Source organism: Sphingomonas sp. BL-S-28 (assembly GCF_055521515.1).
Genome location: NZ_CM145484.1, coordinates 343,830 through 442,500, shown reverse-complemented (window position 1 = coordinate 442,500; position 98,671 = coordinate 343,830). Strand labels below are relative to the sequence as shown.

At 65.3% G+C, this 98,671-nt stretch carries 102 protein-coding genes, 1 tRNA gene and 2 rRNA genes (2 of these 105 only partly in view); 50 read left to right on the top strand and 55 right to left on the bottom strand.

All coding sequences use genetic code 11. The annotated features are described in order from the left end of the window. The 4 genes from ACZ1JC_RS10855 to ACZ1JC_RS10840 all read left to right on the top strand — a co-directional run. A 23S ribosomal RNA gene (locus ACZ1JC_RS10855) occupies window positions 1–115 on the top strand (it extends 2,678 nt beyond the left edge of the window). Window positions 116–253: 138 nt separating this feature from the next. Beyond that, a 5S ribosomal RNA gene (gene rrf / locus ACZ1JC_RS10850) occupies window positions 254–368 on the top strand. 206 nt (window positions 369–574) lie between these two features. After that, window positions 575–651, top strand: a tRNA-Met gene (locus ACZ1JC_RS10845). A 139-nt stretch (window positions 652–790) separates the two neighbouring features. Continuing rightward, window positions 791–1,486, top strand: a complete 696-nt coding sequence (locus ACZ1JC_RS10840; RefSeq protein ID WP_465136850.1) for a Crp/Fnr family transcriptional regulator — start codon at window positions 791–793, stop codon at window positions 1,484–1,486. A gap of 71 nt (window positions 1,487–1,557) precedes the next feature. Here the strand turns inward: ACZ1JC_RS10840 and ACZ1JC_RS10835 are convergent, their stop codons facing one another. Next, window positions 1,558–2,256 (bottom strand): OmpW/AlkL family protein, encoded by a 699-nt coding sequence (locus ACZ1JC_RS10835; RefSeq protein WP_465136851.1) that lies wholly within the window; start codon window positions 2,254–2,256, stop codon window positions 1,558–1,560. 199 nt (window positions 2,257–2,455) lie between these two features. Between ACZ1JC_RS10835 and hemN the strand changes: the two genes are divergently transcribed. Beyond that, window positions 2,456–3,769 (top strand): oxygen-independent coproporphyrinogen III oxidase, encoded by a 1,314-nt coding sequence (gene hemN / locus ACZ1JC_RS10830; RefSeq protein WP_465138624.1) that lies wholly within the window; start codon window positions 2,456–2,458, stop codon window positions 3,767–3,769. A gap of 12 nt (window positions 3,770–3,781) precedes the next feature. Here the strand turns inward: hemN and ACZ1JC_RS10825 are convergent, their stop codons facing one another. Both ACZ1JC_RS10825 and ACZ1JC_RS10820 read right to left on the bottom strand, forming a co-directional pair. Next, window positions 3,782–4,054: a histidine kinase gene (locus ACZ1JC_RS10825; protein ID WP_465136852.1), complete on the bottom strand. Its 273-nt coding sequence runs from the start codon at window positions 4,052–4,054 to the stop codon at window positions 3,782–3,784. Between the two features lie 215 nt (window positions 4,055–4,269). Further along, entirely contained in the window at window positions 4,270–5,028 is a 759-nt protein-coding gene (locus tag ACZ1JC_RS10820) for a phosphocholine cytidylyltransferase family protein (RefSeq protein WP_465138625.1), read from the bottom strand. A gap of 197 nt (window positions 5,029–5,225) precedes the next feature. Between ACZ1JC_RS10820 and ACZ1JC_RS10815 the strand changes: the two genes are divergently transcribed. The 4 genes from ACZ1JC_RS10815 (at window position 5,226) to ACZ1JC_RS10800 (ending at window position 9,523) form a co-directional block, all read left to right on the top strand. Further along, window positions 5,226–6,602 carry a lipopolysaccharide biosynthesis protein gene (locus tag ACZ1JC_RS10815; RefSeq protein ID WP_465136853.1) on the top strand — a complete coding sequence of 459 codons (1,377 nt, stop codon included), beginning with the start codon at window positions 5,226–5,228 and terminating at the stop codon, window positions 6,600–6,602. Window positions 6,603–6,621: 19 nt separating this feature from the next. After that, a complete protein-coding gene (locus ACZ1JC_RS10810) occupies window positions 6,622–7,839 on the top strand; it encodes a M20 metallopeptidase family protein (protein ID WP_465136854.1) in 1,218 nt (405 codons plus the stop codon). Window positions 7,840–7,910: 71 nt separating this feature from the next. After that, complete coding sequence (locus ACZ1JC_RS10805) at window positions 7,911–8,852, top strand: DUF7065 domain-containing protein (RefSeq protein ID WP_465136855.1); 942 nt, start codon at window positions 7,911–7,913, stop codon at window positions 8,850–8,852. Further along, window positions 8,849–9,523: a phosphotransferase-like protein gene (locus ACZ1JC_RS10800; protein ID WP_465136856.1), complete on the top strand. Its 675-nt coding sequence runs from the start codon at window positions 8,849–8,851 to the stop codon at window positions 9,521–9,523. Before ACZ1JC_RS10805 ends, ACZ1JC_RS10800 begins: the two co-directional genes overlap by 4 nt. Here ACZ1JC_RS10800 and ACZ1JC_RS10795 read toward each other — a convergent pair. The 3 genes from ACZ1JC_RS10795 to dxs form a co-directional block, all read right to left on the bottom strand. Continuing rightward, window positions 9,520–10,302 (bottom strand): alpha/beta hydrolase, encoded by a 783-nt coding sequence (locus ACZ1JC_RS10795; protein ID WP_465136857.1) that lies wholly within the window; start codon window positions 10,300–10,302, stop codon window positions 9,520–9,522. The two genes, ACZ1JC_RS10800 and ACZ1JC_RS10795, sit on opposite strands and share 4 nt — an antisense overlap. Before the next feature lie 44 nt (window positions 10,303–10,346). Beyond that, a complete protein-coding gene (locus ACZ1JC_RS10790; RefSeq protein WP_465138626.1) occupies window positions 10,347–11,609 on the bottom strand; it encodes an MFS transporter in 1,263 nt (420 codons plus the stop codon). 80 nt (window positions 11,610–11,689) lie between these two features. Next, window positions 11,690–13,612: a 1-deoxy-D-xylulose-5-phosphate synthase gene (dxs, locus tag ACZ1JC_RS10785; RefSeq protein ID WP_465136858.1), complete on the bottom strand. Its 1,923-nt coding sequence runs from the start codon at window positions 13,610–13,612 to the stop codon at window positions 11,690–11,692. Between the two features lie 97 nt (window positions 13,613–13,709). On the opposite strand from dxs, the gene ACZ1JC_RS10780 reads away from it, so the two are divergent. Next, a complete protein-coding gene (locus tag ACZ1JC_RS10780) occupies window positions 13,710–14,105 on the top strand; it encodes a VOC family protein (RefSeq protein ID WP_465136859.1) in 396 nt (131 codons plus the stop codon). Between the two features lie 76 nt (window positions 14,106–14,181). Continuing rightward, window positions 14,182–14,712 carry a GNAT family N-acetyltransferase gene (locus tag ACZ1JC_RS10775; RefSeq protein WP_465138627.1) on the top strand — a complete coding sequence of 177 codons (531 nt, stop codon included), beginning with the start codon at window positions 14,182–14,184 and terminating at the stop codon, window positions 14,710–14,712. Window positions 14,713–14,716: 4 nt separating this feature from the next. On the opposite strand, the gene ACZ1JC_RS10770 is transcribed toward ACZ1JC_RS10775, so the two are convergent. The 6 genes from ACZ1JC_RS10770 to rpe form a co-directional block, all read right to left on the bottom strand. Continuing rightward, window positions 14,717–15,181 (bottom strand): Fur family transcriptional regulator, encoded by a 465-nt coding sequence (locus ACZ1JC_RS10770; RefSeq protein WP_465136860.1) that lies wholly within the window; start codon window positions 15,179–15,181, stop codon window positions 14,717–14,719. Between the two features lie 57 nt (window positions 15,182–15,238). Beyond that, window positions 15,239–15,388 (bottom strand): hypothetical protein, encoded by a 150-nt coding sequence (locus ACZ1JC_RS10765; RefSeq protein WP_465136861.1) that lies wholly within the window; start codon window positions 15,386–15,388, stop codon window positions 15,239–15,241. 457 nt (window positions 15,389–15,845) lie between these two features. After that, window positions 15,846–16,055 (bottom strand): hypothetical protein, encoded by a 210-nt coding sequence (locus tag ACZ1JC_RS10760; protein ID WP_465136862.1) that lies wholly within the window; start codon window positions 16,053–16,055, stop codon window positions 15,846–15,848. Between the two features lie 23 nt (window positions 16,056–16,078). Further along, on the bottom strand, window positions 16,079–17,671 hold the full coding sequence (purH, locus tag ACZ1JC_RS10755) for a bifunctional phosphoribosylaminoimidazolecarboxamide formyltransferase/IMP cyclohydrolase (RefSeq protein ID WP_465136863.1): 1,593 nt from the start codon (window positions 17,669–17,671) through the stop codon (window positions 16,079–16,081). A gap of 113 nt (window positions 17,672–17,784) precedes the next feature. Continuing rightward, complete coding sequence (locus ACZ1JC_RS10750; RefSeq protein ID WP_465136864.1) at window positions 17,785–19,719, bottom strand: heparinase II/III family protein; 1,935 nt, start codon at window positions 19,717–19,719, stop codon at window positions 17,785–17,787. A 28-nt stretch (window positions 19,720–19,747) separates the two neighbouring features. Then, complete coding sequence (gene rpe, locus ACZ1JC_RS10745; RefSeq protein WP_465136865.1) at window positions 19,748–20,410, bottom strand: ribulose-phosphate 3-epimerase; 663 nt, start codon at window positions 20,408–20,410, stop codon at window positions 19,748–19,750. 257 nt (window positions 20,411–20,667) lie between these two features. On the opposite strand from rpe, the gene ACZ1JC_RS10740 reads away from it, so the two are divergent. After that, window positions 20,668–21,183, top strand: a complete 516-nt coding sequence (locus ACZ1JC_RS10740; RefSeq protein WP_465148410.1) for a DUF2141 domain-containing protein — start codon at window positions 20,668–20,670, stop codon at window positions 21,181–21,183. Between the two features lie 45 nt (window positions 21,184–21,228). Here the strand turns inward: ACZ1JC_RS10740 and ACZ1JC_RS10735 are convergent, their stop codons facing one another. The 3 genes from ACZ1JC_RS10735 to ACZ1JC_RS10725 all read right to left on the bottom strand — a co-directional run bounded on the left by ACZ1JC_RS10735 (window position 21,229) and on the right by ACZ1JC_RS10725 (window position 24,034). Next, complete coding sequence (locus ACZ1JC_RS10735; RefSeq protein WP_465136867.1) at window positions 21,229–21,993, bottom strand: nucleotidyltransferase family protein; 765 nt, start codon at window positions 21,991–21,993, stop codon at window positions 21,229–21,231. Further along, window positions 21,990–22,913, bottom strand: a complete 924-nt coding sequence (locus tag ACZ1JC_RS10730) for a hypothetical protein (RefSeq protein ID WP_465136868.1) — start codon at window positions 22,911–22,913, stop codon at window positions 21,990–21,992. The genes ACZ1JC_RS10735 and ACZ1JC_RS10730 overlap by 4 nt, the downstream gene beginning before the upstream one ends. A 74-nt stretch (window positions 22,914–22,987) precedes the next feature. Beyond that, window positions 22,988–24,034, bottom strand: coding sequence for a diacylglycerol/lipid kinase family protein (locus ACZ1JC_RS10725; protein ID WP_465136869.1), 1,047 nt, complete (start codon window positions 24,032–24,034; stop codon window positions 22,988–22,990). Between the two features lie 215 nt (window positions 24,035–24,249). Here ACZ1JC_RS10725 and ACZ1JC_RS10720 point away from each other — a divergent pair, with 215 nt between their 5' ends. Together ACZ1JC_RS10720 and ACZ1JC_RS10715 are read left to right on the top strand one after the other, a co-directional pair. Further along, complete coding sequence (locus tag ACZ1JC_RS10720) at window positions 24,250–25,398, top strand: CDP-alcohol phosphatidyltransferase family protein (protein ID WP_465136870.1); 1,149 nt, start codon at window positions 24,250–24,252, stop codon at window positions 25,396–25,398. 14 nt (window positions 25,399–25,412) lie between these two features. After that, on the top strand, window positions 25,413–25,841 hold the full coding sequence (locus ACZ1JC_RS10715; RefSeq protein ID WP_465136871.1) for an HIT family protein: 429 nt from the start codon (window positions 25,413–25,415) through the stop codon (window positions 25,839–25,841). A gap of 45 nt (window positions 25,842–25,886) precedes the next feature. Here ACZ1JC_RS10715 and phbB read toward each other — a convergent pair whose 3' ends face one another. Both phbB and ACZ1JC_RS10705 read right to left on the bottom strand, forming a co-directional pair. Beyond that, window positions 25,887–26,609, bottom strand: a complete 723-nt coding sequence (gene phbB, locus ACZ1JC_RS10710) for an acetoacetyl-CoA reductase (RefSeq protein WP_465136872.1) — start codon at window positions 26,607–26,609, stop codon at window positions 25,887–25,889. Window positions 26,610–26,778: 169 nt separating this feature from the next. Then, window positions 26,779–27,546, bottom strand: coding sequence for a hypothetical protein (locus ACZ1JC_RS10705; RefSeq protein WP_465136873.1), 768 nt, complete (start codon window positions 27,544–27,546; stop codon window positions 26,779–26,781). Window positions 27,547–27,879: 333 nt separating this feature from the next. On the opposite strand from ACZ1JC_RS10705, the gene ACZ1JC_RS10700 reads away from it, so the two are divergent. The 5 genes from ACZ1JC_RS10700 to ACZ1JC_RS10680 all read left to right on the top strand — a co-directional run bounded on the left by ACZ1JC_RS10700 (window position 27,880) and on the right by ACZ1JC_RS10680 (window position 34,089). Then, a complete protein-coding gene (locus ACZ1JC_RS10700; RefSeq protein ID WP_465136874.1) occupies window positions 27,880–28,356 on the top strand; it encodes a DUF3576 domain-containing protein in 477 nt (158 codons plus the stop codon). Window positions 28,357–28,433: 77 nt separating this feature from the next. Beyond that, complete coding sequence (gene leuS / locus ACZ1JC_RS10695; RefSeq protein ID WP_465136875.1) at window positions 28,434–30,965, top strand: leucine--tRNA ligase; 2,532 nt, start codon at window positions 28,434–28,436, stop codon at window positions 30,963–30,965. After that, window positions 30,962–31,459 (top strand): LPS assembly lipoprotein LptE, encoded by a 498-nt coding sequence (lptE, locus tag ACZ1JC_RS10690; protein ID WP_465136876.1) that lies wholly within the window; start codon window positions 30,962–30,964, stop codon window positions 31,457–31,459. Before leuS ends, lptE begins: the two co-directional genes overlap by 4 nt. 24 nt (window positions 31,460–31,483) lie before the next feature. Then, window positions 31,484–32,542, top strand: coding sequence for a DNA polymerase III subunit delta (holA, locus tag ACZ1JC_RS10685; RefSeq protein ID WP_465136877.1), 1,059 nt, complete (start codon window positions 31,484–31,486; stop codon window positions 32,540–32,542). Between the two features lie 146 nt (window positions 32,543–32,688). Then, window positions 32,689–34,089, top strand: a complete 1,401-nt coding sequence (locus tag ACZ1JC_RS10680) for a sugar transferase (RefSeq protein WP_465136878.1) — start codon at window positions 32,689–32,691, stop codon at window positions 34,087–34,089. Window positions 34,090–34,232: 143 nt separating this feature from the next. Here ACZ1JC_RS10680 and ACZ1JC_RS10675 read toward each other — a convergent pair whose 3' ends face one another. Genes ACZ1JC_RS10675 through ACZ1JC_RS10665 form a run of 3 tightly spaced genes read right to left on the bottom strand, consistent with a single transcriptional unit; the run spans window position 34,233 to window position 36,035 of the window. Next, on the bottom strand, window positions 34,233–34,742 hold the full coding sequence (locus ACZ1JC_RS10675) for an LptA/OstA family protein (RefSeq protein WP_465136879.1): 510 nt from the start codon (window positions 34,740–34,742) through the stop codon (window positions 34,233–34,235). Continuing rightward, window positions 34,739–35,386 (bottom strand): LPS export ABC transporter periplasmic protein LptC, encoded by a 648-nt coding sequence (gene lptC / locus ACZ1JC_RS10670; RefSeq protein ID WP_465136880.1) that lies wholly within the window; start codon window positions 35,384–35,386, stop codon window positions 34,739–34,741. Before lptC ends, ACZ1JC_RS10675 begins: the two co-directional genes overlap by 4 nt. Window positions 35,387–35,411: 25 nt before the next feature. Next, window positions 35,412–36,035, bottom strand: coding sequence for a ribonuclease D (locus ACZ1JC_RS10665; RefSeq protein WP_465136881.1), 624 nt, complete (start codon window positions 36,033–36,035; stop codon window positions 35,412–35,414). 94 nt (window positions 36,036–36,129) lie between these two features. Between ACZ1JC_RS10665 and ung the strand changes: the two genes are divergently transcribed. After that, window positions 36,130–36,819, top strand: a complete 690-nt coding sequence (gene ung / locus ACZ1JC_RS10660) for a uracil-DNA glycosylase (protein ID WP_465136882.1) — start codon at window positions 36,130–36,132, stop codon at window positions 36,817–36,819. A 20-nt stretch (window positions 36,820–36,839) separates the two neighbouring features. On the opposite strand, the gene ACZ1JC_RS10655 is transcribed toward ung, so the two are convergent. From ACZ1JC_RS10655 to ACZ1JC_RS10635, 5 genes are all read right to left on the bottom strand, one after another. Next, window positions 36,840–37,148, bottom strand: coding sequence for a putative quinol monooxygenase (locus ACZ1JC_RS10655; RefSeq protein WP_465136883.1), 309 nt, complete (start codon window positions 37,146–37,148; stop codon window positions 36,840–36,842). A 149-nt stretch (window positions 37,149–37,297) separates the two neighbouring features. Further along, the gene (locus ACZ1JC_RS10650) at window positions 37,298–38,731 is read right to left on the bottom strand and encodes a glutamate synthase subunit beta (RefSeq protein ID WP_465136884.1); all 1,434 of its coding nucleotides are present in this window, start codon (window positions 38,729–38,731) and stop codon (window positions 37,298–37,300) included. 16 nt (window positions 38,732–38,747) lie between these two features. Continuing rightward, window positions 38,748–43,385, bottom strand: coding sequence for a glutamate synthase large subunit (gene gltB, locus ACZ1JC_RS10645; protein WP_465136885.1), 4,638 nt, complete (start codon window positions 43,383–43,385; stop codon window positions 38,748–38,750). Between the two features lie 444 nt (window positions 43,386–43,829). After that, window positions 43,830–45,863, bottom strand: coding sequence for a hypothetical protein (locus tag ACZ1JC_RS10640; RefSeq protein WP_465136886.1), 2,034 nt, complete (start codon window positions 45,861–45,863; stop codon window positions 43,830–43,832). Window positions 45,864–45,912: 49 nt separating this feature from the next. Continuing rightward, window positions 45,913–47,154, bottom strand: a complete 1,242-nt coding sequence (locus ACZ1JC_RS10635) for a TIGR04063 family PEP-CTERM/XrtA system glycosyltransferase (RefSeq protein WP_465136887.1) — start codon at window positions 47,152–47,154, stop codon at window positions 45,913–45,915. Window positions 47,155–47,220: 66 nt separating this feature from the next. On the opposite strand from ACZ1JC_RS10635, the gene ACZ1JC_RS10630 reads away from it, so the two are divergent. The 9 genes from ACZ1JC_RS10630 to ACZ1JC_RS10590 all read left to right on the top strand — a co-directional run bounded on the left by ACZ1JC_RS10630 (window position 47,221) and on the right by ACZ1JC_RS10590 (window position 55,363). Then, window positions 47,221–47,427: a hypothetical protein gene (locus ACZ1JC_RS10630; RefSeq protein WP_465136888.1), complete on the top strand. Its 207-nt coding sequence runs from the start codon at window positions 47,221–47,223 to the stop codon at window positions 47,425–47,427. Beyond that, window positions 47,420–48,808, top strand: coding sequence for a putative O-glycosylation ligase, exosortase A system-associated (locus tag ACZ1JC_RS10625; RefSeq protein WP_465136889.1), 1,389 nt, complete (start codon window positions 47,420–47,422; stop codon window positions 48,806–48,808). Before ACZ1JC_RS10630 ends, ACZ1JC_RS10625 begins: the two co-directional genes overlap by 8 nt. 192 nt (window positions 48,809–49,000) lie before the next feature. Beyond that, on the top strand, window positions 49,001–49,696 hold the full coding sequence (ctrA, locus tag ACZ1JC_RS10620; RefSeq protein ID WP_132389726.1) for a response regulator transcription factor CtrA: 696 nt from the start codon (window positions 49,001–49,003) through the stop codon (window positions 49,694–49,696). 182 nt (window positions 49,697–49,878) lie between these two features. After that, on the top strand, window positions 49,879–50,595 hold the full coding sequence (gene trmB / locus ACZ1JC_RS10615; RefSeq protein ID WP_395329915.1) for a tRNA (guanine(46)-N(7))-methyltransferase TrmB: 717 nt from the start codon (window positions 49,879–49,881) through the stop codon (window positions 50,593–50,595). Between the two features lie 60 nt (window positions 50,596–50,655). Then, entirely contained in the window at window positions 50,656–52,194 is a 1,539-nt protein-coding gene (locus ACZ1JC_RS10610) for a peptide chain release factor 3 (RefSeq protein ID WP_465136890.1), read from the top strand. Between the two features lie 122 nt (window positions 52,195–52,316). Next, complete coding sequence (locus ACZ1JC_RS10605) at window positions 52,317–53,021, top strand: endonuclease/exonuclease/phosphatase family protein (protein WP_465136891.1); 705 nt, start codon at window positions 52,317–52,319, stop codon at window positions 53,019–53,021. Between the two features lie 151 nt (window positions 53,022–53,172). After that, window positions 53,173–53,511 carry a P-II family nitrogen regulator gene (locus ACZ1JC_RS10600; protein ID WP_465136892.1) on the top strand — a complete coding sequence of 113 codons (339 nt, stop codon included), beginning with the start codon at window positions 53,173–53,175 and terminating at the stop codon, window positions 53,509–53,511. 29 nt (window positions 53,512–53,540) lie between these two features. Next, window positions 53,541–54,842 (top strand): ammonium transporter, encoded by a 1,302-nt coding sequence (locus tag ACZ1JC_RS10595; RefSeq protein WP_465136893.1) that lies wholly within the window; start codon window positions 53,541–53,543, stop codon window positions 54,840–54,842. A gap of 182 nt (window positions 54,843–55,024) precedes the next feature. Continuing rightward, window positions 55,025–55,363 carry a P-II family nitrogen regulator gene (locus tag ACZ1JC_RS10590; RefSeq protein WP_465136894.1) on the top strand — a complete coding sequence of 113 codons (339 nt, stop codon included), beginning with the start codon at window positions 55,025–55,027 and terminating at the stop codon, window positions 55,361–55,363. Window positions 55,364–55,386: 23 nt separating this feature from the next. Here the strand turns inward: ACZ1JC_RS10590 and ACZ1JC_RS10585 are convergent, their stop codons facing one another. Beyond that, entirely contained in the window at window positions 55,387–55,815 is a 429-nt protein-coding gene (locus tag ACZ1JC_RS10585; protein WP_465136895.1) for a protein tyrosine phosphatase family protein, read from the bottom strand. 300 nt (window positions 55,816–56,115) lie between these two features. Between ACZ1JC_RS10585 and ACZ1JC_RS10580 the strand changes: the two genes are divergently transcribed. The 6 genes from ACZ1JC_RS10580 (at window position 56,116) to queC (ending at window position 61,265) form a co-directional block, all read left to right on the top strand. Beyond that, window positions 56,116–56,865 carry a cold-shock protein gene (locus ACZ1JC_RS10580; RefSeq protein WP_465136896.1) on the top strand — a complete coding sequence of 250 codons (750 nt, stop codon included), beginning with the start codon at window positions 56,116–56,118 and terminating at the stop codon, window positions 56,863–56,865. 145 nt (window positions 56,866–57,010) lie between these two features. Next, entirely contained in the window at window positions 57,011–58,201 is a 1,191-nt protein-coding gene (locus tag ACZ1JC_RS10575) for an acetylornithine transaminase (protein WP_465136897.1), read from the top strand. After that, window positions 58,201–59,127: an ornithine carbamoyltransferase gene (gene argF, locus ACZ1JC_RS10570; RefSeq protein WP_465136898.1), complete on the top strand. Its 927-nt coding sequence runs from the start codon at window positions 58,201–58,203 to the stop codon at window positions 59,125–59,127. Before ACZ1JC_RS10575 ends, argF begins: the two co-directional genes overlap by 1 nt. Next, window positions 59,124–60,032: an Hsp33 family molecular chaperone HslO gene (gene hslO / locus ACZ1JC_RS10565; protein WP_465136899.1), complete on the top strand. Its 909-nt coding sequence runs from the start codon at window positions 59,124–59,126 to the stop codon at window positions 60,030–60,032. Before argF ends, hslO begins: the two co-directional genes overlap by 4 nt. 52 nt (window positions 60,033–60,084) lie before the next feature. Continuing rightward, window positions 60,085–60,528 carry a hypothetical protein gene (locus ACZ1JC_RS10560; RefSeq protein WP_465136900.1) on the top strand — a complete coding sequence of 148 codons (444 nt, stop codon included), beginning with the start codon at window positions 60,085–60,087 and terminating at the stop codon, window positions 60,526–60,528. Between the two features lie 38 nt (window positions 60,529–60,566). Next, entirely contained in the window at window positions 60,567–61,265 is a 699-nt protein-coding gene (gene queC, locus ACZ1JC_RS10555) for a 7-cyano-7-deazaguanine synthase QueC (protein ID WP_465136901.1), read from the top strand. 143 nt (window positions 61,266–61,408) lie between these two features. Here the strand turns inward: queC and ACZ1JC_RS10550 are convergent, their stop codons facing one another. The 19 genes from ACZ1JC_RS10550 to ACZ1JC_RS10460 all read right to left on the bottom strand — a co-directional run bounded on the left by ACZ1JC_RS10550 (window position 61,409) and on the right by ACZ1JC_RS10460 (window position 76,981). Next, window positions 61,409–62,452, bottom strand: coding sequence for an OmpA family protein (locus ACZ1JC_RS10550; RefSeq protein ID WP_465136902.1), 1,044 nt, complete (start codon window positions 62,450–62,452; stop codon window positions 61,409–61,411). 191 nt (window positions 62,453–62,643) lie between these two features. After that, window positions 62,644–63,102, bottom strand: coding sequence for a DUF2793 domain-containing protein (locus ACZ1JC_RS10545; protein ID WP_465136903.1), 459 nt, complete (start codon window positions 63,100–63,102; stop codon window positions 62,644–62,646). Window positions 63,103–63,136: 34 nt separating this feature from the next. Continuing rightward, entirely contained in the window at window positions 63,137–65,332 is a 2,196-nt protein-coding gene (locus tag ACZ1JC_RS10540) for a GTA baseplate fiber-binding domain-containing protein (protein ID WP_465136904.1), read from the bottom strand. Between the two features lie 9 nt (window positions 65,333–65,341). Next, window positions 65,342–65,734: a hypothetical protein gene (locus ACZ1JC_RS10535; RefSeq protein ID WP_465136905.1), complete on the bottom strand. Its 393-nt coding sequence runs from the start codon at window positions 65,732–65,734 to the stop codon at window positions 65,342–65,344. Between the two features lie 14 nt (window positions 65,735–65,748). Beyond that, window positions 65,749–66,567 carry a DUF2163 domain-containing protein gene (locus ACZ1JC_RS10530; protein ID WP_465136906.1) on the bottom strand — a complete coding sequence of 273 codons (819 nt, stop codon included), beginning with the start codon at window positions 66,565–66,567 and terminating at the stop codon, window positions 65,749–65,751. Continuing rightward, entirely contained in the window at window positions 66,564–68,909 is a 2,346-nt protein-coding gene (locus ACZ1JC_RS10525; protein ID WP_465136907.1) for a phage distal tail protein, Rcc01695 family, read from the bottom strand. Before ACZ1JC_RS10525 ends, ACZ1JC_RS10530 begins: the two co-directional genes overlap by 4 nt. A gap of 13 nt (window positions 68,910–68,922) precedes the next feature. After that, complete coding sequence (locus ACZ1JC_RS10520; RefSeq protein ID WP_465136908.1) at window positions 68,923–69,498, bottom strand: tail tape measure protein; 576 nt, start codon at window positions 69,496–69,498, stop codon at window positions 68,923–68,925. Beyond that, window positions 69,488–69,694, bottom strand: a complete 207-nt coding sequence (locus ACZ1JC_RS10515) for a phage tail assembly chaperone (protein WP_465136909.1) — start codon at window positions 69,692–69,694, stop codon at window positions 69,488–69,490. Before ACZ1JC_RS10515 ends, ACZ1JC_RS10520 begins: the two co-directional genes overlap by 11 nt. Next, a complete protein-coding gene (locus tag ACZ1JC_RS10510; RefSeq protein WP_465136910.1) occupies window positions 69,691–70,005 on the bottom strand; it encodes a gene transfer agent family protein in 315 nt (104 codons plus the stop codon). Before ACZ1JC_RS10510 ends, ACZ1JC_RS10515 begins: the two co-directional genes overlap by 4 nt. After that, entirely contained in the window at window positions 70,002–70,409 is a 408-nt protein-coding gene (locus ACZ1JC_RS10505) for a phage major tail protein, TP901-1 family (protein ID WP_465136911.1), read from the bottom strand. Before ACZ1JC_RS10505 ends, ACZ1JC_RS10510 begins: the two co-directional genes overlap by 4 nt. A 128-nt stretch (window positions 70,410–70,537) precedes the next feature. Next, on the bottom strand, window positions 70,538–70,927 hold the full coding sequence (locus tag ACZ1JC_RS10500; protein ID WP_465136912.1) for a DUF3168 domain-containing protein: 390 nt from the start codon (window positions 70,925–70,927) through the stop codon (window positions 70,538–70,540). A 3-nt stretch (window positions 70,928–70,930) separates the two neighbouring features. Further along, the gene (locus tag ACZ1JC_RS10495) at window positions 70,931–71,113 is read right to left on the bottom strand and encodes a hypothetical protein (protein ID WP_465136913.1); all 183 of its coding nucleotides are present in this window, start codon (window positions 71,111–71,113) and stop codon (window positions 70,931–70,933) included. Then, on the bottom strand, window positions 71,110–71,658 hold the full coding sequence (locus ACZ1JC_RS10490; RefSeq protein WP_465136914.1) for a head-tail connector protein: 549 nt from the start codon (window positions 71,656–71,658) through the stop codon (window positions 71,110–71,112). The genes ACZ1JC_RS10495 and ACZ1JC_RS10490 overlap by 4 nt, the downstream gene beginning before the upstream one ends. 128 nt (window positions 71,659–71,786) lie before the next feature. Beyond that, window positions 71,787–72,926 carry a phage major capsid protein gene (locus tag ACZ1JC_RS10485; RefSeq protein ID WP_465136915.1) on the bottom strand — a complete coding sequence of 380 codons (1,140 nt, stop codon included), beginning with the start codon at window positions 72,924–72,926 and terminating at the stop codon, window positions 71,787–71,789. Window positions 72,927–72,990: 64 nt separating this feature from the next. Continuing rightward, window positions 72,991–73,422, bottom strand: coding sequence for an HK97 family phage prohead protease (locus ACZ1JC_RS10480; RefSeq protein WP_465136916.1), 432 nt, complete (start codon window positions 73,420–73,422; stop codon window positions 72,991–72,993). Continuing rightward, entirely contained in the window at window positions 73,419–73,727 is a 309-nt protein-coding gene (locus ACZ1JC_RS10475; RefSeq protein ID WP_465136917.1) for a DUF6127 family protein, read from the bottom strand. The genes ACZ1JC_RS10480 and ACZ1JC_RS10475 overlap by 4 nt, the downstream gene beginning before the upstream one ends. Next, window positions 73,724–74,896, bottom strand: coding sequence for a phage portal protein (locus tag ACZ1JC_RS10470; protein ID WP_465136918.1), 1,173 nt, complete (start codon window positions 74,894–74,896; stop codon window positions 73,724–73,726). The genes ACZ1JC_RS10475 and ACZ1JC_RS10470 overlap by 4 nt, the downstream gene beginning before the upstream one ends. A gap of 245 nt (window positions 74,897–75,141) precedes the next feature. Then, a complete protein-coding gene (locus ACZ1JC_RS10465) occupies window positions 75,142–76,470 on the bottom strand; it encodes a DNA-packaging protein (protein ID WP_465136919.1) in 1,329 nt (442 codons plus the stop codon). Then, window positions 76,463–76,981 carry a hypothetical protein gene (locus tag ACZ1JC_RS10460; protein WP_465136920.1) on the bottom strand — a complete coding sequence of 173 codons (519 nt, stop codon included), beginning with the start codon at window positions 76,979–76,981 and terminating at the stop codon, window positions 76,463–76,465. Before ACZ1JC_RS10460 ends, ACZ1JC_RS10465 begins: the two co-directional genes overlap by 8 nt. A gap of 287 nt (window positions 76,982–77,268) precedes the next feature. Between ACZ1JC_RS10460 and ACZ1JC_RS10455 the strand changes: the two genes are divergently transcribed. The 3 genes from ACZ1JC_RS10455 to ACZ1JC_RS10445 all read left to right on the top strand — a co-directional run bounded on the left by ACZ1JC_RS10455 (window position 77,269) and on the right by ACZ1JC_RS10445 (window position 79,185). Continuing rightward, window positions 77,269–77,907: a YqaA family protein gene (locus tag ACZ1JC_RS10455; protein ID WP_465136921.1), complete on the top strand. Its 639-nt coding sequence runs from the start codon at window positions 77,269–77,271 to the stop codon at window positions 77,905–77,907. A gap of 70 nt (window positions 77,908–77,977) precedes the next feature. Next, window positions 77,978–78,523, top strand: a complete 546-nt coding sequence (locus ACZ1JC_RS10450) for a nuclear transport factor 2 family protein (RefSeq protein ID WP_465136922.1) — start codon at window positions 77,978–77,980, stop codon at window positions 78,521–78,523. A gap of 113 nt (window positions 78,524–78,636) precedes the next feature. After that, on the top strand, window positions 78,637–79,185 hold the full coding sequence (locus ACZ1JC_RS10445; protein WP_465136923.1) for an NADPH-dependent FMN reductase: 549 nt from the start codon (window positions 78,637–78,639) through the stop codon (window positions 79,183–79,185). A 7-nt stretch (window positions 79,186–79,192) separates the two neighbouring features. Here the strand turns inward: ACZ1JC_RS10445 and ACZ1JC_RS10440 are convergent, their stop codons facing one another. The 4 genes from ACZ1JC_RS10440 to ACZ1JC_RS10425 form a co-directional block, all read right to left on the bottom strand. Then, window positions 79,193–79,972 (bottom strand): GDSL-type esterase/lipase family protein, encoded by a 780-nt coding sequence (locus tag ACZ1JC_RS10440; RefSeq protein WP_465136924.1) that lies wholly within the window; start codon window positions 79,970–79,972, stop codon window positions 79,193–79,195. 34 nt (window positions 79,973–80,006) lie between these two features. Then, window positions 80,007–81,245 carry a serine palmitoyltransferase gene (gene spt / locus ACZ1JC_RS10435; RefSeq protein WP_465136925.1) on the bottom strand — a complete coding sequence of 413 codons (1,239 nt, stop codon included), beginning with the start codon at window positions 81,243–81,245 and terminating at the stop codon, window positions 80,007–80,009. 11 nt (window positions 81,246–81,256) lie between these two features. Then, entirely contained in the window at window positions 81,257–81,496 is a 240-nt protein-coding gene (locus ACZ1JC_RS10430; RefSeq protein WP_142636232.1) for an acyl carrier protein, read from the bottom strand. Window positions 81,497–81,631: 135 nt separating this feature from the next. Then, window positions 81,632–81,994, bottom strand: coding sequence for a response regulator (locus tag ACZ1JC_RS10425; RefSeq protein WP_465136926.1), 363 nt, complete (start codon window positions 81,992–81,994; stop codon window positions 81,632–81,634). Between the two features lie 57 nt (window positions 81,995–82,051). On the opposite strand from ACZ1JC_RS10425, the gene ACZ1JC_RS10420 reads away from it, so the two are divergent. Genes ACZ1JC_RS10420 through ACZ1JC_RS10400 form a run of 5 tightly spaced genes read left to right on the top strand, consistent with a single transcriptional unit; the run spans window position 82,052 to window position 85,342 of the window. Continuing rightward, on the top strand, window positions 82,052–82,333 hold the full coding sequence (locus ACZ1JC_RS10420) for a DUF3572 domain-containing protein (RefSeq protein WP_465169086.1): 282 nt from the start codon (window positions 82,052–82,054) through the stop codon (window positions 82,331–82,333). After that, complete coding sequence (locus ACZ1JC_RS10415; protein ID WP_465136928.1) at window positions 82,330–82,992, top strand: HAD family hydrolase; 663 nt, start codon at window positions 82,330–82,332, stop codon at window positions 82,990–82,992. The genes ACZ1JC_RS10420 and ACZ1JC_RS10415 overlap by 4 nt, the downstream gene beginning before the upstream one ends. Continuing rightward, the gene (locus tag ACZ1JC_RS10410) at window positions 82,985–83,458 is read left to right on the top strand and encodes a RidA family protein (RefSeq protein ID WP_465136929.1); all 474 of its coding nucleotides are present in this window, start codon (window positions 82,985–82,987) and stop codon (window positions 83,456–83,458) included. The genes ACZ1JC_RS10415 and ACZ1JC_RS10410 overlap by 8 nt, the downstream gene beginning before the upstream one ends. Then, window positions 83,439–84,209, top strand: a complete 771-nt coding sequence (locus ACZ1JC_RS10405) for a glycerophosphodiester phosphodiesterase family protein (protein ID WP_465136930.1) — start codon at window positions 83,439–83,441, stop codon at window positions 84,207–84,209. The genes ACZ1JC_RS10410 and ACZ1JC_RS10405 overlap by 20 nt, the downstream gene beginning before the upstream one ends. Next, complete coding sequence (locus ACZ1JC_RS10400; protein WP_465136931.1) at window positions 84,206–85,342, top strand: GNAT family N-acetyltransferase; 1,137 nt, start codon at window positions 84,206–84,208, stop codon at window positions 85,340–85,342. Before ACZ1JC_RS10405 ends, ACZ1JC_RS10400 begins: the two co-directional genes overlap by 4 nt. A 73-nt stretch (window positions 85,343–85,415) precedes the next feature. Here ACZ1JC_RS10400 and ACZ1JC_RS10395 read toward each other — a convergent pair whose 3' ends face one another. Then, window positions 85,416–85,751 carry an SEL1-like repeat protein gene (locus ACZ1JC_RS10395; protein WP_465136932.1) on the bottom strand — a complete coding sequence of 112 codons (336 nt, stop codon included), beginning with the start codon at window positions 85,749–85,751 and terminating at the stop codon, window positions 85,416–85,418. A 320-nt stretch (window positions 85,752–86,071) separates the two neighbouring features. Between ACZ1JC_RS10395 and dksA the strand changes: the two genes are divergently transcribed. From dksA to ACZ1JC_RS10370, 5 genes are all read left to right on the top strand, one after another. Beyond that, window positions 86,072–86,530 carry an RNA polymerase-binding protein DksA gene (gene dksA, locus ACZ1JC_RS10390; RefSeq protein ID WP_395329995.1) on the top strand — a complete coding sequence of 153 codons (459 nt, stop codon included), beginning with the start codon at window positions 86,072–86,074 and terminating at the stop codon, window positions 86,528–86,530. Between the two features lie 293 nt (window positions 86,531–86,823). Then, window positions 86,824–87,189, top strand: coding sequence for a PilZ domain-containing protein (locus ACZ1JC_RS10385; protein ID WP_465136933.1), 366 nt, complete (start codon window positions 86,824–86,826; stop codon window positions 87,187–87,189). Between the two features lie 121 nt (window positions 87,190–87,310). Continuing rightward, complete coding sequence (locus ACZ1JC_RS10380; RefSeq protein ID WP_465136934.1) at window positions 87,311–88,909, top strand: ABC transporter substrate-binding protein; 1,599 nt, start codon at window positions 87,311–87,313, stop codon at window positions 88,907–88,909. A gap of 69 nt (window positions 88,910–88,978) precedes the next feature. Next, entirely contained in the window at window positions 88,979–89,368 is a 390-nt protein-coding gene (locus ACZ1JC_RS10375; RefSeq protein ID WP_465136935.1) for a DUF4112 domain-containing protein, read from the top strand. Continuing rightward, window positions 89,368–89,550 (top strand): hypothetical protein, encoded by a 183-nt coding sequence (locus ACZ1JC_RS10370; RefSeq protein ID WP_465136936.1) that lies wholly within the window; start codon window positions 89,368–89,370, stop codon window positions 89,548–89,550. Before ACZ1JC_RS10375 ends, ACZ1JC_RS10370 begins: the two co-directional genes overlap by 1 nt. Before the next feature lie 118 nt (window positions 89,551–89,668). On the opposite strand, the gene arfB is transcribed toward ACZ1JC_RS10370, so the two are convergent. The 4 genes from arfB to pabB are packed head-to-tail and all read right to left on the bottom strand — an operon-like array spanning window position 89,669 to window position 93,716. Beyond that, window positions 89,669–90,085: an alternative ribosome rescue aminoacyl-tRNA hydrolase ArfB gene (gene arfB, locus ACZ1JC_RS10365; protein WP_465136937.1), complete on the bottom strand. Its 417-nt coding sequence runs from the start codon at window positions 90,083–90,085 to the stop codon at window positions 89,669–89,671. Beyond that, window positions 90,082–90,735, bottom strand: coding sequence for an RluA family pseudouridine synthase (locus ACZ1JC_RS10360; RefSeq protein ID WP_465136938.1), 654 nt, complete (start codon window positions 90,733–90,735; stop codon window positions 90,082–90,084). The genes arfB and ACZ1JC_RS10360 overlap by 4 nt, the downstream gene beginning before the upstream one ends. Window position 90,736: 1 nt before the next feature. Next, a complete protein-coding gene (locus ACZ1JC_RS10355; RefSeq protein WP_465136939.1) occupies window positions 90,737–91,906 on the bottom strand; it encodes a pyridoxal phosphate-dependent aminotransferase in 1,170 nt (389 codons plus the stop codon). A gap of 13 nt (window positions 91,907–91,919) precedes the next feature. Further along, complete coding sequence (gene pabB / locus ACZ1JC_RS10350; protein ID WP_465136940.1) at window positions 91,920–93,716, bottom strand: aminodeoxychorismate synthase component I; 1,797 nt, start codon at window positions 93,714–93,716, stop codon at window positions 91,920–91,922. 161 nt (window positions 93,717–93,877) lie between these two features. On the opposite strand from pabB, the gene ACZ1JC_RS10345 reads away from it, so the two are divergent. Both ACZ1JC_RS10345 and ACZ1JC_RS10340 read left to right on the top strand, forming a co-directional pair. Next, a complete protein-coding gene (locus tag ACZ1JC_RS10345; RefSeq protein ID WP_465136941.1) occupies window positions 93,878–95,476 on the top strand; it encodes a helicase HerA-like domain-containing protein in 1,599 nt (532 codons plus the stop codon). Between the two features lie 4 nt (window positions 95,477–95,480). Beyond that, entirely contained in the window at window positions 95,481–98,138 is a 2,658-nt protein-coding gene (locus ACZ1JC_RS10340; RefSeq protein ID WP_465136942.1) for a M1 family metallopeptidase, read from the top strand. 430 nt (window positions 98,139–98,568) lie between these two features. On the opposite strand, the gene ACZ1JC_RS10335 is transcribed toward ACZ1JC_RS10340, so the two are convergent. Beyond that, a protein-coding gene (locus ACZ1JC_RS10335) for a GAP family protein (RefSeq protein ID WP_465136943.1) crosses the window boundary here: on the bottom strand, window positions 98,569–98,671 show its end. The gene runs 566 nt beyond the window's last position; 103 of the gene's 669 nt are visible here — the last part of the coding sequence; its start codon lies beyond the right edge, outside the window — the gene reads right to left on this strand; its stop codon occupies window positions 98,569–98,571.

The following is a 98,671-nucleotide window of genomic DNA, read 5'->3' as shown; positions in this document are numbered from 1 at the left end:
TCCCTCAAGATTAGGTATCTTCGAGTCGTGATAGACCATCACGTTGATAGGCCGGGTGTGGAAGTGCGGTAACGCATGGAGCTAACCGGTCCTAATAACTCTGTTCATGCTTGATGAATCCCACCATCAATGACAGCCCTGCCTAAAAAGCAGCGATGTCTTGATGATCGGACGATCATCCAGCCAGATATCAAGCTCTAACTTAGAGCAGCACGGGATACATCGATTAAAAAACAGCACGCCGTCTCCATTGCTTGGTGACCATAGCGTCAGTGACCCACCCGATCCCATCTCGAACTCGGCCGTGAAACCTGTCAGCGCCAATGGTACTGTGGCTCAAGCCCCGGAAGAGTAGGACGTCGCCAGGCATTGTAGCCGGCGGGCTGATTAAAAACCCATCACAATGACAAAGGGCACACAGTGCCCCAAAGAGGGCCCTCGAGGCCCTCTTCGCGTCTCTACAAGACGCAAAACACGCTGACGCGGGGTGGAGCAGCCCGCCGTTCAGGCCGACGCAGTCGGAATGAACACACAAAAACGCTTCCGGGCTGACACTCTCAGCTCTCAATGGTGACGCGGGGTGGAGCAGCCCGGTAGCTCGTCAGGCTCATAACCTGAAGGTCGTAGGTTCAAATCCTACCCCCGCAACCAATCACAAAAAACCCATTCCAATGAAGTCTGCATTGCAGGACGCATACCGCGGGTGCGGGATGCAACCCTTTTCAGTGCGGCCACTTTGCGGTATCGGCGGGATTTCCCAGCCAGTTCAGGTCGCAGGTGTCTCCAGATCATGTCCAGTTGTGACCTTTGCGTCGTCCGGAACCGCGCAATCTGCGCAGCGCTCGACGCGAAGGAGCTTGAGGCGCTGAACGCCATCGGGCGGACGCGCGTGATCGAGCCCGGTGAATCGCTGATCTGGGAAGGCGAGGATTCCGTCCTGGTCGCCAATGTCATCGACGGCGTGCTGAAGCTTTCCACCAATACGGAGGACGGGCGCGAGCAGATCGTTGGCGTCGTCTATCCTTCCGACTTCATCGGACGGCCTTTCGGCGGCACCACGGGCCATGGCGTTACCGCGCTGACCGAAGCCAAGGTCTGCGTCTTTTCGCGTCGGGATTTCGATGCCTTCGCGCGGGAGCATCCCGCGCTCGAGCACAAGCTGCTGGAACGCACACTGGGGGAGCTGGATCGTACGCGTCGCTGGATGCTACTGCTCGGCCGCAAGTCCGCATCGGAAAAGCTGGCGAGCTTTCTGCTGGAAATGGCGGAGCGTCTGGGAGGGCAGGGGTGTGCCACCGCGTTCGAGAGCCCGCGCCGGATCTCGCTGCCGTTTTCGCGCCAGCAGATCGCCGACGTGCTGGGCCTGACGATCGAGACGGTGAGCCGCCAGTTCACGCGCTTCAAGCAGGAAGGCCTGATCGATCTGCCCTCGCGGCGGGATGTCACGATCCTCGATTTCGAGGCGCTGACTGCAGAGGCGGGCTGAACCCAGCGCTGGAAGCGGACACAAAAAAGGGGAGCCATCGGCTCCCCTTTTTGCGTTCAGTACCTCGCGCTTCAGAACCGGTAGCTGACGCCCGCGCTCAGCACCCAGGGATCGAGGTCATGCCTGGTCTTCAGCGCCAGCACGCCGTCGTCGTAGAACGAGGCGGTGGGCTTCACCCAATACTTCTTCGCATCCAGCGAGAGGCCGAGACCCTGATCGTTCAGCGCGATATCGAAGCCGCCCTGAAGCGCGAAGCCCAGCGCATTCGACATCTTCACTTTGTCCACGCCCAGCGCCCTTGCCGTGTCGCCCGGCTTTTCGTCGATCACGAAGAAGATCGACGGGCCGGCACCGACATAAGGCTTGATCGGCGTGCCGGTATCGAGGTGCGCCTTCAGCGTCACCGTCGCCGGCAGGATCAGCACGTGATCGACCAGCCCCGCGCCGGCAATGTCGCCCGTTCCGCTAACGTGGTGCTGGGTAAGGCAGCAGATCGTTTCGACCGAGAAAGTCTTGTTGAAGAAGTATTCCACTGCGACGGTCGGCACGACATTGTCGTTCGCCTTGGTGCCGACGCTATCGAGCGTCGCCAGCGTGGCACCCAGCGTGGTGTCGGTGTCGATCGACTTGATCTTGTCGATCTTGCCATCGGGCAGCACGGCAGTGCCGAGTACCTTGACCTGCCACTTGCCGTCGGGGCTGCCCGCCAGTGCCGGCGTGGTGATCGCGGTGGCGGCCGCGAGAATGGCGAGCATGGTCAGTTTGCGCATGTCTTGCTTCTTTCCATCGCCGCCGGGGCCGCACCGTGCGATCCCCCCTCTTGAGCGGCTATGGCCAAGCCTTTGCGCCCGTTCCCGTTTGGAGGAATTGATTGCGCGCAAATTCCGCCAAAATGCGTGCTTCCGCTGGCGAGCGGTTGCTTGATCGAGCGCAATGACGCGGGCCAGAGTTGCGACAATGCTTCCGCTTATGTGGACCTATCATCCCGATCTGCTGGCGATCCCGGTGCCGCGCTACACCAGCTTCCCGACGGCGGCGGAGTTCGCAGAGGGCGTCGGCCCGGCAGATTTCGTAACCGCGCTGGAAAGCACGCAGGGCGAGGTGTCGCTCTATGTGCACATCCCGTTCTGCGAGAAGATCTGCTGGTATTGCGGCTGCAACACCAGCGTGGCCAACCGTACCGACAGGGTGGCGAGTTACCTTGATGCCCTTCACCGCGAGATCGTGCTGGTGGCCGAGCATCTGCCGAAGACTGCGCGGATCGCGCGCATCGCTTTCGGCGGCGGCAGCCCCAACGGAATTGCCCCGGTCGCTTTCGTGCGACTGCTGGATGCGCTGACGCTGCACTTCGCGGCGTCGAGCCCGATCCTGTCGATCGAACTGGATCCGCGCACCTTCGGGCCGGACTGGGCCGCGGTGATCGGATCGGCCGGCATCACCCGCGCCAGCTTCGGCGTGCAGACCTTCTCACCCGCATTGCAACAGGCCATCGGGCGCGTGCAGCCGGCGCGGATGATCGAGGAGGGCACATGGATGCTGCGCAATGCCGGCATCTCCTCGCTCAATTTCGATCTTATGTACGGACTGCCCGGCCAGACACTGGACGACTTGCGCGATTCGCTGGAGCGGACCGTGGCGCTGGGCGCCGATCGCATTGCGCTGTTCGGTTATGCCCACGTGCCGCACCTGATCGCGCGCCAGCGCAAGATCGATGCGTCGGCCTTGCCCGATGCGGCGGCGCGCTTTGCGATGGCGGCGTTCGGCCATGCGTTCCTCATTTCCCAGGGCTATGTGCCGATCGGGTTCGACCATTTTGCCAGACCGGGCGACAGTCTGGCGCAGGCGGCGCTGTCGGGAATGCTGCATCGCAATTTTCAGGGTTTCACCGACGATCGCGCGCCCGTGCTGATCGGCTTCGGCGCCTCATCGATCAGCAGCTTCCCAGCGCTTCTGGCGCAGAACGAGAAGAATGCCGGGCGCTATCGCACGCTGCTTTCGCAGGAGCGGCTGACTACCAGCCGCGGCATCGTGCGCAGCATGGAAGATCGGCGCCGGGCCATGGTCATCGAACACCTGCTGTGCCGTCACCGCGCACGCATCGATGCCGACTTGCGCACGGAAGCCTTGCCCTTGCTGCAACCCTATTTCGCGGCGGGATTGTGCGAGAGTGACGGCGAAGATCTGGTGATCCGGGCGGAGGGCCTACCCTATGCCCGCTCGATCGCCGCGCGCTTCGATCCCTATCGCAAGGATTCGTTGCGGCGGTTCAGTTCGGCGGTTTGACGGAAAATCGCTTTAGCCGGCAGTCTCGAACTCGACGCCGAACAGGTTGCCGTCCACCCAGCGCACCAGCCCCCAGACCTCGCGCCCGTCATCCAGCACGGCGCGGATCACTTCGTTGACCGCGGGCGCCTTGCCGACGGCAGCCGCGCTGAACCCGCGCGAGGAAACGTCGCGTATCATCACTTCAACGGGTTGGCCCTGTGCGTCGGTGAGGACGTAGTGGGTGAGTTGCCCGTGGCGGCGCTCGCGCGGGATCGGGGTGGGCCTGAAGCGGGAAGTATCCATAGACGCGGCAGGACGGTCGAACTGCGCGAAAATTAAGATGCCGCTTCGAATTTGACCGCGATCAATGGCATGGGGCCACACATCTGCGAGGAAGTGCCTGCCGGTCTTGCACCGCCGCCCTTGCGGTCGGTGCGAACCGCTTCTCCCCAACTTAACGGGCGGTCCTGCGGGACCGCCCATTTTTGTATCAGGGCCCTTAGTTCAGACCCCGTAGCTCAGACCCAGGTGTCGGTCAGCTTGGTGGCGATCTCGATATCGTTGAGGAAGTCGACCTCGGCCCAGTTCATGCCCTCGATCGAATTGGTGCCGACCTTGCCGGTGGGGGCGATCGAATCGATCACCTTCAGATACCAGTGCTGCACGCCTTCGGGCGTGCGCATCGCCTGCCGCACGGTTTCGCGGAACAAGTCCGCGCCTTCGCCGCGGAAGGCGAGGAAGCCGATCGACTCCGAATTCGACTGTGCGGCGGTCAGCGTCTTGCCGATATGGACCAGACGGCCGTCCTCGGTCCGCTCCACCTTCATGTCGTCGCTGTCATAGCCTTCCTGCTTCACGTCCACGGTGACGGCGATCGGCCAGAGCTTGCCGTCCTTGTCGGTCGCGCCCTGCTGCACTTTGTGGACGATCTCTTCCGAAACCAGCGTATCGCCGTTGAGGATCAGGAAATCGCCGCGCATCGCCTCACGCGCGATCCAGCAGGAACCAAGATTGTCCGCCACCTTGAAGAAGGGGTTGAAGCGAACCGTGATCTCTACGCGCGGATCCTTGATCGACTGAAGGTGCTCTTCCAGCATGTCGGTCATGAAGCCGGTGACCACGTCGATCCGCTTCACACCGCCGCGCGCCAGCATCTCGATCTGCCATTCGATCAGCGAACGGCCGGAAAAGTCGATCAGGCACTTGGGGCGTTCGGCGGTAAGCGGCAGCAGTCGCGAGCCTTGGCCGGCGCTGAGAAGAATGGCGTGTTCGATCATGGGTTTCACATTCATGTTCGCGGGGGAGATGCCCTGCATCTAGTGATTGCCACGCAAAAGGAAAAGGTGCGGCGCGATAAGCAGGCCGCGTGGAGGGCCGCGAAGCTCAGCTCTTTCGGGGTACCCGTTCATGCTTGCGCAAGCGCGATTTCGCGACTGGCTTGCAACTCGCCTCCCCCTCGTTCAATGCAGGCTCAATGTCTCCCAAACGCCACCGCCAAGAGAGCACCACTCCGCTGGGCCGGATCCTGCAGAACACCGCCTGGCTGCTGGGCGGCAAAGGGTTCGGTGCGGTCTGCGGGATCGGCTATCTCGCGATCCTCACCCGCACGCTGGGGCTGAAGGATTTCGGCCACTTTTCGCTGATCTTCGGCACTGCGCAGGCGCTGATCGCGATTGCCGGGTTCCAGACCTGGCGCGTGGTCGTGCGCTACGGCAGCGAGCATGTGCACAATCTGGACTGGAGCAAGTTCGGCCGGCTCGGCATGCTGTGCGGCGTGCTCGATGCGCTGGGCGCGGTGATGGGCTGCGGATTGGCCGCGATCCTGATCTATGGCTTCGCGCATATGCTGGACCTGAACCCGCTCTACATGAACACGGCGTTCTGGTTCTGCTGCGCCTCGCTCTGGGCGCTGGTTTCGGCGCCGACGGGGATCGTGCGCGCGCTGCACCGCTTCGACATGGCGGTCTATGTGGAGGCCGTGGTGCCGACCGGGCGCCTGATCGCCGCTTTGGTGATCTGGCTGACCGGGCCGACGGTGGGCCGCTTCCTGTTCGCATGGGCGGCGATCGATCTGCTGGAAGCGCTGCTCTACTGGATCATGGCGCGCCGGCTTGCCCCCGCCGCGGTGAATTTCCGCAATTTCCTGCAATGGCGGCAGGCCATGGCTGAAAACCCCGGCATCGGCCGCTTCTTCATGGTCACTTACGTCGGCTCGACGCTCGATGCGGCGGTGAAGAACGGGCCGCTGCTGGTGGTCGGTGCCTGGGTGGGCACCAAGGCGGCGGGTCTCTACCGCCTTGCCTCGCAGCTGTCGCAGGCGCTGACCAAGCTTTCCTCGCTGCTGACGCGCTCGGTCTATGCCGAAGTGGCGCGCGCCCGGGTTTCCTCGCAGGCGGGCGAGTTCCGCAAGCTGGCCATGCAGACCAGCAAGATCGCCGGGCTGGGCGGCGTGGTGGTGGTGGCCGTCGCCATCCTGCTGGGCAAGGAATTGCTGGCACTGATCGGCGGCGACGCGTTCGAGCGGGGCGAGGCGATCCTGGTGCCGCTGACTCTGGCCGCCTGTTTCGATTTCGCCAGCGTCGCGTTCGAGCCGGTGCTCCATTCGACCGGACGCGCGCAAGCCTCGCTGGTGGCGCGTCTGATCTCGGTGGTGGCGCTGGTGCTGGGCATGGTGTTCTTCATCCCGATCGGCCCCAGCGGCGCGGCCTGGGCCGTGGCTCTGGCCGGCGCGGTGTCCTACCTCGCGATGGGGGCGATGGCGTGGCATACGCTGCGGCAGATCGAGCGGGACGAGATCCGCGTGATCGACGCCGAGCCCGAAGGCGACGAACCCGGCTCGACAGTGGAGTGACCGTGGCTATCATGGGGGCATGTCCACAGACCTGCTGACCCGCGAAGCCGCCCGCCTGTCCGACCGCATCGTCGCCCTGCGCCGCGCGATCCACGCCGAGCCCGAGATCGGCCTGCACAACCCGAAGACGCGCGACAAGATTCGCGAGGCGCTGGCCCACCTGCCGCTGGAATGGCGCGAAGGGCCCTCGACCACCGGCCTTGTCGCAACGCTGACGGGCGGCGCGGGAGAGGGCGGTACGGTGCTGCTGCGCGGCGATACCGACGCATTGCCAATGCCCGAGGAGACCGGGCTGCCCTTCGCCTCCACCATTCCCGGCGTCATGCATGCCTGCGGGCACGACACGCACGTCGCCATGCTCGCCGGTGCGGCGGAGATTCTCGCGGGTCAGGCCGCCAGCCTGAAGGGCGAAGTGCGCTTCATGTTCCAGCCGGGGGAGGAGGGCTACCACGGCGCCCGCTTCATGCTGAACGACGGCCTGCTGGGCGGGGACGGTTTCGATCGGCCGCTGCCGGACGCCGCCTTTGCCCTGCACATCATGCCCAACGCCCCGCATGGCGTGATCGGCGGTCGTGCCGGGCCGCTGATGGCGGCGGCGGACGAGTTGCGCATCACCGTGACCGGGCGCGGTGGCCATGCCTCCATGCCGCACGATGCCGTCGATCCGGTGCCGGTCGCCTGCGAGATCGTGATGGCCATCCAGACCATGGTCGCGCGGCGTTACAGCGTGTTCGATCCGGTGGTCGTCACCATTGCCAAGATCGAGGCGGGCAGCGCGCACAACGTGATTCCCGATACGGCCAAGCTCACGGGCACCATGCGCACGCTCTCGGCCGCAAACCGCGCGCGGCTGAAGGACGAGTTGCCGCGCCTCGTGGCGGGGATTGCCGGCGCGCATGGGCTGACGGGCGAGGCGACGATCCTCGAAGGCTTCCCGGTGACGATGTGCGATCCGCGCGCGGTCGATTTCGGCGAAGGCGTGGCACAGGGCCTGTTCGGAGAGCAGGCGTTCCGCCGCCTGCCCGACCCGATCATGGGCGCGGAAGATTTCGCCTACATCCTCGAAAAAGTACCCGGCGCGATGTTCTTCCTGGGCGTGGCGCAGGAAGGGGCGGACTGGCAGCATTGCTGCGGCATTCACTCGACCAAGATGATGGTGGACGAATCGGTGTTGCCGCGCGGCTCTGCCTTCCTCGCCGGACTCGCGCAGAACTGGCTGGAGCGCGGCTTCGGCTAGGCGGCATTGCCGCTGCGGTCATTGCCATAAGGAGCCTGCCTTGCTGCCTTGGCGGCAAGGAGAGGTTCCCCATGAACGATCTGGCATTCGCCGATTTCTTCGCCGCCGAGCGTGACGACAATCCCTACTGGAACGAGAGCGCCTGGTTCTCGGTCACGATTCCCGAACGGCGCATCCACGGGCTGATCCAGCACTATTTCCGGCCCAACATGGGCATGCTCAACGGCGGCCCGGTGCTGTGGGATCCGAGCGGGCGCTACCAGTGGAACTGCCTGCACTACGACTGGGCGCATCTTCAGGCCATGCCGGAGGGCGCGGCCAAGTTCGCCATGCAGGCGCGCAATTCGCTGTCCGTGCGGATGATCGAGCCGCTGTCGAAGTACAAGCTGGACTACGACAAGGACGGCCTGTTCTTCGACCTGACGTGGACCGCGATCGGCCCGGTCCACCAGTTGAAGACCGGCGACGACGGCCAGACTGCAACCGCGAAGTTCCATCTGGAACAGCCGGGCCGGATGACCGGCAGCTTGCGCTGCAATGGCGAGACTTTCGCGGTCGATTGCCTGTCGATGCGCGATTGTTCCTATGGCGCGCGCGATTACGAATCGCTGGCCTGCGGCGGCTATTTCTGGGGGGTAGCGGAAGACCGCGCCTTCCACGCCATCGCCATGGGGGAGGGCAAGGATGCGCGCTCGATCGGCGGGTTCATCTGGAAGGACGGCGCACTCGCCAGCCTCGCCTCGGGCCGCCGCGAAGTGCTGGAATGGGGCGAGCACGGCCCCGCGCGTGTGCTGTTCGAGGCGACCGACCAACTCGGCCGCTCGCTGCGCGCCACGGCGGAGATCGATCCGGGGCTGATCTTCACCGGCTATACCGATCACACCGTTGTCTGGTCGCTGATGCGCTGGGATTGGGACGGCGCGGAACTGTGGGGCGACAATCAGGAGTTCTGCCCTACAGCTCGCTTCCGCCGCATCGCCCGCGGTGAGATCGCGCCGGGATCGCCGGCATGAGTTTGGGTCAGATCGTCGTCGTCAACGGCACCTCGGGATCGGGCAAGTCGACCGCCTGCGAACTGTTCCAGAAGCGGCAGCAGGACTATTGGCTGCTCTACGGCATCGACCATTTCATGGCACAGACCCTGCCCGCGCAGTTCGGCCACCACGGCCCGCGCGCGGGGGAGGGGATCGAGGCGGTGCCCCGCGATCCCGCCGACCCGCAAGGCCCGCTGCGCTGGCACTTCGCCCCGCAGGCGATGGCGGCCTTTTCGGCGATGCATGAGTGGATGGCGGCGACGTCCCGGCAGGGAATCAATGTAATCTTCGACCACCTGCTGATGACCGACCCACCGGTGCTGCAGGATCTGGTCCGCCGCACCGAGGGCCTGCCGGTGCTGCTCGTCACGCTGAAGCCGCCGTTCGAAGTGCTGGAACGCCGCGTGGCCGAACGCGCGATGACCAAGCGCATGCCCACTGACCTCTTGGGCGAAGATGCCGTGAACAAGATCATCGACCGCCTCGCGCGCTTGCGCCCGTGGTTCTTCGAGGAAGTCTATCGCAACACAGTGTCGGACCTTGTGATCGATACCTCCGTCCATGCGCCGGATGCGGTCTGCGCGCAGATCGAGGAGAGGCTGGCGGCAGGCCCGGGCACCGCGTTCGAGGAACTGCGCCGCCGGCTCTAGAAACCCCGGTCCTCAAGCCATGCGACAACGGCATCCTGTGCTTCGGCCTCGAACTGAAGCTGATGCCCGTATCGGTCGAAGGCCAGAAACTGCCCGTGCGGCGCGGCCTTGGCCAGCGTTTCGCCTTGCGCGAAGGGAATCAAACGGTCGTCGCGCGCATGCAGCACCAGAACCCGCGCCGAGACATGCGGCATCGCGCCAAGGCTGTCGAAACGATCGAGCATCAGCGCACGGACCGGGGCCCAGGGCATCGCCGTCGCCCCGACATCGGGCAGCGAGGTGAACGGCGATACCAAGACCAGCGCCGCCGGCGGATGCGCTTTTGCCAGTTGCGTCGCCACTCCGGTTCCCAGCGAGGCCCCCATCAGCACCAACGATTCCGGCGGCAGGCCCTTGGCTTTGAGGAACGCGAGCGCGGCCTCCCCGTCGCGGATCAACCCGTCCTCGCTGGGCTTGCCGGGATTGGCCGCATAGCCGCGATAGTCGGCCAGCAGCAGGCCGTACCCCGCCCCCGCCAGTTGCCGGGTGGCGAAGGCGGCGCCGGGCAGGCTGTCGCCATTGCCGTGGAAGAACAGCACCGTCCGCCGGCCGGGCGTGGCGGGTCGCCAGGCGGCGGTGAGGGCAAGGCCATCGTCGGCGTGCAGCACGACGCGTTCGAAGCCTGCCGGAATTTCGGCGGGACCCTTGGGCGCCGGATAGATCATCGTCCGCTGCGCCAGAAACAGCAGCAGCACGGCCGCAAGATAGAGCCCGCCGACAGTGGGGAGGACGAACAGCACTCGCTTTCTCCATCGCGCGGCAGGTAGCCGGGCCGCGAAGTCGGTCAAACCGCCAGCCGGTCCAGCACGTTTTTGCGGCGGCTGTCCTGCAGCATCAGCGCGGCGATCAGCGAGACCGCACAGAGCGCCGAGACGTACCAATAGAAGCCGCTTTCATGGCCGGCCTTCTTGAACGCCAGCGCGACATTCTCCGCCGTGCCGCCGAACAGCGCATTGCCCACGCCATAGGCCAGGCCGACGCCCAGCGCGCGCACGTGGGTGGGGAACATCTCGGCTTTGAACAACCCGCTGACCGAAGTGTAGAAGCTGTTGATCACCAGCCCCGCCAGCACCAGCAGAAAGGCCGCGCCCACCGCCTTGGCCCCCGCCAGCGCGGTGAAGATCGGCACCGTGCAAACGGTCGCCAGCGCGGCGAAGATCAGGATGTTGTTGCGCCGCCCGATCCGGTCGGACAGCAGGCCCATCACCGGCTGCAACACCATGAACAGCGCCAGTTCGCCCAGCATCAGGCTGGTCGCGACCTCTTTGGACAGCCCCACCGTCAGCACCAGATACTTCTGCATGTAGGTGGTGAAGGCATAAAACGAGAGACTGCCGCCCGCCGTCAGCGCGACGACGATCAGGAACGGGCGCGTGGCCACGCGGAACAGTTCGGCAAGGCTGCCGGCCTTTTCTCCGGCGCGATCCTCGGCGCTGGAGGTCTCATGCATGTGGTGGCGGAACAGCACGATGGCGAGGGCACCCACCGCGCCGATCACGAAGCCCAGGCGCCAGCCCCATGCGGCAAATTCGGCCTCGGTCAGCACTTGCTGGAGCAGCACGATCACGACGGTGGCGCAAAGCTGCCCGCCGACCAGCGTGACGTACTGGAACGAGGACCAGAACCCGCGCCGCCGCCGTCCGGCGATCTCGCTGAGGTAGGTGGCGGCCGTTCCATATTGCCCGCCGGTGGAGAAGCCCTGCACCATGCGGCCGATCAGCAGCAGGATCGGGGCAAGGATGCCGGCTTGCGCGAACGTCGGCAGCACGGCGATCAGCAGCGCGCCGCCGCCCATCATCATGACCGAGAGCACCATCGCGCTCTGCCGCCCATGGCGATCGGCATAGCGGCCGAAGAACCAGCCGCCGATGGGGCGGAGCAGGAAGCCCACCGCGAAGATCGCGCTGGTGGCCATCAGCTGCACCAGTTGGTCGCTCTCCGGGAAGAACGCGGGCGAGAAATAGAGCGCGGTGAAAGCGTAGATGTAGAAATCGTACCACTCGATGAGGTTGCCTGCCGATCCTGCAAGGATTGCGCGCAGCCGCATCGCGTCGGTTATGCCCGGCCCACTGTTCACGCCGGAGCCCGGCGCTGCCGCCGGAGAGACGACAGCGCTGCTATCCACGTTCAGGCGCGCGCTTCGTTCACGCCGGCACTGTTGTGCCGCAGCGCCTTCAGCACGGTATCGACGATCTGCGGGGCGTTGAGGCCCGCCTCGTCATACTGCGCTTCTGGCTTGTCCTGATCCTGGAAAATGTCGGGCAGGCGCATGGTGCGGATCTTCAGGCCGGCGTCGGTCAGCCCTTCGTCGCTCGCCATGGTCAGCACATGCGCGCCGAGGCCGCCGATCGAACCTTCCTCCACCGTGACGACCACTTCGTGGCTGAGCATCAGCTTGCGGATCAGATCGGTGTCGAGCGGCTTGGCAAAGCGTAGGTCGGCTACGGTGGTGGAAAGCCCCTTGGCCTCCAGCGCGTCGGCCGCCTTCAGCGCTTCGCCCAGGCGGGTGCCCAGCGAGAGCAGGGCGACCTTGGTGCCTTCACGGACCACGCGGCCCTTGCCGATTTCCAAGGCTTGCGGAACTTCGGGCAGCGCCACGCCTTCGCCATTGCCGCGCGGATAGCGGAACGCGATCGGACCGGAATCGTGGAGCGCGGCGGTGTGGGTCATGTGGACCAGTTCCGCCTCGTCGGCGGCGGCCATCACAACCATGTTCGGCAGCGTCGCCAGATAAGTAATGTCGAACGAGCCGGCGTGGGTGGCGCCGTCGGCACCGACCAGACCGGCGCGGTCGATCGCGAAGCGCACCGGCAGGTTCTGGATGGCGACGTCATGCACCACCTGGTCGAAGGCGCGCTGGAGGAAGGTGGAATAGATCGCGCAGAACGGGCGCATGCCTTCGGCGGCAAGCCCGGCGGCGAACGTCACCGCGTGCTGTTCGGCAATGCCGACGTCGAAGCTGCGATCGGGGAACTGCTGCACGAACTTGTCCAGCCCGGTGCCCGAGGGCATGGCGGCAGTGATCGCGCAGATCGTGGGATCGCGCTCCGCCTCTGCCACCAGCGCCTTGGCGAAGACGCCGGTATAGCTGGGCGGGCCGGCGGGCGCCTTGGCCTGTTCGCCGGTGACCACGTTGAACTTCTGCACGCCGTGATACTTGTCGGCCGCTTCCTCGGCCGGGGCATAGCCCTTGCCCTTCTGCGTGACGACGTGGACGAGGATCGGGCCCTCACCGGCATCGCGCACGTTTTCCAGAACCGGGATCAGCGCGTCGAGGTCATGGCCGTCGATCGGGCCGACGTAATAGAAGCCCAGTTCCTCGAACAGGGTGCCGCCCATGGCCATGCCGCGGGCGAATTCGTCGGTCTTCTTCGCGGCCAGATGCAGCGGGCGCGGCAGGCGGCGGGCGAACTTGCGCGCCAGTTCGCGCAGGCCAAGGAACCGGCCCGAGGAGACGAGGCGCGCCAGATAGGCCGAAAGCCCGCCCACCGGCGGCGCGATCGACATGTCGTTGTCGTTCAGGATCACGATCAGGCGGTTGCCGGCCTGCTGCGCGTTGTTCATCGCCTCATAGGCCATGCCCGCGCTCATTGCGCCGTCGCCGATCACGGCGATGCCGCGGCCGGGTTCGCCCTTGATCTTGTTGGCGACGGCAAAGCCGAGCGCGGCCGAAATCGAGGTGGAGCTGTGCGCGGTGCCGAACGGATCGTATTCGCTCTCGGAGCGCTTGGTGAAGCCCGAAAGGCCGCCGCCCTGGCGCAGCGTGCGGATGCGGTCGCGCCGGCCGGTCAGGATCTTGTGCGGATAGGCCTGGTGGCCCACGTCCCAGATCAGGCGGTCGACCGGCGTGTCGAACACGTAGTGGATGGCCACGGTCAGTTCGACCACGCCCAGGCCCGAACCGAGGTGTCCGCCCGTCTGGCCGACGGCGGAAATCATTTCGGTGCGCAGTTCGTCGGCCAGCTGGCGAAGTTGCGTGGGCTTGAGCTTGCGCAGGTCGTCAGGGGTATCGACGGTATCGAGAAGCGGTGTTGCCGGATTGGCTGTCATGGTTGTTGTTTACACGCGAGTTTGTCTGGTGTCGAATTTTCCGCTGCCATTAGGCGGCGAATAGGCCAAGATACAGGGATTCTCGTCGGAGGTGCCGATGATTCCCCCAGCGTTTGCGTTGAGCAGAGCCAATCCCATCGCTTTCGTCCTCACCGCCGATCGCGATCGGGCGCGGGCTTTCTATGCGGAATCACTGGGTTTGCCGGTGATCGCGGAAGACGATTTCGCCGTGACGTTCCGGCTGAGCGACGGCACGACGATGCGCCTCAGCGGGGTTCCGGGATACCAGCCGCATCCGCATACGGTGCTTGGCTGGGCGGTGCCCGATATCCGCGCGGCGCTGGCCGAACTGCGCGAAAAGGGCATACGGCCGAACATCTACGACGGGTTCGGGCAGGATGCCGAGGGTATCTGGGGCTCCCCCACCAGCGGCGCGCAAGTCTGCTGGTTTCCCGATCCCGATGGTAACGTGCTGAGCCTTACGCAGTTTTGAGCGGCTGGTGCCGCTGCTGTGATCGTGACATGGAATGGCTCCCCCCAATTCGAGGAGTTCTTCCTTGTCGCTTTCGATGTCGCTTTCCATTCGCCCAGCCACCCGTGACGACCTGCCGCAGCTTTCCACAGTCATGGATGCCGCCATCGGCGAATTGCAGAAGGGCTTCCTCGATGCCGACCAGATCGCGTCGAGCCGCGCGGTGATGGGGCTGGACCGGCAACTGGTGGATGACGGCACGTACTTCGTGGCAGAGATCGATGGCGAGATCGCTGGCTGCGGCGGCTGGAGCCGGCGGGCGACGATGTATGGCGGCGATCACAGCACCGGCCTCCGCGAACCGCGCCTGCTCGATCCCGCCAGCGAGGCGGCGCGGGTGCGGGCGATGTACACGCATCCCGGTTTCGCCCGGCGCGGCGTCGGCCGCGCGCTGCTGGCGCATTGCGAGGAAAAGGCCCGGATCGAGGGCTTCGCAACGTGCGAGCTGATGGGCACGCGTTCGGGCGAGCCGCTCTACCGGGTGGCAGGCTACGAAGTGATTGAGCGGATCGAGGATTCTACCGGCGGCGCACCCGTGCCGCTGGCCCGGATGCGCAAAAGCCTCTGAAACTTCAGGCGCTGCAGGCGGCGCAAGTGCCGCGCAGTTCCACCACCGGGCGGACATCGGCGAAACCGGCATTCTTCGCGGCGGCAATCAGCGCGCCGGTCAGCTTGTCGTCGTCGATGTGCACCGCCTGCCCGCAGGCGTCGCAGATCAGGAAGATGCAGTCGTGCTGGCAGCCGGGATGGCTGTTGGCAAGGTAGGCGTTGGCGCTTTCCACGCGGCGGGCGAGGTTGGTGCGCACGAACAGGTCGAGAATGCGATAGACGCTGTTGGGCGCGACGCGCTTGCCGCGCAGGGTAGAGACGCTTTCGGCCAGGTCGTAGGCGGAGGCAGGGCGTTCGCGTTCCGCCAGCGCGCCGAACACATCCGCGCGCATTTCGGTCCACTGCTCGCCCGATTCGAGCAGCGCGGAGCGGGCCGCTTCGATCAGACTTTCGCCTGAGTGCTCATGATGATGATGTGCGCCTGACATGGCCTCCATATGGAGGCTCGTCCCTCGGCGCGCAATGCCGCGCCCTTGTTTAGCGTGTTAGCGCTGGATCGAGTCCGCGTGCGCCGGCGGAGCCATCGTTTCGGACAGGGTGTGCGTGCCGATGCCCATCGCGCCGAACACCAGCAGCGCGCCGCCGGCGAAGCCGATTGCGAAGAAGCGGTAGAAGTCAGCCTTGAAGAGTCCCATGATCGGTGCAGCTATCCAGTGGTTCACGAAATTGCGTGGGGCCCACTTGGCGCGATTCGCCTTGCAGTCCAGTGAACGTGCCCCAATTTCGCCTTATTATGCGATGAGCGGTTGGCTCGTGGCGATGAATCGCGGGAACAGACGCGCGGTTGTCATGAACTTGGCCGATTCGACCGAGTCGTTTGTCGGGTGCGCCTTCGACATCCGTCTAAGGCTTGCGGCAGAGTCCTTGTCCGGACTGACGTCCGGAAGCGGCACCGGCCCACTCCCCCACCCGACCTCCCACGAGTGTATCCTGATGGGTGGTCGGGTGGGGAGTGGGCCGGTGCAGTGTTTGGAGCGGACGATTTCGCTTTGAATCGTCATTGCGAGCGCAGCGAAGCAATCCAGGGCGGTTTACGCGGCTCTGGATTGCTTCGCTGCGCTCGCAATGACGAAGGGTAGGTCCATCAGTACGCTAAGGCAGAATCGGCGCCAGCACCGCGTGGCCAAGCGAAGCCAGAACCAGAAGCGCCAGCGGGATCACCGCGCAGCCGAACGGCAGGGCCAGCGCGCCGGCGACGCGGGGCGGGCTGGTAACGCGGCCCAGCCGCACCAGCACGGCCGATGCGGCCATGCCGATGAGGAAGGCGAGGGCAACCAGCGGTCCCAGCCAGTCTACCCCCATACGCGCCTTCCTCCCCGAATTGCTTAGTGCTTGAAGTGGCGCATGCCGGTGAAGACCATCGCCAGACCGGCCTCGTCGGCAGCGGCGATGACTTCCTCGTCACGGATCGAGCCGCCCGGCTGGATCACCGCCGTGGCGCCTGCCTCGGCCGCGGCCAGCAGACCGTCGGCGAAGGGGAAGAACGCATCCGAAGCGACGGCCGAGCCGACCGTGCGCGCCTGCGCCCAGCCGAACTTCTCGGCCGCTTCGGCAGCCTTCATCGCGGCGATGCGCGAGGAATCGCGGCGGTTCATCTGGCCCGCGCCGATGCCGGCGGTGACGCCGTCCTTGGCATAGACGATCGCGTTGGACTTGACGTGGCGGGCCACCGTCCAAGCGAACAGGCAGTCCTTCAGTTCCTGCTCGGTCGGTGCGCGCTTGGTCACCACCTTCAGGTCGCCCACGCCGATGGCGCCGGCATCGCGGCCCTGCACCAGCAGACCGCCGGTGATCGGCTTCACGGTCAGGCCGGGGCGGCGCGGATCGGGCAGGCCGCCGGTCAGCAGCAGGCGCAGGTTCTTCTTCTTGGCGAAGAAGGCACGCGCTTCCTCGTCGGCGTCAGGGGCGACGACGACTTCGGTGAAGATCTGGCAGATCGCTTCGGCGGTCGGACCGTCGAGCGTGGTGTTCACCGCAACGATGCCGCCGAAGGCCGAAACGTCGTCACAGGCCAGCGCGCCCTGCCAGGCTTCGAGCAGGCTGGAGCCCTGCGCCACGCCGCAAGGGTTGGCGTGCTTGACGATGACCACGGCCGGATCCTGGCCCTTGAACTCGGCAGCGAGTTCGAAGGCGGCATCGGCGTCGTTGTAGTTGTTGTAGGACAGTTCCTTGCCCTGCACCTGCTCGCCCTGGGCCAGGCCCTTGGTGAACGGGCCGACCGGCGTGTAGAGCGCGGCCTTCTGGTGCGGGTTCTCGCCATAGCGCAGCGTGGTGGCCAGACGGCCGTTGACGCTGAGCATCTCGGGGAACTCAAGGCCCTGATCGGCGAAGGCGAACCACTGGCTGATCATCGAATCGTAAGCGGCGGTCTGCGCATAGGCGCGCGCGGCCAGCAGCTTGCGGAAAGACAGGGTGGTGCCGCCCTCGGTCGTTTCCAGCTCGGTCAGCAGGCCGGCGTAGTCCTTGGGATCGGTGACGATGGCGACGAAGGCGTGGTTCTTCGCGGCCGAACGCACCATCGACGGGCCGCCGATGTCGATGTTCTCGATGATCTCGTCACGGTCGGCGCCCTTGGCGACGGTCGCTTCGAAGGGATAGAGATTGACGACGACAAGGTCGATCGCGCCGATCTCGTGATCGGCCATGGCCTTGGCGTGTTCCGGATTGTCGCGCACCGCCAGCAACCCGCCGTGGACCTTGGGGTGCAGCGTCTTGACGCGGCCGTCCATCATTTCGGGGAAATTGGTGAGGTCCGAAATGTCCTTCACCTCAAGGCCGGCGTCGCGCAGCGCCTTGGCGGTGCCGCCGGTCGAAACCAGCTCCACCCCGCGCGCGGCAAGCGCCTTGCCGAGATCGGCGAGGCCGGTCTTGTCGGAAACCGAAAGCAATGCGCGGCGGATCGGAACGATATCGGTCATCAGTGGAGGCCTCTTGCGAATGGGGCGGGCAAAGATTTTGCGCGCCCTCTAGGTCGACAGGGCCAAGGCCGCAAGGTGGGTAAGCCACAAGCAGTGGCGTATCCCGGCCGAAACTACCGCATTTTCTTGAGAAGCCAACCGAAGTTTCCGCCGCCGCGCGAAACCATGCCCTGGATCACCAGCTGCTGCGTGGCCTGCGGGCGGCCCATGCCGTCCACCCACAGCGAATCCTCGATCGTCACGTCGCCGGCGGTGCTGCGGAACTGCCAGTAGCTGCCATCGGGCAGCGAGAGCGCCGCGCCCTGTCCATCGACGGTGGGCGAGACTTCGACTTCGGGGCCGAGGTGGAAGCGGATCGCGAAGCCCACTTTGCCGCGCTTGCCCTTGCGACCGGCGGGCAGCAGCACGTCTTCGCCGCGCAGTTCGCTGCCGTCGTCGCGCAGGATCAGGATGCGGCGGTGGTTGAGGCCGTGGCGCGCGGCATAGCCGTTGTGGCTGGCTTCCAGCCGCGTGGCATTGCCGCCGTTTTCCTGCGCCATGGTCTTGCGGTCGACATCGACCTCGCTGACGCCCGAACCGATCGTGCCGTTGATGAGCACGGCGGTGGAATTGGCATCGTCCAAGGTCAGCGTGGAATGGGCCGCGGTCGCGCGCAGTGCCTGCTCCAGCCGCACGGGCACCAGCCCGCCGCCGCTGGCGGCACCGCCGCAGTTGACGACCAGCCGGTGACGCCCATGCGAAAGCTCGAACGCCAGCGTGGAGGCGCAGCCATATCGCGCATGGGTGGGCAGCGGCGGCGGGGCCGTGTCGAACTGCAGGATCGCCTTCTGCGCGGCCACGCGCTGGTAGCCCCACTGGCGCACTTCGCGCAGCGGGCGCGTGCGCACGCCGCTGGCCTTGACCAGATCGTCGATATCGCTGGCGCTGACCGCCCAGCTGCCCTGCCACGAACCCAGCGAACCATCGCCGTGGGTCAGCGCCAGCAGCGGCGGCACCAGCAGTTCCACCACGCGCTCCACCGTCTGCGGGGCATCGCGGCGGGTGGCCTGATAGCAATTGCGCAGGCGCACCAGCAGGGTGATCGCCTCCATCTGCGCCAGCGGGCTGCGCGAAAGCACGCCGCCATCGTCGCCCATCAGGTCGCCCAGCGCCTTGACCAGACCGGCCTCGCCATAGAGGCGGCGCGGCCGGCCTTCGGGCAGCAGCAGGCCCGCGGCGACGATCGCGCACCAGCCGGCGACTTCGGCCAGCCCGTCCTCGGCGCGGTTCACATGGCGGTCCAGCCAGCGCGCGGTTGCCGAGATATGCGCCAGCGTGCGGCTGCGCAGCGCCTTGTCGCCCGAAAGGATCAGCGGCGCGTGGGCCAGCCAGTTCATCAGGCGCATGCCGGTATTGCCCACCGCCCAGGCCGGGCCCTTGCCGGGCTTGGACGGAGGGGCCGGGTTGGCTTGCAGCCATGACGTCAGAATGCGTTCGGCCACCGGCACGCACTGTTCGCGCGGGGCGCAGGCCTCAAGATCGGTCAGCCAGGAGAAGCTGTGGACCGTGCGCTCCAGCGGCGGGGTGACGCGTGCGGCGCCGGCATAGTCCACTTGCGCGATCGGGGTCTTGGCACCGTGGACCAGGAAGTGCCCGGCGCGCAGCGCGGTGCCGGCAGTGGCATTGCCGGGCAGGGTATTGCTGACGGTGGCGAGCAGGCGCGTGCGAGGCTTGCGGCCCAGCGGCGATGTCAGCATCGTGGCTGGCACGCCCAGGCGATAGGCGAAGCGAATGAAGCGGTCCGCCGCGCCGGTGGAGGGCGGCGAGAAATCGGCCAGCGCGATATCGCGGCCGGCTTCGATGCGGGGGGGCAGCTGAATTTCGGGCCCGGTTTCCGGCCGAAGATCGGCGTTGAGGCCATGGCCTTCGGGGGCAGCGTCTTCGGGAATGGCGCCGATGCCATCGGCTTCGGTCGCCCTGTCCTGCTTCAATGCACCGCGCAACGCGTCCTCCTCGGCTTCCGCCGCCAGCGGAACGGCCCGATCCGCGCCCGGGTTCCCGGTTTGCATGCGCGGATCAGCCGTCGTGGCCAAGGGCTCAGTCCAGTCCCTTGAGCGCCCGGATATTGGCGGCATAGTGCGACGGTCCGCCGCGGAAAGTGGCGGAACCCGCCACCAGCACGTCGGCACCGGCGGAAACGCAGAGCGGTGCGGTCTTGGGATCGACGCCGCCGTCGACTTCGAGATGAATCTCGCGGCCGGACTTGTCGATCATCTTGCGCACGGCCTCGATCTTGCGAAGCTGGCTGGAAATGAAGCTCTGGCCGCCGAAGCCGGGGTTCACGCTCATGATCAGGACCAGATCGATATCGTCGATCAGATAGTCCAGCATCTTGGCCGGGGTGGCAGGGTTCAGCGAGATGCCGGCCTTCTTGCCCAGAGACTTGATCTTCTGGACGGTGCGGTGGACGTGCGGGCCGGCTTCGGGGTGCACGGTGATGATGTCGGCACCGGCGGCGGCGAAATCCTCAAGGAAGGAATCGACGGGGGAGATCATCAGGTGCACGTCGAACACTTTGGCCGAATGCGGGCGCAGCGCCTTCACCACGGCCGGGCCGATGGTGATGTTGGGCACGAAGTGGCCGTCCATCACGTCGACATGGATCCAGTCGGCCCCGGCTTCGTCGACCGCGCGGACTTCTTCGCCAAGTCGCGCGAAGTCGGCGGAAAGGATCGACGGAGAGATCAGCGGAACGGTCATGGAAAATCTGTACTCCTACGGGTAACGAATAAGACACCATATGTAGTGGGGACAAGCAGGGTCCCGCGCTTTTCCACCACGCGATATGGAACAGGACGGCCCCTTGGCGGCTGGATCTTCCTTGCGCAATCGCGAATTGCCAATTCAGTGCGCATTCACGGCCCGGCTGCCAATTCGCTGGCGTGAAACGGCGGCCTGCGGCAGAGGGTGTTTGCGGCGGTGCGATCGGCCAGATGGACAAGGTCACGGGACCGGACATGACTATGAAGCAACTGCATTTTTCCCGCACTGCCATTCGCGCCGCGGTGGCTGCCGTAACAGCGATCGGGCTGGCGGTTTCCGCCGGCGCGGCGGTGCGCCCGCATGAGGAAATCCGCAACGACATGAGCCTGTGCCGGGCCGACAAGGGGCCGGCACTGCTGGTCACCGTGGACGGAATCAAGGCATCGAGCGGATCGATCCGCGTCCAGAGCTACCGCGCGACGGCGGCGGACTGGTTGCAGTCCGGCAAGTGGATATCGCGCATGGAAGTGCCGGCGAAGGCAGGCACGATGACCTTCTGCGTGCCCCTGCCGGCCAGCGGCACTTACGGCATCGCCGTGCGTCATGACGTCAACGACAACGGCAAGACCGACATCAGCAGCGATGGCGGGGCGATGTCCAACAATCCGCCGATCAGCATCTTCAACCTCGGCAAGCCCAGCTACACCAAAGTCGGTGTGCCGGTGGGCAACGAAGTGAAGTCGATCCGGGTGCAGATGCGCTACATGTGATGGCTTGAGTGCCCGTTGGGGCACTCTAGGTGCGGTTAGGTGCCGTTAAGCCCGCGTCGAAAGAATGGCGCGGGCGTCGGCCAGATCGGATGGCTTGTCGACGTCCACCGCCGCCAGACCGTCCCTTGCGGCGACAAGGCGGGCGGAAACGCCGATCTTGTCGCCCAGCCGCGCCAGGGCGCCGGCCAGCGTCAGCCGGCCCAGCGCATAGCCGATCAGGATGCCGACCCCCAGCCTTGCGGCGATCCGCCAGGGCCGCTTGCGGTCGGCCTCCACCAGTTTCCAGGTATCGATGGCGGTTTCTGCGCGCGGCGTGTTCAGCAGGAACAGGTTACAGCCGGACCAGTCGCCATCGGCAAAGCGCAGATAAGTGCGCTTCGATCCGGGCATGGCCTGTTCGATAGCCTCGCGCCGGGCCAGCAGCACGGCAACGTCCGCATCGGCGGGGGTATCGGCAATGAAATCGTCCACCCATGCGCTACGCAGCAGGGCGTGATCCGAGGTCGTCACCAACATCGGCGCGCCAAGGTGTTCCAGCCCCGCGGCGACGCTGGCGCTGGGGCCGGCTTCGGCGGGGATCACTTCGCAGCCAAGGGCCTGCGCCAGCGCGATCACTGCCGGGTCGTTGGCGACCACGGCGATCCGTTCGACGCGGCTCTGCCGGAGCGCGCCGACGACATGCGCGAGCATCGGCTTGCCGGCGATCTCCACCAGCGCCTTGTGGCTGGTGCCCTCGCTGGCGGCGACCGGATCGGGCGCGCCGGGACGCGAGCCGGCGAGGACCAGCGCCGCGTGCGGGCGATCCATCATGCCAGCCGCTCCCGCGCCTTCTTCGCGCGCCAGACCTGCCAAAGCACGCCGGGCGCGGCGAGCACGGGATGGCGTTCGCGCCACGGCGTCAGCCGCACGGGAATGCCGGTGTGCCGCTCGATCTTCCACGCGGCATAGCGCGCGGCGCCTTCGAATGTGGTGGAGGCCTTGAGCAGGCGCAGCACGTTGTAAGGCTTGCCCATCCGCCGGCGATGCGCCCACCAACCGAGTGTCTTCTGACGCTCGGCGGCGGCGAGTTGCGGCTGGATCGTGCCATCGGCCTCCCGCGCGAAGGCAATGCCGTCGGCCTCCAGCGCCAGCGGCAGCAGCCCGTCGAAATGCTCGCGGTTCACCGAGAGGATCGAATCCTCGCGCCCCGCCTTCTCGACGCGGAACTCTGCGGCGTAAGTCGCGCGGAACAAGGCGCGCCAGTAATCCTCCGCCGTGCCTCGATCGGGGCCGAGCGCGACGGCAAGGCGGCTGGCGGTGCGGGCCGCACCGGAAACGGCCTTGGCCACGCTGTCGGCGGCAACCGCATTGCGCTGCCAGGCAAGGCCGCTCGGCTGGACGAAGCGCGCCCAGATCGTGGTGTCGACCAGTTCGCCGGCGGCGGCGGCGCGGAAGGTTTCCAGTGCCATCGTCGCGACTTTGGCGCGCAGGGTCACGCCTTCGCGTTCCCACTCGTGATAGCTGACGCGCGGCCAGATCTTCTCCACTTGCGGCCCATCGGTCAGCACGTAGAAATCCAGTACGCCTTCCAGTGATCCGGTGCGCAAGTTGGAGCCGTAGAAAAGCACGGCCGCCGTGCCCGGCGTGGCGTGCGCCAAGCGTTCGGCGAAGGCGCGCACTTCCACCACCACAGCGCGGCCGAGCGCCTTGCGCACACGCGTTTCCAGGGGTTCGCTGGAGATGTCCGTCATGCCTTCATGCTCGGGCAAGCCAGCCCCGAAATCAAGAGTCGGGGCCAGTATTGCGGGATGGCATTGCCGAGGGCTCAGGGCACCACGAAAGTGATCGCGGGCCCTTCTTCGAGCACGTAGTTGCCGGAGGGGAAGGCCTCCCCATCCAGGATGAACGGCCCGTCGATGTCGAGATCGATCGCGCTGGTGGCGAAGCGATGCGCGCCGCTGCGGTCCAGGAAACGGCCCATGATGCCGAACATCAGGATCACCGGCAGCATGGCCATCATCCAGCGTACCGGCCAGTCGATCACCGCCAGCTTCATGCCCGAGGCAACCTTGCTGCCGAACGGTCTTGCGCCCAGCGGGAACTGTTCGAACGTCGTGGCCACCGTCATGAACCGCTCGTGCGGGTTGCCCTTGCCGTTGTAAGGCAGGTCGCGGCCACTGCGATGGTCGATCAGACGGGTCGGCGTGCTGGCGCGCCACGGATTGCCGGCGCGGCCGAACAGCGTCTGGATGATACCCCAGAGCACGGTCAGGCCGACGGCAAAGCTGTTGAAGGCGCCGCGACGGTGGGCTTCCTGGCCCGCCTTCGTGGCCAGCGCAAAGGCGCCGGTGCCAAAGATGAAGCCCTGGATGCAGCCGGAGCTGCCGTCCCGCGAGGAAATGCGCAAGGGCGCGCGAACCAGCGTATTGCCGCGATGGGCGGCCGCCAGTGCTTCGGCAAGCGACCACTGGTTCGGCAGGCCGAGATCGATCGCCAGCGCATTGGTCTTGCCCTTGGGCAGGACGATGAACGTGGGCCAGTGGTTGCCGAAAATATCGGCGCCGCAGGTCAGCACGTCACGCACGGTGCCATCGCCGCCGTCGACCACGAGATAGTCGATCCCGCGCTGGGCGAAGCTTTCGAGCACGCGATAGAGATCGATGCGCGTGCGCGGGGTTTCCGTCAGGATGTTGGAGCAATCCTCCATCTCGGGCGCGTGGCCCTTGTTGCGATGGCTGCGGGGATTGCGGATGATGCCGACGAGCGGCACTGCGCGGCCACGGCGCGACTGGCGCACCGGGCGGGGGGCCCGGCGAGAGCTTTGCTCACCGATGGTCGGCAGCGTTTCGAATTCGTAGATTGTTCCGTACACGGGAGCCTATGTAGTGTCACCCGCCCCGGAAATCACCAAGAAACATTCCCTGACACATTCAAGTTACAGTTCTATGGCGGTTTTCCGGGCGTTGAAATTCCGGCAACAAATTGCGCATTTCCTGCAAGCCGGTTGCGGAGCGCGCGGCGGAGCGGGACAGGGTAAAACGCTTTGCCGCATTTCCAAATCGGTCGGGAAAGATTACGGCCAGTGACATGGCCGATACGGAAAACTCCCCCCAGTCCCGTCCGATCGTCGTCACGATCGGCGATAACCCTCTGAAACTCTGGGGTCTTACCATGACCCAGCGGACGGCGCGAATTGCCCGCGCGAATGGCTGCGAGAGCGCCGACGCGCCGCCGGCAGGCGCCGCAATCCTGGCGAACGCCGTTTTCGCGTGGGACCCCGCGTGGTTCCGCCATGTTGCGGAGCGGCCGGGAATGGTGCTGACGCTGGGGGGCGTGCCCGTCCTGGCCCACGCGGCCGATTCTGACCAATCCGGGCGAATCGCGGCGGCCATGCGCACCGGATTCGCGCTCACCGATTCGTCCGGAATGGATGTGGTTGCGTTCGAGAGCGGACCGACCATCGAAAACAAGCAGCTGCGCAAGCGCGAGACGCCGTTCCTGATGGCCTTGACCGGCGACAGCGTGCGCCCGATCGAGCGGGCCAGCTATTTCGGTGCCTACAAGGGCGTGACCGATGTACTGACCAAGTACCTCTGGCCCGAATGGGCGCTGGTGCTGACGCGCATCTGCGCAAAGCTGCACATCACCCCGAACATGGTCACGACCGTTGGCGCGGTGTTCTGCGTGATCGCCACCGTGCTCTTCGCCTACGGCCACTATTGGTTGGGCATGGCGTTGGGGCTGGTGTTCATGGTGCTGGATACGGTGGACGGCAAGCTGGCGCGCTGCACGATCACCTCTTCGGCCTGGGGCAACGTGTTCGATCACGGCATGGATCTGGTCCACCCGCCCTTCTGGTGGTGGTTCTGGGCGACCGGGCTGACTTACTGGGGTCTGGGCTATGACAGCACGACCTTCTGGCTGGTGCAGGCCGCGATTCAGGGCGGCTATCTGGTGCAGCGCCTGATCGAAGGCGTGTTCATGCGCCAGAACGGCATGATGCACATCCACGTCTGGCGCAAATTCGATAGCCAGTTCCGCCTGATCACTGCGCGCCGCAACCCGAACATGGTGATCCTGTTCGTCTCTATGCTGTTCTCGCGGCCCGATCTGGGCCTGATCGCGGTGGCGTGGTGGACGGTGATTTCCTGCCTGGTCCACGCGGTGCGGCTGGTGCAGGCCTGGATCGTGCGCGGGCAGGGCGGCAAGATCACCTCCTGGCTGGCGGATTCCTGAAGGGAGAAGATGCGATGAACGCGACGATGGAAAAGTTCGGTTTCCCGGCGAGCCTCGTCGCGGAATTCGATCACTGGGTGGTTCTGGCCCGCCCCGCGCAGCCCACGCTGGGCTCGCTGGTGCTGGCTGCGAAGAGCGAGGCCACGGCGTTCGGCGATCTGCCGGCGGAGGCCCATGCCGAACTCAAGCAGGCGACGGGCGCGATCGAGCGCGCGCTGGCCGAAGCGGTCGGCTATGCGAAGCTCAATTACCTGATGCTGATGATGGTGGACCCGCACGTCCACTTCCACGTTATCCCGCGCTACGAAGGCGTGCGCGAGTGGCAGGGGCGCGAATTCGTCGATTGCGGCTGGCCGAAAGTGCCTGACCTTGGCCATGCGGTTGCACTGGAAGGCCCTGATCTCGCCGCGCTGGTCGCGTGGCTGAAGCCGCTGTTCCGATAAGCGGTCGATGGCGCAGGAAGCCGATGCTCCCTGCGCCAATCGCCATCAATACATGTGCTGGCCGCCGTTGATCGACAGCGTCGATCCGGTCACGAAAGCCGCATTTTCAGAGCAGAGGAACGCGCAGCCGCGCGCGATCTCGTAAGCGCTGCCAAGGCGGCCCACCGGAATCTTGGCGACGATCTTCTCCAACACCGGCGGCGGCACGGCGGCCACCATGTCGGTATCGATATAGCCCGGCGCGATGGCATTGACGGTGACGCCGAACTTGGCGCCTTCCTGTGCCAGCGCCTTGGTGAAGCCATGGATGCCGGACTTGGCGGCGGCGTAGTTTACCTGCCCGTACTGGCCGGCCTGGCCGTTGATAGAGCCGATGTTGACGATGCGGCCCCAGCCGCGATCGCGCATGCCCTGGAATGTGGCTTTGGCCATGTTGAAACAGCCGCCCAGGTTGATGCGCATGACGTCGTTCCAATCGTCGAACGTCATCTTGTGCAGCACGCCGTCGCGCGTGATGCCGGCATTGTTGATGACGATATCGACCGGGCCGTGCTTTTCGGTGACTTCGGCCACGCCGGCCAGCACCGCCTCATGATCGCCCACGTCCCACTTGTAGGCGGGGATGCCAGTCCTTTCGGTGAAGGCGCGGGCCTTCTCCTCATTGCCTGCGTAATTTGCAACTACGGTATGTCCACGTTCCTTGAGGGCGAGCGAGATAGCCTCGCCAATGCCCCGGGTACCGCCGGTAACGATCGCAACACGCGCCATTCTCAAGCCTTTCGCTTCAGTGCATCCACCGGGAGGCAGGCTAGGAAATGCGCAAGGTCAGCACAAGCGGAACGCCACCGCGCAAGAGGCTTATTTGCGCCGAAATGATTGAGACGAGCGCAACTGTGATTGCGTGAAAGGAAACTGTAATGAACCGCCTTTAGGGCCGTCAGAACCGGAATTGCGTGCCCAGATAGATGGCCTGCGAATCCTGCTTGCCGTCGGTCAGTGGCACGAGACGCTCGCGATCTTGCGAATAGCGCACGCCTGCGGTGACATCGAGGTTCTTGGTCAGGCGGTAGGAGCCGCCAAGATCCACCTCGCCGGCCTCACCCGCGAAAGTGTGGGGCGCGCGGCCCGGCGGGCGCTTCTCGTCGATCGAGATGCGGGGGGAAAAGCGCGATTCGGCCGGATCCGCGGCATTGGCGGCAAGGCTGAATTTGCGCAATTCGGGCGCGTCGGCCAGCGCGTGGGCCGGTGGGGCTGCCTGGGTTTGCGCCACGTCCGGCGAGAAGTTCTGGTAGCCGCGCGAAACGCCGAGGTTGAATGCCGTCGGTGCGATGCGCAGGCCGCCTGCATCGGTATCCGTCCGCGCGACCTGGATGCGATTGTGCACGACGATGATCGACTGGGCTGCCGCATCGTCCACGCGCACCGCCACCGTCACCGCGCGATCGGGGCGATTGGGGGTGCCGGCCGGCGTAAAAGGAAACGGCTGCCCCTTGCCCAGCGAACGCATGGCGATCACGCGCGAAAGATTTTCGTTCGACGTATCGGGGTCCAGCGAATCGATGGAGGTATCGGGCCGCTGCGCTTCGCGGAAAGTGGTGGAGAACGCCAGCACCGCGCTGGGCAGCGCGAGCACGCAGACACAGCCGGCCAGCATGACGCTCGCCTTCATGCCGCCTCTCGACGTGCGTTTGCGTTGCAGTTCCATCGTGACGTCCTGAACGGCCCTTCACCCTGTTCGTGCCGCATGCCCGCCCAGCGTGGCAAGCGCGCTTGTTCTGTGGAGGCGGCCGACATAGCTGCCAATCCTCACCAGCGCACCTTAACACATGATGATCGAAAGCGGGAGAGGGCGCGACGGGCGAGAGAAACGGGCTGGCGAAACGGCGGGCGCGTTCAGGTGGCGTTTAACGCATCTACCGTTTAGCCGGTCTGCCGATGCGGCCACTCTTGCCGCCCGGGCAACGGCGGCTATAGAGGCGTTTGGATGGCAACCGTCGGTGTTTCGGCGGGTGGTGCCGAGACAGGAACTGGAAACGACATGACAGGCAGCACCGACAAGGGCCTCTTCACCGCTCGATCGCTGGCAACTGCGGGCTTTTGTGCCGTTGCGGCGCTTGCACTGGCGGGCTGCGGTGGCGGCCGGAAAGAGAAGCAGGTCAAGTCTGCTGCGGCTGCCCCTTCGATGGTCACCACCATCGGCGTCAACAGCTACCTGTGGCGCGCCAGCCTCGATTCGCTGTCGTTCATGCCGCTTCTCCAGTCCGACAGCGCCGGCGGCGTGCTCGTCACCGACTGGTACACCAACCCCAAGAACCCGGGCGAGCGCGTCAAGGTCACCGTGATGATCCTCGACAAAGATCTGCGCGCCGATGCCCTGCGCGTTACCGCGCAGCGCGAAGTTTCGGCCGGTGGCGGCTGGACGGCGGCGCCGGTTCAGGCGGCCACCGTGCAGAAGCTTGAGGACATCATCCTCACCCGCGCCCGCGACCTGCGTCGCGATTCGATCGGCGGCTGATTTATTTTCCCGCGGGCTGATCCGGCCCGCGGATTCAATGGCGCGGGCGAAAGCCGCCCGCAGGAGACCTGATAGAAATGACCGAGCGGTTCGACCCGGCTCAGGCGGACACGCGCTGGCAGGCTGCGTGGGACGAAGCCCAGTGCTTCAAGGCTGACGATACTTCGTCGAAGCCCCGCAGCTTCGTGCTTGAGATGTTCCCTTATCCTTCGGGACGCATCCATATCGGCCATGTCCGCAACTACACGATGGGCGACGTGCTGGCGCGCTACAAGCGCATGACCGGCCACGAAGTGCTCCACCCGATGGGCTGGGACGCCTTCGGTATGCCTGCCGAGAACGCGGCCATGGAAAAGGGCGTCCACCCCGGCGGCTGGACGCGCGAGAACATCGCCAACATGAAGGCGCAGCTGAAGCGCCTGGGCTTCGCGCTCGACTGGAGCCGCGAAATCGCCACCTGCGAGCCGGAATACTACGGCCACGAGCAGGCGCTGTTCATCGATCTCTATGAGAATGGCCTGGTCTACCGCAAGGAATCGGCGGTCAACTGGGATCCGGTCGATCAGACCGTGCTCGCCAACGAGCAGGTGATCGACGGGCGCGGTTGGCGCTCGGGCGCGCTGGTGGAGAAGCGCAAGCTCTCCCAGTGGTTCCTCAAGATCACCGACTTCGCGGACGAACTGCTGGAAGGCCTCTCCACGCTCGACAAGTGGCCTGAGAAGGTCCGCACGATGCAGGAGAACTGGATCGGCAAGAGCCAAGGCCTGCAGTTCAAGTTCGACCTGACCGCCGAAGTGGGCGGCATCGGTTCGGTGGAAGTCTACTCGACCCGCCCGGACACGATCTTCGGTGCCAGCTTCGTGGCCGTCGCCGCCGATCACCCGATCGCGCAGGCGGCTGCCGTCGGCCGCCCCGAGGTCGAGGAATTCATCGCGCTGTGCAAGCAGGGCGGCACCACCGCGGCCGAACTGGAAACTGCCGAGAAGCTGGGCTTCGATACCGGCATCAAGGCCAGGCACCCGTTCACGGGCGCCGACCTGCCGGTCTACATCGCCAACTTCGTGCTGATGGACTACGGCACCGGCGCGGTCATGGCCGTTCCGGGCCACGACCAGCGCGACTTCGAATTCGCCACCAAGTACGGCTTGCCGATCCTGCGCGTCGTCGCGGCGAGCGAGGCCGATGCCGACAAGCCGTTCGATGGCGAGTCCGAGGCCGGTGACGGCGTCTGTGTCCATTCCGACTTCCTCAACGGCATGGCCGTGAAGGACGCCAAGGCCGCCGTCATCGCGCGCGCCGAGGCGGAAGGTTGGGGTGAGGGCAAGACCGTGTGGCGCCTGCGCGACTGGGGCGTTTCGCGCCAGCGCTATTGGGGTACGCCGATCCCGTTCATCCACTGCGAGGTTTGCGGCGTGGTGCCGGTGCCCAAGAAGCACCTGCCGGTCACGCTGCCCGAGGATGTCGATTTCTCGACCCCCGGCAACCCGCTGGTCCGCCACCCGACCTGGAAGCATGTCGATTGCCCGCAGTGCGGCCACGCCGCGCGCCGCGAGACCGACACGCTCGACACTTTCGTCGACTCTTCGTGGTACTTCCTGCGCTTCGCCAGCCAGCCCGAAGATCGCCCGTTCGATCCGGCCAAGATCGCCGAATGGCTGCCGGTGGAACAGTACATCGGCGGCATCGAGCATGCGATCCTGCACTTGCTCTACGCCCGCTTCTGGACGCGCGCGCTGGCCCGCATCGGCAAGGTCGAGGTCACGGAACCCTTCGCCAGCCTGTTCACGCAGGGCATGGTCACGCACGAGACCTATTTCCGCATCAACGATGCCAACGGCCAGCCGGTCTACTTCTCGCCCGGCGAGATCGAGCGCGGCAGCGAAAGTGCAACGCTGAAGGCCGATGGCGCCCCGGTCGAGATCGGCCGCGTCATCAAGATGTCGAAGTCGAAGAAGAACGTCGTCGACCCCGACGAGATCGTCGCGACCTATGGTGCCGACGCGATCCGCTGGTTCATGCTGTCCGACAGCCCGCCGGAACGCGACCTGCCGTGGTCGGAAGCCGGCATCGAGGGCTGCGGCCGCTTCGTCCAGCGCCTGTGGCGTCTGTTCGCCCAGTACGACGCTGCGGCGACTGGCGAGGACAAGGCGATCGACCGCAAGGCGCACCAGACGGTGGCCGCTGTCGCTTCGGACATCGAATCGCTGGGCTTCAACAAGGCCGTGGCGCGCATCTACGAACTGACCGGCGCGGTCGAGAAGGCGGCCCCTTCGGCCAGCCGTTCGAACGCGATCCGCACGGTTCTGCTGCTCGTCTCGCCGATGATGCCGCACCTTGCCGAAGAGGCTTTCGCCACTTTCGGAGAAGGTCTCGTGGCGCAGGCGGCATGGCCCGAAGTCGATCCGGCACTGCTGGTCGAGGACGAAGTGACCGTGGCCGTTCAGGTGAAGGGCAAGCTGCGTGATACGCTGACCGTTGCCAAGGGCACGTCCAAGGAAGAGCTTGAAGCGCTTGCCCTTGCCAGCGAGAAAGTGCAGCGTGCACTCGATGGCGCCGAGGTGAGAAAAGTGATCGTCGTTCCCGACCGACTGGTAAATCTCGTCGCGTGAAGCGCCTGAGCGTCCTTCTCGGAGCCGTGCTGCTCTCCGGCTGCGGCCTCACCCCGATGTATGCGGGGGGAGGCAGCGGCGCGATCGCGCGCGGCCTTTCTGATGTGCAGGTCTCGGCGATCGAGGGACGCGCCGGTTGGCTGGTGCGCAATGCACTGGTCGACCAACTGGGCGCAGGCAAGACCGGCTCCGCCGCCAAGTATCGGCTCGACGTTCGTCTGGACGACAAGCTGGAAGGCCTGGCATTGCTGTCGGACGATACGATCAGCCGCGAACGCCGCACCCTGCGCGCGCGTTACCAATTGGTCGACGTGTCCAGCGGCGAGATCGTGCTGGACGCCACGGCGGCATCGGATGCCGGTATCGACGTCGTATCGTCCGACTATGCGACGATCGCGGCGGAACAGACCGCGCTGGAAAATCTCTCCAAGGATGTCGCATCGCGCATCGTCACCGGGGTCGCGCTGCGGCTGCGGGGCGATACGCATCAGTGACCCCGCCGTGAAGGCCCGCGACCGGTGAAGGCGACCCGCAAGGATTTTGCCGGCATGGCCGCGCGCGCGGCCCAGCAGGCGCGGGTGTTCTTCTTCTGCGGCCCGGACGAGGCCGGCTGCAGCGACGCGGCCGAGAAGATCGTCTCGCTGCTCGCGGCGCCGGGCGAACGCGTCGAGATGACCGGCGCGGAATTGCGCAAGGATCCGGTCCGGCTGGGCGACGAGGCGCGCTCGAATTCGCTGTTCGGCGGTACCGACCGGCATATCTGGGTGCGCGCGCAGGGCGATGAGGCCCATGACGCGGTGCAGATCCTGATCGAGAATCCGGTCGATTCCTGCCCGGTGCTGATCGTCGCCACCGGCGCCACCGACAAGTCGCGCACCGCAAAGCTGCTGGCCGCGCGCGGCGATGCGCTGGTGACGATGTTCCATCCGCCCGATCTCGGCACCGTGGCCGCCGCCGTGCGCACCATGGCCAACGGCGCCGGGCTGAAGCTGGGCAGCGAACTGGCGGAACGGATCGCCCGCGGCGCCGGGCTCGATACGCGGCTGGCACGGTCCGAAGTGACCAAGCTGGCGCTCTATCTGGATGCCCTGCCGGAAACGCCGCGCGCGGTGTCGGCAGGCGATCTGGACGCGATCGGCGCGTCGACCGAGGATGACGACTTTTCGCCGCTGGTCGATGCCGTTCTGGGCGGAAAGCGCGCGGCGATCGGCCCCGAGCTGAAGCGCATGAAGGACCAGGGGATCAACCCCGTGGGCTTGCTGCTGGCCTTCGAACGCCGGGCGGCGCAACTGGCCGGGCTCAATGCGCGGCTGGGGCAGGGCGGAGACGTCGGTGCCTTGCTGGAAGCCGAAGCGGCGGCGCGCCGCGTGTTCTGGAAAGACAAGCCCGCACTGTCCGCCCAACTGCGCATTTGGCGCGGTCCGCGACTCGCGCGACTGGTGGCGCGCCTTGTTGCGATGCACCAATCCTTGCTTGGCAATAGTCAGGATTCGGAACTGTTATTGTCCCAGGGCTTACTGGAAATTGCGCGCACGGCATGTCTTGATGTAGAACATCGGACAAATAGAACGGCTTAACCTAACGTTCTTCCCCCTTACGCATTACCCTTATAGGGTCACATTGCTATTGCACCGCAGCATTGAATCCCGTTCGCACAGGTCGCGATAGGTTTCGACGACGTCGTTTCCGGAACGGGGATGCGGCAATGGGGAGTGTTGAACGAGTGAACGCGCCATTCGCGGTATCTCTGCAGGCACGGCAACGGCCAGAGGCAGACGAGTTGCTCGTCGCTCCCTCGTTGGAGCGGCGCCGCCTTCAGTGTTACCTCGTCCTGATCGTTTCCGATATCGTTTCGCTGGCCGCAGGGTTTCTGGCGGCCGGCTGGCTTTATGACATGAACGACGGGGCGATGCGCTCCATGGTCTATGGCCAGGTGCTGCTGCCGATCTTCCTGACTTTGGCGCTTTACAACGGTTCCTACTCCACTTGCGCGCTGCGCGAAGGCTGGCGCGGCGTGCTGCGTGCGCAGGCGGCGATCCTGGTCGCAGTGGCGGTGGTTGTCTTCGTCCAGTTCCTGATGAAATCGTCCAGCGAATCGTCGCGCGGCGCTTTCAGCGGCGGCGTGATCCTGGCGATGGTGCTGCTGGCATGGTCGCGATTGCAACTGCGCAGCTTTGTGCGGTGGCGCGTCGGTGCCAATGTGATCAACGAACTTATCATCGACGATGGCGGTCCGCAGCTGCGCCTGCCCGGCGCGATCAGGGTCTCCGCCGCGGCGATGGGCCTGCGGCCGGATCTCACCGATCCCCATGCGCTCGACCGTCTCGGCCTGGTGCTTCGCAACATCGATCGCGTGATCATCAGCTGCCCGGCCGATCGCCGCAGCAGCTGGGCGATGATCCTGAAGGGCGCGAACGTCGATGGCGAAGTGCTGGACGACGAAGTGGCGCGGCTGGGCGCGCAGGGTGCGCGGGTCGCGGCCAACCACGGCCTGCTGCTGGTTTCGGCGGGGCCGCTGGGCCTGCGCGAACGCGCGATCAAGCGGATTTTCGACGTGGCCTTTGCCGGCAGTGCGATCCTTGCGCTGTCGCCGCTGATGCTGGTCGTCGCGCTGGCGGTGAAATTCCAGGACGGCGGCCCGGTGTTCTTCACCCAGCGCCGGATGGGCCGCGGCAACCGCTTCTTCAACATGTACAAGTTCCGATCGATGACGCAGACCTTGTGCGATGAGGATGGCAACCAGTCCGCCTCAAAGGACGATCAGCGCATCACCGCGATCGGCCGCTTCATCCGCCGCACCAGCATCGACGAACTGCCGCAGCTGTTCAACGTGCTGCTGGGGGACATGAGCCTGGTGGGGCCGCGTCCCCATGCGACGGGATCGCTGGCGGGCGACAAGCTGTTCTGGGAAGTGGACTTGCGATACTGGCAGCGCCACTCACTGAAGCCCGGCCTTTCCGGCCTGGCGCAAGTGCGCGGCTTCCGGGGGGCGACCGACCATGAATCGGATCTCGTCAACCGCCTCCAGTCCGACCTCGAATACCTGGAGGGCTGGACGATCATGCGCGATCTGCAGATCCTGTTCCTGACCTTGCGGGTACTCGTGCACGATCGGGCATTCTGATCGACCGTCCTTCGGACGCGCACTTCGAAAGAGGGCGAAACCGGGCGCCCGATTTCGAACAATAGCCCGAACCACCCTCAAAGCGCGATTGATCGACTGCCTTTAGCGGGCTTTCGTTGACCAACGGCGCCTTCGAGGCGCGTTCAGTTCTTCTTGGGTACGTTGAAGGTGCCGGTAACGCGCCCGCCCGAGGCGGAGGAGACGCCGCTCTTCAGGTCGATCACGAAGCGGCCGCCACGCAGTGTGTCGCCGCCGGCGCGCTTCAGCGTTGCATTGCCGACCATCGTGATGATGCGCTGATTCAGATCGTAGATCGCGGTATCGCCGGTGGCCGTCTGGTCCTGGCGCGTCACCACGACGCTGCCGCTGGCAGTGATGCGGTTGACTTGCATCTGGCTGGAATTGGCAAGATCGATCACCGTGCGGGCCGCGCGCATGCGCAAATCGGTCTGGGTGATGTCGACATTACCGGTCAGGACGACCCGATTCTGCTTGTCCTGCATCTCGATGCGGTCGGCACCGAAATCGACCGGGGCGTTGCTGTTGTGCCCGGAAAGAACCTGTGCGCCCAGTTGCTGCGCGGCGGTGACGATGGCTAGTCCCACAACCGGCAAGACGACAGCGGTGCGGAGGAGGCCGGAGCGAACGGTCATTGGGGGATCCTCAGCTTGCCGGGCGTGATGCGCCCGCGCGCATTGCCTTCGAGCGTTATTGTACGGTTGTCGAGATCGGCATGCATCGTGTTGCCGCTGAACGTGCCGCTGGGGCCGCTGCCGGAGACACCGCCCGAAGCGACCGCGGTCTTCTGCTTGACGTCGATGTCCACTTGCTTGGTGGTCATCTGGTAACCGCCGGCGCCGTTGAAGTTCACTGGGCCGGACACCTTCATGGTATCCTCGTCGAAATTATAGGCCCCGCGCGGTGCCGCGATCGTGGTGGGCCCGTCCTTCATGTTCATCTTGGCAACGAGGTCGAGCATATCCACCACCGGAATATCCGGCGAATGCTGTACGGCGGTGCCGGCAGTAACCACGAAGTCACGTCCCGAATTGTCCTGACCGCGATAGGCGGCGTTGGACACGGCAATGCGCTGCTCCGTCACCGCCACCTTGTTCCGGTCCAGCAGGAAGCTGATCTCTCCGCGCGGGGAGAGGGGGATCAGGATCATCACCGCGGCAACCAGCCCGATGCCGGTGGGCAGCGCCTTGGCCAGGAAGCCGACCAGACGATCGTGCGAACCGCCGGGCGCGGCGAAATGCCGGCGGCGATTGCGGATCTGGATGGCTTCTTCGGACATGCGCGCGTGCTCTCCGGTTTAAGGGTCAGGCGGCTTCGTGGCTGAAGATGTCGTGATCGGGCCACCCGGCGAGATCGAGCCGCGCGCGGGCGGGCAGGAAATCGAAACAGGCCTGCGCGATCTCGGTGCGGTTCTCGCGCGCGAGCCGCACGACGAGAATCTCGTGCATGGCGTGGAGATAGCGCACGTCCGACGCGGCATAGTCCTTCTGCGCGTCGGTCAGTTCGGCGGCGCCCCAGTCGCTCGACTGCTGTTGCTTGGACACTTCCTTGCCCAGCAGTTCGCGCACCAGGTCCTTCAACCCGTGGCGATCGGTGTACGTGCGGGTCAGCTTGCTGGCGATCTTTGTGCAGAACACCGGCGCGGCAGTGACGCCGAGGTAGTGCTCGATCGCGGCAAGATCGAATCGCGCGAAATGATAGAGCTTCAGGCGCGCCGGGTCGGCCAGCACCGCTTTCAGGTTGGGCGCGTCATAGGCGCTGCCCGGCGCGAAGCGGACGAGATGCTCGTCGCCCTTGCCGTCGGAAATCTGGACCACGCAAAGGCGGTCGCGCGGGGTGATCAGGCCCATCGTCTCGGTATCGACGGCAACGGGCCCCGGCGCGAGTACGCCTTCGGGGAGATCTTCTTCGTGGAGATAGACAGCCATAGTCCGGAAATGCTTAGGGACTGGCCCAGGTTTTCGCAATGGTCGGATGCCCCCTCGGGCTGCCCGATATCGACAATTCGGGAGTAAGTCGGCGATGGAAGCAGCAGAAGCCATGCAGGGCGTGCCGCCATCCTGGCAGGATGCGCTTGCGCCGGTACTGGAAACGCCCGAGTCGCGGCGGCTGGGTGGTTGGCTGAAAGCCGAGGAAGTGGCCGGCAAGGTCATCTATCCCCCGCGCGGAACCCGGCTGCGCGCACTGGAACTGACGCCGCTGGACGAAGTGCGCGTGGTGATCCTGGGGCAGGACCCTTATCACGGCCCCGGGCAGGCGCATGGCCTTGCATTTTCGGTGATGGAAGGTGTGAAAGTGCCGCCCTCGCTGGTGAATATCTACAAAGAGCTGGCGACCGACTGCGGTGTGACCGCGCCGGGCCACGGCAATCTGGAGCATTGGGCACGGCAGGGCGTGCTGCTGCTGAACAATGCGCTGACGGTGGAGGCGGCGCAGGCCGGTTCGCACCAGAATCGCGGATGGGAAGCGATCACCGACGCGGCGGTCGCCGCCGTTGCCGCAAAGCAGGCGCCCTGCGTGTTCCTGCTCTGGGGCAGCCATGCGAAGAAGAAGGCGATGCGGGTGCCCGGATTGGCGTCCAGCCATCACCTCGTGCTCACCGCGCCGCATCCCAGCCCGCTTTCGGCCTATGCGGGTTTCTTCGGCTGCCGGCACTTCAGCCAGGCCAACGAATTCCTCGAAGGTAACGGACGCGGGCGGATCGACTGGTAAGCGCTAATTGACGGGGGCGGTCAGGCGGAAAGGCCGGCTACCGCCTCGTCCATTTCGTAGTGATGCATGGTGCCGCCGATTGCCATGTCGTCGAAGGCGGTGCGGAAGCGGTCGAAGTTGTCCAGCTTGCGCGCGGCGACATGCGCATCCATCGACGTCCAGACCACATTGAAGGTGAAGCGCGAGGGGTTTTCCACACCGCGGCCGAAGCGGATGGAAACCACCCCTTCGCAGGCCGCCAGTTCGGGAACGCCGGTTTCGCGCATGGCCTTGGCGAAGGCATCTTCCGATCCGTGGCGAACGTCGATTTCGGCGATTTCCAGCAACATGTTATCTCTCCCGTAGTCACGGGAATTTCGGCCCCGGCGTCGTGGGGGTCAAGCACGGGCCTATCGCCCGGACGGCTTCCTGAGGCGCCCAGATACGAAAAGGGCGCCCGGTGAGGGGCGCCCTTTCCTGATTGTCATATCGCGTTCGATCAGCGCGGCAGTTCGGAAACGCCCATCAGCGCTTCGTCCACCGCGCGGGCGCACTGGCGGCCTTCGCGGATCGCCCAGACCACCAGCGACTGACCGCGACGCATGTCGCCGCACGACCAGATCGCCGGGTCGCTGGTGCGGTAGTCGGCCATCGTCGCCTTCACATTGCCGCGCGCGTCCAGTTCGACGCCCGACTGATCGAGCATGCCGGCCTTGCGCGGGCCGACGAAGCCCATGGCTAGGAAGATCAGGTCGGCCTGGAGCGTGAACTCGCTGCCTTCCACTTCCTGCATCTTGCCGTCCTTCCACTCGACGCGGACGCATTCGAGGCCGGTGACGTCATTCTCGCCGACGACGCGCTTGGTCAGCACGGCCCAGTCGCGCTCGCAACCTTCGTCGTGGCTGGACGAGGTGCGCAGCTTGAGCGGCCAGTTCGGCCAGGACATCGCCTTGTTCTCATGAACGGGCGGCTTGGGCATGATTTCCAGCTGCGTGACCGAAGCCGCGCCCTGGCGGTTGGACGTGCCGACACAGTCCGAACCGGTGTCGCCGCCGCCGATGACGATGACGTGCTTGCCGGTGGCCGAGAGCGTGCCGCGCGGGGCGGCGCGCAGTTCGTCGTCACCCGCGTTGCGCTTGTTCTGTTGGGTCAGGAATTCCATCGCGAAGCGCACGCCGGGCAGTTCGAAGCCCGGGATGTTCAGCGGACGGGGATCCTCGGCGCCGCCGGCGAAGACCACGGCGTCGAAGTTTTCCTTCAGCGAAGCCACCGAAACCGTCACGCCGACTTCGACCGAGGTGCGGAACTCCACGCCTTCGGCCATCATCTGCACCATGCGGCGGTTGATGAGGTGCTTCTCCATCTTGAAGTCGGGAATGCCGTACCGCATCAGCCCGCCGACGCGGTCGTTCTTTTCGAACACCGTCACCGAGTGGCCGGCGCGGGCCAGCTGCTGGGCAGCGGCCAGACCCGCCGGGCCCGAACCCACGACTGCCACCGACTTGCCGGTGCGCTTGGTGGCGACCTTCGGCGTGATCCAGCCTTCGGCCCAGCCCTTGTCGACGATCGCGCATTCGATCGACTTGATGGTGACCGGCTGGTCGATGATGTTCAGCGTGCAGGCCGCCTCGCACGGGGCGGGGCAGATGCGGCCGGTGAACTCGGGGAAGTTGTTGGTCGAGTGGAGGACTTCCAGCGCGTTGCGGAAGTCATCTTCGTAGACCAGGTGGTTCCAGTCCGGGATGATGTTGTTGACCGGACAGCCGGTGTGGCAGTGCGGCACGCCGCAGTTCATGCAGCGCGAGGCCTGATCCTTGAGCGCGCCGGCCGAAAGCGGAACGACGAACTCCTTGTAGTTCTTCAGACGCTCGGCCTTGTCGCCATAGGTGCGATCCTGGCGATCCAGTTCGAGGAAGCCGGTTTCCTTGCCCATTTCTATTACCTTCGAATTATTCTGCGGCCACCGAAGCGGCTTCAAGCCGCTCGGCCTCGAGTTGGCGGAGTGCCTTGGCGTAGTCGCGCGGCATCACCTTGACGAACTTCGACACAGTGGTCGCCCAGTCGTCGAGCAGCGCACGGGCCCGCTTGGAACCGGTGTGCAGGTGGTGCCGTTCGAGCAGTACGCGCAGGCGTTCCGCGTCGTGGCGCAGCATGTCGCCCATGCCGAGGTCGGTGACGCCGTTGGTCCGCTGCTGCGGACGGCCGGCACCGTCTTCCTCGTCGGCTTCGGCCGAGAACTTCACGAGATCGACCATGGCGGGATTGCACAGCTTCTCGAACTGGCCGTCCTCGTCATAGACGTAGGCGACGCCGCCCGACATGCCCGCCGCGAAGTTGCGGCCGGTCTTGCCCAGCACGGTCACCACGCCGCCGGTCATGTACTCGCAGCCATGATCGCCGCAGCCTTCGACCACCGTGACGGCGCCCGAGTTGCGCACCGCGAAGCGTTCACCGGCGACGCCGTTGAAGAACGCCTCGCCCGAGATCGCGCCGTAGAGCACGGTGTTGCCGACGATGATGTTCTGCAGCGGATCGCGGTTCACGTGGCCCGGCTGGCGGACGATCACGCGGCCGCCCGACAGACCCTTGCCGACATAGTCGTTGCCGTCGCCGGTCAGGTCGAGCGTGACGCCGTGGGCAAGCCAGGCGCCGAAGCTCTGGCCGGCAACGCCGGTGAGCTTCACGTTGATCGTGTTGTCCGGCAGGCCGGCATGGCCGTAGCGACGGGCCACTTCGCCCGAAAGCATGGCGCCGACGGTGCGGTTGACGTTGATCACCGGCTTTTCGATCCGCACCGGCTCACGCTTGTCCAGCGCATCGGCGGCGGCTTCGATCAGCACGTTGTCCAGCGCATGCTCCAAACCGTGGTCCTGCGTCTGGCTCCAGTTGAGCGAGGGGCTGTCGCCCAGCGGGGCCTGATAGAGCACCTTGGACAGGTCGACACCCTTGGCCTTCCAGTGGGTGATCGCCTTCTTCATGTCGAGACGGTCGACGCGGCCGACCATCTCCGCGATCGTGCGGAAGCCCAGCTCCGCCATGATCGCGCGCAGCTCTTCGGCCACGAAGAAGAAGTAGTTGATCACGTGTTCCGGCTGGCCGGTGAAGCGCGCGCGCAGCACCGGGTTCTGGGTGGCAACGCCGACCGGGCAGGTGTTCAGGTGGCACTTGCGCATCATGATGCAGCCGGCCGCGATCAGCGGGGCAGTGGCGAAGCCGAACTCGTCGGCGCCGAGCAGCGCCGCGATGGCCACGTCACGCCCGGTGCGCAGGCCGCCGTCGGCCTGAACCACCACGCGGCTGCGCAGATTGTTGAGCAACAGCGTCTGCTGGGTTTCGGCAAGGCCGATTTCCCAGGGTGAACCCGCGTGCGTCAGCGAGGTCAGCGGCGAAGCGCCGGTACCGCCTTCGTAGCCAGAGATCGTGATGTGGTCCGCACGCGCCTTGGAGACACCTGCCGCCACGGTGCCGACACCGACTTCGGACACCAGCTTCACCGAGACTCGCGACGTGGGGTTCACGTTCTTGAGGTCGTGGATGAGCTGCGCGATGTCCTCGATCGAGTAGATGTCGTGGTGCGGCGGCGGCGAGATCAGGCCGACGCCCGGCGTCGAGTGACGCGTCGCGCCGATCGTCTTGTCGACCTTGTCGCCGGGCAGCTGGCCGCCTTCGCCGGGCTTGGCGCCCTGGGCCATCTTGATCTGGATGTCGTCGGCGTTGACGAGGTATTCGGTGGTGACGCCGAAGCGGCCCGAGGCAACCTGCTTGATCGACGAACGCATCGAATCGCCGTTCGGCAGCGGCTTGAAGCGGCTGGGATCCTCGCCGCCCTCACCGGTGTTCGACTTGCCGCCGATGCGGTTCATGGCCAGCGCCAGCGTGGTGTGCGCCTCCCACGAGATCGAGCCGTAGCTCATCGCGCCGGTGGCGAAACGCTTGACGATATCGGCGGCCGATTCGACCTCTTCGAGCGGCACCGAGGCACCGGGCACGAAGTCCATCAGCCCGCGGATGGTCAGCAGGCGGCTGGACTGGTCGTTGATCGACTGCGCGAACTCACGGTACTTTTCGGGCACATTGCCGCGCACCGCGTGCTGGAGCGCGCCGATGTTCTCGGAAGACCAGGCGTGTTCCTCACCGCGCACGCGCGAACCGTAGATGCCGCCCACGTCGAGCATGTTGGCGTAGATCGGATCGTCGCCATAGGCCGAAGCGTGGCGGCGGACGGTCTCTTCCGCGATCTCGGTCAGGCCGGCGCCTTCGATGGTGGTGGCGGTGCCGGTGAAGTACTTCTCGACGAAGGCGCTGGACAGGCCGACCGCGTCGAAGATCTGCGCGCCGCAGTACGACTGGTAGGTCGAGATGCCCATCTTGGACATCACCTTACGGATGCCCTTGCCGATCGCGTAGATGTAGTTCTTGCGCGCCTTTTCGGCGGTTACCGGCAGGTTCTTGCGGGTGCGGATTTCCTCGATCGTCTCGAAGGCGACGTAAGGGTTGATCGCTTCCGCGCCGAAGCCTGCCAGCACGCAGAAGTGGTGCACTTCGCGCGCTTCGCCGGTTTCCACGACGAGGCCGGTCTGCATGCGCAGGCCCTGGCGGACGAGGTGGTGGTGGACGGCAGCCGTCGCCAGCAGCGCCGGCATCGGGATGCGGTCCGGGCCCTGCGCACGGTCGGACAGGACAAGGATGTTCTTGTCCGCCAGCACCGCCTCGGTGGCCGCCCAGCACATTTCCTTGATCGCCATCTCCAGGCCGGTGGCGCCCGCAGAGGCGTCCCAGGTCATGTCGATGGTCTCGGTACGGAACGCGCCGTCGAGCGCAGCTTCGACCGAGCGGATCTTCGCCAGATCCTCGTCGGTGAGGATCGGCTGGCTGACTTCCAGACGCTTGTGCGAACCGGCGTCATGACCCAGCAGGTTCGGGCGCGGACCGATCATCGAGACGAGGCTCATGACCAGTTCCTCGCGGATCGGGTCGATCGGAGGGTTGGTGACCTGCGCGAAGTTCTGCTTGAAGTAGTCGTAGAGCAGGCGCGAACGGTTCGACAGCACCGGGATCGGCGTGTCGGTGCCCATCGAGCCGAGCGGATCGTCCGCGTCCACGGCCATCGGTTCGAGGAAGCGCGAGGTGTCTTCCTGCGTGTAGCCGAAGGCCTGCTGGCGATCGAGCAGGGTGCCGGTCGGTTCGGGGATCTGGGCCAGCTCAGGCTCGATCACGTCAAGGTCGGCGAGGTTGTACTGCGCCATCTCGAGCCACTTCTCGTAAGGCTCTTCGCCTGCGAGCTGGTTCTTGATCTCCTCGTCCTCGATGATGCGACCTTCCTCGAAGTCGATCAGCAGCATGCGGCCGGGCTGGAGGCGCCACTTGCGGACGATGTTGTCTTCCTTGATCGGAAGCACGCCCGATTCTGACGCCATGACGCAAAGGTCGTCGTCGGTGACGAGGAAGCGCGCGGGGCGCAGTCCGTTGCGGTCCAGCGTGGCGCCGATCTGGCGGCCATCGGTGAAGGCCACGGCGGCCGGGCCGTCCCACGGTTCCATCAGGGCGGCGTGATACTCGTAGAACGCGCGGCGTTCCGGGGTCATCAGCGGGTTGCCCGCCCATGCCTCGGGGATGAGCATCATCATCGCGTGGCTCAGCGAGTAACCGCCGGCCAGCAGCAGTTCCAGCGCATTGTCGAGGCACGCGGTGTCCGACTGGCCGTGCGGGATCAGCGGCCACATCTTGTCGAGATCGGCGCCCAACAGTTCCGATTCCATGGTGCGGCGGCGGGCGTTCATCCAGTTCACGTTGCCGCGAACCGTGTTGATCTCACCGTTGTGCGCCATGAAGCGGAACGGGTGCGCCAGCTTCCAGCTGGGGAAGGTGTTGGTCGAGAACCGCTGGTGGACGAGGCCGAGCGCAGAGACGAACTCGGGATTGCGCAGATCGTCGTAGAACGAGCCGACCTGGGTCGCCAGCAGCAGGCCCTTGTAGACGATCGTGCGGGTCGAGAAGCTGGGCATGTAGAGCTCGGTGAGCCCCGGCATGTTATGCTTTTCGGCCATCGCCGTCAGCGGGTTCTGGGTCTGCTTGCGGATCGCCAGGATCTTGCGCTCGAACGCATCCTGATCGGCGCAGTTCTCACCGCGGCCGACGAAGCACTGGCGGATCACCGGCATCGATTCGAGCACGGTCTTGCCGAGCCCGTCCAGCGTCACCGGCACATCGCGCCAGCCGATCAGGGTCTGGCCTTCCTTGGCCACGAACTTTTCGAAAGTCTGCGTGATCAGGTCACGGCAGGCTTCGTCCTGCGGCAGGAAGCACATGGCCACGGCATAGTCGCCCGCCTTGGGCAGTTCGACGCCGGTGGCGGCGGCCCAGCTACGGAACAGAGTGTCGGGAAGCTGAGTCAGGATTCCTGCGCCGTCACCCAGCAGCGGGTCGGCGCCCACCGCACCGCGGTGGTCGATATTTTTAAGGATTTCCAAGGCCTGGGTAATAATGGCGTGGCTTTTGTTTCCTTTGATATGGGCGACAAAGCCCACACCACAGGCATCGTGTTCATTACGCGCATCATAAAGGCCCTGGGGCTTAGGAAATCCCATCGATAAAACCCATCCTGTCGTTGTCCGGGGTTCGCACCATGCGCCTCGCTCCGGCGCGCACGAATCGCACGCGGCCAGAATTCGCCATGGTGTCCCCTAAGCGCCCCCATGACGATTACGGGACGCTTTTGCAACCGCGAAGGAGCGCGCTGGCGAAGATTTAGTGCGTTGACACGGTAAAAATGGGAATTTTGTTGTCCGTTTCGGATGTCTGGTTCGCCGATGGCGATGAGGCGCAGAGCGGAATCGGGCAGTTTTCAGCCATTGTCGGGACAAATTCCGCTTCCGACAGGAATCGGCGGCGAAAAGGGGCATTGGAAAGTCCACGAGAAGCCGTTCCGTGACTTGTCTGGTTCGCAGCCGGGGCATGCCGGCAAAGCGCAAACGAAAGAGGCGGAAGATCGAAATCTCCCGCCTCTTTCTCTTTCATCTGATGGCGATGCTTCAGGCTGCGCCGCTCATCCGCTGGAGCGTGGCGAGCGCCGCGCGCAGGGCCTTTTCGGTTTCGGCTGGATCGGGGCGCCCCGGCGGATCGAACAGCCGTGCGCCTGGCAGCGGCTGTTGCGCAAAGGCCTGGGCCCCATCGTCCATCGCGATGGCGTGGTCTTCAGGGTAGACACCGCCAATGGCGTGGCCGGATCCTTCGTCGAAGGCGGCAGCGGCTTCTTCTTCGATGCTGATGAGGCGGTTGCGCGGTTCGGCGCGACGCTGGAGGCCGAGCAGCGAGGAGTAGCCTTCGTCCAGCACGCCTTCTTCCACGATGTCCTCGCCATCGTCGGCGAAGCCGTCGTCTTCTTGGAATGACGCGAGGGTTTCGTCTTCGTCGTCTTCCTCGTCGGCACCGGGAGTGAAATCGTGTCCGCCGGCCAGTCCGGCCATGGGCCGGTCGCCGCCGTGGTCAGGGGCGCCTTCGGGCGCGTCCGCCGCGACTGCCGGCGCGGCCGGCATGATGATGCGGCGCGGCGGGATATAGCCGGGGACGGTGTCGTCCTCGTCAAACGCGGCGGTTCCCACCGGCCGCAGAGCAGCGGGCACCCGCACGGGCTGGGATGGTTCGGAGTTGGTGTGCTCGGGGGCTTCGGCCGGAGCCGGAGCGTCTGCGATCGCCTCGTCGCCGTCCGACCAGCCCCCGATGGCGTCGGTTTCACCCGGCGTGGGCGATGCGAAGGCCGCCGGTTGGACCGGTTCGTCATCGGCTTCGGTCGTCGCAATCGGCTGGCGCGCGCCGAAGGGCGGCGGCGCAAAAGGCGGCGGTGCGAACGGAGCAGTCGCATTGAGCGACGACAGCCGTTGGAGAATAGGCGCTAAGGACGGAGCCGGGGGGCTCTTGTCCTCAGGTGCGGCTTCGATTTGCTCGAAGGGCTGCGTTTCCGGCTCGTCGGCGACATCATGTGCGGTCTTGGCCGCGAAAGGCACGACCGAAAGCGATGCCGCCTGGGCCAGCGCGAGCTTGCGGCGCTGTTCTTCCATCGCCAGGGCCAGCCGTTCCAGAAGTTCGACGGGCGAGAGGTCGTCCAGGCGGGCGGCGGCGATGCGTTCGGCGCCCGGCGATACCGGCGGAACGTTGGCGGGCGGCGCTGCTTCCATGCTTTCGGCGCCGAGCGGTTCGGAAAGCGCCTGCTCGGTCGGCGTGTCGGCTTCATCCTGCGCCGGGGTAGCAGCCGCATCGCGAGCTTCCAGCGTGCGGGTATAGGCTTCGAACAGGCGCGAGACCGGGGCGTCCCCGTCGTCGTCCGTATCGTCGCCCTCGTCGAAACCGATAGCCGGCGAATGGACGGGATCGGCCCAGGCGGCGGGAGAGAAGGCGTCGGTCAGGAGAGCTGGCCCGGTGTCTTCGTCTTCGTTGTCGACGCCAGACACGACCGCTTCGCACTCGTTGATTTCGGCTTCGATCTGCGCGAGGTCCGGCTTGCGGACTGCGGCGAGCGCGGCAGCGGCACGGGCATCGAGTTCGTCGTCTTCAAGGTCGGAGAGCTGGAAAATGCCGGATGCCGGGGCAGGGGCTGCAATTGATGCCGGACCAACAACCGGTTCCGATTCGGCCGCGTCGATTTCGGCCGGGGCGGCGAGCCCGCGACGACGGCCGGGCAGGCGGCCGACGGTGGTTTGCTCGTCGATCTCCTCGAAACCGCTGTCGCTCAGGTCATGCATGGCTTCGGCAAGCGGCCTGTTGCGGGCGGAAAGGCGCAATCCGATCAGCGCGCCGACAAGGCCGCCGATGCCGGTAAGGCCCAGCGCGACCAGCAGGCGCGCTGTGGTGCCGAGCGGCGGGGCGGCCATCGGGATCGCCTTGGCAAGGCCGGTGGCCGCCACGATGCGTTCTATGGTGGTGGTGCCCAGCAGCACGCCGACCACGCCGAACAGCGCGGCGAACCACAGTGCGACGATTGCCGGAAAGAGCGGATGGCGGGTGATCGGCTGGCTGGTGCCGCCGCTACCACCTCGCTGCGGGTTGCGTTCCTGTTTCGCCACCTTCATGACCCCGTGCTGACCTGCGGTTTGCGACCTGGCTTTATCCGCGCGCCGTTCATGCTGCGGCATCGAGCCCGTCTTGAACCTTATCGACTGGCAGGATTTGGTAAACGTCTCGATAACGGCGGACATTGCAAGCCCAATCGTGACTGGAGCGGACATGTTCCAGCCCCGCCGCGCGCATCCGCTCCCACCCTTCACGGTTGGCGAGCAGATCGGCAAGGGCCGTGGCGCAGGCTGCCGGATCGTCGGGGGCGAACAGCGTGCCGGTCACGCCATGCTCCATCAGTTCGCGATGCCCGCCCACGCTGCTGGCCGCCACCAGCTTGCGCTGGGCCATCGCCTCCAACGGTTTTAGCGGAGTGACAAGGTCGGTCAGGCGGTTTTTCTTGCGGGGATAGGCCATGACGTCGCAGAGCGCGTAGTAGCGATCGACCTCATGATGCGGCACGCGGCCGATGAAGCGGATGGCCTCGGCCGCGCTCGACGCCTCCGCCTGCGCGCGCAAGGCTTCCTCGCGCGGGCCGCCGCCCACCATCAGCAGGCGCGCGTCGGGCTGGCGCTGCAGCAGCAGGGGCATGGCGGCGATCAGGTCGTCCAGACCCTCGTAATCGTAGAAGCTGCCGATGAAACCGATCACCGGGCAGGGCCGTCCATCGACTTCGAAGCCGAGTTCGCGCGCAAGCGCAGCATCGCGCGGCACGGGTTCGCCGAAAAGGGTCAGATCGACGCCGTTGGGCGATACGGTGATCTTTTCGGCCGGTGTTCCGCGCGCGATCAGATCGTTGCGCAGGCCCTGGCAAATGGTGACGACGGCATCGGCCCGGGCGACGACGCGGTTTTCCAGCGCGCGAATCAGGCGATATTTGAAAGAGCCCTCGGTCCCGGTGCCGTTGCCAACGGCGGCGTCTTCCCAGAAGGCGCGAATCTCGTAGACGCAGCGGATGCCGTGGCGGCGTGCCACGCGCAGGGCGGCGGCGCCGCAAAGCGCGGGGGAATGGGCGTGGATCACATCCGGGCGCCATTCGCGCACGGCAGCCTCGATTCCCTGTTCGAACAGCGCGATCTCGCGCCATTCGCGCCAGAGCGGGGGACCGCTGGCCTCGCCCGCGCTGCGATGGAACGTCAACCCGTCGAAATGTTCGCACGCGGCCGCTCCGGCGTGGTAGCGGGGGCCGGTGACGCCGCGCACTTCCCAGCCCATGCCCTCTTGCGCCTTCAGGATGGCGCGCGTGCGGAAGGTGTAGCCGCTGTGGAGCGGCAGCGAGTGGTCTAGGACGTGGAGAACCCGGGTCATGGCGGAAATGGCTAACGAAGAACGCTTAACGCGGCGTCAACCCGGCACTGATAGCGGTTGCGGATCATGGTCGACATATTCGCCCTAGCTCTCAGCCACGGCCTGCTGGCACTGGCGGCCTGGCGCCTGTTACTGCGTCCCGATCTGGACGTCGAGGGCGCGCGGGCGGAGAAGGCGGATCCCGCGCAGGCCGAAAAGAAGCCACGTGCCGGTTCAGGGCGTCCGATCCGGCGCGGTGTAATCTGGAATCGCGGGGCGGGCGACGATGCTTGACCTTGGACTCACCGGCTTTCTCTGCACGTTCCTGATTCTGGGCTTCCGACGGCCGTTTCTGTGGGTGCTTTGCTATCTCTATGTGGATATCGTCGCGCCCCAGCTCATCTCGTGGGGCATCCTTTCGCACATACCCGTCTCGCTGATGGCCTTTGGCGCTGCGTTCGGCGGTTGGCTGCTGTTCGACGACAAGCGCGACATGCGGTTCAATATCCGGCAAGGACTACTGATCGCGTTGCTGATCTACTGTGCGATCTCCACGTTCACCGCGGTCTACCCCGATGCGGCGCAGGAGAAATGGGCCTGGGTGTGGAAGGCGCTGGTCTTCGCGATCTTCCTGCCGCTGACCTTGCGAACGCGCCTCAGGATCGAGGCTGTAGTGCTGGTCATGGTGCTTTCCGCCAGCGCGCTGATCATCGACGGCGGCATCAAGACGGCACTGGGTGGGGGCGGCTACGGCTCGTTACGAATCTTCGTCGAGAGCAACACGGGCCTGTTCGAAGGCTCGATCCTGTCGAGCGTGGCAATCGCCATCATCCCGCTGATCCTGTGGCTGGCGAAATACGGCACGATCTTCCCGACGGATTGGCGCGTGAAGCTGTTCGCCGCCGCGCTGATCTTCGCCTGCGCGTTGATTCCAGTGGGCACGCAGGCGCGCACCGGGCTCGTCTGCCTGGGCGTGCTCTGCCTGTTCTATCTGCGCACGGCGAAGCACAAGGTGTTGATTGCCGGGGGAATGGCGATCGCAGTCGTGCTGGCGGTACCGTTCCTGCCAGCCTCGTTCCTGGCGCGCATGGGCACGATCGAAAATCACCAGGCGGACCAGTCCGCCAGCACGCGAATCGGTGTGTGGAAATGGACCTGGGACTATGTGAAGCAGCATCCGATGGGTGGCGGCTTCGTGGTCAATATCGCCAGCAAAGTCTCCTATGACACTATCGTGACCGCTACCGACGGGGGCACCACCACCGTCACCCGCACGCGCGTGGTGGAGGAAGGGAGGGCCTTCCATTCCAGTTACTTCGAGATGCTGGGGGAGCAGGGCTTCCCCGGATTCGCGCTGTGGATCGCGCTGCAACTTACCGGGTTGCTGCAGATGGAGCTGATTCGCCGCCGCTGGAAGAATTGCAAGGAGCCGGATGAGGCTTGGGCCGCGCCGCTCGCGGTGGCGCTGCAACTGGCGCAGATCGTCTATCTGATCGGCTCGCTGTTCGTGGGAATCGCGTTCCAGCCGTTCATTCTGATGCTGGTCGGTTTGCAGTGCGGGCTGTGGACCTATCTGCAACGGATCGGCCGCCGAGAGCCGGTCAGGCGCGGTGGAAAGGCGGAAATCCGCGCATCGAAACCGCCGCGTACAGCCCTTTCCCTACCACCTACGTAGTTTTCCCATTGGGCTGCCACCTTATGATCCAATGCGGATCTCAGCCGGTTTGCGTTTTACGGCAAATTAACCTTTAACCTTCATAGGTCATATGGTTAATACACGGCAATGTCCGTTTAGGCCTGGTTAGCGTAGCGCTTGGCAGCGTTGGCGTAGGCAGGGCGGACAGAGGGGCAAAAGGGGGGCAACCCAATGCGAGTGCTGTTGATCGAGGACGAACCTACCACGGCGCGTGCGATTGAGCTTATGCTCACCGCCGAAGGGTTCAATGTATACTCCACCGACCTGGGCGAGGAAGGCCTGGATCTCGGTAAGCTCTATGATTACGACATCATCCTGCTCGACCTGAACCTGCCCGACATGCACGGGTACGACGTTCTGAAGAAGCTGCGCGTGGCCAAGGTGCAGACGCCGGTCCTGATCCTTTCGGGCATTTCCGAAATGGATTCCAAGGTCCGCTCGTTCGGCTTCGGTGCCGACGACTATGTGACCAAGCCTTTCCATCGCGAAGAGCTGATCGCCCGTATCCACGCCGTGGTGCGCCGTTCGAAGGGCCATTCGCAGTCGGTCATCCGCACCGGCAAGCTGGTGGTCAATCTCGACGCCAAGACGGTGGAAGTCGATGGCGCGCGCGTGCACCTGACGGGCAAGGAATACGCGATGCTTGAGCTGCTCTCGCTGCGCAAGGGCACCACGCTGACCAAGGAAATGTTCCTGAACCACCTTTACGGCGGCATGGACGAGCCCGAACTGAAGATCATCGACGTCTTCATCTGCAAGCTGCGCAAGAAGCTGGCGCATGCCTGCGGCGGCGCCAATTACATCGAAACCGTCTGGGGCCGTGGCTACGTTCTGCGCGATCCCGACGAACTGGCCGAAGTCGCGTAAGCGCGGCGCAAGGTCTGATTTTCCGGTTGGGGGACTGGAACGAAATTGCGATCCCCTCGCAGTGAGTGAAAACGGCCTGCCTTTCGGGGTGGGCCGTTTTTCGTTGCTTGGTGAAGCGGCGCTGCACTCGCGCATGTCCCAGGCGTTGACCTTGCGCGGCGTTGGTGTCACTGCGCCGCGCCATGACGGCTCACAAATCCGGCGATCCGACCACGCTCAACCGCCTCTATGGCCGCGCCAAGGGCAAGCCCCTGCGCGCGGGCCAGCAGGCGCTGGTCGACAACCTGCTGCCGCGAATCGCGGTTCCGCTCGAAGGTCCGGTCACGGCCGTGGGCCTGTTCGGCGATGATCGCCCGATGCATTTCGAGATCGGCTTCGGCGGCGGCGAGCACATGGCGCAGCGCGCCGACATGCTGCCCGATCATGGCTTCATCGGCTGCGAGCCCTTCATCAACGGCGTCGCGCAGGCGCTGACCCACGTGGCGGGCGACAATGGCGCGCATCCGCCGATCGGCAATGTGCGCATCCATCACGGCGATGCGCTGGAAGTGCTGGCGCGCATTCCCGATGGCTCGCTGTCGATGCTTTATCTGTTGCATCCGGACCCCTGGCCCAAGGCCCGCCACGCCAAGCGGCGCATGATGAACGACGGCCCGGTAGACATGTTCGCGGCAAAGCTGAAGAAGGGCGGAGAATTCCGCTTCGGCACGGATCACGACGTCTACTTGCGCCACGCGCTGATGGTGATGCAGCGGCATACGGACCAGTTCGAATGGCTCTGCGACAAGCCCGCCGATTTCCAGAATCGACCGAGCGGCTGGCCGGAAACGCGCTATGAGACGAAGGCGCGCACGGTTTATGGCCATGAAGTCTGGTACTTCCGCTATCGCCGCAAGTAAGCGCCGACCTGCCAATACGCGAGAGTTGCGGGATATCGCATGCGCCACTAAAGCGCGCCGATGAGCAACTCTCGCCGTACTTTCGCGATCATCTCGCACCCCGACGCTGGTAAGACCACCCTGACCGAAAAGCTGCTGCTGCAAGGCGGCGCTATTCACCTTGCCGGTCAGGTGAAGGCGCGTGGCGCCGCGCGCCGTGCGCGTTCGGACTGGATGAAGATCGAACAGCAGCGCGGCATTTCGGTCACCAGCTCCGTCATGACGTTTGAGCGGACCGATGCCGACGGCAATACGGTGACCTTCAACCTGCTCGATACGCCGGGCCACGAAGACTTCTCCGAAGACACCTATCGCACGCTCACCGCGGTCGATTCGGCGATCATGGTGATCGACGCGGCCAAGGGCATCGAGCCGCAGACGCGCAAGCTGTTCGAGGTGTGCCGCCTGCGCTCGGTGCCGATCATCACTTTCATCAACAAGGTGGACCGTGAAGGCCGCGCCTGTTTCGACCTGATGGACGAAGTGGCGGACATGCTGGCGCTGGATGTCTGCCCGATGTCCTGGCCGGTCGGCATGGGCGGCCTGTTCGAAGGCATTCTGGACATTGCCACCGGCAACGTCAGCCGTCCCGAAGGGCCGAGCAAGGAATACCTCGGCCATGTCGACGAAAACGCCACTCTGCCCGATGCCGTGGCGGAAGAGCTGGAACTGGCGCAGGCCGGCTATCCCGAATTCGACGTCGATGCCTATCGCGGCGGTGACCTGACGCCGGTCTACTTCGGTTCGGCGCTGAAGAATTTCGGCGTGGCCGAACTGATCGATGCGATTTCGAAGTTCGCGCCGCCGCCGCGCCCGCAGCCTTCGGAGGCGGGTACGATCGAGCCGGAGAACAAGGAAGTGACCGGCTTCATCTTCAAGGTGCAGGCCAACATGGACCCGATGCACCGTGACCGCATCGCCTTCATGCGGCTGGTTTCGGGCACCTTCAAGCGCGGCATGAAGCTGACGCCCTCGGGCCTCGGAAAGCCGATCGCGGTGCACTCGCCAATCCTGTTCTTCGCGCAGGATCGCGAGATTGCCGACAGTGCAGAGCCGGGCGATATCATCGGTATCCCCAACCACGGCACCTTGCGCGTGGGCGATACGCTTTCGGAAAAGAATCTGGTCCGATTCACCGGCCTGCCCAACTTCGCGCCGGAAATCCTGCGCCGCGTGGCGCTGAAGGATCCGACCAAGACCAAGCAGCTGCGCAAGGCGCTGGACGACCTTTCGGAAGAGGGCGTGATCCAGGTGTTCTACCCCGAAATCGGCTCGCAATGGGTGGTCGGCGTGGTCGGCCAGCTTCAGCTCGACGTGCTGATCAGCCGTCTTGAAGCCGAATACAAGGTGGAGGCGGTTCTGGAGCCTGCGCCGTTCGACACGGCGCGCTGGATCAAGGGCGAGGACAAGGCGCTGCGCGATTTTGGAGAGTTCAACAAGATGAACCTCGCCAAGGACCGCGATGGCGACCCGGTGTTCATGGCGCGTTCCGCATGGGATGTCAGTTATCAGCAGGAGCGCAATCCGGACCTGACCTTCAGCGCCACAAAGGAGCGCTGAGGAGGGAACCGCCCGCAGGTCTTGCGGATTGGATATTGCGCCTGTTCGGACCAGGGTCATCTTGGCTTTGGTAGAATGGGCGGCTTAGACTGATCCTTCCGCGAAACCCGTGGGGCCCATCCTTGCAGATTACGTTCGCCAGCTACAACATCCACAAGGCCGTCGGTCTCGACCGACGGCGCGATCCCGAGCGCATTCTGACGGTGCTGCGCGAGATCGATGCCGATGTCGTTGCTTTGCAGGAAGTGGATCGCCGCTACGGACGGCGCATGGCGGCCCTGCCGCTCGACGTGATCCATGGCGCGTCGGATTATACGCCCGTGCCGCTTTCGATGAAGCCGGACAGTCTGGGTTGGCATGGCAATGCCATTCTTGTGCGCAAGGGCATCCATCTGCGCGATGCCTCGCCAGTGCCGCTGCCGGTGCTGGAGCCGCGCGGTGCGGTACGGGCGGATCTGGAATTGGAAGGGCATCGTTTCCGTGTAGTCGGCATGCATCTCGACCTGTCGGGCCTTCGCCGCAGGTTGCAAGTGCGAAGTGTTTTGTCCCATGTCGATGGGTGCGACGCGCATGTGCCCACCGTATTGATGGGCGATCTCAACGAATGGTCGCTGCATGGCGGCTGTTTTCGTGAATTCGCAAAGCCTTGGCATGTGCTCGCGCCCGGCCGCAGTTTCCCATCGCGCCGGCCGTTGGCCCAGCTGGATCGCATCATCGTATCCGGTGAATGGGCGGTTGTTGGAACAAATGTCCATCACAGCCCGCTCTCCGCGACAGGATCCGATCACCTGCCGGTTTTTGCCAAGCTGGAATTGCCTAAAAAATAGGCAGTTGCTCATGAATCAGGCGGCAGTTCGTGCTGCACTTGCGAGCGTTATATAAAAATCACGCCGAAACTCGCCAATTGATAAATTGGCACGCCCCTTGCTTCACGTAATCGCAGCCGGTGCTGGGGCCGGTGGCAAGCAGGGGATAGGCATGAAGTTCATCATAGCCATCATCAAGCCCTTCAAACTCGACGAAGTTCGGGAAGCGCTGGGCGCGATTGGCGTCGCCGGCATGACCGTTACCGAAGTGAAGGGCTTCGGTCGTCAAAAGGGGCAGACGGAAATCTATCGTGGGGCCGAGTATTCGACCAACATGCTGCCGAAGGTGAAGATCGAGGTCGCCGCTCCGGACGATCTGGCGCCGAAGATCGTCGAGACGATCCAGCAGATCGCCAGCACCGAAGCCATCGGCGACGGCAAGATCTTCGTCCTCGATCTGGCATCGGCGGTGCGCATCCGTACCGGCGAATCCGGCGATACCGCGCTGTGACCGGCGCTTCCCACAGGAGGGATTCCACGATGAACCGCAAAATTCTTTGCGGCGCCGGCGCTCTGGGTGCGTCGCTGTTCGCCGCCGTGCCTGCTTTTGCGCAGGCCGCCGCCACGCCGACGATCGACAAGGGCGATACCGCCTGGATGCTCACGTCGACGCTGCTCGTCTTTCTGATGATCTTGCCCGGCCTTGCCCTGTTCTACGGCGGCCTTACTCGCTCGAAGAACATGCTCTCGACGATGACGCAGATTGGCGCCGCTGCCAGCCTCGCGATGCTGATCTGGGTCATGTATGGCTACACGATGGCCTTTGGTGAAGGTGGCAACGCCTTCATTTCCGGCTTCGGCAAGGCGTTTCTCAAGGGCGTCACCCCCGATTCGGTTTCGGGCAGCATTCCCGAATACGTTTTCGCCTGCTTCCAGATGACCTTCGCGGCGATCACAGTGGCGCTGGTTCTCGGTTCGACCGTAGAGCGCATCAAGTTTTCGGCCGTTATGGTCTTTGCGGTCGTGTGGCTGACTATCGTTTACTTCCCGATTGCGCACATGGTGTGGGCTCCGACCGGCTACTTCTTCGGCCTCGGTGCTCTCGACTATGCCGGTGGTACCGTCGTTCATATCAACGCTGGTGTCTCGGCTCTTGTTGCCGCGATCATTCTTGGTAAGCGCAAGGGCTATCCGAACGAACCGATGCCGCCGCACTCGCTGACGCTGACCTTCGTTGGCACGGGCTTGCTGTGGGTGGGTTGGTTCGGCTTCAACGCCGGCTCGGCCCTGTCGGCTAACGGCGCTGCCAGCCTTGCAATGATCAACACTTTCGTCGCCACCGCATCGGCCGGCCTGTTCTGGATGCTCGCCGAGCGTCTGGCTGGGCACAAGGGGTCTGCTCTGGGCTTCTGCTCGGGTGTCGTTGCCGGCCTCGTCGCCGTCACCCCGGCTGCGGGTAACTCGGGTCCGTTCGGTGCCATCGTCCTTGGCGGTGTGGCTTCGGTGATCTGCTTCTTCGCTGTCAGCAAGCTCAAGCCCGCACTCGGCTACGACGATGCTCTCGACGCATTCGGCGTCCACGGCATCGGCGGCATTGTCGGCGCGATCGGTACCGGCATCGTTTACTCGCCTGCGCTCGGCGGTCCCGGCAAGGCCGACTTCTCGATCAGCTCGCAGCTCGTGATCCAGGTTGAGGCGGTGCTTGCCACTGTCGTTCTTGCGACCATCGGCACGGTGATCGCGATCTTTATTGCCAAGGCAGTCACGGGCCTTCGTGTCGCTCCCGAAGTCGAACAGGAAGGTCTCGACATCGGCGAGCATGGCGAGCGCGCTTACAACTAAGATTTTCGAGCTTGGCGGCGGCGGGATTTTTCCTCTCCTCCTTTCCGCTGCCGCCTACAGGTGTTCCTCCTGCGAACACAAACTCAAGGGCCGGAGCCAGCCGCTCCGGCCCATTTTTCTTTGTCGTGGGGGAGGCTTTGTGTGATGCTGCGCGCATCACTCACCCGGCCAGGGAGATGGGCGTGAAATACATCATCGCGATCATCAAGCCGTTCAAGTTCACCGAAGTGAAGGACGCCCTTGCCAGTGCAGGGGTTTCCGGCCTGACGGTGTCGGAAGTGAGTGGCTTCGGCCGTCAGAAGGGCCAAACCGAAATCTATCGCGGTGCGGAGTATTCCTCCAGCCTGGTGCCCAAGATCAAGCTGGAGATCGCAGTGTCCGACGCCTTTGCCGGCACCGTGGTGGAGATCATCGGCAAAACCGCAAGCACCGATGAAATCGGAGACGGCAAGATCTTCGTCTTCGATCTGGCCGAGGTGCTGCGCGTGCGCACCGGCGAGCAAGGTGACATAGCGCTATAGCCAGCGGTTTGCTGGCCGCGTGTTCAGCGGCCGGCTGCAAACATCTCGATCAATTGGCGGACGGGCGTCACATCGTAACCGGCTGCGGCCGCTTTCGAGGCGATCACGGCGGGATTGTCTCCGGCCTTCGCGCGGGCAAGCGCCCAGAGCAATGTCGAGCGGGTGCCCGAACGACAATAAGCGAGAACCGGACCATCGGCACTATCGAGCGCCTGCATCATCGCATCCACCTGTGCCTGGCTAAAGCCGGCATGGGTTACCGGGATCGCCACGTAGTCGATCCCCGCTTCGCGCGCCGCATCTGCGATGGCGTCCCCGGGGATCTGGTCGTCGCTTTCGCCTTCGGGGCGATTGTTGATGATTCGCACGATGCCCAGCGCTTTGGCTTCGGCAATGGCCTCGATCCCGATCTGCGGACTGGCGAAGACGGATTCAGTGACCTGGCGAAACATCTATGAAACTCCCACGCATGAGCAGCGGCGTGGCCGCGGTTGAGCCTGAAATTCCCCTGCGTCAAGCACATAGTTTGGACAAGAGATGAACGCCGACCCAGTCAAAATGCAGCCTTTCGGATACAGACTCGCAAAAAGAGGCGTAATTGTGTTCGCCTTGCCCATATGACTCGTGTATGACTCGGCCTTGCAGGTGGCGGGAGAGCTGCGTCTCTTCCGCTTGTCTGACGGTCGGCACGGTTCGTCCACGTGTTCGGGTGAATGCTTTTTTTGGGGCGCAGCGAAGGTACGTTCGTAGACATGGGTTTTGACAGAGGTCGTCGCGGAAGGGGACGCGACAAGCGCGATGGTGGTTTCGGGGAGAACGAATTCGATCCGTTCTTCGCCGGGCAGGATCGTTTCGGAGGCGGTGACCGCTTCGGTGGCGGCGACCGTTTCGGTGGCGGCGGTGGTGACCGTGGCGGCTTCGGCGGCGGTGATCGCGGCGGCTTCGGCGGCCCGCGTGGCGGCGGCGGTGGCGGCTTCGGCGGCCCGCGCGGCGGCGGCGGTGGCGGCATGCCTGCCCAGGTCGTTGGCCAGGGCAAGGGCGTCGTAAAGTTCTTCAACGGCGCCAAGGGCTTCGGCTTCATTCAGCGTGAAGAAGGCGGCGACGATGTGTTCGTTCACATCAGCGCGGTCGAGCGTGCAGGCCTTGAAGGTCTCGCCGAAGGTCAGCAGCTGGAATTCCAGCTGGTTGATCGCGGTGGCAAGATTTCGGCCAGCGAACTGGTGATCCTTGGCGACGTGATCCCTGTCGAAAAGCGCGAACCTGCACCGCAGCGTCAGCTTACCGGCGAAAAGGCCAGCGGCACCGTCAAGTTCTTCAATTCCATGAAGGGCTTCGGCTTCATCACGCGTGATGATGGCCAGCCGGACGCATTCGTTCATATCAGCGCTGTCGAGCGTTCGGGGCTCTCGGGCCTCAACGAAGGCGATCGCGTGGAGTTCGACATCGAGGTCGATCGACGAGGCAAGTACTCGGCGGTCAACTTGTCGGCGCTCCAAGGTTGATCTAGCCTGCACCCTCCTCGGTGGTTTGACCGGGGGATGCAAAAGCATAGAAGCGCGCAAATGGCGGTCCGGATAGGGCCGCCATTTGTCGTTTTCCGATTCCCGATCTTTTTCGCTTTACTGATTCGTTTCGAGGAACAACGTCATGTCGATTACGCCACTGATGCCCGTGTACCCCCGGTGCGGCGTCCGCCCCGTTCGCGGCGAGCACTGCCATCTTATCAGTGAAGACGGTCGCCGATTCCTCGATTTCGCAAGCGGTATTGCCGTGAACCTGCTGGGGCATTCGCATCCGGGCCTGATCGGCGCGATTCAGCAGCAAGCTGAAACGCTGATGCACGTGTCCAATCTCTATGGCAGCCCGCAGGGCGAAGCTGTGGCGAAGCGGCTGGTCGATCTGACTTTTGCCGATACCGTCTTCTTCACCAATTCGGGCGCCGAGGCGGTCGAATGCGCGATCAAGACCGCGCGTGCCTATCACCAGCATGTCGGCAATCACGAAAAGTATGAGCTGATCACCTTCAACAACGCCTTCCACGGGCGGACGATGGCGACGATCAGCGCATCCAATCAAGAGAAGATGCACAAGGGCTTCCTGCCTCTGCTGCCGGGCTTCAAGTACGTCGAATTCGACGATCTCGAGGCGGCCAAGGCGGCGATCGGCCCGAATACGGCAGGTTTTCTCGTTGAGCCGATCCAGGGCGAAGGCGGCATTCGTATCGCATCGCAGGCGTTCATGCAGGGATTGCGCGACCTTTGCGACGAGCACGATCTGATGCTGGTTCTGGACGAGGTGCAAAGCGGTGTCGGTCGTGCCGGCACCTTCTATGCTTACGAACAATACGGCATCATTCCCGATATTATGTCGACAGCCAAGGGCATCGGCGGTGGCTTCCCTGTCGGCGCGTGCCTGGCGACCGAAAAGGCGGCGCGCGGCATGGTCTACGGCACACATGGATCGACCTACGGGGGCAATCCGTTCGCGATGGCGGCGATCGGTGCTGTCTTGGACGCCGTTGCCAACGAAGATTTCCTTGCGGACGTTCGCGCCAAGGGGGAACGCCTGATGGCGCGCTTGGAGCAGTTCATTGGCAACTATCCGGAACTGTTCGATTCCGTTCGCGGCAAAGGCCTGTTCATTGGCCTTAAGCTGAAGGTCGAACCGCGCGCCTTCGTCGCGCACATGCGCGACAATCATAATCTCCTGACGGTATCGGCCGGAGATAACGTCGTTCGCATCCTGCCGCCGCTGGTAATTGATGACAGCCACATGGATGAATTCATGGAAAAGCTTTCCGCTGCGGCTGCGAGCTACCAGCCTGAAGAGGTGGCGTGATGCAGCGGGATTTCCTCAGCCTTGGTGATGCTGGCGGTGATGCGCTGGCGGCGATGATCAACGATGCCATCGATCGCAAAACTGCGCGCAAGGCTTGGCCCAAGGCTCGGCCGGATGTGGATGCGCCGTTGGCAGGCCATGTCCTGGCCACGATCTTCGAGAAGAACTCGACGCGTACGCGCGTTTCTTTCGATATGGCGATGCGCCAGCTTGGCGGCAGCGCCATGATCATGGAAGCCGGCAGCACGCAGATCGGACGCGGCGAAACGATCGCCGACACCGCCCGCGTCCTCAGCCGTATGGTCGATGCGATCATGATCCGTACGGACGATCACGCCAAGATCGAGGAACTGGCTCATTACGCCGACGTTCCGGTGATCAATGGCCTGACCGATCTTTCGCATCCGTGCCAGATCGTCGCCGACCTGTTGACCATCGTCGAGCACGGTTTTGCCTTGCCCGGGTTGCAGATGGCCTGGCTGGGCGATGGCAACAATGTCGCCAATTCGCTGATCGAGGCAGCGGGATTGATGAAGTTCACAATCCGCATCGGCGGCCCGGCAGGCTATGAGCCGGATCCGGCGTTCATTGAGCGTGCCCGCGCCGCTGGCGGTGAAGTCATTCTCACGCACAGTGCGGAGGAGGCAGTCGCCGGGGCGCAGGTCTTGGTTACCGATACCTGGGTTTCCATGGGGCAGGCCGGCGGCGAAAAGCACGTGGCCGCGATGCAGCCCTATCAGGTCAATGCCGCGTTGATGGCCAAGGCTGCTCCGGGCGCCAAGTTCCTTCACTGCCTGCCTGCGCATCGCGGTGAGGAAGTGACGGATGAGGTGATCGACGGACCGCACTCGGTCGTGTGGGATGAGGCGGAGAACCGCATCCATGCGCAGAAGTCGGTGCTGCTGTGGGCGCTCGGCCGGCTGTGAGCGACGATCTGCCCATCCGTGCCGACGATACCGGCTTTGATCGAGTGCTGGCGTTCACCGTGCCGTCGCGCAATGCGCGCGGCCGGGTCGTCAGGTTGGGGCCGGTGCTGGAAACGGTGCTTTCGGCGCACACTTATCCGAAAGTGGTGAAACACGTCTTGGCCGAGGCGCTGGTGCTTTCGGCCTTGATGGGATCTCTGCTGAAGGATGAGGGCGCGCAGCTTACCTTCCAAGCGCAGGCTGAAGGCGGCGCTGTGGATCTGCTCGTCTGCGATTACCGTAATGGCGAACTGCGTGGCTATCTTCGCCATGACCCGGATCTTGTGGAACGGCTGGAGGAAGACTGCTCCCTGGAAGCAATTTTCGGGACGGGCTATCTCGCCATCACCTTCGATCTGGCGGCTACCGGGGCGCGCTATCAGGGCGTGGTTCCCCTTGAAGGGGAATCGCTGGCGCAGGCTTGCGAGAAATACTTCGCGCAGTCGGAACAGGTGCCGACGCTGATCCGGGTATCCGTGCGGTCGAATGACCCCCGCTGCGTGGCGGGCGGGTTTCTGGTTCAGCATTTCCCGGACGGAGAGGAAGGCCGCGAACGTCTGCACGTGCAGGAGCAGCATCCCGATTGGGAGCATGTTGCGATCATGGCCGGGAGCGTTCGGCCGGAGGAACTGGTCGACCCCGTACTCAACCTGGAACAACTCGTGTGGCGGATCTTCCATGAGGAAGAGGAAGTCAGGGTGGAGCCACTGCTTCCGCTCCAGCGCGGGTGCCGGTGCACCGTTGAATATTATCGGGAAATCCTCTCGCGGTTTCCGGAGACCGAGCGCGTGGACATGCGTGATGAGACCGGCATGATCCCGGTCGATTGCGCTTTCTGTTCGAAAATCCTGCATATTCCCGCCTGAACGACAATTCCTGCGGTTGTGGGAGCCGATCGGGATGGTCTAAGAGGCGCCCATGGGCATGATGGACGATCCGGTATCGCCACTTCGCGGCAACTCTTTCCTGGGCGTGGCGCTAAGGGCCGGGGTGATGGGAATCAGTCTGGCGATTTTCGCTGCACCGGTCATGGCGCAGAAGAAGCCCCTGGCCCTGCTGGACCAACTGGACCGCGGAAGCTGGGAGCTTCGCGGCCTGGGAAATGCCGGCAAGCTGTGCCTGCGAAGCGGGCAGGAGCTTGTCCAGCTTGAGCATCGCGGCGAGGCATGCAGCACCGTGGTCGTCGATGACAAGCCGAACGAAGTGACGGTGCAATATACCTGTCCTGGGCGCGGCTATGGCCGCACGCACATTCGCCGGGAAACCAATGCCCTCGTCCAGATCGACAGCCAGGGCATCGCCAATGGCCGGCCGTTCGCCTTCGCGACCGAGGGGCGCCACCTGGGCAACTGCGGCGTCTGACGGTTGTCATCGCGCGCGGGAAAGCCTAGCGCGAAGGCATGCAAGACAATTCTCCCTCCCCAGCGCCGCGGAAGGCGGTTGTTCTCCTTTCCGGCGGTCTTGATTCCATGGTCTCCGGCGGCCTTGCGCGTGAAGCCGGTTTCGAGATCAATGCCCTGACGATCGACTATAATCAGCGTCATCGTCGGGAAATCGATGCGGCCAGGCATATCGCCCGGGAACTTGGCGCGAAGCGCCATGTCATCCTCCCGCTCGACCTTCGCCAGTTCGGCGGATCCGCGCTCACCGATGAAATCGACGTGCCCAAGGAGGGTTTGGAGCCGGGCATTCCGGTTACTTATGTTCCGGCGCGGAACCTGGTGTTTCTTTCGCTGACACTGGCATGGGCAGAGGCGATCGGAGCGTCCGACATTTTCATCGGCGTGAATGCCCTGGACTATTCCGGGTACCCCGATTGCCGGCCCGAGTTCATTGCAGCCTTCGAGAACATTGCCACTCTAGCCACCAAGGACGGAGACGAGGGAACCAAGTTCCAGATCCATGCTCCGCTGCAGTTCATGGGGAAGGCCGATATCGCGCGCGAAGCGGATAGGCTTGGGCTTGAGGCCGGGATGAGCTGGTCGTGCTATGATCCGCAGCCCGACGGTAGCGCCTGCGGTTTGTGCGATAGCTGCCGATTGCGCAAGGCAGGCTTTGCCGAGGCGGGATTGGTGGATACCACGCCCTACGCCGCCTGATCATCCTCTGATCGCGGCAAAAGAAAGCGCCCCGCTCTTCACGAGCGGGGCGCTTTCTTTTTGTCTGCGGCTGGCAGGCGCCAAGCAAAAGAAAAGGGGGCCGGATTGCTCCGACCCCCCAATCTTTACCGTTGCCGGTTCGCTTACATGCCCGAGCCCGGACCGTAAGTGATTTCGACGCGACGGTTCTGCAGTTCGCGCACGCCGTCTGCGGTCGGAACGCGCGGTTGCGTTTCGCCGAAGGCCTGGCTGGTGATCGCGCCATCGGGGATACCGTGGCTGGTCAGGTAAGCGCGGACCGAGTCGTTACGACGTGCCGAGAGACCCATGTTGTACTTGGGGCTGCCCGAGCGGTCGGTGTGACCGGCAAGCATGATCGGAACGCTGTTGCAGTTGCCGTAAGCCGTGATCGCGCTGTCGAGAATGGTCGCGGCTTCCGGAGTAACGTCAGCCTTGTCCCAATCGAAGAACACGATGTACGGGCCCTTGTTGCACACCACCGGCGGCGGCGGCGGCGGGGGCGGCGGGGGAGGCGGCGGCGGCGGCGGCGGCGGCGGCGGCGGCGGAGCAGCCGGTTCGCCGAAGTTGTAAGCCAGCGTCGCCATCAGCGAGTGCGAGCGCCAACGGGTCTTCAGATCGTCACCAGCGGTGGTCACGACCTTGACGTTGTCGACGTTCATGAAGCGGTACTTCAGACCGAGATCGACGTTCCGGCTGAGCGGAGCGCGGATACCGGCGAGAGCCTGCCAGGCGAAACCGGTGTCCGAATCGTCGACATTGTCGAGATCGACACGGCCGACGCCGGCACCACCGCCGACAAAGCCCTGAAGGCCATCGTCAGCGCCGAAGTCGAGCAGGCCGTTGACCATGAACGACAGGTTGCTGGCGTTGCCGGTACCCTTGAGCGGGCCAGCAGCGTCAGTGTACGTGCCGATCTTGGCCTGGCGATAGCTGGCTTCGGTTTCCAGACGGAACCCACCGAAGTCATAGCCGATTACGCCACCGCCATCGAAGCCGGTCTTGAAGTCATAATCGCCGGCATGGCTGACGCCATTGATCTTGGCGCTTGCGTCTTCGACGATCATGCCGCCGAAGTCGAGTTCCAGATACCAAGCGTCGTCGCGCGCGAACGCGGGCGTGGCGATAGCTGTCGAAGCCAGCGCCAGTCCGATGACGAGTTTCCTCATACGTTTCCCCTACTAAGAGATTTGGAGCCACCGAGTGCCGTAAGTGTCTACCCCCACAACAAACTGCGTGCAAGCGCACAATGACGACATGTGTTGCAAGAATGTCGCGTTTTCGGGGCCTTGGCACCGTCTTGTGACTCCGTTCTTCGAAATCGACGGCATCTTGTTCACCCCTGTTGCATTGGCGCCGGTCACGCCGAAGGCAGGATACCCACGGCCCGCAGGGACGCCATCAAGTTGGTGATGGCAGCCCGAGCTTCCCCATCAACGGTCGAACCGCCAACCGGTTCCGCGAACACGGAAGCTTTTCTCCAGGAACCGAAAAATAACCTGTCCCCTGCCGCCGAGCGATCGAACACGCGCAAACCATCGCGTGGCGGGATAAAGATCCAATTGCCGCTTGTACGGCAAGCGATCATGCCGTCGAGGCCGAGCCAGTCTCCCGACGCGCCGCCGGCAACGATCCAGGCCCGGCCGTCCTCCGAATTTTCAGGAGGTGTGGCACTTACGCCCTCGACCGTGCAGTGCAGAAGCATGTCCGCGCGGACCAGCGCTTCATTGACGAACGCCTCTTTATGCGCCTGCCCTGCATAAAGAAGGGGAAGGGCGAAGCGGGGTGTGATGCTGTCGAATACGATGGGATCGGTCATGGCGTTGCCTTGCACCTGGAGGGTTGGAGAAACGTCAGTTCAACGTGAGCAGGGCGAGCGGGTCCGAGATGGCGTACGTGCCCTGCTGGGCCACGCGCAGCCACTCGCCCGGCGCTTGCGTGGCCAATTGCGCACGCAGGGCAGCGGACAATTCGATCCACGGTTCGGCGGTGGTCCACATCGCGATCGGCGCTCCGGCGGGGCCGAACGTCACGAGGTAGCTTTCCGCCTCTTCGACCAGTGGAACATCCACGCCGTCCTGCCACGGCACCCGTCCACGGGCGCGGCGGGTCCATTCGATGCGCCAGGCGTCACCGGTGATCACAGTCAGGCGCGGATGGACCGGAGGCAGCGGGCGCAAGGTAAGTCCGGCCAATCTGATCGAAGCCCGCACCCCATCGGGATCGCCGCGCCCGATGGCGACGACGCTGCGCGCGGCGCCGGCTCCAAGCACAGCGGGATCGATGGCGATGGCCCGCCCATCTATCAATACGAATTCCTCGCCTGCGATGTGACCAGCCATTCCGGCTTCCGAACCGCCGCAGCCGCGCAGGAAGCCTTCGAGGATCCACGAACCGTCGCCCAGCGAAGTCGCTCTTGCGAATTGCAGCAGCTCCTCGCCCAAAAGCGCGAGATTGGCGCCTTCGGCCAGTTGGCGCGGGGAAGCGGAGGCAAGCTGCATCGACGGATCGACCAACCTGACGGTTACGCGCGAGGTCCGGTCGAACATGAGAGCCTTGCCCGATCCGAGAGCCGTGACCGCCGTACCCATCACGCTGCGGGTTCGGCCGCTGGGACCGATCGGCTGCAATTGTCCGTCCCCGCGATCGGCATAGAGGGCGGCCCCGCCCCAGTTGGATTGGATGGAGGAGGCGGCCGCGTAAGGCCGCGCCTTGCCAGAAGCACTGCCGGTGGCGGGGTCGAAGGGAAGTTCGAATGCGGCAAGAAGCGTTGTCGCCATCGGCAGATCGACCTGCGGATGGGCTTGCCCCGGATCGCTCGGCAGCGCTGGAATGAAGTCCGAGCTGGACGGCGGAACGCGCTCTGCCGAAATTTCCACGCCGGTATCGCGCCATTCCCATTCGCGCACGCGCCATGTGCCGGAGATGTCGGGGAACCGGACATGCGTGCCGGGCGCAACGGAGGCGTCCAGTTCGGCTGTGCGCCAGGATAGAGTGTCGCGGCTCCAGTCGAGGCGCCTTGCGGTGCGATCCATCAAGGCGCGGGCATCGGCAGCGGCCAGCGCGGCGGGTAACTCGATCATGCGCGGCTGGCCCGGGGCCGGCCGGCCGGTGGCGTACTGGATCCCGGGCAAGTAGTCGCGCGCAGGTTCATAGTGCCGCAGCGCAGCCAAGGGTTGAATGTCGGCAGGTGCGCGATGGCGAGCGAAGCCGGTTGCCACGCCGAATTCGTCGTCGTCGACCGCCGCAGTGGCCTCTCCAAGAGTCACGGGCGATGCCTGCAGGCGGACTCGCCCGATCACGAGCAGGTCGCCGGCGCAATCGACATCGAGCGGAAGCACCGGATCGAGCATCTGGACGGTGTCCGCCAGCGGCCCGTCGTTCGAGAGGCCGACGAAACCGTCCAGCGGAACCGCTACATCAATATCCTCGATCACCTCTCCCACCACGGCGGCCAGATCGAAGGTATCGTCGGCAATGACTTCGAATGTCAGCGAAGGGATGCGGTTGTAGAAGTCCGAAAGGTCCAGGTTTTCGAACACGACGTAGGCAAAATCGCGGTAGCCGGGGCAGCGATCGCCATCCGCCGCCAACAGCAAGGGGTCGGCCTCCTGGTCGCTCTGACCGGTATGGATGCGCAGGATTCCTGAGGTCTTCAAGTCCCCCGCCGCCCCGCGCAGCAGCTTGCCGTCCGCCCAGATGCGGCCCAGATCGCGGATCGGCCGGCTGGACAGAGCCACTGCGAAACTGGCGGTGTAGCTATAGTTGGTGACGGTTGCGGAGCCCTTGCCGCCGCCCAGCACTTCGCTGTGTTCGACAAGGTCGGCCGCCCAGATCATCTGGCCGGCCACACGCATCCGTCCGAAATGGCGGGGGATTGGCTGCCCGTAGCTGGAGGTCGTGACATCCAGTTCCTTGAGGCGAGCACCCTGACGGTTGGGCGTGCCGAAGATCGCGGTGTCGAACTGGCTGCCGACCAGCGATCCCACGGCCCCGCCGACCGGCCCGCCCACCATATTTCCGATCGCGCTGAAAACGAGAGTAGCCATGTCGATTCCTCAAGAATGGAGACGCCAGTGCCCAAGGATCGGCCACTCGGCGGGAAGCGGAGTGCGGGCGACGCGGCGAAGGCCGGCGTGGGCGTGGACGACCGTTCCGGCATCGACGGCGATGGCGAGGTGGTACTGGCACGGCCCGGGCCGCAGGAGCAGGATGTCGCCGGCTTCCGGCGGGCCGGAAACGGGGTCGAGCCCCAGCGATGCTGCAAGGCGCGCGGCGGCATCGAGGTCACCCCCACGCATCCGATAGCCGTTCGGCAATCGCGCCGTCTCCCCCAGCGCCGCGGCCAGAACGCCAACGCAGTCCAGGCCGAGGCGGGGATCGCGTCCGTGGAGCGCGAACGGCACGCCGACCAGGGCGCTGGCCGCCCGGGCCAGTTCGGTTCCGGTCATGATGCCAGTCATGATCAGGGCGTGGGATAGCTGGTGAGCAGGTCGTTGCCTGGCAGGTACGGTTCGCCGCGAAAGTTCAGGGCATTGCCGAAGCGCGACGCACATGTGTCCAGCGTATGATCGCATCCCTCGCGCAGCCGCGCGCGGGAACCCGCGGGAATATCAACGGCGATCGGCATATCGACCAGCGCCTCGCCCTCGGCGGTTACCGCAGCGATGGCCATTTCGAATCCCGCCATCGGGCCGTCGATCCAGCGTAGCGTGCCGCCGGTGTGGCGGTCTGCTGCGAGCGGATCGTCGAAGCGGACGGTGTTGGCATCGGCGTCGATGGTTGCCGCCCGCACTTCACGCGTGAAAGCCTGCGGGTTCAGGTTGCAGCCCGGCCCGCAGAACCCGGCGCGGCAGCTTGGGCTGGTGCGCGGAATGGGATCGCGTTGCAGTTCCGCCTTGCGCGACGTGAGATCGGCGGAGAAGCCATTGTCCTGCGTGCTCACGGTGCCGAGCGTACCGGCATAGAGCAGCTGCGATTCGCCGCTCTCCCAATCGACCAGCCCGATGCGGACGCCGGCGCCGTCAAACCGGCCGGAGGCGAGATCTTCGGCGGAGACCGCGTCATGGGTAATCGCCCCCTGAACTTCGGCACTGTCCGCCTCCAGCCCGGCGGACTTGCGGATCGACGATGGCACCATGCCGGGCGATGCCTGATGGAGCACCCCTTCGAACCACAGGTCCGCATCATGCGTGGTGAAGCCCAGCGTCACGCCGTCGCGCCGCAGCAGGCGGCAGAAGCTGGCGACGGTTTCGAGGTCGGTAGAGAACCAGGTTCGGGTCATGATGCCTCCCGGATTTCGACGACGGGGACGCTGGGCGCCTCCCCGGCGGCAAAGGCGGCGCCGGCGATCTCAAGGCTGTCCGCCGCGAAGCGCACCGGAACGTCGAATTCGAAGCCGGCCCGCACGATGGCGCCGGCGCCGGGTGCGGTCGCGAAGCGGATCACCCCCAATTCGCCCAGCGTCCAGTTGCCGACCTGGATCTTGCCGTCGACGGAGACGAGCAAGCTGGCGAAATCGGGGCGCGTAATGCGCCGGACCTGTTCCGCCGTGCCGCTGTCATAGCGTTTCACCAGATCGAAGTCGGAGCGGATGCCGTCTCCGGTTCCCAGGTCCTGGTCCATCGCGGTGGGGGTGCCCACCATTCCGTTCGAGCTGAAGTCGCTGGGATCGCGCAGGCGGAAACCGCGCGCCGGGCCGCGCCGGGCGCGGAAGAACGCGATCAGCGTGCCCAGTTCCGCATCGGAGCGAACGCCGGGCCCGACATCGAAGCGCAGGCGCGCGTTCGACCAAAGGCTGTTGCGGCGTTCGAAGCCTGATGCGGTGACCGAGATCGTCGTCGAGAACTCCGGAATCACGGTGGTGTCGCGGCCCAGCGCGATCGGATAGGGCAAATCGTCGAAGGCCTGCATGGCATCGGTTCCCGAACTGTCTGATGGAGGAAGCGGCAGGCGCACGAAGCCGTCGCGCGCGATCTGGGGAAGCGCCCAGACCACGATTTCATGTGGCGCGCGGGCCAGAGCCTCATCGATCCCGGCATCGATCTGCCGCCACCGGTCGGCGCTGCCGGCATCGGTGACGAAGCCGGCCAGATAATCCTGCTCCCCGGGCGGGTAGCCCAGCCGCTGGTCGATCACCCGATAGGCATTGCGCCGCGCGGCGTCGGCCCCGGCGGTGAGCCAGTCGTAGTCCTCCACCTGCAGCCGGTCGAAGGCGGGAGCCGCCCAGCCGAGCGGCAGGTTGGCGCGGCGCAGTTCCGGCATCGTGGGGTCGAGCAAAGTCGGCGTGAAGACCAGCGCCAGCGCCTCAACCGGGTTTCCCCCGGCGGCGGCGCGCACGGCGGCGATCAGGCTGGCGGTCGATTGCGCCAGCAGCGCCCCCGCGGCATCGAGCAGGGCCCTCTGGCCGGCATCCAGCGCTGCGCGCATGTCGGCAATGGCAGGGGGCGAGCCGCCGAAGGCCGCGCGGGCGGCGGCATCGTAAAGACAGATGCGGCCATCGGGGAAAGTCCACCACCACGGTTCACCCACCTGAAAGCGCACCGGCGCGGCGGCCGCGATCATCAGGCCGGTCAGCGCGGCGCCTACCGATTTCAGCCATGCCATCGCCGCCGCTTGGGCTGGCGAAAGCAGGGTGGAAGGCGGATACCAGCCGGTCAGCGCGGGATTGCCGTTCAGATCGCGCTGCTTCCAGTCCGCCGGCACATGCTGGTCCAGCGCCTCATAGGATAGTGAGGCGATCGGGCTGAACCCATGATCCATGCATGCGGCGAAGAAGGCGCGATGCCAGGCACGGCACGGCGTATTCAGCGGATCGCCCGCCGTCCGTACCAGATAGCCGTCCGCCCCATGCGCGAGCCGGAAATAATGGCTCATGCCGACATAGTGGACCACCGATCCTCGATAGCCGAGCTGGATCACGTTGCGGATCAGCCGCGCGGGTGTCTGCACGCCCTGATCGTCGAAGCCGGTCGCGATGGCGAGCCCGTGCGGCGGCACGATCACATCGCCGATCTCCAGCATCGCGCGCCCGCCATCGGCGCGGATTTCGCTGATTTCGATCCATCCTTCCGCCTCCGCCGCCAGCGGATCGGCACTGCCGTCGTAGCCGGGCGGGGCGAAAGAGATGAACATCCGGTCGATCGCCTTGGGCCATACCGGATCGGCCTGCGAAGGCAGCATGAAGCCGCCATCCAGGGCGGAGAATTTCAAGGTGATCCGCGCATCGTCGCCCGCGCCCTGCGCATAGTTCCAGAGGCGCACATACCAGGTGCGCGCATTCCCGGCCTGATCGCGGCCCTCCACCGTCAGCGTGGGGCCGTAGACGTCGCTCAGCGGCAGCACGCCGGAAGAGCGCCAGCGAAAGCTGAGCGAAGTGTGCGAATAGTCGCGGTCGGTCCGGTAGGCGAGCAGCGGGTGATCGTGCCGGTCTTCGCTCTCCCAGATCAGCCCGCCGAGATCGCCCTTGCGCAGGAACGAGGCATCGACGCGCAGCGAATCCGGGCCGGTGGAAATCACCGTCGCCATCATCGGGCGCGGAAAGTTGACGGTCCAGAAGCGCGGGTCGAAGCGCTGGATCCAGTCGCTCGCCTGCCCCTCGCGCTTGGTCGCGAGCCAGAATCCCATGGGTATACTCCGATCAACGGGTTGAGAGGGCGCGGCGCACGGCGCTGGCGACCTGACGCGAAGAGCGCTGGAGCGATTGCGGTGCGCTGCTTCCGCGCGGGCCGGTGAGATTGATGGCCACCCGCACGTCGCGGCCGCCGGCTCCGGCATTGCCCGGCTCGATCCGGCCGGCCGACGTGGGCACGAACATCTCCGGCCCCCGCTCACCCACCATATAGCCGCGCCCGGGCGAGACATTGCCGCCGGTGGCGCGGCCGGGCAGACCAAGGAGGCTGGAGAACAGGCTGGAAAGGCCCATTGTCGCCATGGTGGCAGTGGTTCCGCCGCTGCCCGACGAGGCGAACAGGCCTTGCACCGATTGCGCGGCAATTTCGGAGAGGGCGCTGGTCGCCGCGCGCTTGAGGTCGTCGAAGCCCAAATTGCCGCGCCGGATGGCGCCGGTCAGGCTCTTTTCCAGCGCTTGCCCGGCCTGCGTGAAGCCGCCGACGAGATCGCCGTCGATGCTCGACCGCATCGTCGCGATATCGCGTGCGAAGCCATCGGTGCTGGCCCGCACGTCCACCAGCAGGCTGTCGATTTCATCGCTCATGATCGTGCTCCATCAGCTTTTCGAGCGTTTGCCGGTCGATCCCGACGGAAGCGCCGCCGCCCGGCAGGCCCAGCAGACCCAGCGCGGCAGCGAGTTCGGCGGGGGTGGCACTCCAGAATTCCTGCGGACGCCATCCCAGCACGCGCGCGGCAACCGGGCAGAGCGCCAAGGCGGCGCTCGCGAAATCGTCCGTCACGCAGAGCCCTTGAGGATCTGGCCGAGCAGCACGCGCAGCGGTGCGGCGCAGGCGGCAAGGCCTTGCGCCACCACCGCCTCGCCCACGGCCTCACGCGTCAGCTCTTGGCGGCAAGCGAGGCAGTGCCAGAACAGCGCGGCCAGCTCGGCAAGGCGAAGTTGCCCCGCGCCGGCCCGCTCGACGAGCGCAAAAAGCGGGCCGAGTTCTTCCTCGGCGGCGACCAGCGCGGTGAAGCTGGGGCGCAGCACATGCGCGGTACCGCCGATTTCCAGCAGCGCCTCGCCCCGTAACGGATTAGGCCGCGCTGTCATGCCGAAGCGACCTTGCCGGAGCTTTCGAGCTGAAGCGTGTAGTTGCGCTCGCCATTGAAATCGCCGGCATAGTCCAACCGCTGGACGAGGAACTTGCCGCGCAGCCTGTCGCCATCCTCGAAGCTCAGTTCGTAGTCGTCGAGCGTGCCGGCCATGGCATTGGTGCGGATCTTCGCTTCGGCCGCACTGCCGAGGAAAATCCCGGCGGCACTGACCGAGACGGACCGCGCACCGCCGCCGGACAGCAGTTCGCGCCAGCCACCGCTGTCCTTGCTGGTGACGACGACGGTGTCTCCGCTGATCGACATCTGCGTGGTGCGCAGGCCGGCGACGGTCTGATAAGTTGCGGGAGTGGCGCCGTCGCTGATCTTGAGCAGGAAGGCGCTGCCGTTCTGGGCGGGCATGATGTGGCTCCTTTAGTGGGTGCTGGATCGAGGGGGCTTCGACAAGCTCAGCCTGAGCGGGACGCGGGCAGGACCCAATCCCGCCCATCCTGAGCTTGTCGAAGGATCTTCCGGAGCTTGCCGCAGACCTATTCGGCCATGAGGCGGAAGCGGTATTCGAGCAGGATCGCGCGGCGGCTCTCCCCGCGCTGCTCGGCACGGGCGCGCAGAAACTGGGCGGTGACGATCCGAAAGCCGGTCTGATCGCGCGGCAGGGTTTCCACTCTGCCCTCGATCGCGGTGACAAGGTCGGCCGCCGCGTCGGGAGCGTCGCCCCGGCAGTGAAGTTCCAGCGCCACGCGCACTTCGCGGCCCGCTGCGGTCTTGCAACTCCAGTCGGTGCTGGCGCTGGCGGCGATTGCGAGCCAGGGCAGGCTCGTGCGCGACGGGGCTTCCTCCACCACGGCGTTGAGTTCGGCGCCGAGCACGGGATCGGCGGCCAGCCAGCCGACCAGTGCCGCGCGAAGGGCGATTTCCATGGGCTATCCTTTCGCGAAAAGCGGCCAGACCAGTTCGGCCCGGCGCCAGCGGTTTTCATCCGCACGCGCGGCGAGGGCCTGCGTTTCGACATGGGCAGTGGCGAGTGCGGCGGCCCGCGTGGTGAGGCGCCGGGCCAGCGCGTCGAAAGCCTTGTCCGCGTCTGCCGAGACCGTCGGCTTGCTCATGCCAGCCGCATCCGTCGCCACGGGCGCCACAGCGCACAGACCGAGGCGGGCGGTAGCGGCGATGCGCCGTCGCTCTCCCGCGCGCGGTGCTGGTGTGCGGCAAGGCGGATCATGCCGTGGCGTAAGGCATCGGGCAGGCCGTCCCAATCGGTGGAGAGGCCGGCGGTGAAGCGCACTGCGACGCGCGTTGCCCCCGCTGGCGGCTGTATGCGCACGCGTCCGGAGCCGTCGATGCCGAGGTCGACCTCGTACGCGTTGGCAGGCAGCAAAAAGCGTGTGCCGTCCGGAGCGATGCCGTAAAGCGCGGTGATCGCCTGTACCGGGCGGGTGGAGAGCGTGGTCCAGCCGGGATTGGCGGAGACTATTTCCTCGCACTCGGCAGCGAAAGGCATCTGGCCGGTGAAAGCCTCGAAGATGTCGAGCGCGCTGGCGAGCAGGGCCGAGAGCGGCGCATCGTCGCGCGCGGTGGATATACCGAGCCACTGCTTGAGCTCGGCAAGCGCCGAGGACGGCAGCGCGGCCGGCGTAAGGATGACCCGGTTCATGGGCTTCTCCGATCAGAATGGAAATGAAGGCAGGGGGCGGCCGGTGAGGGGCGACACGGAACCGCCCCCTGCGCGAAAGCGGGGCATCGGGGAGAGGAAGGCGGCTCCCCGATGCGCATCCGCCTTCGTCAGGTCGAGATCTTGAGCAGCTTGATCGCGTCCGAATCGAGCACCTGCCCGCCGATCCGCTTCGTCGCGTAGAAATTGACGAAGGGCTTGTTGGTATAGGGATCGCGCAGGATCGAAGTGGTGCTGCGTTCGGCGATCAGATAGCCGGCGCGGAAGTTGCCGAAGGCGATCGGGAAGGCATTGGCGGCGACATCGGGCATGTCCTCCGCCTCGACCACCGGATAGCCCAGCAGGCGGTTCGGCTGGCCGTCCATCAGACCCGGCTGCCAGAGGAACGAACCGTCCGCCGCCTTCAGCTTGCGAACGACCGCCAGCGTCTTCGAATTCATCACCCAGCTCGCGCCCTGACGATGGCCGCCCTTCAGCGCGTGGACCAGGTCGATCAGCTTGAGTTCGGGCGCGGTGTCGAAACCGCTGGCATTGCCGGAGACAAGGAACTGCAGAGTGCCGAAAGCGCGGGCGCTGTCGGCGGTGGCGGCGGTAGGTGCGGCCAGGAAGCCTTTGGGCTGGTTGGTGCCGGTGCCGTTGATGAAGGCGGCGCCTTCGGCACGGGCGAATTCCGAGGCGATCTCGTCGGCCAGCCACGACTGGATATCGAACATGGCATCGTCGAGCATGGCCTGGCTGGCGGAGGGGTTGGCGTAAAGCTCGCCGGTGGGCGGCACGATCTCGGCAAGGCTGGGGGTGGCGGTTTCGGGGCGGGTGGCGGTTTCGCTGACCCAGCCCGATGCGGTGCCGCCCACATTGACCAGCTTGCGATACCCCGCGGTGCCGGTCTGGACGACTTGCGCGATGGAGCGGATCGGGCTGATGGTCTTGAGGCGGCTGGAAATCAGCGCGTCGATCTCACGCGGGACCGCATAGCCGCCGTCCGAGGCGACCATGCCGGACATCGACTTCAGTTCGGTCTCGCGGCCCATGCGCAAGTAGCCGTCGACGAAGCCCTTCACTTCGACGCTGGCAGCCGGCGCTGCGCCTTCGATCAGCGGGCGGGCGGCGGCGCGGCTGACGCGGTCGAGGCGGGATTTCACCTCGTCCACATCGCCGCGCAGTGCATTGACCGCGGCATCGGTGGCGTCCTGACGGGCGACAAGGTCGAACGAGGCGTCGAGGGCTTCGACCGGGGGAGTGGATTCCATGGGGCATTCACCTTTCGCTTGGGAGCCGCCGGTTGGGCGGCGGAAATCGTGGAGTGGGGAAGGTTCAGGTAACGAGATGCACCCGCGCGCCGTGCTGCATCGGGTGGGTGACAAGGCTGACTTCGAAAAGTTCGACGTCGAGCAACTCGCGCCCCTCCACGCCGGTGCGGCTGGAGATCGCGCGGTAGCCGAACGACAGGCCGGTCACGCTGCCGCGCTTGAGGGCGAGGCCGGCGGCGCCGTCCGGATTGTCGATCCACGCAACGACGCGCAGGCCGCGCGCGTCCTCGGCGGCGGTCTCGACCCAGCCGACGCGCAAGTCCGGCTGGTGCTGCCAATAGAGCGGCAGCGGGTCGCGCCGCTGCGCCAGCGTGCGGGCGAAGGCGCCGGGGCGGATGGTGTCTCGCCCGGAATCGCGCCGGTCGAACAGCGCGGCGTAACCGGCGAAGCGAAGTGGGGCCTGGCCCCGCTCATCCTGAGCTTGTCGGAGGATCAACGGAGCAGGTCCGTGGTGCCGCAGCGCACGGCAAGGCCCAGCAGCAGCGCGGCGAGCAGCGCGCGAACGAACCAGCCGATGGCGGCGGCGCGGGCGCTGGCCTTGGCGTCGCGCCAGGCCTGCAACAGTTCGCGCAGTTCGGAGAGGTCATTGGGCGCCGTGGCGTCGTCGAGCCCGATGCGCGTCAGCATCCGGCGCGCGCCGACTTCGCTCGCTTCCTCGACGATGGCGCGCAGCGTCACCAGTTCGCTGCCTTCGGAGGCTGCCTGCGCCAGCAGACCGGCAAGCATGTCCTGTTGGTTCATGATTTGTTCTCCAATTCCTTTGCGGAAGGCTTGCGTTCGGGCAGGCCGAGCAGTGCGCGCTTCTCGTCGGCGTCGAGGAAATCGGCGGCGTTGACTTGCGCCCAGAGCCGCTCGCGATCTTCCGAAAGCGCGGGTACGCGGTCGAGATCGATGGCGAGGCAGGCCTCGGGGAACCATGGGGCCAGCCCTTCGCAAAGCGCCGCGAAAATCTTCGACGCCAGCGGCAGCAGCGTCAGCCGCCAGAGCGCGCGGTTGGCCTCTCGGTAGTTGGCGTAAGTGGCGTCGCCCGGCAGGCCGAGCAGCATCGGCGGCACCCCGAAGGCCAGCGCCACGTCACGCGCGGCGGCGGCCTTGAGCGTCGCGAAGTCCATGTCCGCCGGGGTCAGCGCGATGGCCTGCCACTTGAGCCCGCCTTCCAGCAGCATCGGCCGCCCGGCATTGTGCGATCCGGCATAGGCGTGGGTCAGTTCGGTCCGCAGGCGGTCGAACTGCTCGGCGGTCAGAGTATTCCCGCCCTCCGCCTCATAGACCAGCGCGCCGGAGGGGCGGGCGGCGTTTTCCAGAAGCTGGCGGTTCCACTGCGCGGCGGCATTGTGCGTGGCGATCGCCTCGTCGGCAGCGGCAAGGCAGCCGGCGCCATAGTGATCGTCCGCCGGGTGGAAGTGGCGGATGTGGATCACGTTGGGCGAGGCGTCCTCGTCCAGCAGCGGGATCGCGAGCCGGCGCCCGGCCACATCATAGGCATAGGCGGAAGGCCAGCCGTCCTCGCCTGCGACGATGGTCACACGCTCGGGCCGCAGCGCGAAGAGTTCGACCGGCCGGCCCCGCGCGTCCTTCATCACCTGCACATAGGCATTGCCGTGGAGCAGCAGGTGGCAGGCCAACGTCTCCAGCAGCGACTGCCCGCCGCTGGTCTCGCCGATAAGCGCGGCCAATTTCGGATCGGCAGCTTTGAGAGGCGCGCCCGCAATCCCTTCGGCCACCAGGCGCACCGCGCGCTGGGCCACGGGGTTTTCGAGATAGGCCCGGCGCACGGCCGTGGCGTACTCGAAGGGGGCACGCCCGCCGCCGCTGTCGGCGAAGAACCATGGCGAAGCCGGCCCTCGCGCCAGAGGCACGCGGGCACTCTCGCCCTTGAAGGCGGCGACGAGCGTATCGATGAAGGACACGTGGGGTTCCTTTCAATGAGGGATCTGAAGGGGCGCACGCGGAGACCCGGAGAGCGAAGTGGGAATCGCGCAAAGGCGCAAAGGCGCAAAGATCTCGTGTTTGCGGCGAAGCCGCCTTTATCTTTCGGGCGCGCGCTTGCGGTGGCATTCGTAAGTAGTGGATGCCTGCGACACAGCATCTTTGCGCCTTTGTGCCTTTGCGCGATTCCTGCTTTTCCTAATTTCTTCTCCGCGTGAACCGCGTTTCACGGCAAGCGAACACGCGGATCCGAAGCCTTGCCGAGCATGAGTTCGGTCAAGGCCCAGACCAGCGCATCGGCCCGGTCGGGCGAGCGCCCCGGTCCCTGATAGGAACCGCCGGCGATCAGCCCGCACATCTCGTCCTCCAGCGCCGGAAACAGTCCGGCATGGCGCACGCGGCCGGCTTCGTAGAGTGCGGCGACGGGTTCGGCGCGCGCGACTTTGCCCCGGCTGGCGTGGACCAGCCGCAGCGGCAGCGAAATTTCCGCCGCGCGCAGGACCGAGGCAACCATGGCACCGCCCTGATTGGCCTCGGCTACGACGCGGTCGGCGGACCACGCCTCGGCCGCTTGCGCGACGGCGCGGGCCCAGCGTTCGGGGCCGGCCTTTTCGACCGAGGCGTCCGCCAGCACATGCGCGGTCCCTTCCGGCGAGAGGGCGACCACCACGATCCCGCAGGCATCGCCGCCTGCCGAAGCGGGCGGATCGACGCCGACGACCACGCGGCTGCATTCCGGCGCGGACGGTTCGCGGCATCGTTCCAGCAAGGCGCGCGTCCACAGCGCGCCCTCGATATCGGCGATCAGTTCGCCGTCGATCTCCTGCCGGCCGAGCAGGCTGCGGCCGAAATTCCGGCGCATTGCCGACAGGAACCGTGCGGGCAGATTGGCGGCATTGTCGAAAGTGCTGCCCCGCGTGACGACGACTTCGCCGGAGGTGGCATCGGCCATCAGCCGCATGACCAGCGGCACGCTGCGCGGCGTGGTGGTGGCGACTACGCGCGGATCGCTGCCGAGCCGCAGGCCCATCAGCAGATTGTCCCAACTCGACGCGGCACGGCCGGCGGCATTGTCCCACTTGGCGATCTCGTCGCACCAGGCGTGGCTGTGCTGCGGGCCGCGCAGCGATTCCGGTTCGGCCGCCGAATAGAGCGTGGCCTGCGCGCCACCCGGCCATGTCAGCCGCCGCAGCGAGGGTTCGAACACCGGCCGCCGCCACGGCGCGCCGACCGAGAGCAAGCCGCTCTCGCCCTCGACCATGACCGCGCGCGCCTCGCCCAGATTGGCGGCGACAAGCGCGATGCGCGCGCCGGGATTCTCCTCCGCCACCAGCCGCGCCCATTCGGCCCCGCAACGCGTCTTGCCGAAACCGCGCCCGGCCATGACCAGCCAGACCCGCCAGTCCCCCGCAGGGGCAAGCTGCGAGGGACGTGCGCGGATCGCCCAGTCCCAGCGCCATTCGCGGCGCTCGGTACGGCCTAGCTTGGCCATGAATGCCTCGATCTCCCCGCTTTCGGCTTCGGGCAGCCATTCCAGCGGATCGGCCTCAGCCATTGCTGGCGCTTTCCTCGCCCGCGCTTTCTTCGGCCGCGCGGCGGGCGAGCACTTGTTCGCGTAGCTGCGCGATCTTCGCCTGAATCGAGGCACGCACCGCGCCGATATCCTCGTCCTCGCGCATCGCCCTCTCGCGTGCCACGGTCTCCCGGTGAAGGCCCAGCAGGCGCAGGGCATTGGCATTGTCGAACTTCATCTCGCCGTCCTTGCTTTCGCCGAAGCGCAGGCGGTGGAGCAGTTCCATTTCGAGGTTTTCGTATCCCTCCAGCAGCGCGCCGCGCCATTCGCGGGCGAATTCGGGTTCGTTGTGACGCACTTTGTAGGGGCGGCTGATATGAACGCCGGCCGCCGCGGCAGCGGCGCTGACGTTGGAGGTTTCCGCCAGTGCGGCCAGAAAGACGCCGCGCCAGTGACGGTTCAGCTTATCTTCGAGGACAGCGGATTCAGGATCGATCTTCGTCCGGCGCTTGCCAGAGGCGGCACCGGCCGAAGCGCGCTTCGGCTCGACCATGTGGAAAGTCCTGTTCTGGAGGGCCGCGAAAGAGCCGCCGGGGCGACTCGGTATTTCGCGATGTTCCTGATATGTACCCAATCGGCGTGACGCTGTCAATAAGAAATAACCAAATAGGTTACAGGCTTGCCGCGAGCCGGCCTCGCCCCTAAGCACGCGGCCGGGATTCAAAGCGGTTTCCGATCCGACTGCGTCGGAAAAACCGCTCCAGGTTTTTGTTTTTCGCGTTTTCCGAGTCATCAGGTGAAATTCACCTGATTAGAAAACGCTTTATCGCGGAGAATGGGATGCTGCGCCGCCTTTACGACTGGACCATGGCCAAGGCGTCGCACCGCCACGCGGGATGGTGGCTGGCGCTGTTCGCCTTCATGGAAGCCAGTTTCTTCCCGGTGCCGCCGCATCCGCTGCTGGGCCTGATGTGCCTGGCCGAACCGAAGAAGGCGATTCGCTACGCCGTGATCGCCACGCTCGCTTCGGTAACGGGCGGCTTGCTCGGCTACGCCATCGGCCACTTCGCCTATGCCGCTTTCGGCGAAGCGCTGCTGCGCGCGCTGCATCTGGCGGACAGCTTCCCGAAGGCCGCCTGCTATCTGCGCGAATACGGCGCAGAGATCATCATCGTGAAGGGGGCGACGCCGATCCCCTTCAAGCTGCTGACGATCACCGCCGGTTTCATCGGCATGAACATCTTCGTGTTCCTGGGCGCCTCGATCATTTCGCGCTCGATCAGTTTCCTGATCGTGGGCGTGCTGTTCCGCCTGTTCGGCGCACCGATCAAGGCAGTGATCGACAAGCATCTGGGCAAGGTGACGGTGGCCTTCGTCGTGGCGGTGCTGGCCGGGTTCCTGGCGGTTTCGTTCCTCAGCGGCGGGGGCAAGCAGACCAACCAGAAGTGCGACATGATCGCCGCCACGAACAAGGCGTGACCCCGCTTATCGGGTCGCTGCCACTCGGCTAACCTCGCGCGAAACAAGGCTTGCGCGAGGGAGAGACGCCGTGACCGATCCTGCATCCGTGGATTCCCGGTTGGCCGAACTGGTCGACCGGCATGACATCCATCAGGTCATGCTGCGCTATGCACGGGGGCTGGACCGGCTGGACAATGCGCTCGCCCGATCCTGCTATTGGGACGATGCGATCGAGGATCACGGCCACTTCGTCGGCACGCCGGGCGATTTCATCCCCTGGGCCGACGGCACCACGCTGCGCTTCGAAGCGACGCAGCATGCGATCCTCAACCATGTCTGCGACCTGCAGGGGGAAGAGGCGTTTTGCGAAACTTATTACCATTTCTCCGGCGTCGCGGCTGAAGGCCCGCATTTCATGTCGACCGGGCGCTATGTCGATCACTTCCAGAAGCGCGGCGGCGAATGGCGGATCGCCAACCGGGTTACCATCGTGGAGGGCGTCTACGACGTTCCGCGCGCCGCTCTCGCCCCCGATCCGGCCAGCGCCTACACGGCGGATCAGCCTTGCCAGGCCAGCCGCGATCGCAGCGATGTCAGCTATCATCGCCCGCCCTTGCCGCGCCGGTCTAGCTGATTTCAGGGCTGATTTCGGGACCGGCCGCCAAACCTCTGCGATCATGGGGACTTTAAAGTGTCTCCTTTTGCTCTGATACTCCGCGCGATAGCCATCAGCCGTAAGGAGTCGTCATGTCGAAGATCGCCGTTGTCGTCGGAAGCCTGCGGGCCGAATCCTTCAATCGCCAGTTTGCCGAGGCGCTGATCCGTCTGCCGGCGGGATCGGGCCACGAATTTACCTTCGCCGATATCGGCTCGCTACCGCTCTATGATCAGGATGACGACGGCGATCAGGCGGAATCGGTCAAGGCGCTGAAGGCGCTGATCAAGGGCTCGGACGGGGTGATCTTCGTGACGCCGGAATACAACCGATCGATCCCCGGCGTGCTGAAGAACGCCATCGACAATGCCTCGCGCCCCTATGGCCAAAGCGCCTGGGCCGGCAAGCCGGCGGGCGTGATCGGCGTCTCGATCGGCGCGATCGGCACCGCGCTGTCGCAGCAGCACTTGCGCAATGTGCTGGCCTATCTCGACATGCCGACGCTCGGCGCGCCGGAGGCGTTTATCCAGTGGAAGGACGGTCTGATCAACGCCGATGGCACTATCGGCGAGCAATCGGCGGGCTTTGTCGGTAGCTGGCTGGAAGCGTTCCTCCAACTGGTCGACCGTCACGCAGACTGAGCTGGTTCTACTGCGTCGCGGCCTGCCTGCGGCGCAGTTCCGCTTCCGAAAGCGCGGTGCGGAATATCGGCTGCATGGCCGCATAGCCCGCCGCGTTGGGGTGGACGCCGTCGACGAACATGTCCTCCCGGATCGACCCGTCAGGGCGGGCCAGCGCGGCGTGGTAGTCGGCCAGGATCAGCCCCTGCTGCCGGGCGATCTGTCGCAGGCGGCCGTTGACGCGGTCGATGGCGGGGGTGGGGTCGGTTTCGAACAGGCCGCCGAAGCCTTTTGAGGGCGGCAGCGTGCCGAGGATCAGCACGGCACCGTGCAGCCGCGCCTGTTCGGCCATGGTGCGGACATTGCCGTCGATCTGGTCGAGCGTGACCGGGCCGGTCAACCCGAACGCGTCGTTGCTGCCGAGCATCAGGTGGATGACGCGCGGGCTGAGGTCCAGCGCGTCCTGCCGGAAGCGGAGCAGGATCTGGCTGCTGGTCTGGCCGCCGATGCCGCGATTGACCACTTGGGTGCCGAGCGTGGGCCAGCCCATCGTGATCGAATCGCCGATCATCACCACTTCGGGATGCAGCCCCTCGCGGCGCAGCGCGGCGTTGCTGGTGCGGTAGAAGCACAGGCCGCCCCAGTCGTCGAAGTCGCTGCCGGTCACCGAGCGGCCGGCGGGGGTGCAGGGGGTGTCGGTCAGCCCGACAAGGCGCGCGCGGCGCTGGTTCTGCCAGAGGCTGTGGCCGACGAGGACCAGCCCGGCAAGGAAAAGCCCGAGCACGAGGATGCGAAGCCGCACCACCATGCCCGGGCCTTTGCCTGGATCGCTCAAGAGCAGGTTAGCCGAGGATGCCGGCCGTCTTGCCCGCGCGCGTGAACATGCCGATGATCTGCTGGACCTGCTCGGCCGAGTGCTCGGCGCAGAGCGAGCAGCGCAGCAGCGTCATGTTGGCAGGGGTTGCCGGCGGACGCGCAAGGTTCACGTAGAGCCCTTCGTGCAGCAGCGCTTCCCACATCATCGCGCCGCGTTCGAGATCGGGCATGATCACCGCGATGATCGCGCTCTGCGGCTCCTCGGTGCCGAGCTGGAAGCCGGCATCGGTCAGCCCCTTGTGCAGAACCTTGGAGTTTTCCCAAAGGTGCGCGCGCTTGTCGGCAGCGTGCATCAGCTTGCGCACCGAAGTCGCGGCGGTGGCGACGACGCTGGGCGGCAGGCTGGCGGTGAAGACGTAAGGGCGGCAGACCAGGCGCATGATCTCGAACTTCGGGTGGTTCGAAACGCAGAAGCCGCCGACGGTGCCGACCGATTTGGAGAACGTGCCGATCACGAAGTCCACATCGTCAAGGCAGCCCTGATCCTCGGCCACGCCGCGCCCGTTGGGGCCGATGAAGCCCATCGAGTGCGCTTCGTCCACCAGCACCATGGCGCCGTACTTCTTGGCGACGGCGATCATCTCCTTGAGCGGGGCGATATCGCCCAGCATCGAGTAGACGCCTTCCAGCACGACCAGCTTGCCCGCGCCTTCAGGGATGCGGCGCAGGCGCTTTTCCATCGCCTCGATATCGTTGTGCTTGAACGGCACGACTTCGGCGTCACCCATCTTGCAGCCGTCCCAGATCGAGGCGTGGCTGTCGATGTCGAGGACGATGTAATCACCCTTGCCGGCGATGGTCGAAATGATGCCGAGGTTGGCTTGGTAGCCGGTCGAGAACACCATGGCGTGCTTCATGTCGTAGAAGTCGCAAAGCGCTTCCTCGACAGCCTTGTGCCCGGCGTAGGTCCCGTTGAGGACTCGGCTGCCGGTGGTGCCCGAACCGAAGTCGTCCAGCGCCTGCTTGCCGGCTGCGATCACGTCCGGATCGAAGGTCATGCCCATGTAGTTGTAGGTGCCGAGCAGGATCGTCTCGCGCCCGTTGCACAGGGCGACGGTGGGCGAGATCACCTTTTCCATGACGAGGCCGAACGGATCGGTGACGCCGGTGGAAAGCAGGCCCTGGCGCATCTCGATCAGGGGATCGAACTTGCTGAACAGGTCGGTTGCACCTTGCGTCTCGTTGTCGCTGAGCATGTCGGTCATGACGGAGTCCTTCAGCCCTGCAGCTTGACCACGGCGTCGACGAGCTGGCCGTAGTTCTCGATCTCGGCCTGCTGGTTCATCGAGATGATGATGTCGAAACCGTCTTCGATTTCGGCCACGAAGTCCATGACGGTCAGGCTGTCGAACTCCAGATCGTCGGTGAAGCGGGTCGCGTCGGTAATCTCGATGCCCTTCTTGTTGAAGGGTTCGATCAGCGCGGCGATGCGGGCCGAGGTCTCTGCGCGGTCCATGGTCATTTCAACTCCGGTAATTTCGGGCGGCGCTCTGGCCGATAATTGCGGCGCAAAAGCGGCGGCGGGGGGTAAAGTCAAGCACAGGCGCGTCGGGAAGGGCCATACCGGCGCCCGGAACGCCTGAGGGAAGGGTCATACCAGCGCCCGGACGGCCTGCATGAAGGGGCCGATCGACACCGGCTTGGCGAGATATCCTTCAGCGCCCGCCTCGCGGATGCGTTCCTCGTCGCCTTTGCCGGCATAGGCCGTGACGGCAAGCACCGGGATCGTCCGCAGCACTGCATCCTTCTTGGCCGCCTCGATCAGGTCCAGGCCCGAGACATTGGGCAGCTGGATGTCCATGATGACGAGATTGGGCACGAATTCGCGCGCCCTTTCGAGCGCGTCCAGCCCGTCCGCCACCGGCTCCACGGAGAAGCCCTGGCTCCTGAGCACGTCGCAAAAGAGCTTCCGGTTGAGGTCGTTGTCCTCGACAACAAGGATTCGCTTTGCCATTCCGCGCCTGAACCCCATCTTGCGGCTGAAACACCGCTCTAGGACAGGCAAGCGAGGCTGACAATTCTCGGAAGTTCACCTTCTTCATCGCAGGATGCAGAAACGCTGGCGCTGAATGCGCTTGGCTGGGTGCTGGGCGATGGCGACCGGGCGGAGCGCTTTCTGGCGCTTACGGGGCTCACGCCCGACCATCTGCGCGCCTCGCTGGGAGAGAGAGGCACGCTGACGGCAGTGCTCGATTTCCTTTGCGCGCATGAGGCGGACCTTGTCGCCGCGGCCGACGTTCTGGGCGTCAGGCCCGAGGAACTGGCCGCTGCGCGGGCAAGGATCGGCCGATGACCCGCCCGCTGCTGATCACCGATTGCGACGAAGTGCTGCTCTACATGGTCAGCCATTTCCGCGACTGGCTGGCCGAGGATGAGGGCGTGACGTTCGACATGTCGCGCGGCGATTTCTCCAGCGCGATGCGCCGCACGACCACGGGGGACCTGCTCGAACAGGCGGAAATGTGGTCGCTGCTCAACAAGTTCTTCGATGGCGAGATGCACCGGCAGACTGCTGTGGAAGGGGCGATCGAGGCGATTCGCGCGATTGCCGACCACGCCGATGTAGTAGTGCTGACCAACCTGATGGATTTCCGGCAGGAAGCGCGCCGACGGCAGCTCGCCGATCACGGCGTTGAACTGAAAATCTATACGAATCAGGGGCCGAAGGGGCCGGCGCTCAAGGCGATCCTGGAAGAATATGCGCCCAGCCGCGCGGTGTTCATCGACGATCTGGCCCAGCATCACGGATCGGTCGCCGAATTCGCGCCGGACATCGGCCGCCTGCACCTTTGCGCGGAGTCGCTGCTGGCGCCGCATATCACGTGCGCCCATGCGGCAGGCCATGCCCATGCGCGAATCGACGACTGGAAGAGCGCCACCCCGTGGCTGCTTGACTGGTTGACCCAGACCGACTCTACCCAAACCTACAGGGAAATGCCCCAACATGACTGAGATCGAAACCCGCCTTGCCGCCCTTGGCCTGACCCTTCCCGAAGCGGCGGCCCCGGTCGCCGCTTATGTGCCGGTGGTGATTGCCGGTGACACGGCCTACGTCTCGGGCCAGCTGCCTTTCGTCGACGGCAAGCTCGTCACCGGCCGCCTGGGCGAGGACGTCAGCCTTGAAGCCGGCGTCGAGGCAGCGCAGGCCTGCGCAGTGATGATCCTGGCCCAGCTCAAGGCCGCGCTCGGCTCGCTCGACCGGGTGGAGCGCGTGGTCAAGCTGGGCGCTTTCGTCAATTCGACCGGCGATTTCACCGATCAGCCCAAGATCGCCAACGGCGCCTCGGAACTGATGGTTGCGGTGTTCGGCGATGCCGGCAAGCATGCCCGCAGCGCAGTCGGCGTGCCGGTGCTGCCACTGGGCGCCGCCGTCGAAGTGGACGCCATCGTGACGCTTCGTGCTCCTCGCCTCGATTGATCGATGGCTGGCGCCGGCACCCGATCCAAAACGGGTCGGGTGGATCGGCGCGCGCGACTATGCGCACCGGGGCCTGCATGGCGCGGGTATCCCGGAAAACTCGCTTGCCGCCTTCGAGGCGGCGCTGCGCGGCCAGTTCGGAATCGAGCTGGACGTGCAGCGTGCGGGTGACGGAACGCCGGTGGTGTTCCACGATGCCACGCTCGACCGCCTGACCGGTGAGAGCGGGCCGATCTCCCGCCGCAGTGGCGCGCAACTGGCGGCGGTCCGTCTGACCGGCAGCGAGGAGACGATACCCACGCTGCGGCACGTGCTCGATCGCGTGGCAGGACGAGTGCCGGTGCTGATCGAGGTCAAGTCGAGCCGCGCCGCCCGCGTGGCTGCCTTGTGCCTTGCGGTGCGGCGCGTGCTGGAAGGCTATGCCGGCGACTATGCGGTGATGAGCTTCGATCCGCGCGTGGCGCACTGGTTTCGCGTCCATTCGCCGCTGACCGTGCGCGGGCTGATCGTCAGCGAGGGGGAGGATCGCGCGCTGCCCGGTTCGATCCGCCGCCATCTGGCCTTGTGGAAGGCGCGCCCCGATTTCCTTGCCTACGATGTGCGCGACCTGCCCAGCCGCTTTGCGCGGGCCCAGCGCGAACGTGGGCTGCCGGTTGCGAGCTGGACGGTGCGAACCGACGAGCAGCAGGACCGTGTGCGCGAACATGCCGATGCCGCAATCTTCGAGCAGCTCGCAGAGGTTCTCGAATGAGCGAGGGCGAATTTACCGCCCGGATCCACGGCAGCGTTTCCGCTCTACCCGCCGACGAATGGGATGCGCTGGGCGACGGCGGCAATCCGTTCGTCAGTCACGCATTCCTTTCCGCGCTCGAAGCTTCGGGCAGCGTCGGCGGGCGCAGTGGCTGGAGCCCGGTGCCGATCACCATCGAAGGGCCCGATGGCCGGCTGGCGGCGGCGCTTCCCGCCTATCTCAAGGAACATAGCCAGGGCGAATACGTCTTCGACCATGCCTGGGCCGATGCCTGGCACCGCGCTGGCGGCGCCTACTATCCCAAGCTCCAGATCGCGGCGCCGTTCACCCCGGCCACGGGCCCGCGCCTGCTGACCCCGCATCCCGAACTGCAACTGCCGCTGCTGCGCGCGGCAGAAACGCTGTGCCGCGAGCATGGCCTGTCCTCCGCCCATGCGACTTTCATCGAGCCGGATCAGGTAGCGGTGTTCGAGTCGGCCGGCTGGCTCCTGCGTGAGGATATCCAGTTCCACTGGGAAAACCGCGACTATGGCAGCTTCGACGATTTCCTTGGCGAACTCTCGTCGCGCAAGCGAAAGGACATCCGCAAGGAACGCGAGAAGGCGCAGGAAGGCGTGGAAATCCGCACGCTCACCGGTGCTGATCTGCGCGAGGAGCACTGGGATGCGTTCTGGGCCTTCTATCAGGACACCGGCGCGCGAAAGTGGGGCCATCCCTACCTGACGCGCGCGGCGTTCTCGCGGCTGGGCGAGACGATGGCGGACCGCATCCTGCTGGTCATGGCCTATATCGATGGCGAGCCGGTTGCCGGTGCGCTGAACTTCATCGGCGCGGAGGCTCTCTACGGCCGCTACTGGGGCGCCGTGGTGGAGAAGCCGTTCCTGCACTTCGAGCTGTGCTACTACCAAGCCATCGATGCGGCCATCGCGCTGGGCCTCTCGCGCGTTGAGGCGGGCGCCCAGGGCGGCCACAAATTGGCGCGCGGCTATGAGCCGGTGCGGACGGTTTCCGCGCACTACATCGTTCACGACGGGCTGCGCGCGGCGATTGCCGACTATCTCGAACAGGAGCGGGCGGGCATCGCGCAGGACCAGATCTGGCTGGGCGACCGCACGCCGTTCCGCAAAACCTGAAAGCTTGGTTTGAAGGGATGCCGATCGGGCTCCCTTGCGGCATCGGCGCGATGCCGCAGAATTTCACTACAACTCAGGCCGCCTTGCGCGTGCTGGCGGCCAGCCACTGGCGCGCGCGGCGCTGCGCTTCGGCGATTTCGCGCGCGGTCATCTCATCCGACACTTCGGCGCGGCAGGCGGGCGCTTCCTCATGGCCGGCAACGGCGGCAAGGTTGAACCACTTGTGCGCCTCGATCAGATCGCAGGGCACGCCCTGGCTTCCGGTCGAATAGGCGACGCCAAGGTCGAAGTAGGCCGAATAGTCGCCCTGCGCGGCAGCGGCGAGCCGGTCTGCGACCAGCAGGTTTTCGGCATTGATATCGGCTTCACATGCGGTGATGCCGTGAACATTGATCCAGACAGTACCCATAGTAACCCCCTTCGTAAGGCCGTTCCCGCGGCCTTTCGATGCGATGAGGTTGCGCTGTTCATGGTCAACAAGTCGTTAACGACAATTCGAAAGTCCCTGTGGGCATTTTGGGCGGCATTCCGGCGTGTAGTTTCGGACACAGCTTTTCCGCTTATCGAACAGCCATTCAGGTTTTTTGTGGAAGGCTTTGGTTATGACCTTGTGTAGCCCGAAGGCCGGCCTTATAGGCCGCCGCACCACGGTTTGCCGGGAGGTCACTGGAAAAATCCGGGGCCGCAGGGCGTAGGCAGGCCGCGGGAATTCGTGCGGAGATTCTCTGGATGGCAACGGCCCTAGCTGACGAAATTGATGTCCTCGCCAAGGCCAAGCGTATGCTTGGCGGTTCCTACGTTCCCGCTGAGAACGAGCCTTATATGTGCGAGGCTCAGCAGGATTACTTCCGGCGTCTATTGCTCGCCTGGAAAAAATCGATCCTCGATGCTTCCGCCGGAACGCTGGCGCAGTTGCAGGACGGCCCGATCCGGGAGCCCGACCTTAACGACCGCGCTTCCAGCGAGACCGACTGGGGAATCGAACTGCGCACCCGCGACCGCCAGCGCAAGCTGATCGCCAAGATCGATTCCGCGCTGCGCCGGATCGAGGAAGGCGAATACGGCTACTGCGAAGTGACCGGTGAGCCGATCGGCCTCGGCCGCCTCGAAGCCCGCCCGATCGCGACGATGACGGTGGAAGCGCAGGAAGCGCACGAGCGCCGCGAAAAGGTCTCGCGCGACGATTGAGCCGCGCGGGATGGGGGCCCAAGGCGCGTCCGGCGCGGCGGGTTTCCCTGCGACGTTAAGTATATGAACTGAAAGCGCGATTGCGGATCAAATTCCGCTTGCGCCGATACCCCGGTCATGACCACATTTTAACCCTGTTTTGGCGCGGCGGGGGCTGGCCTCGGATGGTCATTAAGGCTTTCTTGGTGACTGCCCCTTAGAACGTGGTGGCAATCGTGTTAGGCTTGCGCGGACAAGTGCTCCGCCGGCCCATACGATGCCCGGCGTACGCCTTGAATACCGGACGAGATCGCATGACCGAAGAGAACCGACAGATCGCACGTGACAGCCTGTTTCTGATGGCTGACCTGCGCGTCGATGGTTTGGACGGCGAAAGCCGCATCAAGGTCCGCAATCTTTCGCCCGGCGGCATGATGGGCGAAGGCATGGTGCGCGTCGTTCGCGGCACCCCGGTCAAGGTCAATATCCGCAACATCGGCTGGGTGCCGGGCTCGGTCGCCTGGGTGCAGGACAACCGCTTCGGCGTGGCGTTCGGCACGGACATCGATCCCAAACTGGCCCGCGTCGCGGTGAATGCCGCCGAGGACGCAACCCCGCGCTTTGTTCGCAATCACGAAGCGCTCTATTCCCCGGATTCGGCAGCCCTGCGCAAGATTTGAGCGCCGCCCGGGGCATTGCTGCGGCGGAAACGGTCGCGATCGTTGCTGCCCTTGCGCTTTTTCCCGAAGATGGATGCAGCGGCCATTTGCGGGCCTGCCGAAATCGACTAGTCCCAAAGGCATGACCGCTTTGCGCACAGGTTCCGCCGCGTTCGGCCTTCTGGCTGCGCTGGCGCTCGCCGCGTGCGGGTCATCCAGCAATTCGGCGCTGAGCGTGGCAGTGATCGGCAATGCCGCGGATCCTTTCGCCACGGGTCTGCAACGTCCGCTCGCCGGCCAGTTGGCCCGCGCATCGACGACAGAGGGGTTGGTCTCTTTCGACGAGAAGGGGCGCGTGATCCCGGCGCTCGCGGATCGTTGGATCGTTACCGACGATGGGCTGAGCTATATCTTCCGGTTGCGGGACGGCAACTGGCTCACGGGCGATCCCTTGACGGCGCAATCGGCAAAGCGGGCACTGGATACGGCCCTCGATAGCCTGAAGGGCACGCCTCTCGAACTCGATCTGTCGGGCATCGACGAGACCCGGGCGATGGCCGGCCGCGTCATCGAGATTCGGTTGAATCGGCCGATGCCCTATCTGCTCCAACTTATCGCGCAGCCCGAATTGGGGTTGATGCACCGGGAGCGAGGCGCCGGCCCGATGCGGCTGGAGCGGGAGCGGAACATCGCCAGAATGGTGCCGATCGATCCCGCGCGGCTGGGCCTGCCGGCGATCGAGAATTGGACCCGCCGCACTCGCCGCGTCGATATGAGCGCGCTCGGGGGCCCGGCGGCGGTAGATGCCTTCAATGCAGGCACAGTGGATATCGTGATGGGCGGTGAAATCCAGGATTTCCCGCTGACCCGATCGGTGGGAATCCTGCGCGGCACGATCCAGCTCGATCCCGTCATCGGCCTGTTCGGGTTGCAGGTGATGAACGATCGCGGGTTCCTGGCCGATCCTGCCAATCGCGAGGCGATTGCCATGGCGATCGACCGTGACGCGCTGATCGCGCCGTTCGGGGTGGGCGGCTGGACGGCGACCACCCGCATCGTCACGCCTAGCCTGGACGGAGACCTGGGCACAATCGGCGAGCGCTGGGGCAACCAGAGCATCGATGAGCGCCGCATCGTCGCCGCCGCCCGGGTGCGGCGCTGGGAGGGTAATTCGGCCCCCGCGCAGGTGGCGGCACCGGCCTCACTGGCCCCGACCTCGCCCGCAGCGCAGCCGGTGCGTCTGGCGCGCAAGATTTTCCAGCGCGGCCCCAAGACGCCGACGCCGGCCGACCTTGCCGCGCGGGCGCCGCAACTGACGCTCTGGCTGCCGGCGGGGCAAGGTGCGGATACGCTGTTCGAAAAGCTTTCGTCCGATATGGCGGCCATCGGCATTCGGCTGATGCATGCGCCGAATGCTGCCGGGGCCGACCTTGCGCTCGTTGACGAAATTGCCCGCTATCCGCGTGCCGCCTGGTTCCTCAACCGCCTATCGTGCCGTGCCCGTCGCGGCATCTGCTCCGCCGATGCCGATGCGCGCGCGGCGGAGGCGGCGGTGGCGCAGTCTCCCGAACAGCGCGCGGCGCTGCTGACCGAAGCGGAGGCGGAATTGACCGCCTCCAACGTCTTCATCCCGTTCGGCACGCCGATCCGCTGGTCGCTGGTGCGCGGCAGTGTGGACGGCTTCGCGCCGAACACCTGGGGCTGGCACCCCTTGATGCCGCTGGCCTGGGTGCCCAAATAACCTGAGCGGCGCTTTTGCCGTTCGAGGAGTGCGACGACTTTGGCGACTGGACAGGCTTCTGCCCGCCGCATGGAAATGGATCTTCCGCTGGGGTCCGATCCGGTTTCCGTCACCCGCCGCGTGGAAATGGTGGAGCGCATGCTGGAAAACGCGTTCACGATTCCTGGCCTCCGCCGCAAGGTCGGCCTCGACGCGGTCGTGGGTCTGGTGCCAGTGGCAGGCGACGTGGTTTCCGCGCTGATGGGCCTCTATCTCGTCTGGGAGGGGCGCAATCTGGGCATGTCGAAATGGCAACTGGCGCGGATGAGCGCGAATGTCGGCGTTGATACGCTGCTGGGCGCGATTCCGGTTGCCGGCGATCTGTTCGACTTCGTGTTCCGTTCGAACAGCCGCAACCTCAAGATCATCCGCAAGCATATCGCCAAGCATCATCCCCACGCGCAAGTGATCGAGGGTTGATGAGGGCGCATTTGTGGCTGGCGGCCATAGTGCTGCCGCTGGCGGGCTGCGCTTCATCCGATCCGGTGCCCGCCCCCGTGACCTCGGACGAGGCCACCGCGCTCGATCAGGCGGCGGAGATGTTCGACACGCGGCCTTCCGGGGAGCCTTCGGATGCGGCGACGGCGGCTGGGGCATTCTGAAATAGGCCCCAACCACAGTTCGTCATTGCGAGCGTAGCGAAGCAATCCAGGGCCGGGCAAACCGCTCTGGATTGCTTCGCTACGCTCGCAATGACGAGGAACGTGAGGTCATCCTGCCCTAGTCGAAACTGACCTTGCCGCGCCCGGCCTTGACCGAGCCGCGCAGCTTCTTGCCTTTCAGCCGCTGTTCCTTGCCCACCCGGTTGAGCCGGCTCTTGGCGCGCTTTTCGGGCAGCTTGTGGGCATCGCGCAGCATTTCCGCGAGGCGTTCGCGGGCATCGGCGCGGTTGGCCTCCTGCGTGCGGAAGCGGCGGGCAGTGAACATCAGTTCCCCGCCCGATGTCATCCGGCTGCCCGCGAGTTCCTTCAGCCGTGCGAAGACCGGCGGCGTCAGCCGCAAGGCATAGACGTTGATCCGCAGCTGGACCGCCGTCGCCACTTTGTTGACGTTTTGACCGCCCGGCCCGGAGGCGGCGATGAAGCTCTCGCTCGCCAGGGCCTGGGCGCGGTCTATCGTGGCTTCAATCTCGCTCATTCATCGCTGAAGCCGAGCGCGGCGAAATCGCGCGGCAGCGGCGCCACAGCAACGATCGGCTCCTTGTCGCCGCGCGGCACCGTCAGGCCGGCCGCATGCAGCATGGTGCGCGGCGCGCCCTTGCTGGAACCGTAGACCGGATCGCCCAGCAGCGCGTGGCCAAGGCCGGAGGCGGCATGGACGCGGATCTGGTGGGTACGGCCGGTCTCGGGGCGGAACTCCACGAGAGTCAGGCCGTTCTTCTCATCCAGCTTGCGCCAGTGGGTGACGGCGGGCTTGCCCTTCTTGGCCGGGATCATGCGCCAGCCGTCCTTGGCGGTGCTGACCTTGGAGAGGTTGAGGGCGATCGTGCCTTCCTCTTCGGTCAGCGTGCCGGCGACGATGCCGAGGTAGCGCTTCTCGACCAGCTTCTCCTCGAAGGCGGCGGAAAAGCGCTTCAGCGCCTTGGGATTGCGGGCCAGCAGCAGGCAGCCGGAGGTGTCACGGTCCAGCCGGTGCACCGGCGCGGGGTGACGGTGGAAGCCCAGCTTCAGTTCGTCCAGCCGGTCTTCGAGGCTCGGCCCGCCGGCGCGCGGCGTATCGAGCGGCAGGCCGCCGGGCTTGTCGATGACCAGTGCTTCGCCGTCCTCGAAGAGGATTTCCAGTTCCATGTTACGTCAATGCTTTCTCTATGCGCCGTAGCGCTTCTTCGAGCCGCGCGTCATCCGCGGCGAAACTGATGCGGAAGCCGTCATGCCCGCCGAAGGCCGATGCCGGGACCAGCGCCACGCCGTGCTCCAGCAGGTGCAGCGTCAGCTTCACGTCGTCTCCGCCGAAACGGTCCATCAGCGGCGTCGCATCGATCATGCAGTAGAACGCACCATCGGGCGATGGCGTCGACAGGCCGGGAATCGCGTTGATCGCGGAAACCACCATGTCGCGCCGCGTGCGGAACCGCTCGCGCCATTCGGTCAGGAAGTCCTGCGGACCTTCGAAAGCGGCGACGGCAGCGGCCTGGCTGATCGAGCAGGGATTGCCCGATGAGTGCGATTGCAGCTTTTCCATCGCCTTGATCAGCCATTGCGGCCCGGCGGCCACGCCGATGCGGAAGCCGGTCATCGCATGGCTCTTGGACACGCCGGAGACGGTCAGAATGCGGTCGGCCAGATCCGGGCAGAGGTTGGCCAGCGTGGCATGCGGACGGCCGGTATAGTTGATCGGCGCGTAGATATCGTCGGACAGCACCATCACCCGGGGATGGTGACTCAGCACCTCGCCGATGCCGCGCAGCATGTCCTCGGGGTAATAGGCGCCGGTCGGGTTGCCGGGGCTGTTGAGCAGCACCCAGAGCGTGCGCGGGCCGATCTGCGCTTCCAGATCGGCGGGCGTGAAGCGGAAGTTGTCTTTGGGCGATGTGCGCAGCGGCACGACCTTGCCGCCGGCGAAGCGCACGATCTCCGGATAGCTGACCCACCACGGCGAAGGCACGATCACTTCATCGCCTTCGCTCACCGTTGCCAGCATGGCGTGGAAGATCGCCTGCTTGCCGCCGGCGCTGACGGTCACTTGCGAAGCCGCTATCTCGATGCCAAGATCACGCTTGAAGTGCAGCGCGGCGGCCTGCTTCAACTGCGATGTGCCGCCGACCGCCGTGTACTTGGTCTGCCCGGCGTCGAGCGCGGCCTTGGCAGCCTCGATCACATGGGGCGGGGTGTCGAAATCGGGCTCGCCGACCGAAAGCGAGATCACGTCGATGCCGGATTCGCGCAGGGCGATGGCGCGGTCGGTCATCGCGGTCGTCCCCGAGGGGGCAATGCGGGCAAGAGCAGCGGAAGTGTGCATCAGGAGTGCGCCATCAGGTAAGAAGCTGCGCAGGCATCAGGCCGCGCAGCGCATTGCCGATCAGGAAACCGTCGGAAAGATCGTCCAGCGTCAGGTCCGCCTCGACCGCGCGGCCTTGCTCGATCAACGAGCGGCGCAGCACGCCGGGCAAGAGGCCCAGCGCGGCGGGCGGGGTCAGGAGCATGCCGTCCCGCTCTACGAACAGGCTGGTGAAGCTGCCTTCGGTCAGCAACCCGTCATCGCGCAGGAACAGCACTTCCTGTGCGCCGGCCTTTTTCCCCACGGCCAGACCGGAATTGTAGAAACCGCGATCGCTGGTCTTGTGGCGCAGGCGCCAGTCGCCGCTGTCGACCGGAAGCGGCAGCACGCCGACCGTCACCGGGCCGTCGAAGGCTTCGGGCAATTCGGCCAGTTCCAGCGCATAGGCACCGCCGCGCGCGGTGACGAGGCGCAGCTTGGCAGGCGCATCGGCATCGAAGCAGAGCGCCTGAATCGCATTGCGCACGGCATGGCGGTCAAAACTGAAACCCAGCGCCTCTGCGCTGGTACGGACCCGCTCCAGATGGAGTTCAAGCAGCGGGATGCCCTCTTCGGGCGTAAAACGCATCGTCTCGACAAGATCGAAACTGGCGGGTGAAGTTGCCCCTGCCGAATCTCGCACGAAACCCCCTTTGACCAGGCATTCCCGCCATTCGGGAAGCGCTTGTGAATCGGCGACCACCGCCGAACCGACGCCGAGTATGGCCCGGCCCGCCGTTCCCTTGCCGTCCGGCGTCAGACGCAAGGTTCGGATTGCCACATTGAACGCGGCATCGCCAGAGGGTTCGATGAAACCGATCGAGCCGCAATAGGGCCCGCGGGCGTGGCGTTCTACCTCTGCGATCAGTTCCATCGCCCGGATCTTCGGCGCGCCGGTGATCGATCCGCAGGGGAACAGCGCCCGCAGCAGGTCGACGGCGCCCTTGTCCGGTGAGAGGCGGGCGTGGACGGTGGAGACCATTTGGTGCACCGTCGGGTAGCTCTCGATCGCGAAGGGCTGTTCCACCCGGACGCTGCCCGCCTCCGCCACGCGCGACAGGTCGTTGCGCATGAGGTCGAGGATCATCAGGTTTTCCGCGCGATCCTTGGTGCTGGTGGCCAGTTCCTCGCGCAGCAGCGCGTCCTTGGCCGCGTACTGCCCGCGCGGGCGGGTGCCCTTCATCGGGCGGACGGTGACGGTGTGATCGTCGAGAGCGAAGAACAGTTCGGGCGAGAAGCTGAGCAGCCACTCGCTGCCGTTGCAGATCGCCGCGCCATATCCGGCGGCGGCGGCGGGTCTGATCGCGGCGTAGAGCGCCAGCGGATCGCCGTGCCACGGCCCTTCGAGCGGTAGGGTCAGGTTGGCCTGATAGATGTCGCCCGCCTCGATGGCGCCGTGAATCGTATCGAATGCGCGGGTATAGTCGCCCGTGGAGAGCAGCGGATCGAGCGGGCCGATGCCGACCGGGCCGGGAGCGGCGTTTTCGGCCAACCAGCGCGAAATTGCAGCGGCGGGAACGGTTTCGAAGCCTTCGAAGGCGCCGAACCAGACCAGCGGGCCTTCGGCCTTGCGCAGGCCGGCAAGGCGCGGCTCGAGCGCTTGGCCCGCCTCGTAGGCGAGGTATCCCGCCAGATGCAGTCCTTCGCTCGACAATGCCTCGATCCGGGCGAGCGCGGGCAGCACGTCCTGTTCGGCGTGTGCGACGACGATTTCCACCGGATCGCGGTAGATGCGCGCGTCGGCCGCGCCCTCAAGGCGGGCGTCGTCGAAAAGGATGAAGGGCTGGGGCATGGTTGCGATTGCGCCTTTAGCGCCCGATTACCGGCGGCACCAGTGCGCTTTGCCGCACGCGTTTATCGCCCGGGAGCGATCAAGTGGCGGGTCCGCCAAAATCCCTCTCGCCCTTGCCCAACCTGCGCTCTATCACCTTCGAATGGTGCAAGGAGGCATGAATGGAAGAGATTTTCCTGGGACTCGGTGCCAACGGTGAACGGCAGGTCCTGCACCTTGGTCGCGCCAATCGTCACGGCCTGATCGCGGGCGCCACGGGCACCGGCAAGACGGTGACGCTGCAGACGATTGCCGAACAGTTTTCCGCCGCCGGCGTGCCGGTGTTCCTTGCCGATGTGAAGGGGGACCTTTCGGGCATCTCCATGTCCGGCAGCCCGCAGTTCAAGAACGCCGCCATTCTGGAAGCCCGGGCCAAGGAAATAGGCCTGACGGACTATGGCTATTCCGACAATCCGGCGATTTTCTGGGACATCTACGGTGAGCAGGGCCATCCCGTCCGCACCACGATCTCCGAAATGGGGCCGCTGCTGCTCTCGCGGCTGATGGACCTCAACGACACGCAGGAAGGCGTGCTCAACGTCGTCTTCCGCTATGCCGACGAACAGGGCTTGCTACTGCTCGACCTGCCCGATTTGCAGGCGATGCTGGCCCATGCGGCGGAGAACGCGGCGGAGCTTTCCACCAAATACGGCAATATCACCAAGGCCAGTGTCGGCACGATCCAGCGCCAGCTGCTGGCATTGGACAGCCAGGGCGCGGCGCAGTTCTTCGGCGAACCGGCGCTGGAAATCGCCGATTTCATCCGCTGCGACGATAAGGGGCGCGGCTACATCAACATCCTGGCTGCCGATAAGCTGATGCGCAGCCCCAAGCTCTACGCCACGTTCCTGCTCTGGCTGCTGTCCGAACTGTTCGAGGTGCTGCCCGAGGTGGGCGATCCCGAAAAGCCGAAACTGGTGTTCTTCTTCGACGAGGCGCACCTGCTGTTCGATGATGCGCCCAAGGCGCTGCAGGACAAGGTGGAGCAGGTCGTCCGCCTCGTCCGCTCAAAGGGGGTGGGTGTCTACTTCATCTCGCAGAATCCCATCGATATCCCTGAGGATATCGCGGGCCAGCTGGGCAACCGCGTGCAGCATGCCTTGCGCGCTTTCACCCCGCGCGACCAGAAAGCGATCAAGGCGGCGGCGGATACGTTCCGCATCAATCCGGCGCTGAATGTCGTGGAAGCGATCACCGAGTTGAAGGTCGGCGAAGCGCTGGTTTCCACGCTTGATGACGAAGGCGTGCCCTCGATCGTCCAGCGCACGCTGATCGCGCCGCCGCGCTCGCGGCTGGGGCCGGTGGACGCCAAGGAGCGGGCGATCATCCAGTCGATCAGCCCGTATCAAGGCAAGTACGACACCCCCGTAAACCGCGAAAGCGCCGAGGAAGTGCTGGCTGCCAAGGCCGCCGACGCTGCGGCAACCGCGCAGGAAGTGGCGGAAAAGGGCGCTGCCGAAGTCGGCAAGCAGGAACGCAAGAGCCCCAGTCTCTGGGAGGGGCTTGGCGGCAAAGTGGCCAAGGCGGCGGCGGGTGCGGCGGCGGCGAGTGCGGGGTCGATCCTTGCTCAGTCGATGCAGGGCAAGAAAAGTCGCGCGAATCCGCAGGCTTCGGCGGCCAGCGCGGCGGCGGGGACGGTGGGCGACGCCTTGGGCAAGGCCATCGGTTTTCCGGGGCTCGGCCGGTTCGCCCGCAATCTTCTCGGCGGCCTGATGCGCTGAATTGGTGAGGGTTTCCTGTCGTCTGGCTTTCTCTTCGGCGCTGCTTTTCGCGCCGGGACAGATCTGGGCGCAGGAGGCTGCTCCCATCGTTTCGCAGGCGGCGCCCGACTTGCCGTTCGGGCGGCTCAGCGATGCCGTGCGGCCCACGTCCTATCGGATCGACCTGACTCTCGACCCTGAAAATCCGCGTTTTTCGGGCCGTGTCGAGATCGACCTGAACGTGACCAGAAGTGCACCTAAAGTGTACCTGCACGGCCGCGACCTCGATGTGGGCAAAGTCACCGCGCGCTTTGGCGGCGAAACGCTGATCGGCCATTGGCGACAGCTCGATGCCAATGGTCTGGCCGAGGTCACTTTCGACCGCGATCTCCCCGCCGGACCCGTCACGCTCAGCTTCGACTACGGCGCCGCCTTTGCCAACGGACCCTCCGGCCTGTTCCGCGTCAACGTCGAAGGGGCATGGTACGTCTGGAGCCAGTTCCAGTCGATCGACGCGCGTGCTGCCTTTCCAGGGTTCGACCAGCCCGGTTTCAAGACGCCGTTCACGCTGACCCTGCGCACCCCGCCTGGCCTGACCGCGATCAGCAATGCGCCGGAAGCGGGCGCGCCGCAGATCGAGAACGGCCTTGCCGTCCATCGCTTTGCGCCCAGCCTGCCGCTGCCGACTTACCTGCTGGCGGTCATGCTCGGGCCTTTTGCCACGTTGGAGGGTGCCGTCCCGCCCAGTGCCGAACGATCGGCGCCGCTGCCTCTGCGCATCGTCTCCACCCGCCAGAACGCGGGAAAACTGGCCTTCGCGCTCGACGGCAGCGCGCGGATCGTCACCCAGCTTGAGGACTTCTTCGGCGAACCCTTTCCCTTTCCCAAGCTGGACCAGATCACCAGCCCCGTGCTGCCGGGCGGCATGGAGAACGCCGGGGCGGACCTCTACCGCGACGACATTCTGGTGATGGATGCCGCCGCGCCGGTGGAGCAGCAGCGCCTGTTCGGTACCATCGTCGGCCACGAACTGGGCCATCAGTGGTTCGGCGATCTGGTCACCCCCGCCTGGTGGGACGACATCTGGCTGAACGAAAGCTTTGCCAACTGGATCGGCTACCGCATGGGCGACCAGTGGCGGCCGGACCTGGGCATCGCCGGGGACGCGCTGCAGGCGGGGTTCGAGGCGATGGAGATCGACGCGCTTGTCGCCGGGCGCCCGGTCCGCCAACCGATCGAGACCAGTGACCGGATCGATTCCGCCTTCGATGCCATCACCTACGGCAAGGGCGGCCAAGTCGTTTCGATGATCGCCGGATGGCTGGGCGAGGATCGCTTTCGCGAAGGCGTGCGCCGCTACATCGCCGCCCATCGCGGGGGCAACGCCACCAGTGACGATTTCTTCGCGGCGCTGGCCGAAGTTGCCGGCGATCCCCGGCTGGTGCCCGCCTTGCGCAGCTTCGTGGAGCAGCAGGGCGTGCCCTTGCTGGCAATCAGGCAGCAGGGCGACCGCGTGGCTGTGACCCAGCTGCGCTACACCACCGCCGGCATCGCTCCCCCGCCGGGGAAGTGGATCATTCCGCTCTGCTTCCGGCGCGGCGCGCAGAGGAGCTGCACGATCATGGATCGGCAGAACCAGTCCTTCACCGTGCCGGGTAGCGGGCCAGTCTTTCCCAATGCCGGCGGGGCCGGATACTATCGCTTCGAACTGGCGGCCGGGCACTGGCAGTCGCTGATTGCAGCCGCAGGAAGCCTGCCGGCCGGGGAGGCGCTGTCGCTGGTCGATTCGCTCGATGCCTCGATCCGGAGCGGACGCGGTAACGTGTCGGAGATGGCGTTGCTCGCCCGCGCGCTGATCCGTCATCCCGATCCCCATGCCGCCGATGCGCCGTTCGAGGCGCTGTCGCGCTACGTCATGCAGGGCCTTGTCACTGGGCGCGGGCGGCTGGGGTTCAATGTGCTGCGCGAACGGCTCTATGTGCCGCTGCTGAAAGAATATGGCTTCGATCCGCGCGCCGGCGTCTATGTGCATGAGGCGCCCGCGCGCATCCAGCGCCGCGTGCAGGTGGTGGAGGCGCTGCTGGCGACCAGTCGCGGCGGCAAGCTGCGCGACCAACTGGCACAGGCGATGCAGGCCTATCTGAAGGGGGACAGCGCCGCGCTGGACCCGGCATGGATGGACCATGCGCTGGACGTTTACTTGTTCCAGAAAGGCGCCGATGCCGCGCGCGATCTGGTGGAGCGGGCGTTGTCTTCGGACGATCCGGTGTTCCGCCCGGCCGCACTGGCGGCGGCGGCGCGGACCAGTGACGTGAAGCTGGCCTCATGGCTGCTCGACCTGAAAGACCCGCGCCTGCGCGAAGGCGAGCGGCTGAGTTTCCTCGACGGCATCATGGCCCGCAGCGCCACGCGCGATATCGGCTATCAATGGGCGTTGGCGCATCTGGACGACCTGGTCACGGCCAGCGGCGGCCAGTTCTTCTCCGCCCGCCTGCCGCAGATGCTGGGCCGCTACTGCTCGGTGGAGAAGGCCGCACAGATCACCCGCGACTTCGGGCCAAGCCTTGCCGGAACGCCGGGCGCTCTGGAACTGGCGCGCGCCAGCGAGCGGGTGCGCAATTGCGGGCTGCTCGACGATCTGGTCGGCACGCAGATCGATGCGGATTTCGTGGCGATGAAATAGGGGGGGATGCGATGGGGAGGGAAGGTCGGTTTGCGCCCTAGAGCAGTTTTCAACCCGACTGCGCCGGATCGACTTCTCTAAGTTTTTGGTTTGGCGCATTTTCCGAGTCATCAGGTGATTCGACCTGATTAGAAAATGCTCTAAACAGGTCTTTCGGCCGCCACTTCGGCGAGCCCCGAAAGCGGACGGTCAGCGTTGCTTGGGCGGCATTCATACGACTCTGTGAAGAGATTATATTGAGCGTCTGGCTAAGAGTCCGTTTGAAAAATGCCCGCAGGGGCATTTTTGAGGCGGCACCGGCCCGCTCCCCCACCCTACCACCCGCAGGATACTACCGATGGGTGGTAGGGTGGGGGAGAGGGCCGGTGCCGCAAAATTCGCATTTCGCGAATTTTCAAACGGTCTCTAAGTGCCGCGGGCCAGATTCGCCTTACAAAGTGAGTGACGAAACCCCTTTGCCGAACATCATGGCCCCCACGATCAGCAGCAGCACTGCCATGACCGCTGCGTTATGCTGGGTGAGCCAGTCACGC

Coding starts and splice junctions, on each gene's coding strand:
- ACZ1JC_RS10840 (WP_465136850.1), top strand. CDS start 791: ATGTCCAGTTGTGACCTTTGCGTCGTCCGGAACCGCGCAATCTGCGCA.
- ACZ1JC_RS10835 (WP_465136851.1), bottom strand. CDS start 2,256: ATGCGCAAACTGACCATGCTCGCCATTCTCGCGGCCGCCACCGCGATC.
- hemN (WP_465138624.1), top strand. CDS start 2,456: ATGTGGACCTATCATCCCGATCTGCTGGCGATCCCGGTGCCGCGCTAC.
- ACZ1JC_RS10825 (WP_465136852.1), bottom strand. CDS start 4,054: ATGGATACTTCCCGCTTCAGGCCCACCCCGATCCCGCGCGAGCGCCGC.
- ACZ1JC_RS10820 (WP_465138625.1), bottom strand. CDS start 5,028: ATGATCGAACACGCCATTCTTCTCAGCGCCGGCCAAGGCTCGCGACTG.
- ACZ1JC_RS10815 (WP_465136853.1), top strand. CDS start 5,226: ATGTCTCCCAAACGCCACCGCCAAGAGAGCACCACTCCGCTGGGCCGG.
- ACZ1JC_RS10810 (WP_465136854.1), top strand. CDS start 6,622: ATGTCCACAGACCTGCTGACCCGCGAAGCCGCCCGCCTGTCCGACCGC.
- ACZ1JC_RS10805 (WP_465136855.1), top strand. CDS start 7,911: ATGAACGATCTGGCATTCGCCGATTTCTTCGCCGCCGAGCGTGACGAC.
- ACZ1JC_RS10800 (WP_465136856.1), top strand. CDS start 8,849: ATGAGTTTGGGTCAGATCGTCGTCGTCAACGGCACCTCGGGATCGGGC.
- ACZ1JC_RS10790 (WP_465138626.1), bottom strand. CDS start 11,609: ATGCGGCTGCGCGCAATCCTTGCAGGATCGGCAGGCAACCTCATCGAG.
- dxs (WP_465136858.1), bottom strand. CDS start 13,612: ATGACAGCCAATCCGGCAACACCGCTTCTCGATACCGTCGATACCCCT.
- ACZ1JC_RS10780 (WP_465136859.1), top strand. CDS start 13,710: ATGATTCCCCCAGCGTTTGCGTTGAGCAGAGCCAATCCCATCGCTTTC.
- ACZ1JC_RS10775 (WP_465138627.1), top strand. CDS start 14,182: ATGTCGCTTTCCATTCGCCCAGCCACCCGTGACGACCTGCCGCAGCTT.
- ACZ1JC_RS10770 (WP_465136860.1), bottom strand. CDS start 15,181: ATGTCAGGCGCACATCATCATCATGAGCACTCAGGCGAAAGTCTGATC.
- ACZ1JC_RS10765 (WP_465136861.1), bottom strand. CDS start 15,388: ATGGGACTCTTCAAGGCTGACTTCTACCGCTTCTTCGCAATCGGCTTC.
- ACZ1JC_RS10760 (WP_465136862.1), bottom strand. CDS start 16,055: ATGGGGGTAGACTGGCTGGGACCGCTGGTTGCCCTCGCCTTCCTCATC.
- purH (WP_465136863.1), bottom strand. CDS start 17,671: ATGACCGATATCGTTCCGATCCGCCGCGCATTGCTTTCGGTTTCCGAC.
- ACZ1JC_RS10750 (WP_465136864.1), bottom strand. CDS start 19,719: ATGCAAACCGGGAACCCGGGCGCGGATCGGGCCGTTCCGCTGGCGGCG.
- rpe (WP_465136865.1), bottom strand. CDS start 20,410: ATGACCGTTCCGCTGATCTCTCCGTCGATCCTTTCCGCCGACTTCGCG.
- ACZ1JC_RS10740 (WP_465148410.1), top strand. CDS start 20,668: ATGACTATGAAGCAACTGCATTTTTCCCGCACTGCCATTCGCGCCGCG.
- ACZ1JC_RS10735 (WP_465136867.1), bottom strand. CDS start 21,993: ATGATGGATCGCCCGCACGCGGCGCTGGTCCTCGCCGGCTCGCGTCCC.
- ACZ1JC_RS10730 (WP_465136868.1), bottom strand. CDS start 22,913: ATGACGGACATCTCCAGCGAACCCCTGGAAACGCGTGTGCGCAAGGCG.
- ACZ1JC_RS10720 (WP_465136870.1), top strand. CDS start 24,250: ATGGCCGATACGGAAAACTCCCCCCAGTCCCGTCCGATCGTCGTCACG.
- ACZ1JC_RS10715 (WP_465136871.1), top strand. CDS start 25,413: ATGAACGCGACGATGGAAAAGTTCGGTTTCCCGGCGAGCCTCGTCGCG.
- phbB (WP_465136872.1), bottom strand. CDS start 26,609: ATGGCGCGTGTTGCGATCGTTACCGGCGGTACCCGGGGCATTGGCGAG.
- ACZ1JC_RS10705 (WP_465136873.1), bottom strand. CDS start 27,546: ATGGAACTGCAACGCAAACGCACGTCGAGAGGCGGCATGAAGGCGAGC.
- ACZ1JC_RS10700 (WP_465136874.1), top strand. CDS start 27,880: ATGACAGGCAGCACCGACAAGGGCCTCTTCACCGCTCGATCGCTGGCA.
- leuS (WP_465136875.1), top strand. CDS start 28,434: ATGACCGAGCGGTTCGACCCGGCTCAGGCGGACACGCGCTGGCAGGCT.
- ACZ1JC_RS10675 (WP_465136879.1), bottom strand. CDS start 34,742: ATGACCGTTCGCTCCGGCCTCCTCCGCACCGCTGTCGTCTTGCCGGTT.
- lptC (WP_465136880.1), bottom strand. CDS start 35,386: ATGTCCGAAGAAGCCATCCAGATCCGCAATCGCCGCCGGCATTTCGCC.
- ACZ1JC_RS10665 (WP_465136881.1), bottom strand. CDS start 36,035: ATGGCTGTCTATCTCCACGAAGAAGATCTCCCCGAAGGCGTACTCGCG.
- ung (WP_465136882.1), top strand. CDS start 36,130: ATGGAAGCAGCAGAAGCCATGCAGGGCGTGCCGCCATCCTGGCAGGAT.
- ACZ1JC_RS10655 (WP_465136883.1), bottom strand. CDS start 37,148: ATGTTGCTGGAAATCGCCGAAATCGACGTTCGCCACGGATCGGAAGAT.
- ACZ1JC_RS10650 (WP_465136884.1), bottom strand. CDS start 38,731: ATGGGCAAGGAAACCGGCTTCCTCGAACTGGATCGCCAGGATCGCACC.
- gltB (WP_465136885.1), bottom strand. CDS start 43,385: ATGGGATTTCCTAAGCCCCAGGGCCTTTATGATGCGCGTAATGAACAC.
- ACZ1JC_RS10640 (WP_465136886.1), bottom strand. CDS start 45,863: ATGAAGGTGGCGAAACAGGAACGCAACCCGCAGCGAGGTGGTAGCGGC.
- ACZ1JC_RS10635 (WP_465136887.1), bottom strand. CDS start 47,154: ATGACCCGGGTTCTCCACGTCCTAGACCACTCGCTGCCGCTCCACAGC.
- ACZ1JC_RS10630 (WP_465136888.1), top strand. CDS start 47,221: ATGGTCGACATATTCGCCCTAGCTCTCAGCCACGGCCTGCTGGCACTG.
- ACZ1JC_RS10625 (WP_465136889.1), top strand. CDS start 47,420: ATGCTTGACCTTGGACTCACCGGCTTTCTCTGCACGTTCCTGATTCTG.
- ctrA (WP_132389726.1), top strand. CDS start 49,001: ATGCGAGTGCTGTTGATCGAGGACGAACCTACCACGGCGCGTGCGATT.
- trmB (WP_395329915.1), top strand. CDS start 49,879: ATGACGGCTCACAAATCCGGCGATCCGACCACGCTCAACCGCCTCTAT.
- ACZ1JC_RS10610 (WP_465136890.1), top strand. CDS start 50,656: ATGAGCAACTCTCGCCGTACTTTCGCGATCATCTCGCACCCCGACGCT.
- ACZ1JC_RS10600 (WP_465136892.1), top strand. CDS start 53,173: ATGAAGTTCATCATAGCCATCATCAAGCCCTTCAAACTCGACGAAGTT.
- ACZ1JC_RS10595 (WP_465136893.1), top strand. CDS start 53,541: ATGAACCGCAAAATTCTTTGCGGCGCCGGCGCTCTGGGTGCGTCGCTG.
- ACZ1JC_RS10585 (WP_465136895.1), bottom strand. CDS start 55,815: ATGTTTCGCCAGGTCACTGAATCCGTCTTCGCCAGTCCGCAGATCGGG.
- ACZ1JC_RS10580 (WP_465136896.1), top strand. CDS start 56,116: ATGGGTTTTGACAGAGGTCGTCGCGGAAGGGGACGCGACAAGCGCGAT.
- ACZ1JC_RS10575 (WP_465136897.1), top strand. CDS start 57,011: ATGTCGATTACGCCACTGATGCCCGTGTACCCCCGGTGCGGCGTCCGC.
- argF (WP_465136898.1), top strand. CDS start 58,201: ATGCAGCGGGATTTCCTCAGCCTTGGTGATGCTGGCGGTGATGCGCTG.
- ACZ1JC_RS10560 (WP_465136900.1), top strand. CDS start 60,085: ATGGGCATGATGGACGATCCGGTATCGCCACTTCGCGGCAACTCTTTC.
- queC (WP_465136901.1), top strand. CDS start 60,567: ATGCAAGACAATTCTCCCTCCCCAGCGCCGCGGAAGGCGGTTGTTCTC.
- ACZ1JC_RS10550 (WP_465136902.1), bottom strand. CDS start 62,452: ATGAGGAAACTCGTCATCGGACTGGCGCTGGCTTCGACAGCTATCGCC.
- ACZ1JC_RS10545 (WP_465136903.1), bottom strand. CDS start 63,102: ATGACCGATCCCATCGTATTCGACAGCATCACACCCCGCTTCGCCCTT.
- ACZ1JC_RS10540 (WP_465136904.1), bottom strand. CDS start 65,332: ATGGCTACTCTCGTTTTCAGCGCGATCGGAAATATGGTGGGCGGGCCG.
- ACZ1JC_RS10535 (WP_465136905.1), bottom strand. CDS start 65,734: ATGACCGGAACCGAACTGGCCCGGGCGGCCAGCGCCCTGGTCGGCGTG.
- ACZ1JC_RS10530 (WP_465136906.1), bottom strand. CDS start 66,567: ATGACCCGAACCTGGTTCTCTACCGACCTCGAAACCGTCGCCAGCTTC.
- ACZ1JC_RS10525 (WP_465136907.1), bottom strand. CDS start 68,909: ATGGGATTCTGGCTCGCGACCAAGCGCGAGGGGCAGGCGAGCGACTGG.
- ACZ1JC_RS10520 (WP_465136908.1), bottom strand. CDS start 69,498: ATGAGCGATGAAATCGACAGCCTGCTGGTGGACGTGCGGGCCAGCACC.
- ACZ1JC_RS10510 (WP_465136910.1), bottom strand. CDS start 70,005: ATGACAGCGCGGCCTAATCCGTTACGGGGCGAGGCGCTGCTGGAAATC.
- ACZ1JC_RS10505 (WP_465136911.1), bottom strand. CDS start 70,409: ATGCCCGCCCAGAACGGCAGCGCCTTCCTGCTCAAGATCAGCGACGGC.
- ACZ1JC_RS10500 (WP_465136912.1), bottom strand. CDS start 70,927: ATGGAAATCGCCCTTCGCGCGGCACTGGTCGGCTGGCTGGCCGCCGAT.
- ACZ1JC_RS10495 (WP_465136913.1), bottom strand. CDS start 71,113: ATGAGCAAGCCGACGGTCTCGGCAGACGCGGACAAGGCTTTCGACGCG.
- ACZ1JC_RS10490 (WP_465136914.1), bottom strand. CDS start 71,658: ATGAACCGGGTCATCCTTACGCCGGCCGCGCTGCCGTCCTCGGCGCTT.
- ACZ1JC_RS10485 (WP_465136915.1), bottom strand. CDS start 72,926: ATGGAATCCACTCCCCCGGTCGAAGCCCTCGACGCCTCGTTCGACCTT.
- ACZ1JC_RS10475 (WP_465136917.1), bottom strand. CDS start 73,727: ATGAACCAACAGGACATGCTTGCCGGTCTGCTGGCGCAGGCAGCCTCC.
- ACZ1JC_RS10465 (WP_465136919.1), bottom strand. CDS start 76,470: ATGGCTGAGGCCGATCCGCTGGAATGGCTGCCCGAAGCCGAAAGCGGG.
- ACZ1JC_RS10460 (WP_465136920.1), bottom strand. CDS start 76,981: ATGGTCGAGCCGAAGCGCGCTTCGGCCGGTGCCGCCTCTGGCAAGCGC.
- ACZ1JC_RS10455 (WP_465136921.1), top strand. CDS start 77,269: ATGCTGCGCCGCCTTTACGACTGGACCATGGCCAAGGCGTCGCACCGC.
- ACZ1JC_RS10445 (WP_465136923.1), top strand. CDS start 78,637: ATGTCGAAGATCGCCGTTGTCGTCGGAAGCCTGCGGGCCGAATCCTTC.
- ACZ1JC_RS10440 (WP_465136924.1), bottom strand. CDS start 79,972: ATGGTGGTGCGGCTTCGCATCCTCGTGCTCGGGCTTTTCCTTGCCGGG.
- spt (WP_465136925.1), bottom strand. CDS start 81,245: ATGACCGACATGCTCAGCGACAACGAGACGCAAGGTGCAACCGACCTG.
- ACZ1JC_RS10430 (WP_142636232.1), bottom strand. CDS start 81,496: ATGGACCGCGCAGAGACCTCGGCCCGCATCGCCGCGCTGATCGAACCC.
- ACZ1JC_RS10425 (WP_465136926.1), bottom strand. CDS start 81,994: ATGGCAAAGCGAATCCTTGTTGTCGAGGACAACGACCTCAACCGGAAG.
- ACZ1JC_RS10415 (WP_465136928.1), top strand. CDS start 82,330: ATGACCCGCCCGCTGCTGATCACCGATTGCGACGAAGTGCTGCTCTAC.
- ACZ1JC_RS10410 (WP_465136929.1), top strand. CDS start 82,985: ATGACTGAGATCGAAACCCGCCTTGCCGCCCTTGGCCTGACCCTTCCC.
- ACZ1JC_RS10400 (WP_465136931.1), top strand. CDS start 84,206: ATGAGCGAGGGCGAATTTACCGCCCGGATCCACGGCAGCGTTTCCGCT.
- ACZ1JC_RS10395 (WP_465136932.1), bottom strand. CDS start 85,751: ATGGGTACTGTCTGGATCAATGTTCACGGCATCACCGCATGTGAAGCC.
- dksA (WP_395329995.1), top strand. CDS start 86,072: ATGGCAACGGCCCTAGCTGACGAAATTGATGTCCTCGCCAAGGCCAAG.
- ACZ1JC_RS10385 (WP_465136933.1), top strand. CDS start 86,824: ATGACCGAAGAGAACCGACAGATCGCACGTGACAGCCTGTTTCTGATG.
- ACZ1JC_RS10380 (WP_465136934.1), top strand. CDS start 87,311: ATGACCGCTTTGCGCACAGGTTCCGCCGCGTTCGGCCTTCTGGCTGCG.
- ACZ1JC_RS10375 (WP_465136935.1), top strand. CDS start 88,979: ATGGAAATGGATCTTCCGCTGGGGTCCGATCCGGTTTCCGTCACCCGC.
- ACZ1JC_RS10370 (WP_465136936.1), top strand. CDS start 89,368: ATGAGGGCGCATTTGTGGCTGGCGGCCATAGTGCTGCCGCTGGCGGGC.
- arfB (WP_465136937.1), bottom strand. CDS start 90,085: ATGAGCGAGATTGAAGCCACGATAGACCGCGCCCAGGCCCTGGCGAGC.
- ACZ1JC_RS10360 (WP_465136938.1), bottom strand. CDS start 90,735: ATGGAACTGGAAATCCTCTTCGAGGACGGCGAAGCACTGGTCATCGAC.
- ACZ1JC_RS10355 (WP_465136939.1), bottom strand. CDS start 91,906: ATGCACACTTCCGCTGCTCTTGCCCGCATTGCCCCCTCGGGGACGACC.
- pabB (WP_465136940.1), bottom strand. CDS start 93,716: ATGCCCCAGCCCTTCATCCTTTTCGACGACGCCCGCCTTGAGGGCGCG.
- ACZ1JC_RS10345 (WP_465136941.1), top strand. CDS start 93,878: ATGGAAGAGATTTTCCTGGGACTCGGTGCCAACGGTGAACGGCAGGTC.